Genomic DNA, 113,880 nt, shown 5'->3' on the forward strand with positions numbered 1-113,880 from the left:
TCTTGGCAGAGGCGGTCCACATCGTCGGCAGGAGGCGCTGGAACCGACGCGGGGCTATGGTGACCGACCGCTATCAGCATGTATCGCATCATGATTCGGTGGAGTCGCTGATGGTCTGGGCCCGCGAGAGGGGACTGTCTGTCGTCGCGGTGGACAACACCCCGGGCTCGGTGCCGCTCGAGACCGCTGACCTGCCACGGGCATGTGTGTTGCTGTTCGGGCAGGAGGGTCCCGGGATCAGTCCGGATGCGCAGAAGCAAGCCGACCTGACCGTGTCCATTGCACAGTTCGGGTCGACCCGCTCCATCAATGCCGGTGTCGCCGCAGGAATTGCCATGCACGCCTGGATCCGCCAGCACGCCGACCTCGATCAGGCGTGGTGACCGTTCACCCACCCACCCGTTTTCGCACCCCCCACCCGTAGCTTCCGGTGGACGGTGCGAATTCGGGTGGGTGAAGGCTGCCGCCCCACTCATTTTTGCACGAGCCACTAGCAATTGCCGGTGGGTGGTGTGAATTCGGGTGGGTGAGAGCCGTCCTGCTGAGACCTGTCGTTCATGTCGGTCTGGAGAGTGCCGCTCCAGCCCGTTGCATTCAGCTACCGAACAATCGATCTATCAACAGGCTCATCCTTGCGATTGCCAACCTGTCCCGGAGGGGCTGAGCCGGCGCTGTGTACAACTTTGACATGGGCTGATCGCCGGATTATCGTCGGAGTGTGTCGGACCGCACACCGACGCAGCGCACCGGATGTGTGTTCGGAAATCCTGAACAACAGATGCAACTGAACGGCTGTGCCGGCTCGCCGGCCACCCACGGCTCGCCCGAAGAAGAAAGTTGGACCCAGTGGAGTACTCGTACCCGAAACTGTTCATCGGCGGCCGTTGGCAGGAGCCCTCGACCAGCGATGTCATCGCCGTCCACTCCGCAGCCACCGAGGAGCAGATCGGGCAGGTGCCGGCCTCGGCTCCCGCAGATGTCGACAGCGCCGTCGCGGCGGCAGGTGCCGCCCTCGTCGACCCGGCGTGGGCAGGCATCTCGCAGTCCGAGCGTGCCGATCTCATCGAGCGGTTCGCGGACGCCGTCGACAAGCGTGCGGACGAGCGGGCGACTGTCGTCTCTCGTCAGAACGGGATGCCGATCGCGATCGCTGGGATGGCCGAGGGGCCGATGCCGGCGTTGCTGCTCCGCTATTTCGCCGGGTTGATTCGTGACGCTGCCCTGGAAGAGCGGCGCGTCGCGTTCCCCGGTCCGGGCACGACGGTGGTCCGCAAGGAGCCGGTCGGCGTGGTTGCCGCGATCGCCCCGTGGAACTTCCCGTCTGTACTCGCTGCGTTCAAGATCGCTCCGGCCCTTGCCGCCGGGTGCTCCGTCGTCCTCAAGCCGTCGCCGGAGACCGTCCTCGACTCGTTCCTGCTCGCCGATGCCGCCATCGAGGCCGGCCTGCCCGCCGGCGTCCTCAACGTCGTCACCGGCGGCCCTGACATCGGCAAATACCTGGTGGCCCACCAGGGTGTCCAGAAGGTCGCGTTCACCGGATCCACCGCCGCGGGCCGTCAGATCGGTGAGGTGTGTGGTCGACTGCTTCGCCCGGTGACCCTGGAGCTGGGTGGCAAGTCCGCCGCGCTGATCCTCGACGACGCCGACATCGAGGCCACGGTCACCGGACTGGCGACGGCTTCGTTGCTCAACAGCGGCCAAACCTGTTACATGTCAACACGAATCCTCGCGCCCAAAGGTCGCTACCAGGACTTCGTCGACGCCATCACCGCGATGGCCGGATCGCTGCCGGTCGGCGATCCACTGGACCCCTCCACCTTCATCGGGCCGCTGGTCAGCGAGAAGCAGCGAGATCGGGTGCTGTCCTACGTCGACGCCGGACGCAACGAGGGTGCGACGCTGACCACCGGTGGTGGCCGGCCCAGTGGACTCGATCGCGGATGGTTCGTCGAGCCGACCGTCTTCGCCAACACCGACAACACCACGACCATCGCCCGTGAGGAGATCTTCGGACCTGTCTTGACCGTCATGCCGTATGACGGTGAGGCCGAGGCCATCTCGATGGCCAATGACTCCGAGTTCGGACTCGGTGGCACGGTGTGGACCGCGGACTCCTCCCGCGGACTCGATGTCGCCCGTCAGATCCAGACCGGGTCCTTCGGGGTCAACAGCTACGCGCTGGACTTCGGATCGCCGTTCGGCGGGGTCAAGTCGAGCGGCCTCGGGCGTGAACTCGGTCCCGAGGGGCTCGCCGCCTATTACAGCCTGAAGTCGATCTTCCTCCCCGAGTGATGACTGACGTCCGGAACCCGTCCGTGCGGCCCGCCTGATGCCCGCTCCCAGCGACCTGGAGGTCGGCCGCCGGATTCGCACCCATCGCGAACAGCAGCAGGTCTCTCTCCGGGAGATGGCGCGTCGTCTCGACGTCAGCCCGGCTACGCTGTCGGCGCTCGAGAACGGCCGGACAGCCGTGAGCGTGCGCCGAATGTTCGCTGTGAGTGAGGTTCTCGACATCTCGATCGCCGAACTGCTCGACGAGGACGGTCTGGTTGGCCTGAGTCCCATACCTGCGAGTACCAACGCGGTGCCGCGGTGGCGCGAGTACGAGCCGACACCGCACGACCCCATCCTCGACGCGGCCCTGACGTGCATCATGGCCAAGGGTTACCACGGTTGCTCCGTCCGAGACATCGCCGAGGCCGCCCACCTGAGCGTGCCCGCGCTCTATCACCATCATGCGAGCAAGCAGGCCATGCTGTATTCACTGATGGACACCACGATGACCGACCTCATCGACAGGATGGCCGCCGCCCGCGATGACGGCGGTGATTGTGCGGCAACACGTTTTGCGCTGATGGTCGAGTGTTTAGTGCTCTATCACACGCATCGGCGCGAGCTGTCGTTCGTGTGTGGAAGCGAGATGCGCAGCCTCGAGTCTGCGAGCCGGACGAATATCGCTGCCAAAAGGACTGCGGTGCAACGACTCGTCGATATCGAGGTACTCGCCGCGGTCGAAGCGGGTGAGTTCGGGACGACCCAGCCGAAGCAATCGTCGCGGGCGGTGGTGACGATGTGCATGAGCGTCGCGAACTGGTTCCGTCCGGAAGGGCCGGCCAGGCCCGCGGACATCGCACGTTCATATACCCGATTTTCCTTGGACATTGTGCGCGGCACAGTGCCGTCCGACACCCAGAAGGGAGCCCACTGATGTATCCGGGCGCGCATTCCATCTCCAACCCGGATAAACCGGCGGTCATCATGGCCGGGACAGGTGAGGTACTCACCTACGCCGAACTCGAGAGCCGTTCGGTGAAGCTTGCCAGGTATTTCCGGTCGCTGGGGCTGCAGCGCGGTGACCACATCGCCCTGCTCAGCGACAACAATCCGCGCATCTTCGAGACCTACTGGGCGGCAATGCGGTCGGGCCTGTACCTGACGGCCATCAATCGACACCTGACACCGCCTGAGGTCGCGTACATCGTCGAGGATTCACAGGCGACGTGCCTCGTGGTGTCGGCATCGCTGGGTGCACTCGCCGGTGAGATCGTCTCGTTGACCCCTGACATCCGTCACCGGCTTTCCTTCGGCGGGCCGACAGCCGGGTACGCCGACCTCGACGAAGCGCTCGCAGATGTCTCCGACGAGCCGCTGGACGACCAGCCTCGCGGCGCCGACATGCTGTATTCGTCCGGCACGACGGGAAAGCCGAAGGGCATCGCACCCTCACTGCCGGATCGCCAGGTCGGCGACGAGGGCGACACGATGGTGCACATGGTCCGGGACCTGTGGGGGATGGACTCGGAGACCGTCTACCTGTCACCGGCGCCGCTGTATCACGCTGCGCCACTGCGCACTGCGGCTGCGATCCAGGCCATCGGCGGCACTGCAGTCATCATGGACCGCTTCGACGCCGAAGCTGCGCTCAGTCATATCGAGCAGTACCGGATCACCCACAGTCAATGGGTGCCTACGATGTTCGTGCGGATGCTGCGCCTGCCCGCAGACGTCCGCGACAAGTACGACCACTCCAGCCTGAAGCAGGCGATTCATGCCGCGGCCCCGTGTCCCGTCGACGTCAAACGGGCGATGATCGATTGGTGGGGACCCATTCTGCTGGAATACTATTCGTCCACCGAGCTCGCCGGCATGACCATGATCGACAGCGAGGAATGGCTCCGCAAGCCGGGATCGGTCGGTCGCGACGGTTGGCTCGGCACCGTCCACATCTGCGGCGACGACGACAGTGACCTGCCTGCAGGTGAGGTCGGAGTCATCTACTTCGAGCGGGAGACGATGCCGTTCGAGTACTGGGGTGACCCCGCGAAGACGAAATCGGCCCAGCACCCCGAGCACGACAACTGGGCGACCACAGGCGATGTCGGATACCTCGACCCGGACCGGTATCTGTTCCTCACCGACCGGGCCACGTTCATGATCATCTCGGGCGGCGTGAACATCTATCCGCAGGAGATCGAGAACGTCCTGGCGGGGCACCCGAAGGTCCTCGACGTCGCGGTGGTCGGCGTCCCCGACGACGAGATGGGGGAGACGGTCCTCGCGGCCGTCCAGACGGTGGACGGCGTCGAAGGATCACTCGAACTCTCCGACGAACTCTTGCGGTTCACCGGCGAACGGCTGGCCCGGTTCAAGGTCCCGCGCTCGCTGATCTTCGTCGACAGCCTGCCCCGGACACCGACAGGCAAACTCGCCAAGGGTGACCTGAAGAACCAGTTCGCTCGCTGACGTTCGGCCTGCGCACAAAAGCACCTCGTTCGGTCATATGCACACGTTCAAACGCGTGCATATGACTTAACGAGGTGCATCTGATGTCAGGTGGGGGAATCCGACGGCGCTTCGGTCGCGGGCTGCGGCTGGTCTCCGCGGCGCCGGTAGCGCTTGACGATCTCGCTGATGATCGGGAGCACGGACACGAAGACGATCAACAGGAAGATGTAGTCGATGTTCTCCTGGATGAACGTGATCTGTCCGAGCCAATAGCCGAGCAGCGTCACGCCCGCGCCCCAGACGATCGCGCCGACGATGTTGTAGGTGAGGAACGTCCGGTACTTCATCCGGGCGGCGCCGGCGACGAGCGGCGCATACGTCCGCACGATGGGGACGAACCGGGCCAGGAAGATGGTGATCGGGCCGTGCTTCTCGAAGAACTCGTGAGCCTCTTCGATGTACTTGGTCTTGAGGACCTTGGCGTCGGGCTTGAACAGGGAATACCCGAAGCGGTTGCCGAGAAAATAACCCACCTGATCACCGAGGAACGCAGCGATCGGGATCGTCACCAGCAACACCCACAGGGGGGCGAAAGGTTCGATCTCTGTCGACTTCGCAGCGACGATCAGGCCTGCGGTGAAGAGCAGGGAATCCCCGGGAAGCAGCGGGAACAGCAATCCGGACTCGATGAAGACGACGAGGAGGAGCCCGCCCAACATCCAGGTCCCGAATGAATTCAGCAGGTTGACCGGGTCCAGGAACCCAGGCAGTAACGCCACTTCGGTGGTGGTCTGGGCAAGCACAGTCTCGATCACAGGGCCCAAGAGTACCGGTTGTTCCTGTCCGATTCCCAAACCGACGATATGGCGACGCGCAGATGGGCGGGCGGCGCGGCAAGCGGACACACTTGCCATACTTGGGCGGATAAGCCAACGAACCGCAGCTGGAGGACATATGCCCATCGCAACGCCCGAACAATATGCACAGATGCTCAATGCGGCGAAGGAAGGCGGGTTCGCGTTCCCCGCGATCAACTGCACGTCGTCGAACACCATCAACGCTGCCCTCAAGGGTTTCGCGGATGCCGGCAGTGACGGCATCATCCAGTTCTCCACCGGTGGTGCCGAGTTCGGGTCGGGCCTGGGTGTCAAGGACATGGTCACCGGCGCTGTCGCTCTGGCCGAGTTCGCCCACGTCGTTGCCGAGAAGTACGGCGTGACCGTGGCCCTGCACACCGACCATTGCCCCAAGGACAAGCTCGACTCTTACGTGCGCCCGCTGCTCGCCATCTCCCAGGAGCGCGTCGACGCCGGAAAGAACCCGCTGTTCCAGTCGCACATGTGGGACGGCAGCGCGGTGCCGCTCGACGAGAACCTGGAGATCGCCAAAGACCTCCTGGCCAAGGCCGCAGCCGCCAAGATCATCCTGGAAATCGAGATCGGTGTCGTCGGCGGTGAAGAGGACGGTGTCGAGAACGAGATCAATGACAAGCTGTTCACCACGGCCGAAGACTTCGAGGCCACTCTCGAAGCACTCGGTGCGGGTGACTCCGGTAGCCGTTACCTGCTGGCCGCGACCTTCGGCAACGTCCACGGTGTCTACAAGCCTGGCAACGTGAAGCTGCGTCCCGAGGTCCTCAAGATCGGCCAGGAAGTTGCCGTCAAGAAGCTCGGGCTGCCCGAGGGTGCCAAGCCCTTCGACTTCGTCTTCCACGGTGGATCCGGGTCGCTAAAGAGCGAGATCGAAGAGGCCCTGGGTTATGGCGTCATCAAGATGAACGTCGACACCGACACCCAGTACGCCTACACCCGGCCGATCGCCGGTCACATGTTCGCCAACTACGACGGCGTCCTCAAGGTCGACGGCGACGTGGGCAACAAGAAGGTCTACGACCCCCGTGTCTACAACAAGAAGGCGGAGGCGTCGATGACCGAGCGCGTCATCGAGGCGTGCACCGACCTCAAGTCGACGGGCAAGTCCATCAGCGCCTAGAGGAGTAGCCCCACCAGGACAGCGACTCCCAGCAGCACCAACGCAGCGGCCGCACATAAGACCGAGGTATCCACCCGGCGGTGCGGCCGCTGCGTCGTCGTCATGCGCGGTGGGTCGAACGGGTACGGATCAGCCCCGTGCGGGACGTGTTGTGCCGGCGGGACGCCGTAGTGGTCGGGTCGCTGAACGAAGTGGCCGGGCTGGGCGTAGGGGCCGGGCACCGGACGTTGGACCATCTGGCGGTAGTGCTCGGGAGGCGCCGGCGGCCGGTTGCTCATCTGCGGTGCGAATCGCGGCGGTGGACCTTGACGCGGGACCGGATTCGGCCGGGTCGGCGGCTCGTGATCGCGGTGAGGTGCCGATGCCGGCGGGCGCTGCGACGCGAGCGGCAGGGTCGCCGCATTCACCACCCGGTGGGTGGGTCGGGCTGGACCAGCGGGCCGCCGGTCTTCCGGAGAGGGCACGTGACGAGCCTATCGGGCACGCTGCATCCGCGTGGGGCACATACGCGCGCAGTCATTCGGTCAGTCGTACGCCGCTACGCCTTGCAGACCTTCCATTCGCCGTCGATCTTGCTCAGAGTCAGCGCGACGTCGAGCTTCTGGTCGGGCGTCGCGGTCTTGAAAGCGATCACCTCCACCACCGCGCTGTTGCCGTCCTCGACGATCTTGGATGCCTTGACCCCGTCGACCCCCACCAATTCGTTGTTGGCCTTCTGGATGCGGTGGTCCTCGGCGAACTCCTGATCGGACATCCCTGCAAAACGTGCCTGCGCTTCTCCGCAGGTGATCGAGCGGAGGACGACGATGTCTCCGTCACGGAGCGCCGTCGTGTACTCCAGCGCGGTGTTCGCCGCAACGTCGGCCGGGGGCACATCGTCGTCTTCACCGGTGGCGATCACGCCGATGACGGCGGCCACGACTCCGAGGATCACGACGAGGGCCGCGATTCCGATCCACAGCCCCTTACGCGATTTCTTGGGCGCGGCACCGGTCGGTCGGTTCTGCGGGGTGCCACCGGGTGCGATGTATTGGGGCGCAGACGGTTCGGCCTTCCACCCGGATGCCTGGGCCGGACGTTCCTGCGGACGGGGCGCCTTTGTGACGCTGATCCGTTCGGTCTGCGCGTCGATGACCTCCGTCGGCGCGGAGGAATCGGTGGCGATCACCTGGGTTTCGGTCTCGTCCGCGGGCGATCCGACAACCGGCGGCTCCGAGCCGGAGGATGTCGTCTTCGTGAGGCCGACCGGCGCCACCGCCGCGAACTCGGCGGTCTCGCTGTCGTCGCCGGGTTCGCCGGGTTCGCCGGCAACGATGGCGACGGTGTCCGCTTCGGAATCCGCCGTCGCGGTGGATTCGGTTTCGGCGGTGTCGTCGACCGACTCGTCGGCAGCCAACTCCGCAGAAGAGGGCTCTGGAGGCGCCTGTTCTGCAGGTGACGATTCCGGGGACGAAGCCTCCGTCGTAGTCGTCGCCTCGACGGCCTCTGGTGCCTCGGCCGGAGCTTGATCGGCCCCGGCTTCTTCCTCGCCGCCGGCCTCTTCGTCGCCCCGAGCTTCTTCGTCGACCCGAGCTTCTTCCTCCACGCCAGCTTCTTCGTCGGGCCGAGCTTCTTCGTCGCCCCGAGCTTCTTCGTCGACTCGAGCTTCTTCGTCATCTGCAGCGTCTTCGTCGCCTGGCGGTTCGTCTGTGTCCTCCGACGGCTCCGGTGTCGCGGATTCGGGAGTGGTGTCCTCGGCAGCCGAGACGTCGGTGGAGGTGTCCTCCTCGGTCGCTTCCGGCGCGGCGGAGGTCTCGGATTCGGTCGCTGGAATGTCGGTCGAATCGACGACCGGGGCCGTCGGCGTATCCCGACCCTCTTCTTCCTGCGACAACTGTTCCCCCTGTGGTGAGTGTTCTGTGACCGGTGCTTGATCCTGGACGGGTGCTTGATCCTGCGACGTGGCCTGACCCGGGCCTATTTTTCCTTCGCGACGCTTACGGATGGCCGAAAGTGCGCGGCTGACAACAGAATTGCCTTCATCGTTAGGATGTGACATGCACCAGGTCCCCGTCCTCGAGCGACATCGATTGCGACGTGCGAGGTCGCAGCCGATGATCGGCAAGACATACCTGCGCAGCGTCGGGCCCACCCTATCGAATGGATCGTCGACCGGACGGGTGGCCCGGGCCACGAGCGGAGCTGCGACAATGGGCCGATGACGTCGTTTGGAGATCTTCTCGGCCCCCAGCCCACCCTGTTGACCGGAGACGACGAGGCGGAGTCGGAGTTGCTCAACGGAGCCGACCCCGCTGCCGTCGCCGCCGCACATCCCACCGCCTCCGTCGCCTGGGGCGCTCTCGCGGAGGCCGCCCTGAAAGACGGTGCGACCATCACCGCGTACGCGTATGCGCGCACCGGTTACCACCGTGGTCTCGATCAGCTGCGTCGCCACGGCTGGAAGGGCTTCGGTCCGGTGCCGTGGAGCCACGAACCGAATCAGGGCTTCCTGCGTTGCGTCGGGGTGCTGGCGCGTGCCGCACAGATCATCGGCGAAGAAGACGAATACCTCCGCTGCCTCGACCTGTTGAACGAGAGTGACCCCGCAGCCGCCGGCGAGCTCGGCCTCGCCTGAGCCGCAACCGAGCGGTCCTCCGGTCGAGCGGATAAAGCTCCTACCGACCCTCGGCCGTGATCGGTTGCCGCCGCGCGTGCGGGCACCATTGCACCGCGTTCGGCTGTCGCTGCTGCCCGTCCTCCAGTGCTCTCTCGCGGCTGGGCTCGCGTGGTGGATCGCAAGTCAGGTCTTCGACCATGAACGGCCGTTCTTTGCGCCGATCGCTGCGGTCGTGTCCCTCGGGCTCTCGCTGGGCCAGCGCTGGCGTCGCGCTCTCGAGGTGGCCATCGGTGTCACCGTCGGTGTCGCGGTCGGCGACCTGATCATCTCGGTGATCGGCTCGGGAACCTGGCAGATCATGGTCGTCGTCGCCATCGCGATGTTGTGCGCGGTGCTCGTGGACAAGGGGCCCCTGGTCCCGATCCAGGCGGCGAGTTCGGCGGTGCTGGTGGCCACGCTGTTGCCGCCGGGTGGAGTGGACGGCTACCACCGGGTGATCGACGCACTCATCGGTGGGCTGGTCGCGATTCTCGTGGTCGCACTCATCCCCACCCACCCCGTCCTGCGCGCGCGCCGCGACGCCGCCAATGTGCTGACCACCATGTCGGATGTACTCGCCGAGGTCGCCGAGGGTCTGCGGCGCATGGACCACGAGCGGCTCAGCGAAGCCCTCGAGAACGCCCGCACCACGCAGGCCGGTATCGACGCGTTGCGGTCGGACATCTCCGGAGGACAGGAGATCAGCCGGATCTCGCCGCTGCACTGGGCCCGTCGTTCGCGGCTCGACCGCGTCACCGCAATGGCCGATCCGATCGACAACGCCGTCCGGAACGTCCGGGTGTTGACTCGCCGCGCCGCTGCCTCGACCGAACGCGGTCAGAAGATCAAACCCGAGATCGTCGACCTCATCGGGCAGCTCGGCCACGCCTTCGATGTCCTCAACGACATGATGCTCGCCGATCCCGGTCAAATGCCGGACCAGGTGGAGGCGGCGAGGGTGTTGCGGAGTATCGCGCGCCGGACCAAACCCGAGTTGGTCGAGGGCAGTGCGTTGTCGGAAACCGTGATCCTCGCGCAGCTCCGCTCGACACTCGTCGATCTCCTCATGGCCTGCGGGCTTTCCCGGGTCTCGGCGATGGCCACGTTGAGATAGCGCCCCGATAGCCCGCCCTTGCAACACATGCAAGATCATGCATATATTGGTGATCGGTCCTGGTGTCAGGGCAAGAACAGGGGAACGAACTGATGGGTCACACGCACAGCCACGGTCCTGGCGCGGGCGGCGAGACCGACGGAACCGAGCGCAGGCTCTGGCCGATGGTTGCGGGGGCGCTCATCATCTCCGTCTTCTTCGTCGTGGAGCTGACGGTCGGCATCTCGGTCAACTCCTTGGCCCTGATCGCCGACGCCGGGCACATGCTCACCGATGTGGTGGCGATGCTCATGGGGCTCGGTGCGCTGCTGCTCAGCCGGCATGGCAGCTCGGACGGTGTCAAGACCTTCGGCTGGCATCGCGCGGAGGTGTTCACCGCTGTCGCCAACGCGGTGCTGCTGATCGGGGTGGCGATCTTCGTCCTCTATGAGGCGGTGGAACGAATCGGCACCGACCCACAGGTGCCCGGGCTGACTCTGGTGATCGTCGCGCTGATCGGTCTCGCCGCGAACATCGTCGTGATGCTGCTACTCCGCAGCGATTCCAAGGCCAGCATCGCTGTGCGCGGTGCGTACATGGAGGTGCTCGCCGACGCCGTCGGTTCGATCGGGGTCCTGATCGCCGGCATCGTCACCATGACGACCAACTGGCCGTACGCCGACCTGGTCGTGGCGGTGCTGATCGCACTGTGGGTGGCGCCCAGGGCCGTTCGGCTAGCTCTCGATGCCCTCCGCATCCTGGCTCAGCAGGCGCCCCAGCACGTCGACGTGGACAGGGTCCGCGCGGACCTGACCGCCCTCGACGGGGTCACCGAGGTCCATGACCTGCACATCTGGACCCTCACCACCGGCATGGACGTGGCCACGGTGCACGTCACAGCCACGTCGGACAACGCCGTCGTGCTCGGCGCCGCCCGCGAAGTCCTCGACTCCCATGGACTGACCCACGCCACCATTCAGGTCGACCCGATCGGGATGCAGGAGAGCTGCCACAAGAAGATGACCTGGTGACCCCGATGATGGGTTGTTCTGGCGCCGCCCACCTGGGCTGATGTTCGCCAAAACGCCCCATCATCGGTGGCGGTCAGGCGTCCTCGGACTCGATGCGACGTAGGACGGTGATCGCGCGGGGCCCGACCGTGATGGTCGCCGGAACCGGCAACGGGTCTGCTTCCTCGTCGGGGTTCATCGTGTCGATCACGACCTCCCACTCGTCGCCGTATTCCGCAGGTACCGCGAAGTCGATGGGCTCGTAGTGGGCGCTGAGCAGCAGTAGGAACGAACTGTCGGTGATCCGCTCGCCGAAGTCGTCGACCTCAGGGATGGCGCTGCCATTGAGGAACAAGCCGACGGCGCGACCGAAGTCGGCGGACCAGTCGTCCTCGGTCATCTCACTGCCGTCGGGACGGAGCCAGGCGATATCGGGCAGAGCATCGGCGGAACGCTGCATCGGCCGGCCTTCGAAGAACCGGCGGCGACGGAAGACCGGGTGCGCGGCGCGCAGCGCGGTGACCTTTTGCGTGAAGGCGAGCAGACCGGTGTCGACGTTCTCCCAGTCGATCCACGTCAGCTCGTTGTCCTGGCAGTAGCCGTTGTTGTTGCCCTGCTGCGTACGGCCGAGTTCGTCGCCGTGGCTGATCATCGGGACACCCTGCGACAGGAGCAGGGTCGTAATCATGTTGCGGCTCTGACGAGCTCGCAGCGCAAGGATCTCCGGATCGTCCGTCTCGCCCTCGACGCCACAGTTCCACGACCGGTTGTGGCTCTCGCCGTCGGCGCTGTCCTCGCCGTTCTCCTCGTTGTGTTTCTCGTTGTACGACACCAGGTCCCGCAAGGTGAAGCCGTCGTGTGCGGTCACGAAGTTGATCGATGCCGCAGGGCGGCGCCCGTCGTGCTCGTACATGTCGGCCGAACCCGTGATGCGGGAGGCGAATTCACCCAAGGTGTCGGGTTCGCCTCGCCAGAAGTCGCGGACGGTGTCGCGGTACTTACCGTTCCATTCCGTCCACTGCGGTGGGAAGTTGCCCACCTGGTAACCGCCGGGGCCGACGTCCCACGGCTCGGCGATGAGCTTGACCTGGCTGACGATCGGGTCCTGCTGGATGAGGTCGAAGAAGCTGGAGAGCCGGTCGACGTCATAGAACTCGCGGGCGAGGGCGGACGCGAGGTCGAAACGGAAGCCGTCGACGTGCATCTCGGTGACCCAGTATCGCAGCGAGTCCATGAGGAGTTGCAGCGAATGCGGGTGCCGCACGTTGAGTGTGTTGCCGGTGCCGGTGTAGTCCATGTAGTACTGCAGGTCGTCTTCGACGAGCCGGTAGTACGACGCGTTGTCGAGGCCACGGAACGACAGCGTCGGTCCGAGGTGGTTACCCTCCGCGGTGTGGTTGTAGACGACGTCGAGGATGATCTCGATACCTGCCTCGTGGACGGCCTTCACCATTGACTTGAAGTCCTGTACCTGCCCTGAGAGCGAGTCGGTACGAGAGTACTTGGAGTCGGGTGCAAAGAAGCCGATCGTGTTGTAGCCCCAGTAATTCGACAGGCCCTTGTCCTGCAGCACCGAATCGTCCGCGAAGTGATGGACCGGCATCAACTCGAGCGCGGTGACCCCCAGTTCGGTCAGATGGTCCAGGATCGCCGGGTGTGCGATGGCGGCGTACGTCCCGCGCAGTTCCTCCGGGATGTCGGGATGAGTCTCGGTGAGTCCCTTGACGTGTGCCTCGTAAACGACGGTGTCCGGGTAGGAATGCCGCGGCGGGCGGTCCACACCCCAGTCGAAGAACGGATTGATCACCACGGATTTGGGCATGTACGGCCCGGAATCCTCGTCGTTACGAGACGACGGATCGTCGAACTGGTAGCCGAAGACCGCCTCGGCCCACTCGAACTTCCCGTCGATGGCCTTCGCGTAGGGATCGAGCAGCAGCTTGTTCGGGTTGCACCGTTGTCCCTGCGCCGGATCGTGTGGACCGTGGATCCGGTAGCCGTAGCGTTGTCCGGGCTCGACACCGGGCAAGAAGCCGTGCCAGACGAAACCGTCGCGCTCGTGTAGGTCGAGCTGGGTCTCGGCCCCGGAGTCGTCGATCAGGCACAGCTGTACCCGTTCGGCGACCTCGCTGAAGACGGCGAAGTTGGTGCCCGCCCCGCTGTAGTTCGCTCCCAGCGGATAAGCGGTACCCGGTCGGATCTGCAAGTTGTGCCTCCTGGCATCGGACGGAGTTTCGAGCCTACTGGCGTCGGAGTGGACATGCTGAGATGGCAGCGCCGATGCTGACCGCCGTGGTCTACCCGCTACCGCCAGAAAACAAACAACTGCCAGCCCCAGGACGCCAGGCCTCGATCGGCGCCGCCGAGTTCGAACAGTGAGTAGACGAGGTCGAAGAAAGCGCGATTGAGCTGTGGAATCAGCAAGAGACCGACAATGATCAAGAATCCGTATTGACCGACCGGCGCTACTTTGCGGCGCGTCTGCGGCGAGAGATACGGCTCGATGATGCCGTAGCCGTCGAGTCCGGGAATCGGTAGCAGGTTCAACAGCGCCGCGGTGATCTGCAGCACGGCCAGCATCGACAGCGCCGACCAGAAGTTGAGCTCGGGGAAGACCGCGGACAAGTCCTGACTCCCGATGACACCGAGCAGGATCACCGCCGCCGCGATGTTCGTCAGCGGTCCCGCGGCGGAGACGATACTGCGCTGCGCCTTCGTGAAACCGGCATGGTTCACATACACGGCCCCACCGGGGAATCCGATACCGCCGAGCAGGATGAACAAGAGCGGCAAGGCAATCGAGAGGCCGGGATGCGCGTACTTCAGTGGATTGAGGGTCAGATACCCGCGCAGTTCTGCGCCGTGGTCGCCGAACTTGAAAGCGGTGACGGCATGGGCGAATTCATGCAGACACAGTGACACCACCCAGCCGCCGATCACCAGGAGCAGTGCCCCGATGATTGCGACGGCGGTTCGCTGCCCGCCGGAGTTCCACAGGATCACCCCACCGAGGACCGTCGCGGCGACCACACCCAGGAAAACCGGTCCGGGGCGAACGGCCCGGGCGACGGCCCGCGTGGTGCCCGCGGTCATCTCGGTGCCCGGCGGGAGTGAGGTCTCATGGCCGGACCAGCTTCCAATGGTGTTGATGGCGATAAAAGGTCGACCGTTTCGTCGGTCTCGGTGCGGTGATGCCGTCCCGTTCGACGATCAGGGCTGGGGCGCCGGTCTGCGCGGCCCGGCCGAGATGCCACTTCGAGCGGAACCGCTTGTCGAGCCGCGCTCGGACACCGGGCATCGTCGCGGTCGGTTCGATCACGACAGCCTTGGCCTTGCCTCGGACCAGTAGCTCGCTGTCGACGTAACTCTCCCCGTCGAACGGTCCGTCGACTCCACGCTGCCGGGCCTGCCCGAGCAGGACGATCGCCATGTCGTCGCGGATGAGGGGGAGCTCCTCGGCCGCCCCGTCCACCGCGAGCGCGGTCGCATCGGGACCGGTCGGTAACCCGTAGATCGTGCTCGCCGGTGTCGGGTGTGGCAGCACCAGTGCGATCTCGAGGTCGAGCCGCTCGGCGAGCATGACCCGGCCGACGACCGCCGCGCAGAAGGCGTCAGGGAGCTCGGGGCCGGCCACCACCACGAGTCGGGTGAGCGATTCGTCCGCCACTGCGCCGTTGATCGCGGCGATGATCGACGCCCGCTCGCGCACCGCGTCGGTGGAGCGCAGGCCCGCCGGGACCAACTCCGACGGCGCCCCGGCCTCAGCGATCACCTGTATTTGTCCTGGTCCCACTGCATCCTCGCTCACCTCGCACGCCCGACGCCTGCGATCCTACGGATCGCCTCCGGCTTGCCGTTCCACCACGTCAGACCTGCCACAGAGACCTCGATCACGTAAATGTCGGCCCGACCCAGTAGGGTTGACCCACGGTTCGGCGTGCGCATCTGCATGTCGTCCGGAAGGAGCGCGTACATGCCTGCGATCGTGCTGATCGGCGCCCAGTGGGGCGATGAAGGTAAAGGCAAGGCCACTGATCTCTTGGGTGGTCGCCTGCAATGGGTGGTGCGGTACCAGGGCGGAAACAACGCCGGGCACACCGTGGTCTTGCCCAACGGCGAAACATTCGCCCTGCACCTCATCCCGTCAGGGATTCTGACCCCCGGCGTCAAGAACGTCATCGGTAACGGCGTCGTCGTCGACCCCGGTGTGTTGCTGACCGAGCTGGGCGGACTCGAGGATCGTGACGTCGACACCAGTGGTCTTCTGATCTCCGCCGACGCCCACTTGCTCATGCCGTACCACGTGGCCATCGACAAGGTCACCGAACGGTTCCTCGGCAACAAGAAGATCGGCACCACCGGTCGCGGCATCGGGCCGTGCTACCAGGACAAGATCGCCCGTGTCGGGGTCCGGGTCGCAGATGTGCTCGACGAAAGCATCCTGACCCAAAAGGTCGAAGCCGCACTGGAATTCAAGAACCAGATCCTCACCAAGATCTACAACCGGCGGGCGCTGGAGCCGGCGAAGGTCGTCGAGGAGGTCCTCGGCCAGGCCGAAGGATTCAAGCACCGCATCGCCGACACCCGGCTGCTGCTCAACCAGGCGCTCGAAACCGGTGAGACGGTCCTGCTGGAAGGGTCGCAGGGCACGCTGCTCGACGTCGACCACGGCACGTATCCCTTTGTGACGTCGTCGAATCCGACGTCCGGTGGTGCCGCCGTCGGGTCCGGTATCGGACCCACCCGCATCACCACCGTCCTCGGAATCCTCAAGGCGTACACCACCCGCGTCGGCTCGGGCCCGTTCCCGACGGAGCTGTTCGACGAGTGGGGCGCCTACCTGGCCAAGACGGGCGGCGAGGTCGGGGTCACCACCGGTCGGGCCCGCCGATGCGGCTGGTTCGACGCCGTCATCGCCCGTTACGCGACGCGCGTCAACGGCATCACCGACTACTTCCTGACCAAACTCGACGTCCTCTCCAGCCTCGACACCGTCCCGATCTGTGTCGCCTACGAGGTCGACGGCGTGCGGGTCGATGAGATGCCGATGACACAGACCGGTTTTCACCACGCCAAACCGATCTACGAAGAGATGCCCGGCTGGTGGGAAGACATCTCTCAGTGCACGACATTCGATGAGCTGCCGCAGAACGCACAGAACTACGTGCTGCGACTCGAAGAACTCTCCGGGGCCCACATCTCGTGCATCGGCGTCGGGCCGGGCCGCGATCAGACGATCGTGCGCCGCGAGATTCTCTGACCCGAGCGGTTCAACTTCTCGACTCTCCCACCGACAGCACCGGCTTCGCCCACCCGTTTTTGCATCGTCCACCGGAAATTATCGGTGGGTAGCGCAAAAGCGGGTGGGCGAGCGCGCGTCTAGCGGGACAACTTTCGGAAATCGTCCCGCTCTCCGCCATGCCCTGTGGTAGACATCACTCCAGGGAAGCAGTCAGTGCTGACTGTAGGATGGGGGAGCGGCATGGAGCAGGTGACGCGGCGGACAGTGTTGAAGGCCGCCGGGGTAGGCGCTGCCGTTGCAGGATCCACGCTGGTGGTGCCGTCGCTGACGGGGCCGGCGGCGCGGGCCATACCGCCGACGGGGGCAGGTCGCGGACGAGGGGTCGCGATCTTCGGTGGCGGTATGTCGGGGTTGACGGTCGCACACGAGCTGATCGAGCGTGGATTCTCGGTCTTCGTGTACGAACCGTCGTACCTCGGTGGCAAAGCTCGCAGCATGGATGTGCCGAACACCGCTGCCGGGGGCAGGCTCGCACTTCCGGGCGAGCACGGATTCAGGTTCTTCCCCGGCTGCTACCAGCACGTGCCGGACACCATGGAGCGGATCCCGGTCGGCGGTGGCGGCAACGTCAAGGACACCCATCTGATCAACGTCGAAGGCGCGGTCATCGCCTTGGACGAGGCCGGGTATGCGCCGATCACGGTGCCGCAGTCGGTCAACGGATTCGTCGAACACGCCAGTGCGATGGTCAATCTCGAGAACCTCAGGAACTCGATCACGACGTCTCTCAAGATCGTGGGCGACATCCCGCCGCACGAGCTCGCGTACTTCGTCACCCGTGAGCTGATCATCGCGACGAGCTGCGAGGAGCGCAGGCTCGGGCAGTGGGAAAAGCAATCCTGGATGGAGTTCGTCAAAGCGAAAGGCAAGTCCAGCGCTTACCAGAAGTACTTGGTCAGTGCCCTCACAAGGGCGACGGTTGCGGCGAAGCCCGACCTGGGATCGGCGCGGACGATCGGGCAGATCGGCCTCGCGTTGGTCACTTCCGCGACCGGACTGATCAGTCAGTACGCGGGCACCATCGTCGGCGGCGGAGTCGACCGGGTCCTCAACGCCCCGACCGACCATGCCTGGATCAACCCGTGGGTCGACTACCTCCGCGGCCGCGGGGTGAAGTTCGTGATGGGCCAGGGGGCCACCGCATTCGACGTCGCGGGCGGTCAGATCACAGGAGTGCAGGTGTCGGACGGTGCCGGGTCGTCGTCGACGGTGACCTCGGACTGGTACGTCGCGGCGATGCCACTCGATCGGCTCAAGCCCCTGTTGCGACCCGCAGTGCTGTCGGCAGCGCCCTCGCTCGCGGGTATCGCCGAGCTGCAGGACGACTGGATGGTGGGCATCCAGTACTTCCTGTCCAGGCGCTCCGACGTCCCGCCCAGCCACATCGCCTCGCTCGGCACCCCGTGGGCACTGACCGGGCTGTTCCAGGCCGGTCCCTGGGACGTCGACTTCGGTCGAAAGTACGGCGACGGACGGGTTCATGATTGCCTGTCGGTGGATGTCTCCGACTGGGACACCCCGGGAATCCTGTACGGCAAGACCGCCAAACAGTGCAGTAAAGAAGAGATCGCCAAGGAGGTCTGGGCGCAGATGAGCCGCGCGCTGAACCGGGGGTCGACACCGATCCTGCGGGACAGTGAACTGGTCAGCTGGCATCTCGATCCCGGAATCACCTGGAATCCAACAATTTCCAATGCGACACCGTTGATGGTCAACACGGCCGGTTCCTATCAGCACCGACCCACTGCCGACACCGCCATCCCGAACTTCTTCATCGGTGGCGACCATGTGCGGACCAATATCGACCTTGCGACGATGGAGGGTGCCAACGAATCGGGCAGGCGTGTGGCGAATGCGATCCTCGATGCGTCGGGAAGCAATGCCGAGCGGGCAGCGGTTCACCCGTTGTGGGAGTTGCCGTTCCTCGATCCGTTCAAGCAGACCGACCGCGACCGGTACCGGGCCGGACTGCCGCACATCATGGACGTCTGACCCGGCGGTAGTGTTGTTTCATGACGGACGGATCCGTATCTCTGGGCGGCACACAACAACTCGGGGTGCAACAGCTCAAGAGCACGAAGAGCCGCAATCAGATTCTTGACGCCGCCATCGACGTTCTCGTCAGCAAGGGTTACGCGCAGGCCAGCACGCTGGCGATTCAAGAGGCCGCCGGCGTCTCGCGGGGGCGGCTGTTGCATCACTTCCCGTCGCGCGACGACCTGCTGATGGCGGCTGTGCATCACCTGGCGCGGGTGCGTATCGAGGAGTTGCCACAGCGGGTCGAGTGGCCGGACGATCCGATCGAGCGCATCTCGGTCGGTATCGACACCGGGTGGTCGACGTTTCATCAGCCGTACTTCGTCGCCTCGATCGAGCTGTGGACCGCGGCTCGCACCAACGAGCGGTTGCGAAGTGCGCTGTTGCCGGCCGAACGTGAGCTGGGACCGACGGTCCGCACGGCCGTCGACTCGTTCCTCGGCCCGGTGTTGACCGCCGCTCCCCGCACCGACGAGCTGTATCCGATCCTGCTGTCGAGCATGCGGGGTGCGGCGATGACGTATCTCCTCGACCGCCGTGATCCGCGGGACGACCCGCATCTGCCGTTGTGGAAGGCACTCACCGCCGAGTATCTCCTCGAGGACTGACAAACCCAGGTCGATCAGGCACAACCAGGAACTGCAGCACCTGGGTTTGCCTGGAGCGACTGGGTTTGTCGCGGTGTCCACAGATGCGCAATCGATCCACAGCTCGGCCGGAAATCGGTCTATCACAGACGATCACCGCACGGACGCGTTCGATGATCCGTCCATGGACTTCTTGCCTGCACCTGACAGTCTGATCCGTCGAACGGACGGCCACTCCGACGACGACGAACTGCGGCGCGGCGTACGCCGCGGGAAACTGGTTCGCGTCACACGAGGCGTGTATCGCCCCGTCGACCCGGATGGGAACACCCGAGACCCCGATCACGACGAGCAGTACGCCGAACTCGTGATTGCCGTGGCCGGTCGGTCGAAGCAACGGGTGGTGAGCCATGTGTCCGCCGCCGCGATCCACGGCCTGAACCTGCTGGCGCCGGACCAGCGGCTGCTCCACTTCTACGTTGCGGCCGGTGGATGCCGAACCCGGGAAGTCCATCTGCACGAGGGTGGCGCACTGCGGGAGTCCGACACCACCGTGGTCGACGGCGTCCTGCTGACCAAACTGGCGCTCACCGCCTGCGACGTCGCACGTCAAGGAACGTTCGCTCAAGCGGTTGCCGTCCTGGACCACGCCCTGCGTTTGGGTGTGGCCCGCAGCGAACTCGGATCCATCGCGCAGCGGTTCGGCAAGACCAAAGGGATCGGGACACTGCGCCGAGCGCTCGAGGTCGCCGACAAGAACTCCGAGTCCGTGGGCGAATCCCTCAGTCGGGCATTGATGATCGAGTGGTCCGAGATACCGGTGCCGTCGCTGCAGACCGAATACCGCGACGAGCACGGGCAACTGATCGCTCGCGTCGACTTCGACTGGGACGGCAAGGTCGTCGGTGAGTTCGACGGAAAGGTCAAATACGAGAAGAACCGCAGTTCCGGGGAGAGCGCTTCCGATGTCGTGTTCCGCGAAAAACAGCGCGAGGACCGCCTACGTGACGAAGGTCTGACCGTCGTCCGGTGGGTGTGGGACGACTTCAGGAAGCCGCAGATCCTGCGTGCGCGGATACGCAGAGCGCTCACGCAGGCCGGCGTCATCTGACCCACAAAACCAGGTCGTTCAGGCAAAACCAGGAACTGCAGCATCTGGTTTTGCCTAGAACGAGTGGGTTTGTGTGGAGTGAGCAAAACGCGCAAAAGGCTATTAATGCGCTCAAGCGTGACTGTGATCTGGGGCACCTCCAGACTCTTTTTTGTAGCGCGGATCACTCCGGTCCCGCAGTCCGCAAACGAGAGCGACGTCGTCATGTTGGTAGCACTGGGCCTTGCGATGGTAGCCACATTCATGTTCCTGATCATCACCAAACGCGCCACCCCGGTGGTGGCCCTGATCCTGGTGCCCGTCGCATTCGGCCTCTTCGCCGGCGCGGGCATGGGGATCAGCGACATGATCACCGACGGCATCAAGGATCTCGCGCCGACGGCCGCGATGCTGTTCTTCGCGATCATCTACTTCGGCATCATGATCGACGTCGGACTCTTCGACCCGATCGTGCGCGGCGTCGTCAAGGCCGTCCGCGCCGACCCCGCCAGACTCGTGGTGGGAACGGCACTGCTGGCCATGATCGTCTCGCTCGACGGTGACGGTTCCACGACGTTCATCATCGTCACGTCGGCGTTGTTGCCGCTGTACCTCAAACTCGGTGTCAGTCCGGTGGTCCTGACCGTCACAGCGGGCCTGGCCAACGGCACCCTGAACATCCTGCCCTGGGGCGGCCCGACCGCGCGCGCCGCTGCCGCACTGGGTATCTCGCCCTCCGACGTCTTCATCCCCATGATCCCGTCGCTGGTCGCCGGCCTCGTCATCGTGTTGCTGTTCTCGTACCACCTCGGCATCATGGAGCGTCGCCGGATCGGCAAGATCGTCATCCGGGAATCGGTCCTGTCCCGGGAGAACGAGGCCGTGCTGGTGGGCACCGGTGGTGGCACGGGTGGCTCGGGTCGCAGCGGTGGCACGACGGGCGGCGACGACGCAGCAGGGACGAGCGACGATGCGTCCGACGGCGGATTCACCGCCAACGCCCTCGACCCGAACCGCACCACTCTGCGGCCGAAACTGTTCTGGGTCAACGCCGCACTGACGATCGCCCTGCTCGCGGTTCTCGGCATGGACGTCATCGCGATCCCGGTGCTGTTCATGGTCGCGGCAGGCATCGCGCTGGTCATCAACTTCCCGCACGTCAAAGACCAGCAGTCGGCCATCACACGACATTCGTCGAGCATCGTCTCGGTGGTCGCGATGGTGCTGGCAGCCGCCGTCCTCACCGGGGTGTTCGCCGGAAGCGGCATGGTCGAGGCCATCGCCGAATGGCTGACGTCGATCCTCCCCGATGCGATGGGACCACACCTGGCCGTGGTCGCCGGAGTGCTCTCCATCCCGTTCACGTTCCTGATGAGCAACGACGCCTTCTACTTCGGCATCCTGCCGGTGCTGTCCGAGACCGCCACCACCTACGGGATCGCTCCGGTGGAGATGGCACGTGCCTCGATCACGGGGCAGACGGTGCATATGCAGAGCCCGCTGGTGCCCGCGATCCTGCTGCTCGTCTCGCTGGCCGGGGTGTCCCTGGCCGATCATCACAAGAAGGTGCTGTGGCGGGCGGTGGTGGTCTCGCTGGCGATGCTGGTCGTCGGGGTCCTGGTCGGCTCCATCCCGTTCTGACACGCAGCACATGAAGGTGGGCACCCGCGTGATGGCGGGTGCCTACGCTGTTGTGATGCGGCTGCGTAACCAGGTCTTGCTCCTGCAGGTGGTGGTGATCGTGGTCAGCCTCGCGGCGGGCTTCGGGGTGGTGATCTCCACCAGCGACGACCGGCTCCGCGACGAGTACGGACAACGCGCTCTCGCGATCGCACGAACGGTCGCCACCGACGCCGACGTTCGCGAGGCAGTGGCGAGTTCGGGTGGGACCTCCCTCGACCCGGCTGAGCTGGGGACGCGTCCGCTGCAAGCGCAAGCGCTCGCCGTGGCCGAGCGCACCGACGCGCTGTTCGTGGTGATCGCCAATGATCGGGGCATCCGGCTCGCGCACCCCGATCCCGCGGAACTGGCCCTGCCGCTGAGCACCGATCCCACCCGAGCGCTCGCCGGACGGGAAGACCTCGCTACAGACCGCGGCACCCTCGGACAGTCGGTACGGGCCAAGGTGCCGATCTACGCGCCCGGCGGGACCGAGGTGGTCGGACTGGTCAGCGTCGGGATCTCCACCGAAGAAATCGCCGACGATCTGCGCGGAGACATTCGCACGCTGATCCTGATCGCGTTGTCCGCGTTGCTGATCGGAGTGGTGGGATCGGCTTTGCTGGCTCGCCGCTGGCGCCGGTTGACACTGGGTCTGGAACCCGATCAGCTGGCCGAACTGGTGCGCGAGCAGGAGGCAGTGCTGCATTCGATGGGCGAAGGTGTGATCGCAATAGACCCGAACGGGGTGGTACGCGTGATCAACGACAAAGCCCGGATCCTGCTGGGGGTCACTGCCCAGACGGGTAGCCCGATCGACGCCATCGGGCTCACGCCACGGGTGCTGGAGGTTGCACGGACACCGGTGGACGTCCCACGGTCGGCGACGGTCGCCGACCGCGTGGTGCTGGTGAGTTCGCGGCGCGTCTCACGCGACGGGAAGGATCTCGGCATGGTGCTCTCGGTTCTCGACCGCACGGACGTGGAAGACCTGACCCGCCAGGTCGATTCGATCCGGTCGATGACCGACGCCTTGCGGGCGCAACGGCACGAATCCGCGAATCGGATGCATGTCATCGCCGGACTTCTCCGGCAGGGCAACGCCGCCGCCGGCCTCGACTATCTGGACGAGGTGATGGGCACCGGTCCATACGGCACCGAACTGCCCGGCCTGGAAAACCTCACCGAACCCCACCTGCGAGCGTTTCTGGAGGCCAAAGCCGCCGCGGCCAGGGAACGCGGCGTCACCCTCACCCTCGGTGACCAGACCTTCCTCGACGGCACCCTCCGCGACCCCGTCGTCGTGACCACCGTTGTCGGCAACCTCATCGACAATGCGATAGAGGCGGCCTCCGGCCGGGCGATAGAGGCGGCTTCCGGCGGAAACCCAGCCCTCGTGGAAGTAGAACTGATCGCCGACGATTCCACCTTGCTGGTCACCGTCGCCGACTCCGGGCCCGGCATCGGCTTCCCAGATCCCGACTCGGTCTTCGTCGAGGGGGTGACCACCCACGTCGATCCGGCTGTTCCCGGTGGACGGGGGATGGGGTTGGCGCTGGCCCGGCAGCTGGCCCGCCGCACCGGTGGCGATCTCGTCGTCGGGGACCGGGGCGGGGAGGCCGCAGCTGCCGACAACACCCTCGGCGGCGCAGTCTTCGTGGCCCGGCTGCCCGGCATCGTCGCCACGGGGCACCCCGCATGAGCGCCGAGGACTTCGGGGTCCTGATCGTCGACGACGACTTCCGGGTCGCCGGCCTGCACGCGTCGATCGTGAACGCGGTGTCGGGATTCTCGGTCCTGGCGCAGGCAGGCACGCGCGAGGCGGCGGTCACCGCCCTGGCCGAGCATCCAGAGATCACCCTCGCCCTCATCGACGTCCACCTGCCCGACGGCCCCGGGCTCGACCTGCTGCCCCGCCTGCACTGCGACGCCTTCGTGATCAGCGCAGAGACCGACAGCGCGGCCGTACGCAAGGCCCTGCGCGGCGGTGCGCTGACCTACCTGATCAAGCCGTTCGAGAACACGGAGCTGGCGAGGAGGCTATCGGCCTATGCGCAGTACCGCCGCATCCTGGCCACTCCCACCACCGAACAGAGCGCCGTCGACGCCGCGCTCGGCGCGCTACGCACCGGACGTGCACTTCGCGAGGCATCCGATACCGGTTCTCAGACTGAGGAACTCATCCTGACAGCGTTCGAGGGATCCGACCACGTCATGTTCGCCGACGAGGTCTCGGCCGTCGTCGGAATTTCACCGCCGACCGCGCGCAGGCATCTGGCGAATCTGGTCTCGTCGGGAAAACTGACCATGAAGTTGCGTTACGGCGCAACCGGGCGGCCGAAGCAGGAGTACCGGCGTCCGTAGTCCACGGGTAGATTGCCCTGAGGTCAATCGGCGGTACGGGTGGGGGAGTGGATGAGGTTTCCGGGTCAAGAGTCGGACTTCGGTTCGGTGTTGCTCGGTTCGGCCACCGACACCGTGCGGCGCCAGCGGATCCGGATCCAACTACTGATCACGGTGTCGCTGCTGACCGCCAACGCGATCGGCGCGGGCATGGCGATCCTGCTGGTGGTGGTCGGGATCCCTGAACCCAGTGTCCTCGAAGCCCAGTTCTGGTGGGTCAACTTCATCGTCGTCCCGGTGTATGTCGGGATCGCGTTCGGATTCGGCTGGGTGGTCGGCACGACGCGGGTGCTGCGGCGGTTGCGGTGGGCGCTGCGCGACGAGAGACCCACCCCGAAGCAGGCACGTGCGGCGCTGCGCGCGCCCTGGGTGCTGACGCGACTGCAACTCGGGCTGTGGCTGGTTGCCGACGTGCTGTTCACACTCTGTTACGGCATCCAAGACCCGGAATTGATCCCCAAGGTCGTGCTGGTGATCGGGCTGTCGGGGTCGGTCGTCTGCGCCATCTCGTACCTGCTGACGGAGTTCTCCCTGCGACCAGTCGCCGCGCAGGCGCTCGAGACCGGCATCACCCGCCGCAGCCGGTTGCGCACCCGCGGCATGCTCAGCTGGGTACTCGGATCGGGGATCCCGATCGTCGGGATGATGCTGGTGGTGCTGTTCGCCGTCTTCCGCGACGACACCACCAAGACCGACGTGTTCATCGCGATCATGGTCCTGGGCGCGACGGCTCTGTTCACCGGTCTGTTCCTGAACTACCTGAGCATCGACGCCATCAAGGCCCCGGTCGGGTCCGTCCGGCAGGCCATGACCAGGGTCGAGGGCGGGGACACCGAGGTGAGGGTCGTTGTCTACGACGGCACCGAGATCGGTGATCTGCAACGCGGATTCAACCTCATGGTCGAAGGTCTCGGTGAACGCGAGCGGATGCGCGACCTGTTCGGGCGGCACGTCGGCCGCGAGGTGGCCGAGGCGGCGCTGGCCCAGAATCCCGAACTCGGAGGCGCGGAACGCGTGGTTGCGGTGGTGTTCATCGACGTCATCGGTTCCACCACACTCGCCGCAAGCCGGCCCCCGAACGAGGTCGTCGAACTGCTCAACCGATTCTTCGCAGTGGTGGTCACCGCCGTCGAGCGACACGACGGGCTGGTCAACAAGTTCGAGGGCGATGCGGTGCTCGCGGTGTTCGGGGCGCCACTGGAATTGGACGACACCGCCACCGAGGCGCTCGCCGCTGCCCGGGAGATCTCGGTGAACCTCGCCGCAGACGTCCCCGAACTGGCGGCGGGTATCGGGGTGTCGCACGGCCCCGTCGTCGCGGGCAATGTCGGCGCCATCCAGCGTTTCGAGTACACCGTCATCGGCGATGCGGTGAACGAGGCTGCCCGCCTGAGTGAACTGGCGAAGAAAGACCCGACCCGCCCGCTGGCTTCGGGGCGGGCGGTGTCGGCGGCCACGGAAGCCGAAGCGGCGCACTGGGAGTGGCAGGAGAAGACGGAATTACGCGGCCGCTCCGAGGTGACCGAGGTGCACGCGGCGCGGCATCCGCAGACCGCCTAGAGTTGCTTACGGCTGTCGCCGAGCCCCTCTGCGAGGTCGAGTTGCCGCAACGCACTGCGCAGCACCTCGTCGTCGATCCGTCCACGGTCCCGTTCATCGATGAACACCTCACGCTGAATCTGGATGAGCTCGTTGCGAATCCGGTTGTATGCCTCCGTCGGGCTCTCGCCGAGTTCGTCGGAATCGCGGCCGAGCCCTTCCCAGGCCAGATTTTTTCTGGTCCTGATCCAATGGCGCAGGATCTCGACCTGTTCGCTGCGGGCATCGCCTGCCGGGATCGTCGAGGCGATCTCGTCGAGCCGCGTGATCGCAGCGCGCCCGGCGCGGTCTTGAGCCCGGGCGAGCGAGACCAGATCGGCCTGATGGTCGTCGCCCTGGACGTCCAGCCACTTGATGATCAACGGCAGGGTGGTGCCCTGCAACAGCAATGAGCCGACCACGACCACGAACGTGAGGAACAGGATCGCGTCCCGGGCCGGGAACTGCGAACCGTCGTCGATGGTCAGCGGGATGGCAAAGGCCGCCGCCAGACTCACCACACCGCGCATCCCCGCCCACGACACCACGAAGACGGAGCCCGCCGTCGGTGCGACCTCACGGTTGCGGATCCGCGGGAACAGTCGGGCACCGTACGTCGCGGTGTACACCCAGACGATCCGGATCAGTACGGTGGCGAGGAAGACCGCCGCCGCGGCCCAGCAGATCCCACTGATCGACCGGCCGTCGAGGCCCTCGATGACCTGAGGCAGTTGCAGTCCGATGAGCAGGAACACGAACGATTCGAGGATCGCGTCGATCGATTTCCAGACCGCGTTGTCCTGCAATCGGGTCGCGTAGCCTTCGCGGACCGATCGCTGGCCGAGATAGAGACCCGCCACCACGACGGCGATCACCCCGGAGGCGTGGATCTCTTCGGCCACGAAGTAGATGACGAACGGGGTGAGGATCCCGAGCGCCGTCTCCATCGGTGGGTCGTCGAGGAAGTGCCGGGCGAAGGCGACGGCGATGCCGGCTGCCAAGCCGATGACCACGCCGCCGATCGCGGCCTCGAGAAAGGCCAGGATGCCGTCCCACACCGTGGTGGTGGCGCCGATGGCGGCGGCGAGCGCGAGTCGGTAGGCGGTCAAGGCGGTGGCGTCGTTCAGCAGGCTCTCACCGCCGAGCAGGGTCATCACGCGACGCGGCAGGCCGAGGCGGCGTCCGACGGCCTGCGCGGACACCGCGTCCGGCGGTGCCACGACGGCCCCCAGCACGAACGCGGCCGCCCACGGTAGATCAGGGACCGTGTAGTAGGCGACCACACCCACCCCTGCGGCCGTGGCGAGCGGCAGCCCGACCGCGAGCAGGCCGACCGCCCGGATGTTCTTCCGCAGCGCGACATAGGAGCTGTCCTGCGCGGCGGAGTAGAGCAGCGGCGGGAGGATGGCGAACAACACGAGTTCGGGTTCGAGGGTGAAGTCGGGCAACCCCGGAATCCACCCGACCCCGAGGCCCACCACGACCAGCACCAGAGGCCCGGACAATCCGTACCGACGACACAGTGCGGAAACGATCACCGCGACCACCGCGACGATGAGGAGCCCTTCGTTCACCTGCGAATTCCTCCCTCAGCTGACATCTGGCCGAACCAGGCAAAGATACGGGAGAATTGGTGCAATGCGACTGCCACGGCGATCGGTGATGCACCGAAATATCAAGGACACCGACGTCAGACCGGATGACGACCTGTGCGTCGAACTGCGGGACGCGGCAGCGGTCTCCGCCCAAGACGCCGCGACCGACGGTGTGGAGGTCTGCGAGGACTGTGCGGCCGAGGGTGTCGATCACTGGGCGCACCTGCGACGATGCCTCGCCTGCGGGCACGTCGCCTGCTGCGATTCGAGTCCGCGTAAGCACGCAACCGCCCACTTCAAGGCCACCGGACACCCCGTGATGCAGTCGGCTGAGCCCGGCGAGACGTGGCGTTGGTGTTACGTCCACGCGCGGATGGACTGATCGGCCCGTCGTTCGTCGACAACCCGATGTCGATACGCCGCGGGGGTCTACCCGTACGAAAGCCGCCTTGTTTGCAGCTAGCCTTACAAAGGTGACTACGAATACCTCGGGGAGCGGCGTTGTCGTCAACGCAGTGCCCGACCGTATCGGCACCCCACTGACACCGGGCGCCACCAAGGTGATGCTCCTCGGCGCCGGAGAGCTCGGCAAAGAAGTGGTGATCGCCTTCCAACGGTTGGGCGTCGAGGTTATTGCCGTCGACCGCTACCCCAATGCCCCCGGCCATCAGGTCGCACATCGCTCACATGTGGTCGACATGACCGACCCGGTGGCGCTGCGTGCCGTGATCGAGGCCGAGCAGCCCGACTATGTGGTCCCGGAGATCGAGGCGATCGCCACCGAGGTGCTCGTCGACATCCACGAAGAGGGTTTCACCGAGGTCATCCCGACTGCCCGCGCGACCGCGCTGACGATGAACCGTGAGGGCATCCGCCGACTCGCGGACGAACGGCTGGGTCTGCCGACGTCGCCGTACGCGTTCGCGGACTCCGCCGACGAGATCCGCGCGGCGACGGCCCGCGTCGGATACCCGTGCGTGATCAAGCCGGTGATGTCGTCGTCGGGCAAGGGCCAGAGCGTGGTCCGCGGTCCGGACGAGATCGACGCAGCCTGGGACTACGCGGTCGCAGGCGGGCGTGTCAAAGGCGGCCGGGTCATCGTCGAGGGATTCGTCGACTTCGACTACGAGATCACCCTGCTCACCGTGCGGGCGATCGACCACGGGACCGGGCGGCTGGCGACCTATTTCTGCGCACCCATCGGCCATCGCCAGCAGCACGGTGATTACGTCGAATCGTGGCAGCCCCAGCCGATGAGTGAGGTCGCGCTCGGTGGTGCGACGTCGGTGGCCGCGCGCATCGCCGCGGCTCTCGGCGATGGACGCCTCGGTGGCCGCGGCATCTTCGGCGTCGAGATGTTCGTCAAGGACGACGATGTCTATTTCTCGGAGGTCAGCCCGAGGCCGCACGATACGGGTCTGGTCACGCTCGGCACCCAACGACTGTCGGAGTTCGAGATGCATGCCAGGGCGATCCTCGGCCTCCCCGTCGACGTCACGCTCGCCTCACCCGGAGCGTCTGCCGTGATCTACGGCGGTCTCGACGAGCCGGCGATCGCCTTCGGGAATGTGGCTGCGGCGCTGGCCATCCCGGAGACCGACATCCGGTTGTTCGGCAAGCCCGAGAGTTTCGCGCGCCGCCGCATGGGCGTGGTCATCGCGACGGCCGACGACGTGGGCACAGCCCGGCAACGGGCAGGCGACGCCGCTCGCCTGGTTCGCCCGATCAGCACATCGCCGCAGGCCGACACCGCTGCCGTGGCGGCGGCGAGCAGAGAACCGGATCTGCAACCGGCCGGCGCGCAGGAGGATCTGGCGCAGACCCGCATGACCCGCAGGCCGCCCCGCACTGCCGGCACACCACCACACAAGGCTGGGCCACCCCAACAGGCCGGGCCGGCACCCAATGCCGGGCGACCACCGCAGCCGGCGCCGCGTCCGGATGTGCGGCTTCAGAAGCCGATCCGCTCCGGCGAAGATCCCCGGTAGGCGCGAATGTCGTTTGCCGGCGAGACCGTGGTCGCCGTGGTGATCTTCATCGGTCTCTGCGGCGTGGTGTTGCCCGTATTGCCGGGTTTGATCCTCATCCTGGCCGCAATCGGGGTGTGGGCGTTCGTGGTCGGCGGATGGGCGTGGCTGATCTTCGCCGTCGCCGCAGGTTTCCTGGGCGCAGCCGCATTGGTCAAATATCTCGTCGCGAACAAGTCGATGAAGAACTCGGGGGTCCCCGGACGTACTGTCATCGCCGGCGGCCTGCTCGGGATCGTCGGCTTCTTCGTGATCCCGGTGATCGGCTTGATCATCGGTTTCGTGCTGGGTGCGTTCGGAGCCGAGTGGTACCGGAACAAGAGCATCGAAGCCGGTTGGCGCGGAGCGGTTGCCGCCACCAAGGCCGCGGGCATCGCGATGATCATCGAGTTGGCGGGCGCCCTGTTCGCAGCGTCGATCTGGCTGGGAGCGGCGTTCGTCTACTAGCTGCCCGCTTACGTCTTGCGCCCGATCGGGACGATCATCGGGCCACCGGATATCGGATCGGTCATCACCTGGGACCGCAGACCGAATGCCTCCTGCAGCAACTCGGTCGTGATGACGTCAGCGGGCGCACCTTCGCGAATGATGGTGCCCTCGCGCATCACGACCAGCCAATCGCTGTAGCGGATGGCGAGGTTGAGGTCGTGCAGCACCATGATGATCGTCTTGCCGTGCTTGCTGCACAGGTCGTCGACGAGGTCGAGTACGTCGATCGAGTGGGACAGATCGAGGTAGGTGGTGGGCTCGTCGAGCATCACCACATCGGTCTGCTGCGCCAGGGTCAGGGCGATCCAGACCCGCTGGCGCTGTCCCCCGGACAATGCGTCGATGGTCCGCTCGGCCAGTTCCGTGCAGTTGGTCTGCTCGAGGGCGGTTGCGACGGCGACCTCGTCTTCGTGCGACCACTGCCGGTACCACGCCTGGTGCGGGTGACGGCCGCGGGAGACCAGATCGACGACGGTCAAACCCTCGGGGGCGACGGGGTTCTGGGGTAGCAGTCCCAGGATCCGCGCGACATCCTTGGTGCGCAGCGTCGCGATGTCGCTGCCGTCGAGAAGCACCTGACCGCCGGTCGGTTTGAGCAACCGAACCAGCGAGCGCAGCAGCGTCGACTTCCCGCAACCGTTCGGACCGACGATCGTGGTGATCTTGCCGTCGGGGATGGTCACATCGAGACCGTCGATGACGGTGCGTTCGCCGTAACCGACCTGCAGATCCGTCGCGGCGACCCGTGACGTCGCCTTGTCCGAGAACGCGGCACTCATACCGAAGCCTTCCGGTTGATCTGGATCATGAGGTAGATCAGGGCGGGCCCGCCGATACCCGCCGTCACCACGCCGACGGGGATGCCGGCCGGCAATACGGTGCGGCACAGTAGGTCTCCGCCGATGACCAGGCAGGCACCCATCAGGCCGGAGGTGATGGGACCAGGGATCTCGGCGCGCGCGAGCCGCATGGCGATCTGCGGGGCGAGCAGCGCGACGAAGGCGATGGGGCCTGCCGAGGACACGGCCACCGCGGCGACGACGACGGCTGCGATGAGGATCGTCGCCGATACCGCGTTGGCCCGCACTCCCAGCCCACGGCAGACGTCTTCTCCGAGGCTGAGGATCGCGAGGTTGCGGGACTGGATCGTGACGAAGATGATCACCGGGATCAGCACGATCAGCGGCGGCCACACGGCCTTCCAGCCCGCACTCGACACCGATCCGACGATCCAGAGCTGCGCCCGCTGCACCTCGTCGACATTCGCGCGGGTCAGCAGGTAAGCGATCAGCGCCTGGAGTCCCCAGGTCAGGGCCACGCCGACGAGCACGAGGCGTATGGGGTCGATGCCTTTGCGCCAGGTCAGCAGGTACATCGCGAGTGCGGTCAGCAGGCCGCCGAGGAGCGCCGCGACCGCGAGTCCGAGATCGGCGAGCCACGATGCCCACGTCGATCCGAACGCGATCACGGCGACGGCGGCGGCGCTGGCGCCGGAGGTGATCCCCAGCATGTCGGGGGTCGCGAGTGGGTTGCGGGCGATCACCTGGGTCAGCGCTCCGGACATCCCGAGACCGAAACCGACGAGCAGGCTGACCAGGCCGATGGGGAGCTGGGTGTCGAAGACGACCACGTTCTCGGCGCGGGTTCCGCCGCCGAGCAGGATCCGGCCTACGTCGATGGGGCTCATCGGGAAGTCGCTGGTGCCGATACTCACCGCGAACAGGAGCAGGGCTGCCGCGGCCAGCACCAGACCCACCCCGGTGGCCCAGGGCCGGATCACGAAGGTGCCGACACCGATTCGAACGACCGTGCGGCGCAGGTGGTGTGCGGGAAGCGGAGCCTGAACGGTCTCCGGGGGCTCGGCGAACGTAGTCATACTGGGACCAACTTCATACTGGGACCAACTTCATACTGCGACCAACTTCTTGGCTCGGACCAAAGCGATGAAGAACGGCGCACCGACCGCCGCCAGGACGATCCCGGCCTGGATCTCACCGGGCCGGGCGATCATCCGGCCGAGGACGTCGCAGGAGACCAGCGCCACGGCGCCGATCAATGCGGAGTAGGGGACCACCCATCGATAATCGGGGCCGGTGAAGAAGCGGGCCACGTGTGGCGCAACGAGACCGAGGAACACGATGGGTCCACACGCAGCGGTGGCGGCGCCGACGAGCAGGGTGATCGCGACGATTCCGACGATGCGGACCTGCAGGATGCGGGACCCCAGAGCTTTCGTCATGTCGTCGCCGAGCGAGAGGATGTTCAGGAAGAACCCGCTGGCCACCGCCAGGATCAGACCGGGGATGACAAAGGGGAGTGTGGCGGTGATGACGTCCCAGCCGCGGCCCGCAATGGAACCGACCTGCCAGAAGCGCCACGCCTCGAGCGAAGCGGTGTCGATGAGCACGATGGCCGAGGTGAGCGCGGTCAGCATCGCGGACAGTCCGGTGCCGGCGAGGATGAGGGTCAGGGGACTGGCGCCTTTGCCGACCGAGGCGAGAAAGAAGACCAGGCTCGCCGCCAGCATCGCGCCGATCAGACCGAAGCCCATGTACTGGATCGGGGTGGTGATACCGAGCAGGTAGACGCCGGCGACGACGGCGCAGGCCGCGCCCGCGTTGACACCGAGGATGCCGGGGTCCGCCAGTGGGTTGCGGGTGTGACCCTGGGTGAGCGCTCCGGCGGCACCGATCGCCAGGCCGACGATCAGTCCGAGCACGGTGCGGGGAATACGCAGAGTCTGGACGATGCCGACCGCGTCCGGGGCGCCGGGAACGTTGTCTGCCCAGAGGGCATCCCAGACCTCATCGAGGGGGATGACGCGGGATCCGATCGCAATCGACGCTGCGCACGCAACGATCAGCAGCGCCAGCAGCAGTATCGCGCCCGGTAGGCGCAGCGACTTCTTGCCCAAGACCAGGGTCCTGCCTCTTCGTGCTCGACTAGTGATCCATCTTGGAGAGGTTAGCCTAACTTGCCCACGTACCACGAAATCGGAGCCCGGTGAACCGCTTCGATAACGGAAAGCTAACGAAACGAAGACATGGAGTTTCTCATCTGTTTCTTGGCTAACACTCAGCCTGTACTTGACCGATTCACGTGCAAGGCCGCTGTGTCGGTGGCATTCACGAAAAAGGAGTGAAGATGAAGCAGAAAATGGTTCGCGCTGCGGTCGCCGCAGCGGCGGCGGTCGGGATTGCGGCGGGGAGTGTCGTGGCTGCAGCTCCGGCTCAGGCGGCAGCGCCTGATCTGGCTCTCACCGGTGGGGTCTACTGCTCATTCGGCAAGCCCGGCGACCCCTGGCAGAACGCCTGGTACATGGTCCGGTGGATGGAGGTCACCGCACACGGCCGCAACTGGCCGAACGTGACCCTGCACGAGTTCGGTGGAGCCGAGAAGTTCTCGCCGAACCTCAAAGAAGGCCAGAAGCTGCGCATCGAGACGAAGTGGTTCGGTTGCTTCCCGAGCTCGATCTCCGGATACACCATCTCCAGCGACATCGATCCGCTGCAGAACAACATCGGCTTCTGGGCCAACGTCCAGCGGATCGACAACTAGCTCCACCCGTACAGCGCCCACCGCGCTGTGAGAACTCCACAGGACAGCGATCCCTCTTCCTGACACAGACCGCCCGCACAATCGGTCGTCAGGGGAGGGATCGTTGTTGTCTGCGGACTCATCCGGAAGGGATGAGGGCATCGGGGAACAAAGGGGCCAGACTCGTCTGCAGGCTTTTCGCTGTGAAGACTGATCGGAATTCATCCTTGTGGAGGAGACACCCATGACGGAACCCGAGGCGGCCGAGGTCGGCCCCATCGACTATCTGGTGATCGAATTTCCCGCCGACCGCACCCCCGATGGTTCGGCACTGCCATTGTTGGACGACCTGGTGGCCCGCGGGATCATCAAGCTCCTCGACTTCGTCTTCGTGCGTAAAGAGCTGGACGGATCGATCTTTGCGGTCGCAGTCGAGGACTTCGACCTCACCGGTGACTTCGACGTGTCGCTCTTCGCCGGCGCGACGTCCGGTCTGATCGCCCGCGAGGATCTCGACGAGGCGGCGTCCGCGCTCGAACCCGGTTGTTCGGGCGCGATTCTGATCTACGAAAACCATTGGGCCGCACCGTTCGCGTCGGCCCTGCGGCGCAACGGTGCGCAGTTGGTGGCCTCCGGCCGAGTGGCCACCCAAGACCTGCTCGACTCCCTCGACGCGCTCGGCGTCTGAACTCAGCGAAGGAACCGTCATGCCCGGACTCTTACGCGGCGTAGCCCGCACCGCCGTCATCGCCGGCACCGCATCGTCGGTGTCCAATCGCGTCTCACGCCGTCAGGCCAACCGGTGGGCGCAGCAAAATCAACAGCAGGCCCCACAACAGGCGGCGCCGACACCCGATGCTGCGCTGACGGCAGCACCCGCGTCGAGCGGCGATCGTCTGAGCGCACTTCGCGAACTCGGCGAACTCCGAGCCCAGGGCGTGCTGACCGAAGCCGAGTTCGCCGCCGAGAAGGCCAAGATCCTCGCATCCTGAACTCGCTCGTACTCGCGGGTGTCGAGGGGTGTGCCTGCCGTGCGGGCGGCGATGACCTCTTCGCCGGCGCGATCCCGACGCGCCGCGGCGGTGGGCGTGGTACGAGTTCTTCATGCGTGATTCGGGCGAGCGGGTCCGGGTGGTTGTCGCCGACGACCATCCGATGATTCGTGACGGCGTGGTGAGAGCTCTTTCGAGCAGTGGTTTCGTCGAGGTGGTGGCCGAGGCGGGTGACGGGCGCGAGGCGCTGATCGCGATCCAGCGCGAGTTGCCCGACGTCGCGCTGGTCGATTTCCGGATGCCCGAGATGGACGGTGCCGAGGTGGCTGCGGCGGTTCGTCGGGACGGGCTCGCCACCAAGGTGCTGTTGCTCTCGGCGCACACCGAGAGCGCCATCGTCTACAACGCCATCGCCCAAGGCGCCTACGGGTTCGTGTCCAAGGACGCGGGGCGCTCCCAAATCGTCGATGCTGTGCTCGACTGTGCCGCGGGGCGACCCGTGCTCGCGGGGGAGCTCGCTGCCGGTCTCGTCGGTGAGATCCAGATGAGGCGCGACAGCACTGCCCCGGTTCTCTCTGCGCGAGAGAAGGAAGTGCTCGGCATGATCGCCGAGGGCAAGAGCGTGCCCGCGATGGCCGAGGTGATGTTCGTCGCTCCCTCGACGGTGAAAACGCACGTGCAGCGGCTCTATCAGAAGCTCGGGGTCTCGGATCGGGGAGCTGCGGTGGCCGAGGCGATGCGGCACCGGTTACTCGAGTGACCGGCCCTGGGTTGTTTGCGGACGCGAGTTTTGTCCGCATCACCGCCGGGCTGCGACTGCTGCTGGTGGTCCTGTTCGGCCTGCTGGGTGTGGTGATCCCCGACGCCGAGGTGAGCAGTCCCGGGTACTACGTCGTACTGACGGTCTATGCGCTCGTCGCCGTCGGGTGGTTTGTCGTCGTCTACCGAAGGCGGACCCCTCCTCGCTTCCAGATCGCCTCTCCGGCAATAGATGTGGTCGGTCTCATCGGGCTCGCCGCGTTCTCCGGCGGCGCCACTTCCATGCTGGCGCCGGCGTTCTTCTTGATTCCGATCGAGGTGGCGTTCAAGGGAGTTCCCTGGCTCACCGGGGTTGTCGGCAGTCTGACGTCGGGGACCTTTCTGGTCGTCTGGCTCACCGATCCCGGCGCAGCGGATGTCAATCGGAACGTCACCTGGTTGAACTTCGGGTTCCTGCTCTGGCTGACCGCCGCCACCACCGGACTGTCGTATGTCCTGTTGCGGCGATCCGAGCACATCGGCGCCTTGCTCACCGCGCAGCGGCAATTGGTGACGCAGACGTTGGCTGCCTCCGATCGCGAGCGCGCGATCCTCGCGGAGGCGATACATGATCGTCCGCTGCAGACGTTGCTGGCCACGCGCATGGACCTCGAAGAGGCCATGGATAGTCCGTCCGCCGCCACACTGGCGCCGGTGATGGCGAACCTCCGGAGCACGGCCACCGAACTGCGAGAGCTGGTGTCGGGTCTGCATCCTCAGGTTCTCGCGCAACTCGGACTCGCGCCCGCGCTTGCGGAATTGACCCGGCGGCACGAGGAGCGCTTCGGGATCCCCGTCCGACTCGAGTTGGCGTCCGTCGACGCCGGTGAGTTGGCGTCGCTTCTACACACTGCTGCGGGAGAACTGCTCACCAACGTTGCGAAACACGCGTACGCCACGGAGATCACCCTCGAACTCGGTGGCGACGACACCTCACTGCTGCTGGTGGTCACCGACAACGGCGTCGGTTTCGATCCCGCGATCGTCCCAGACCGAATTGCGCAGGGTCACATCGGGATCGGCGCCCAAGCGGCGCGCGTGATCGGAGCCGGTGGAACGTTCGAGATCACCGAGCCCACCGGCGGCGGAACGCGGGTGGAGATCACGATCCCGCGCTGACGACACCGGTGGCGAAGAGGACCTCTCAGCCGCGGTTCACCTTGTCCGGCTCGCTGGCGGCGAGCATGTCTTCGCGTTCGACGACCTTGACGCGTTCGCGGCCTTCGGCGGCGCCGAGTTTGCGTTCGTGTTCGTCGAGGCGGTACCAGCCGTCCCAGGTGGTGAAAGCGACGTTCTTGTTCTCGAGGTAGTCGATGATGGCGTCTTCGCCGGGGGTGGCCGGGGTGAGGACCTTGCCGGCGAGGGCGTCATCGAGCAGGCAGTCGACGGTCTCGTTGGCGTCGCCCTTGGTGTGGCCGATGAGTCCGACGGGCCCGCGTTTGATCCAGCCGGTGGTGTACATGCCTGTCATGTGGGTGCCCTGGTCGAAGATGCGGCCTGCTTCGTTGGGGATGACCCCGGCCTGATCGTCGAAGGGGATCTGCGGCAGGTTGTCCGAGAGGTACCCGACGGCGCGGTAGACCGCGCCGAGGTCCCAGTCGGTGGTCTTGCCCGTGCCACGCACGTTGCCGGTGCCGTCGAGTTCGGTGCGCTCGGTGCGGAGGCCGACGACTTTGCCGTCCTCGCCCAGGATCTCGGTGGGGCTTTCGAAGAAGTGCAGGAACAGTTTGTGAGGGCGGCCTTTGGGGTCGCGGATGGCGTACTGCTCGATGATGGTGGCGACCTGGTCGGTGATCTTCGACGAACGCCGGGCGACGGTGGAGCCTTCGTCGTAGTCGATGTCCTCGGGATTGACGATGACGTCGATGGTCGGGGAGTGGTCGAGTTCTTTGAGCTCGAGAGGCGTGAACTTGGCCTGGGCCGGTCCGCGGCGTCCGAAGACGTGGACTTCGACTGCCTTGTTGTTCTTGAGGCCGTCGTAGACGTTGGCGGGGATCTCGGTCGGCAGGAGTTCGTCGCCGGTCTTGGCCAGCACGCGCGCCACGTCGAGGGCGACGTTCCCGACGCCGATGACGGCGACCTTCTCGGCGTCCAGAGGCCAGGTGCGGGGGAAGTCGGGGTGACCGTCGTACCAGGCGACGAACTGCGCGGCGCCGTAGGAGCCGTCGAGGTCGATGCCGGGTAGGTCCATGATGCGGTCGTCGGTGGCGCCGGTGGAGAAGATGACGGCGTCGTACATCGACTGCAGGTCTTCCAGCGCGATGTCGGTGCCGTAGTCGACGTTGCCGATCAAGCGGATCTGCGGCTTGTCGAGGACTTTGTGCAGGGCGTTGATGATGCCCTTGATGCGGGGGTGATCGGGCGCGACGCCGTAGCGGATCAACCCGAACGGGGCCGGCATCCGCTCGAACAGGTCGATCGAGACACCACGATCTTTGGCTTTGTCCGACTTCATCAGGGCATCGGCGGCATAGATGCCGGCAGGGCCCGCGCCAACGATGGCCACGCGAAGAGGACGGTTCTGATCGCTCATGAGTCGGAGTGCTTTCTCGTGCGAGTAGGAGTTCCGGCGCCCGCCGATGCGGGTGCCCGGACGGGCTCAACACCCCACGGTAAGCGGTGGACCTGGCGGGAGCCAAAATCGGCAGACGGTCTCGAGTCGAACTCGACCGCTGCCGATTCTGGTTCCCGCCAAACCCGGCGCTCTGGGGTAGCGGGTCAGGCGCCCAGTTTGGGTGCGACCTGGTCGATTGCCCACGGGATGGTCAGTACGGTCGGCACCGACATTGCGCTGCCGATCTGCTGGTCGAGGTAGACCACGCCACCCCGTTTGGCGATGTCGAGGTTGTTGAAGACCGCATTGTTCTTGAGCTTCTCGTTCGAACCCTCCCAGTCGATCGCGACGACCTGGTCGAGGTTGTTGAGCAGATTGAGATTCTCGTTGGAGATGGTGCCGTAGAAACCGCTGGTCACCAGGGGCTCGAGTTCGGCCGGGAAGACCTGGCCGAGGTTGACGAGCATCTGGCCGCGTCCGTCACCTGGGCCGAAGATCGAGATCGATCCGTCGGCGCCGGAGATGATGACGGCCGACTTCTTTCCGACCATGTTCGGATACTGCGCCTTCGCCTCGTCGAACTTGGCGTTCGTCTGGTCGATCAGCTCCTGGGTCTTCTCCGGCATCCCGACCGCCTTGCCGATCTCGGCGGTCGACGCGGCCCACGGGATCAGCCAGTCCTGGTACTGGGACTCGCGAACGATGGTCGGCGCGGCCTTGGTCAGGTTGTTGTACTGCTCCTGGGAGACCGAATTGTTCACTGCGACGATGAAGTCGGGATTGGTCGCCAGCGCCTTGGGGATGTCGGCGCCCAGATCCTGGGTGGCCTGGCCGAGCGCGACGGGTGTGTTCTCCGCGATGTACTTCTCGTTCCAGGGTTCGACCACGTTCTTACCCGTCGGATCGTTGAACGGGACGATCGTGGTCGGGGTGATGCCCAGTGCCATGAGGATGTCGGCATCACCGGGGCCGAGGGTCGCGATGCGCGCGGGCTCGGACTCGATTGTGGTCTCGCCGAAGTTGTGGGTGATGGAAACCGGCAGGGCACCTTCTTCGGCGGTGACCGATGCGGCGGTGCTGTCCTCGTCGGGGGCCGAGCAGGCCGTGATCCCGATCAGAGTGGCAACGGTGGCGGTCACGATTGCTGCGCGGGCAGTTGCTCGCCGGGGGTTCTTCATTCGCACGATCTCATCCTCACAGTCATGGACAACCCGGTGAGGCCGGAAATTAGGGTTGGCTCACCAATGTCGTCAGCCAGCGTCTCACGGCGGTGACGGCCCGGGCAAATACGGGTTATAAGCTCGCGACCATGGCATCAACCGACTCCGGGTCAATTCCACCGATAGAAGACGACGAGCGCCGGACCCCGTGGCCGTTCCTCATCGCTGTCGCGATCGTGGTGCTGGTGCTCGGTGCGATCGGTGTGATGCATGTCGTGCGGCCCGCCGAAGACCGGCTCACGGAGGAGTCGAAGGTCTCCCGGACGATCAACGACTACTACACGGCGCAGAATGCGCTCAATTACAGCAACTTTCGGGCCCTGACCTGCTCTGCGCAACGCGACTCGGCCGACTTTCCGACCGAGGACGCCTTCTCCACCGAGCAGACCGAAGCCCGCGAGGCCGACGGCCAGATCGAGATCAGCAACATCTCGGAGACCGTGGTCAACGGCGATCGGGCGACAGCGAACGTGCATTCGTTCCGTAAGCAGAAGACGCAAACCCAGATAACCCCGGTCACACTGGTCAAAGAAAGCGACTCCTGGAAGGTGTGTGCATGAGCTACGCAGGTGACCTGACCCCGCAAGAGGCATGGAAGATCATCACCGAGGATCCGACCGCCGTGCTGGTGGACTGCCGGACCAGTGCCGAGTGGAGCTACGTCGGCGTGCCCGATCTCACCGGAACCGGCAAAGAGACACTGTTCATCGAATGGGTGAGCTATCCCGACGGTGCCAGGAACTCTGACTTCGTAGGACAGCTGCGGGCCGCAGGTGTCAGCGACGATCAGCGGGTGGTGTTCCTGTGCCGATCCGGCCAGCGCTCGATCGGGGCCGCGCAGGCCGCGACGGCAGATGGTGTCGCGAAGGCGTACAACGTGCTCGACGGCTTCGAGGGAGCCGTCGATGCCGACGGTCACCGCGGCGCGGTCGGCTGGAAGGCCCTGGGACTCCCGTGGCGCCAGTCGTAGGACCCCATCACCAATCCGCGGCATCACCACACACGGAGGACGACAGTGAATAGTCCACTGCCCGACGGCGTCTCGCCGGACACGCTGGCGGTTCGTGGCGGTTTGGCCCGCTCGAACTTCGAAGAGACCTCCGAGGCGCTCTATCTCACCTCCGGGTATGTCTACTCCTCCGCGGCCGCCGCCGAACGTGCCTTCACCGGTGAAGACGAGCGATTCGTGTACTCCCGCTACGGGAATCCGACCGTCGCGATGTTCCAGGAGCGGCTTCGCCTGCTCGACGGTGCCGAAGCCTGTTTTGCCACCGCGAGCGGTATGGCTGCGGTGTTCGTCGCGCTGGGCGCCCTGCTCAAGGCCGGTGATCGTCTCGTTGCCGCGCGCAGCCTGTTCGGCTCCTGCTTCGTCGTGTGCAACGAGATCCTGCCGCGCTGGGGCGTGGAGACGGTGTTCGTCGACGGCGAAGACCTCGAGCAGTGGGAGCAGGCGCTGTCGGTGCCGACCACGGCGGTCTTCTTCGAGACGCCGTCGAACCCGATGCAGACACTCGTCGACGTCGAGAAGGTGTGTGGGCTCGCGCATGCGGCCGGCGCACAGGTGGTACTCGACAACGTCTTCGCGACCCCGTTGCTGCAACGCGGCCTCGATCTCGGCGCCGACGTCATCGTCTACTCCGGAACCAAACACATCGACGGGCAGGGCCGGGTGATGGGTGGGGCCGTGCTCGGCTCGGCCGAGTACATCGACGGCCCGGTGCAGACGCTGATGCGGCACACCGGTCCGGCGCTGAGCCCGTTCAACGCCTGGACTTTGCTCAAGGGTCTCGAAACGCTGCGTCTGCGCGTGGATCACTCCACGAGCTCGGCTCTGCGGATCGCGGAGTTCCTCGAGGCGGATCCACGGGTGGCGTGGGTGAAATATCCATTCCTGCAATCACATCCGCAACACGATCTGGCGGTCAGGCAGATGTCGGGTGGTGGCACCGTGGTGACGTTCGAACTCGCCGATTCGGCCGGGGCCTCAGGTAAGGCGAGAGCGTTCGAGGTGCTCGATGCGCTGAAGATCGTCGACATCTCGAACAATCTCGGGGACTCGAAGTCGCTCATCACGCATCCGGCCACGACCACGCACCGTGCGATGGGGCCGGAGGGCCGCGCCGCGATCGGGCTGTCGGACTCTGTCGTACGTTTGTCTGTAGGCCTCGAAGGTATCGACGATCTGCTGGGCGACATCGATCAAGCGCTGTAGGTAAGCGGCACAGAGGGGACGGTGGGTCATCCTGCACTCGGTGGCCGACTGGATCGTGTCGGTTGTTCAATCGACGCCGCCCTGGGCGGTGTATCTCATCGTGTGCGGCGTCGTGTTCGGGGAAGCCGCGGCCTTGCTCGGTTTGGTGCTGCCCGGCGAGACCGTACTGCTGGCGGGCGCCGTCGCTGCGGCGCTCGGCAGTGCCAACATCGCGTGGCTGATCGTCGCGGCAAGCGTGGCCGCGGTGCTCGGTGATTGGACCGGCTACCTGATCGGCCGACGTTCGGGTGACAGGATCACCCACTCCCGTTTCGGTGGCTGGATCGGCGAAGAGCGGTGGGCCCGCGCCGAGACGCTGATCCGGCACGGCGGCGTCGTCACAGTCGTCAGCGCTCGGTGGATCGGATACGTCCGCACCGTGACCCCGTTCGTCGCGGGTATGAGTCATATGCCGACAAGGCAGTACCTGATCGCGAATGTGGTCGGCGGGGTGCTCTGGGTGGTGGTGGTCTGCGTGGTCGGGTACGCGCTCGGACAGACGCTCGGGGCCAGCCTGTTGCTGTACTTCGCGGTCGGTGCCGCGCTGGTGGTGGTCGCATACTTCGGCATCCGGCGGTTGTGGCGGCGGCGGTCCGCGGTGGAGGTCGGACCGCTACGGAGTGAATGATCGGCCGCCGACTAACAATCACGACGACTTTTAGCCGCCGGGAAATAGTTCACCACAGCTAAGTTGTTGTTCAGGTGAAGACCCGATCCGACCGGTGAAACTCGGTCCGACCTTGAAACGTGATGCGAAAGGAACGTCTGAGGCGATGGTCCCTGCACCGGATCCCAAAGATGTACTCGCCGGTTTCGTGCGCGCCCGCGTCGACGACCGGGTGCTCTTCGCGGACGACGTCGACGAGGCGATCGCCCTTGTCGCAGATCATGTTTCTGGCGACGTCGTGCTCCTCGACGTGCGTGCTGACCTGGAGATCTCCACCGCTTCACCCGGCTACCGGGTTGTCGCCGCGCAGGTCGATCTCGCACACACACTCGCCGCTGTGGAAGCCGAGTTCATTGCACGCGAGGCCGAACTCCTGATCGTCCCCGGAGTCGTCGATGCCACGGGTGAGGTGCTACCGCTGTCGAGGCTGGCGGCCATCGCTCATCGGCACGGCGCCCGGGTGCTGGTCGATGCCGGGCAACTCGCGACCCGTCGTGTCATCAATCTCACCAGTCATGGGATCGATTACGTCGTGCTCTCCGGCGCGATCATCGCCGGGTTCGGGCCGGCCGCGGTCATCGGACGCGGCGACCGACTGCCACCGGCCGACCCCGCCCACGTCACCGCTCCGGTGGCCCACGGGTTCGCGCAGGCGGTGCTCGCCATCGCAGATCTCGGTTTCGACTGGATCGGTCTGCATGAGGAATCGCTGTCCGCGGTGGTCGACGAAGCCGTGCGTGCTCTGCCCGGCGCGCGCAGGTTGACTTTGTGGCCCGACGCCCGCGATCGGGTCGGCCTCGCCGAGATCGCAGTGGCCGGTCGATTCGAGACGGTACCGATCAGGTGGGGGATCGGCACGGGCCACGCAGAACTCTCACGGCAGTTGAACACTTTGGCCAACGTTGTTTTCGAGCAGGAGGCGTCATGACAGGTCGGACCCGACCGGAATTGCTGGTCGCGATCGACGGGGAGACCCCGATTGCCTGGAGTGGGCCGCGTCCGGCCGATGCCCGGGCATCAGTGGTCCGCCGGATCCGCCAGCCGGAATTGCGTGGCGGGATCAAGGAGCGTGCGCAACTGCGGGCGAGCTGGCAACACCTCGGGGACAACCCCGCCGACCTCGTCGTCGCGCTCGAGATCGACGTGCTGATCGCCGACGACGCGGCCACCGCCCGCGCAGAACTGTTGCGCCTGGGGGAGTCGCGTTTCGGCGACACCGTCCGGTACGTCGGCACCGCTGCGGGCCTGCTGACCCTGATCCTGGACGTCTACAGCGCCGAGGTCGCGGACGCGGTGATTCTGCGGCCGCTCGACGCTGCCACCGGCGCCGGTTCAGCCACTCTGATCGCCGAGCAGGTGCTGCCGCGTCTGCGCGAACGCGCCGCGGCAGCCTGACCCCCACCACACACAAGCACACCGTTCAGCCATAACCACACGTCGCAACGTGTGCCTATGACTGAACGGTGTGTTTTTGTCGTCAGACCGACGGATCGGCGCGTTCGCCGTGGTCCCAGCGCTCGACGATCTCGGCGCGCGCGGTGTCGGTGAGCTGGCCGTAAAGGCGCAGGCGTGCCATGCCGCCGTCGGGGAAGATGTCCATTCGAGCTTCGGTGAGTGGCCGGTCGACGTCGACGAGAAACCGGTGGCGGGTGTCGGGCTGCAGGGCACTACGTGGCAGCACGTCGAACCATTCGCCGTTTTCGCCGTCGCGTCCGCGGATCATGGCCGAGCCGGGTGCGTTGCCCAGGAAGTAGCTGGTGTCGAGTTCGGCGAGACCGATGGTGGACTCACCTGCCAGCTTGACCTGGACCCAGTCGTTTCCGGAATCGCGGCGACGGGATGTTTCCCAGCCCTCGCCCATCGTCCGGGCCCGTCCCGGCATCAGCAGGTTGTTCGGCGAGCCGTAGAACATGTTGGAGCACGCCGTGATCATGCCGCCGTTCTCCAGGGCCGCGAGGTCGAAGTGCCCATACGACAGGAACTTCGGATCAGGCGTTCCTCGTCCGTGGACGCGGAACCGGGCGACACCACCGTCGGGATAGATCGACAGCCGGACGTGGGTGAATCGCTCCATGGAGTCGACACGAAACGGGTTCCTGGTGTCACCGTTGACCTCCACCCGGTCGACGATCGTCTTCCACTCGGTGTCTGCGACCAACTGCGTGGTGGTCGGAATGCCCTCCACCGCAGCGGCTTCGACAGACACGTACGGGGGGTAGTTGCCCACGAACCATGAGGTGTCGACGACGACGCCGTAGATGATCCCGGGCACTCCAAGTCGGACGATCGCCTGGTCCACGCCTTCTTCCCGGCGGCGTCTGGTCTCCCAGCCGTCGTAGACCTGACCCTTGTGGCCGAAGGTGGCCGGCTGATATTCCGCCGACGGAGTCTTGATCAGGTTCTGCGCCTCTGCGAACAGATCGTCGTTGGTCCAGATGACCGCGCCTCCGAGGGTTCGCAACGCCAGATCCGGCATCGAGGTGAAATGCGGGCGCGAGGCTGGAGGCGATGGGGTCACGACTTGTCAGATTAATGCGCACGACCGTGGCGGTCGAACCCAGCTGTTCCGGCCGAGGGTGTTGCAGTCCAGTTCTGGTTACGCGCATACTTGCGGCGGCCAATTAGTTGTGGGGCGAAACTCGTTGATCGCCGAAAAGACAGCCGGCGGGAGCCGAGAGGGGTCGTGAGCGCGATGACACGGGTTGATCAGGTAGACGATCTCATAGACGTCCTCGCCCGGTACGCGCAGATTCGGGACCGACTCGCAGCGATGCGACTACGGACGCCCGACGGGATCGTCGAGACCGCTGCCTACAACTGCCTGTTCCGCCTCGCAGACGCCCCCGCCCGCTCGGGTGAGCTGGCCGAGGCGATGTTCGCCGACCCGTCCACCATCAGCAGGCACGTCGCGCACCTCGTCCGCCTCGGGTATGTGCGTCGGGAGGCCGACCCGAACGACGGGCGGGCGACGATCCTGGTCGCCACCGACACCGGTCGTGAACGGGTGGCCGAACTGCGTACCCGCCGCGGCGAGCAACTTCGGGTGATGATGAACGACTGGACCGAAGACGATGTCCGTGCCCTCGCCACACTGATGGGCCGATTCGTCGAGGGCGCGGAGGCCGCACTGGCGTGCGCGGTGACCGAGGAAGGCCAGAATTGACGAACAAGGCCGAGCCTGCCGTCGCCGGTGGTGAGCTCTCACACCGCAAGATCCTGACGATCCTCGGCGGTCTCATGCTGGGCATGTTCCTCGCCGCCCTGGATCAGACCATCGTCTCGACCGCCATCCGGACCATTGCCGACGACCTCCAGGGGTACTCCCTCCAGGCATGGGTCACCACTGCATACCTGGTGACCGCCACCATCGTCACGCCGCTCTACGGCAAGTTGTCGGACATGTACGGCCGCAAGGCGCTGTTCATGACCGCGATCTCGATCTTCATCGTGGGGTCGCTGCTGTGCAGTACCGCGACGTCGATGTACCAACTGGCCGGGTATCGCGCCCTGCAAGGCCTCGGTGCCGGTGGCTTGATGTCTCTGGCGCTGACGATCGTGGGCGACATCGTGCCGCCTCGCGAGCGCGCCAAATATCAGGGCTACTTCCTCGCGGTCTTCGGGACCTCGAGTGTCATCGGTCCCGTGCTCGGCGGGTTGCTCGCCGGCCAGGACTCGATCCTCTGGGTCTCGGGTTGGCGCTGGGTGTTCCTCGTCAACGTCCCGATCGGACTGGTGGCGCTCATCGTCGTCTTCCGGGTTCTCGATTACGACCAGATCCGCAACGCGCGTCAGCGGGTGGACTGGTGGGGTGCCGGGCTGTTGGCGCTCGGCGTGGTGCCGCTGCTGATCGTGGCCGAGCAGGGCCGGATCTGGGGATGGGGCAGCGGCTGGGCACTGACCTGCTACATCACCGGAGTCGTCGGCATCGCAGCGTTCGTCTGGGTCGAACACAAGATGGGAGACGCGGCGATCATCCCGCTGCGGATCTTCCAGAACCGGATCTTCGCGCAGGGCATCGTGATCTCCGTGGTCGTCGGAATGGTCATGTTCGGCGGGATCTCCATGCTGCCGCAGTACTTTCAGGTCATCCGCGGATCGAGCCCGACGATGGCCGGCCTGCAGATGCTGCCGATGGTCCTCGGTCTGATGAGCGCATCCATCATCTCCGGCCAGCTCATCTCCCGCACAGGTCATTACCGCATCTACCCCGTCGTCGGTTCTGTGCTGCTCACCGTCTCCACGTTCCTGCTGCATCTGCTGAGCGTCGACACCCCGGTCGCCGTGGTGATGACCATGGCGTTCTTCCTGGGGTTCGGCCTCGGGAACATGCTGCAACCGTTGACCCTGGCTTTGCAGAATGTGTTGCCGCCCAAGGACATGGGGGTTTCGACGGCGTCTGCGACGTTCTTCCGTCAGATCGGTGGCACCCTCGGTGTCGCGGTCTTCTTCTCGGTGTTGTTCAGTCTGATGGGCCCGAACATCACCGACGGTCTGAAGGATGAGGCGAGCTCCCCGCAGTTCCGCCAAGCCGTGGCGCAGGCGGCGCAGAGTCCGGATGCCCAGGTCTCGGCGTTCGGCAAGGGACTGGCCGCTGCCGCCCAGAATCCAGGGGCCGGAGGCGGGCAGGCCGGCAGTGTCATGGACGACACGTCTGTCATAGCCAAACTGCCCGAACCGATCTCACGCCCGATCAAGGTCGGGTTCGCCGACGCGATGGACAAGGTGTTCCTGAGCGTCTCGATTGTGTCGTTGATCGCGCTGGTCCTGGTGCTGTTCTGGAAAGAAGTGCCACTGCGCACCCAATCCGGCATGCAAGCCGCTCGGGACAAACCTGACGCTGTAGAGCCGTAACCCCGCTGAGTACCGACGCGACGCTGGGCGGTGAGCAAGGCGAACTCGCCCTGCCCCGCGTAGCGAAGCGGAGCGAAAAAACACAGCTGGTGAGACGAACACGAAACCCCTCACAGCAAAGCCAACCCCACGCGACAAAAGGCCCGACTCCCAAAGGGGGTCGGGCCTTTCTGTCGATAGCTGCGATCAGCCGCGTGAGGGCTCGTTGGCCTCGTGGGGGTGCTCGGCGAGACGATCGATGGCCTCTTGGGCGATCTTCTCGGCGTCGGCTTTGCCTGCCCAGCCGCCGGGGAAGACCTCTTTGCCCGGCTCCAGGTCCTTGTAGTGCTCGAAGAAGTGGGCGATTGCCTTGAGTTCGAACTCCGGCACGTCACCGATGTCCTGGATGTGATCCCAGCGGACGTCCTTGGCGGGCACGGCCAGCAATTTGTCGTCGCCGCCTGCCTCGTCGGTCATCCGGAACATGCCGACGATGCGGGCGCGGACGATCACGCCGGGAAACACGGACTCGGGCAGCAGGACCATCGCGTCCAGGGGGTCGCCATCCTCGCCGAGGGTGCCGTCGATGAATCCGTAGTCGGCTGGATAGCCCATCGAGGTGTACAGATAGCGGTCGAGGTACACCTTTCCGGATTCATGGTCGACCTCGTACTTGTTGCGCTGTCCCTTGGGGATCTCGATGGTGACGTCGAAGTCCACGGTGCCTCCTGGTGCGTTGTGCGTAGCCGGTCCCAAAATCGACTCAACGATACTGTGGAGACCTGGGACCGTCGCGCTCGGCGGGACCAAGATACGAAACTCTGACCGGAGGTAATCAGTGGCAGGCAGTGCGCGCAGCCGCAAGGGGCTGCTGTGGACGCTGGTTCCGGTGGTGGTTCTGGTCGTGGTGGCCGCGATCGTGCTGGTGATCGCACTGCGTGTCGACCAGGACTCCGATGCCCTGCCCGAGGGTGCTGTTCCGCAGCCCTCGCCGGCTTCCCTCACCCCGCGGATCAACCCGGTGGCCGCCGATGCCCCGTCGCCGACCCCGGACGGCGTCCGTGCCGATCTGACGCAGGCGCTGGCCAACCCCGATCTCGGGCAACTATCCGGAGAGATCTCCGACGCCGTCAGCGGTGAGACCCTGTGGTCTGCCACCCCCAACCAACCGATGGTGCCGGCGTCGACGATCAAGGTCCTCACCGCGTCTGCCGCGCTGGTGTCCTTGCCCCACGACAAACGCATCACGACGACCGTGGTTGCGGGCAAGGGCGGTCAGGTGATCCTGGTGGGTGCCGGCGACCCGACGCTGTCGGTGCAGCCCGCGGGTGAGGAGACGTTCTTCACCGACGCCCCGCGCATCAGCGACCTCGCCGAACAGATCAAGAAGGCCGGTATCAACGTCACGTCCGTGGCCGTCGACACCAGCCGGTTCAGTGGCCCGACCATGACGGAGAGCTGGGACCCGGCAGACATCGCCGGGGGCAACATCACGCCGATCGAATCGTTGATCGCCGATTCGGGCAGAGTCGAGCCCCTCGAGATCGACTCACCCCGTACCGCCACCCCCGCGGTCACGGCCGGCGCTGCCCTGGCGTCCGAGCTCGGGGTCGATGCCGCGGTGGCGCAGGCGACGGCGCCTGCCGGGGCACAGGTGATCGCGCAGGTGGAGTCGGCGCCGCTGGTCACCCGGCTCGGCGACATGATGCGGGCGAGTGACAACGTCCTCGCCGAAACCGTGTCCATCGAGATCGCCATGGCCACCGGTGGCAGGCCCACCATGGCAGGCGGAATCGATGCGGTGCGGAAAGCGTTGAGCGACTATGGGTTCAACATGAACGGGACGGTGATCGCCGACGTCAGCGGGCTGTCGGAAGACAATCGGGTTTCCGCAGGCCTACTCGACAAGGTGGTGAACGCAGGCGCAGGAACGGCGCAGCCGAAACTACGGCCACTGCTGGACATGCTGCCGGTGGCCGGAGCGACGGGCACTCTCGCCGAGCGGTTCGCGACCGAAAACCAAGCGGGAGCAGGCTGGGTCCGGGCCAAGACCGGAACCCTCACGGGCGCAAGCGCGCTGGTCGGCGTCGTGCAGACGAGAGAAGGTCGCGTGCTGAGTTTTGCCCTGATGTCCAACGGGACGTCGCCGGATGTCGCGAGACCCGCGCTCGACACGATCGCGGTGGCGCTGCGGGATTGTGGGTGCCGATGAGTATCGACTGGCAGCTTGCGGCGACGATAGGTAAGAAGGTCGCCCGCCCCGGACCGGTCACCACCGGATACACGCTGACTGCAGCCCGCGAGGAGCTGGCTTCCTCCGCGGTGGCCGCGGAAGCGCCGGTCCGCGAGGTCACCGGCCTGGCGGATGGGCTGCCGGTCCCGACGGCGCGGATCCTGGACCGCGGCGGCTGGATAGAGGCGGCGACCCGGTCGATGTCGGCGATGCTCGATGCCGATGACGAGGGCTCCAAGCCCGGCATCAGCGGTCGTCTTGCCGGGGTTCAGGCGGGCGGACTGCTGGCCTTGCTCTCCGGGGCGATTCTCGGCCAGTACGACCCGTTCACCCCGGACCCCGAGTCCGGCAACGACGGTGTGTTGATGTTGGTCACTCCCAACATCATTGCCGTCGAACGTGCGTTGCACGTGGTGCCCAGCGACTTCCGGTTGTGGGTGTGCCTGCACGAGGTGACCCACCGGGTGCAGTTCTCGGCCAATCCGTGGTTGCGCGACTACATGTCGTCGAACGTCGAGTCGCTCACCGCGGAGAACGGCGAGTCGAGCAGCGAGATGGTCGGTCGTATCAGCGCCGCCCTCAAGAACGGTCAGCAGCGCGAGAAGGGGATCGTCGGCGCGATGCAGCTGCTGCAGTCGCCCGAACAGTACGAGGCCTTCAGTCGGATGATGATGCTCGGAACGCTCCTCGAAGGGCACGCCGACCACGTCATGGATGCGGTGGGACCGGCGAAGGTCCCCACCGTCGACCGGATCCGAAGCGCCTTCGACAAACGTCGCACCCGGCCGCAGAATCCGGTGCAGCGCGTACTGCGCGCCCTGCTCGGGATGGATGCCAAACTCGCGCAATATATTCGGGGCAAGGCATTCGTGGACGAAGTGGTGGGGACCGTGGGCATGACACGGTTCAACGCGATCTGGACCGGTCCCGAGACGATGCCGCTGCCTGCCGAGATCGAGCAGCCGCAATTGTGGATCGACCGGGTGCTGTGAACTCTGCTGCGGTCGCCGAGATCACCGGCGCCGTGGCCGATTTTGCCGAACGATATCTTGTGAGCACCGAGGTCTGCGTCGCGCTGTCCGGTGGTGCCGACTCGCTGGCGTTGACCGCCGCGGCAATCCGCTCGGGTCTCGGTGTCCGGGCGTTGATCGTCGATCACGGGCTGCAACCCGGTTCCGCGGAGGTGGCCGAACGCACGGCGCTCGCCGCGACCGGACTCGGGGCACACCCGCGGGTGCTGCGGGTCGAGGTGGGTCGCAGCGGTGGACCTGAGGCAGCGGCCCGGGCTGCGCGCTACCAGGCTCTGGACGGGGCTCGAGACGGCTTGCCGGTGCTGATCGGACACACGCTCGACGATCAGGCCGAGACCGTCCTCCTGGGTTTGGCGCGCGGATCGGGGGCGCGTTCCATCGCCGGGATGCGGCCGTGGACGGCGCCGCTGGGCAGGCCGTTGCTGACGATCAGGCGGGCAGCCACCCGCGCCGCCTGCGCCGATCTCGGCCTGTCGCCGCATGACGATCCGCACAACGCCGACCCGCGGTTCACCCGGGTACGGCTACGCGCCGAGGTGTTGCCGCTGCTCGAAGACGTCTTGCAGGGGGGAGTCGCGCAGGCGTTGGCCCGTACGGCCGAACAGTTACGTGATGATCTCGACGTCGTCGAGCACGTCACCGACCAGCACAGCGCGTCGATCGCGGGCGCCAGCGTCGCGTGTGCTGACCTGGCGACGCTGGCGCCGGCGATCCGCTCGCGCCTGTTGCGGCGGTGGCTGCTCCAGCAGGGAGCGACCGAGCCGACGGAGACTGTCGTCAGGGCGGTCGGAGCGTTGGTGACCGGGTGGCGCGGGCAGGGGCCGGTCGCCGTCGGCGGGGCCCACGATCACCGCCTGGAGATAGCAAGACGCGACGCTCGACTGGTCGTCGAGCGCCGCGTGCGCTGAGGTCGTGTCGCTCTGCCTCAGCTCGCCTTCGGGGGAACGAACGGCGAGCTGATGGTGTTGAAGTACTGGATCGCGGCTCCGACGAGCGTTGGCCCACCGGCCACGATCGTTCCGACGACCCCGCCGATTCCGGCGCCGGTCACGAGGCCCGGGAGGCACAACGGAAGGCTAACGACACACCCGATTCCGGCTCCGATGATCGTCCCGATGAGACCGCCTACGGTGACAGCCACGCTCACGTAGGTTCCAAGGGTCTGCAGGGCCTGCAGATCTCGCTCTTCCCGCGTCCGGGGACCGTCCGCGACCTGCTTGCGGATGCTGTCGCTGACATCGACCTTGGTTGCGCTGGCCGCGTCGCGAACCGGGGTCAGGGTCGCAGTGTTGCCGGTGATGTCGGCGATGATGGGGAACTGCTGGTCTTCGAGGTTGTAGAGCAGCGGGATCGAGGCAGCGACGTTGCCCGCGGCATCGACGATCTCGAACTGGTTGCCCGACGTGCGGAGGGATCCGAGGTCAGTTTCGAAGACGACGTGGTCGCCCACGACGTCTGCGGTGTAACCGATGTCGGCTGATGGTGGCGCAGCATTCGCCGGTGCCGCTGTCACAAGGCCTGCGACCGTCGCCGCAGTGGCGAAGATCGCGATCAATCCGGTTCTGATTTTCATTCGTATCCCTGAGTTCGTGGGCGCTCATCTACCCGGTTCGTGTCTTCCCCCCACGCGCCCCGATCCGGTCTTTCCGCCTCGTTCGACCTGGTTGGTCGATCGCCCCGAACTGCGTCTGGATTCGGCCCGTGGAACTGTGCGTGTACTGCCTGCGTCTCAAGCCAGATCAGTAAAACAGAATTGACCTTCAAGCTCATACTTTTCCAATAACTTCATTCGGTCGATGGATCAGACGGCGCATCCACGCGGTGCCCGTCGATGGGGTTGAGGCATGATGAGGTGCGTGATGCAGCAGCGCGACCCATATGGCAACGACATAGAAGCGATTGTGGTCACCGAGGAGCAGATCTCGGCACGGATCGCTGAACTCGCGCAGACCGTGGGGGAGCGATATCGCGACGCTCCCGACGACCTGGTGCTGATCGGAGTTCTCAAGGGTGCGGTGATGTTCATGACGGACTTCGCGCGGGCCCTGCCCATCCCGTCGCAGCTGGAATTCATGGCGGTGAGCTCGTATGGGTCGTCGACGTCTTCGTCGGGTGTGGTCCGGATCCTCAAGGACCTCGATCGCGACATCCACGACCGCGACGTCGTCATCGTCGAAGACATCATCGACTCGGGTCTCACCTTGTCCTGGTTGATCAAGAACCTGCGGACGCGGCACCCACGGTCGCTCGAGGTGTGCACCCTGCTGCGCAAACCGGACGCGATCCGCGTCGATGTGCAGGTGAAGGACGTCGGCTTCGACATCCCCAACGAGTTCGTCGTGGGATACGGCCTCGACTACGCGGAGCGGTATCGCGACCTGCCGTACGTCGGCCGGCTGCACCCGCAGGTCTACACGGACTGAGGGCACGCACTGTGACCGCCGTCGAGATCGCCACGAGAGTACGCGCCGGGCAACTGGATCCGGTTGCGGTGACCAGGGAATCGCTGGAACGGATCGCACAGCGTGACGGTGCGATCGGGGCCTTTGTAAAGGTCCGTGAGGACAAGGCGGTTGCCGAGGCGGAGCTCCTCACCGCCCATCCGGATCTGGCGAAGCTGCCGCTGGCAGGTGTGCCGGTCGCCATCAAGGACAACGTCCCCGTCGCCGGCGAACCGATGACGATCGGATCCGAAGCGACGTCGCGGGCGCCCCAGCTCAGCGATCACACCGTTGTTCGCCGATTGCGCGCCGCCGGTGCGGTGGTGGTCGGCCTGACCGCGGTCCCGGAGATGTGTATGTGGGGCACCACGGACAACCCGGCCGTCACCACACGAAACCCCTGGAACGAGCAGCGAACCCCTGGTGGGTCGTCCGGTGGATCGGCGGCAGCGGTCGCCAGCGGCCAGGTGGTGCTGGCCCACGGGAACGATGGTCTCGGCTCGATCCGGATCCCCGCCGCAGATTGTGGTCTGTTCGGGATCAAACCCGGCTTGGGTGTGGTGCCGTCGGAGTTCGGCGGCAACGGCTGGTTCAACATGAGCGAGAACGGGCCGCTGGCGACCACCGTCGCCGACGCAGCGCTGATGCTGGGTGTGATGGCCGACGATCTCGAGCTGGCGCGCGCCGGTGCCGACGCCGATCCCGGAAATCTGAGAATCGTTGTCGCAGAAAACTTCCCGCTGGCGGTGGGCAAGGCCGACAAACACTGGGCCCAGGCGCAGGCCAGTTGTAGCGGGGTGCTGGCGAACCTGGGACACCGCGTCCCGCACGCAGACCTGCCGTACCCGACCAATCCGGCTCCGTTGCTGTTCCGATGGTTCGCGGGCGCGGCGGCGGATGCGGACAGCATCGCCGAAGCAGGCGGTGACCTCGCCAAACTGCAGCGGCGCAGCAAGACCCACACGGCTCTGGGCCGGGCCGTCAGCCGATTCGATCTGGTCCACGACGTGCAGGTGAGCACGGTGGAGCAGAAGGTGCTCGCCTATCTCGATCGCAACAAGGCTGATCTGCTGCTCACTCCGACTCTGGCCGCCCCGCCCTTGAAGGCCGCGCGGTGGAGCGCCAAGGGTTGGGCGTCGAACATCTGGGCCAACGTCAACTACGCGCCGTACGCCGGACTGTTCAATCTGCTCGGCTGGCCCGCGATGTCGGTCCCATTCGGCGTCCATCCCGTCTCTCGAACGCCGCTGGCGGTGCAGTTCGCCGGCCGGCCCGGGTCGGAAGCGCTGTTGTTGAAGCTCGCCGCGCAGCTCGAGGTCGCCCGTCCGTGGCAAAGAGTCGCGCCCGGTTACTGAGCCTCCTGCTCACAGAACTGCGCTTTGCTCGTGAAGTTCCACGAGCAGGGCGCAGGAAAGTGAGCGAAGTCTAAATTCTGCCGGGAGGGAACGCTCGACCACGACGAATCGTTGACGGGTAGCCTGATGATTCAGACATCCCGACTGGAAGGACGCGCCGAGATCACAGCGAGGGCCACAGTGTGGCCGTCGGGATCGGCTGACACACCTCAATGAACCGCAAGACTGTCTTTCGCAACCTGGCGATCGTCGCCGTAATCGTGCTGGCGATCTGGGGTTGGACCGTGCTCCGCGACGGCAACCGTGACTACAAGGCCGTCGACACCTCGGTGGCGATGACCCAGCTCAACATCAAGAACGTCGACGAGGTGCAGATCGACGACCGTGAGCAGACGCTCCGGATGACGTTGAAAGACGCCGTCAACGGCGACAAGAAGATCTCCTCGAAGTACCCGGCGCAGACCACCGAAGAGGTCTTCGATCGTGTGGACGCCTCGGGAGCCGTCTATCAGACGAACGTCAACAAAGAGTCGTTCCTGATGCAGATGCTGATCTTCATCCTGCCGCTAATCCTGCTCTTCGGACTGTTCTTCTTCGTGATGAGCCGGATGCAGGGTGGTGGCAAGGGCGGGGTCATGGGCTTCGGCAAGTCCAAGGCGAAAGAGCTCAACAAGGACATGCCGTCCACCACCTTCGCGGACGTCGCAGGCGCGGACGAGGCTGTGGAAGAACTCTTCGAGATCAAGGACTTCCTGCAGAACCCCGCCCGCTACCAGGCCCTCGGCGCCAAGATCCCCAAGGGCGTCCTGCTGTTCGGTCCTCCCGGTACGGGTAAGACCCTGCTGGCCCGCGCTGTGGCCGGCGAGGCCGGAGTGCCGTTCTTCACCATCTCCGGCTCGGATTTCGTCGAGATGTTCGTCGGTGTGGGTGCCTCGCGTGTGCGCGACATGTTCGAGCAGGCCAAGAAGAACAGTCCTTGCATCATCTTCGTCGACGAGATCGACGCCGTCGGTCGCCAGCGCGGTGCCGGCCTCGGTGGTGGTCACGACGAGCGCGAGCAGACCCTCAACCAGCTCCTCGTCGAGATGGACGGCTTCGGTGAGCGTTCGGGTGTCATCCTCATCGCAGCGACCAACCGCCCCGACATCCTCGACCCCGCGCTGCTGCGCCCGGGCCGTTTCGACCGGCAGATCCCGGTCGGCAACCCCGACATCGCAGGCCGTAAGGCGATACTGAACGTCCACGCGCAGGGCAAGCCCATCGACGCCGACGCCGACCTCGACGGTCTGGCCAAGCGCACCCCGGGCATGTCCGGAGCGGACCTTGCCAACGTCATCAACGAAGCCGCTCTCCTCGCGGCCCGCGAGAACCGCACCTCCATCACCGCCGAACTCCTCGAGGAGTCCGTCGACCGCGTGGTGGGTGGTCCGCGCCGCAAGAGCCGGATCATCAGCGAGCACGAGAAGAAGATCGTCGCCTATCACGAGGGTGGGCACACGCTCGCCGCGTGGGCGATGCCCGATCTCGACCCCATCTACAAGGTCACGATCTTGGCTCGTGGACGTACCGGCGGTCATGCGCTGGCAGTCCCCGAGCAGGACAAAGATCTGATGACCCGCTCGGAGATGATCGCTCGCCTGGTGATGGCCATGGGTGGCCGTGCCGCCGAAGAACTGGTCTTCCACGAGCCAACCACCGGCGCCTCCTCCGACATCGACCAGGCGACCAAGATCGCTCGGGCGATGGTCACCGAGTACGGCATGAGCGCGCGCCTCGGTGCTGTTCGCTACGGCCAGGAACAAGGCGACCCGTTCCTCGGCCGCTCGATGGGAGCGCACTCGGACTACTCGGCCGAGATCGCCGGGGAAATCGACGACGAGGTGCGCCGACTGATCGAGGCCGCGCACACCGAGGCATGGGCGATCCTGACCGAGTACCGCGACATCCTCGATGTCCTGGCCACCCAGTTGCTCGAACGCGAGACCCTGACGCGTAAGGATCTCGAGAAGATCTTCGACAAGGTGGAGAAGCGTCCGCGGATCACCACGTTCAACGAGTTCGGCGAGCGCACCCCCAGCGACAAGCCTCCGGTGAAGACCCCGGGCGAGCTGGCGAAGGAGCGGGGCGAGCCATGGCCACCCGAGCCGCCGCGGTCGCCGGAGCTCGCCAAGGTCGGTCCGCATGCGCAGCCGGGACCCGGCGAGTTGCCGGGACAGCAATACCCGCCCCAGACCCCGTATCCGCAGCATCAAGGGACACCGCAACAGGGCGGCGCACCGGGCGGAACCCGACCCGACTACGGCGCTCCCGCGGGCTGGTCGGCGCCCGGGTGGCCTCCCACCGGGGGTGGGCCCAACGGAGCCGGCAGCAATGGCGCGCCCCAGAACGGTGCTGTCCAGAATGGTGGCTACCAGAACGGCGGCCATCAGAACGGCGGCTACCAGAACGGTGGCTATCAGAACGGTGGACAGCCGCCGACCAACCCCTACGGTCAGCCCGGTAGTCCCTATGGGCAGCCACCGACGAATGGCCATCACAACGACGGTCATGATGGTCACAACGGCCAGCCGCCCTCGAACGGACAGAACGGACATTGACGTCTCGCGAAAACCTGACCGCCATCAATCCCTTCGACGCCGATCGTGCCGAGCGTGCTGTGCGCGAGCTGCTCATCGCGGTCGGGGAGGATCCTGATCGCGACGGGCTCAAAGAAACCCCGGCTCGCGTGGCCAGGGCGTATCAGGAAATGTTCGGCGGACTGCATTCGGACCCGGACGAGGTCCTCGCGACCACCTTCGACGTCGGTCACGACGAGTTGGTGCTCGTGAAGGACATTCCGATGTACTCCACCTGTGAGCACCATCTGGTCTCGTTCCACGGGGTCGCGCACGTCGGGTACATCCCGGGCGCCAGCGGACAGGTGACCGGGCTGTCCAAGCTGGCCCGCGTCGTCGATCTGTACGCGCGCCGACCCCAGGTCCAGGAACGGCTGACCACGCAGATCGCCGATGCGCTCGTCCGCAAACTCGATCCTCGCGGCGTGATCGTGGTGATCGAGGCGGAGCATCTCTGCATGGCGATGCGAGGCATCCGCAAGCCCGGCGCGTCCACCACGACCTCCGCGGTTCGCGGGCAGTTCAAGACCAGCGCGGTCTCACGCGGTGAAGCCCTGGATTTGATCTCTCGACGGAGTTGATTTCCGTAGGGGAGGGGCTGACGACATGAGCACGGTCATCATGGGTGTCGTGAACGTGACCGCGGACTCGTTCTCCGACGGCGGACGGTATCTCGACGCCGACGCTGCCATCGCCCACGGTATCGCGCTCGCGGCCGGCGGTGCCGACATCATCGACGTCGGTGGCGAGTCGACCAGGCCGGGGGCCCAGCGCGTCGACCCCGATCTCGAGATCGCCAGGGTCGCGCCGGTCATCGAAGGGCTCTCCGCCCGCGGTATCGCGACATCGGTCGACACCATGCGCGCCGTGGTGGCCGAGCGGGCGATCGAGGCCGGCGCGGCGATCGTCAACGACGTGTCGGGTGGCCGCAGTGATGCGGACATGGCCAGGGTCGTGGCGAATGCCCGGATCCCGTGGATCCTGATGCATTGGCGCCCGTCCGATCCCTCGTTCACCCATCACCGCGGTGAGAAGGGCGGTTATCGCGACGTGGTCGCGGAGGTGAGCGGTGAACTGCTGGCGCAGGTCGACGCAGCCACGAGTGCGGGGGTGGACCCGGAGGCCCTGATCCTGGATCCGGGGCTGGGTTTTGCCAAGACCGCCGAACACAATTGGGCTCTACTGCACGCGCTGCCGACTCTGGTCGGTCTCGGGTTCCCGGTGCTGGTGGGCGCCTCGCGGAAGCGTTTCCTCGGGTCACTTCTCGCCGGTGCCGATGGTGAACCCCGCCCTCCTGACGGTCGAGAGATCGCGACGGCTGCGCTCAGCGCGCTGGCTGCCGCGAACGGGGCCTGGGGTGTGCGCGTGCACGACGTTGCCGCGAGCCGGGACGCGGTGGCGGTTGCCGATGCCTGGGCGGCGGGCGCCGCTCGGCCGGCGCAGGCGGACCGAACGCGGCCACGGTACCGGGTCGTAGATGCGAAGGGACATGATGGCTGATCGAATCGAATTGCGCGGGTTGAAGGTTCGGGGCAACCACGGCGTTTTTGATCACGAGAGGCAGGACGGTCAGGACTTCGTCGTCGATGTCATCCTGTGGGTGGATTCGCGGACCGCGGCTGCCACCGACGATCTCGCCGACACCGTCGACTATGGGGCGCTGGCTCACCTGGCGCACGACATCGTCGCCGGGACCCCGCGCAATCTCATCGAGACGGTGGCTGCCGAGATCGCGGACCGGGTGATGCTCGAGACCGAACAGGTCTTGGCCTGCGAGGTGACCCTGCACAAGCCCTCGGCACCAATCGATCTGGCGTTCGATGACGTGGCGGTGGTGGCACGCCGCTCGCGCAAGGGCGCGCAGTGAGTCGGGCGGTGTTGTCCATCGGCTCCAACATCGGAGACCGGCTGGCCCATCTGCAGTCGGTGTGCGACGGCCTCGGGACCACCGTGGTCGCCGCGTCCGGGGTGTACTCGACCCCGCCCTGGGGTGGTGTGGAGCAACAGGACTTCCTCAACGCCGTCCTGATCGTCGACGATGCGCAGCGTGATGCCGGGCAATGGCTCGAGGCCGGGCAGAAATTGGAGCAGCAGGCCGATCGCGAACGCGTGCAGCGCTGGGGCCCAAGGACTCTCGACGTGGACGTGATCTCGGTGCCGCACGACGACGGCGAAGTCGTCTCGGATGATCCGGTGCTGACCTTGCCGCACCCGCGCGCCGCCGAACGTGCTTTTGTACTCGTCCCGTGGCTCGACGCCGACGCCGACGCCACCTTGTGGCATGCCGGGTCCCGGGTGTCGGTGGCGAAGTTGCTTGCTGCGCTGCCGACGTCGGAGCGCGACGGCGTCACCCGCACCGACGATCGGCTTGTCATCACCAGCAGCGAGCTGCGATGAGAGGCGACCCGCCCGAGAACGACAATGCGATGGGTCCCACTCGTGTCCGGGACCTGACGATCCTGGCCGCGGTGATCGCGGTGGTCGTCTTCCTCGTGGTCCGGATCAGTTACGGGTCCCTGCCGCCACTCCCCCTACTCGCCGGGATCGTTCTGTATGTGCTTGCCGCCCTTGAGGTTGTCATCGCGTTTGTGGTCCGGTCTCGGGTCACGGACAGGCAGGTCGGTTCCCACCACGGCCAATTGCACCCGTTGACCGCCGCCCGGGTACTGGCTCTGGCCAAGGCGTCGGCGATCCTCGGTGCCATCGCCACCGGTGTGTGGGCCGGCACGCTGGTGTATCTGCTGACCAGACAGGGCGATCTCGCCGCGGCAGAGCATGACCGTCCCGGCGCGATCATCGGTGTGATCGGCGGTGTGTTGCTGACGGCTGCGGCGTTGTGGCTCGAATACTGCTGCCGCACGCCCGACGATCCGTCGGACGACCTGGCGACATGACCGACCGAAACGACAAGAGATCGGGGCAAAACGACAGGGATCGCGCGACTATGACGGGACTTGCCGCGTGAGTTGGCGAATCGAGGCGATCTCGAACGGTATGTTTGCCCAATGACCACCTCCGCTGGCCGATCGGCTGATGCCAGAAGAGCCCGTCGTGGTCCCGGACAGTGGCTGCTCGGCGTGCTCCTGCTGTTCGCACTGGGTTCCAGTGTCTTCATGATCATCACCTCGGAGATGAGTATCGCCGGGTCGCTCGCGGTGATCACCGCACTCTGGGCGGCCGTCATCGGCGCGATTCTCGTGACCAAGTACCGCAGGCAGGCCGACTCCTCCGAGGCGAAGGCCCGCGATCTGCGATTGGTGTACGAGCTGCAACTCGAACGTGAGATCACCGCTCGCAGGCAATACGAACTCGGTGTCGAATCACAGATCCGCAAGGAAGTCGGTGCCGAGGCCGGCGAAGAACTGCGGGCCCTCAAGTCCGAACTCGCATCGCTGCGGGCAAGTCTGGAGCAATTGCTCGGTGAGCTGCCCGACGAGCGGATCGCGCTGGTACGTGAACGCCTGCCCGAGCTCGAGCATCGCTCGCGGCACACCGGCTTCGGTGGCGGAGACTCCGATCGGCACACGAGCGGGTTCGCTTATTCCGAACCCTCTTTCGGAAGTGCGCCGCTGGTCCCCGACGACGGGACGGTCGCAGAACGCGACTTCGCCTCCACGGCGCCACCATCGGATCAGTCCGAGCGCGGCGACCGGAACGATCTGACAGAGGTCATCCCCGTCGTCACCGATGACGACCCGCTGCCGGCAGAGCCCGCGGATCCGCCTGCCGCCCCGGTGTCCTACGACCCGCCCTTCGACCCCGAGGCCTACGGCTCGGAACCCGACGTTCCGCAGCCGCTCGACCCGGAGCTGGTCGAAGACAGCGCGGCGCAACCAGAACCCCTCCGGGTGCCCGTGGCCGCTGTCGACGAGACCACCGTGGGCTCCGCGGCAGGGCGGCACTCCGGTGGCACCCGGCACCGCGCCCAGACTCCCACCGACGAACAGACCGCCGACGAGCAGCCGGTACCGGCATTCGTGGACGAGACCCCGACCGATGAGTGGGAGGTCGCCGCACCTCCTGCCGGCGGCATACCCGATGCGCTGCTCGCCGACGATGCCGACGACTTCCCCGAACTGCCCGGAGCACACGCCTCCGGTCGCTCGGTGTCGGAACTCCTGACGGGATTCGAGTCCTCGGCCCCCAGCGGCGGTCGTCGGCGTCGTCGCGACTGACACCACAACACCCGTCATCGGGTGAGGCCGGTCACACGCATTGGCGATTCGGCTCGTGCTGGTTCTATCCTCGCTGGGAACGTCTGGTACCCGCAACTGAGACATCAGTGGGACTGGAACGAATGGAGGACGACGGTGACCTCGACGGGGATTACCAATTGGCCCGCGCCTGCCCGCCTGACGGTGGGCATCGTGTCTGCGGGTCGAGTGGGGACCACGATCGGTCAGGCGCTCGAGCGTGCCGACCATGTGGTCGGTGCTGTCTCTGCCGAGTCTGTCCAATCCCGCGACCGTGCGCGGCGCCGACTCCCAGAGTTCGAGATCCTGCGCCCCATCGAGGTCGCGGCGCGTTGTGAACTGCTGATCCTCGCGGTTCCCGATGACCGGCTGGTAACGGTGATCGCCGACCTCGCCGCGTCCGGCGCGGTGCGGCCCGGCACGATCGTCGCCCACACCGCCGGCGCGCTCGGGGTGCGTGTCCTCGATCCGCTGACCGAACTGGGGGCCCTGCCGCTGGCTCTGCACCCGGCGATGACCTTCATCGGCTCGGAAGAAGACACCGATCGCCTGCGCACGTGTTGTTTCGGGATCACTGCCGCCGACGACATCGGACTGGCGATCGGGCAGTCCCTGGTGCTGGAGATGGGGGCAGAACCCGTCCACATCCGCGAGAGCGACCGGACGCTCTACCACGCCGCCGTCGCGCACGGCGCCAATCACCTGGTGGCCCTGGTCAGCGACGCTGCGGCGGCCTTGCGAACGGTGCTCGACGGGCAGGACGTCAGTGCAGAGCGAGTGCTGGGGCCCATCCTCGTCGCGGCGCTGGACAACACGTTGCGGTCGGGCCCCAAAGCCTTGACCGGCCCGGTGATGCGCGGTGACACCGCTGCGGTCGCGCGGCATCTCTCGGCCCTGTCTGCCACCGATGAGGGCATCGCGCAGGGTTATCGGGCCATGGCCAGGCGCGCGGCCTCATACACCGATCCGCCGGCCGACATGATCGAACTGCTCGAGGGCAGCTGATGACCAGGAGTGATGTGACCGCTGAGAAGCCCTATACAGCAGGACAACTGACAGTCCACCGGGATCCGGCGGTGCTGAACAAGATCAGCCGGGCACTGCGTTCGACCGGTAAGCGCGTGGTGTTGGTGCCGACGATGGGTGCCTTGCACGACGGGCATCTCGAACTCGTCAGGGCAGCAAGAGGGAAGGGCGACGCGGTCGTCATCGTCTCGATCTTCGTCAATCCCCTGCAGTTCGGTGCCGGCGAGGACCTCGACGCCTACCCGCGCACGTTCAAGAAGGACTGCGACCTGCTGCGCAGGGCCGGTGTCGAATTAGTGTTCGCCCCCGGGGTCTCCGACATGTATCCCACCGGGCCGCGTACCACCGTGCATCCCGGACCGCTGGGGAGCGAACTCGAAGGTGGTTCGCGGCCAACGCATTTCGCTGGAATGCTCACCGTGGTGCTCAAACTGCTGAACATCGCGGCGCCGATGGCGGCATACTTCGGGGAGAAGGACTACCAGCAGTTGGTGTTGATCCGGCAGATGGTCACCGATCTCGATCTGGACGTGCAGATCGTCGGCGTGCCGACGGTGCGCGAGTCCGACGGGCTCGCGATGTCGTCGCGTAACCGCTATCTCGACCCCACCCAGCGTGAGCTGGCGACCTCGTTGTCGGCGGCCCTGGTGGCGGGTGCCCATGCAGCCGCAGGCGGCGAGGCGGCCATCCTCGACACCGCGCGTTCGGTGCTGGCTCACCACCCAGAGGTCGAGGTCGACTATCTCGAACTGCGCGGAACGGGTCTGCAGCCTCCACCCGAACGGGGCGACGGCAGGTTGCTGGTCGCCGCCAGAATCGGCGCCACCCGGCTCATCGACAACGTCGGCGTCGCCATCGGCACCGGGTTTCTTGGAAGAGGAGAGAACACACCATGATCCGCACCATGATGACATCGAAGATCCACCGCGCGACGGTGACACAGGCCGACTTGCACTATGTGGGCTCGGTGACGGTCGACACCGATCTGCTCGACGCGGCCGGCTTGATCGAGGGGGAGCAGGTCTCGATCGTCGACATCACGAACGGAGCCCGCCTCGAGACGTACGTGATCGCCGGCCCGCGCGGCTCCGGCGTCATCGGGATCAACGGCGCCGCGGCGCATCTGGTACATCCCGGAGATCTCGTGATCCTGATCGCGTACGGCGGCCTGAACGAAGACGAGGTGAAGCGGTATCAGCCCCGCGTGGTGTTCGTCGACGAGCTGAACAGGATCGTCGAACTCGGCGCCGACCCCGCGCACGCGCCCGAGGGTACCGATCTGCGGGACCCGAGAGAACTCTCGGGCAGTACGGCCTGACATGCTGCTCGCCCTGGACGTCGGCAACACCAACATCCACCTCGGTGTGTACGCCGGGCAGGGTGACCATGCCCGGCTCGTCCGGGATTGGCGCATGCGCACCGAACCCCGGATGACCGCCGACGAACTGGCGCTGAACCTGCGCGGTCTGCTCGGCTCCGACATCGAGCAGGTGACGGCGGTGGTCGGTCTCTCGACGGTGCCGTCGCTCCTTCGGGAGATGCGCGTGATGGTGGGCAAGTATTTCGGCGCCGGACCCCACGTCCTGCTCGAACCCGGTGTGCGAACCGGGGTTCCGCTCCTGGTGGACAACCCCAAAGAGGTGGGTACCGACCGGGTGGCGAATGCACTGGCCGCCTACACCGCCTACCAGCGCGGCTGCATCGTGGTCGACTTCGGCACCACGACCCTGGTCGACGTGGTCTCGGCCAAGGGTGAGTTCCTCGGCGGCGCGATCGCGCCCGGTATCGACCTCGCGGTGGAGGCCCTGGCCGCTCGAACCGTCACGCTGCGCACGGTGGAACTGCTGCCCCCGCGCAGCGTGGTCGGCAAGAACACCGTCGAGGCGCTGCAATCGGGCATCCTGTACGGCTTCGCGGGCCAGGTCGACGGCCTGGTGTCGCGGGTACGACGCGAGGTACCCGGATTCGACGGAGACGCCATCGCGGTGATCGCGACCGGTTACCTGGCTCCGCTCGTCTTCGACGAATGCGTGACGCTGCAGCACCACGAACCGACCCTGACTCTCGACGGTCTGCGGTTGGTCTATGAGCGGCAGCGGGACGCCCGCACGCGATCGCGTGCGCAGATCTGATCCGGCCCAACACCGCGAAGAGTGCCTGACGGAGTCGGACAGTCATACCCACTGGTGCGGTCAGGCCGAATATGGCACAATCTGCACCGTGATGAGCCGGAGCTGTCAGGAGTGTTGTCGGGGCTGAATGCCTCTCGATGACCCCTGTGCCCGATCTCGGTGGCTGTTGACCACCGATCACATCTGAAAGTTCTCGCGATGTCAGTGCTCACCGCACCCCTGTCAGACGTCCACACCACCAGCGGCGTGAAGGTACGCCCCGGCGAACCGATGACCGCGCGCGCCCGCGCTCCGTGGTCCATCTCGGCCGATCAATTCGGTCCCGCCCTGCACAGTGGTGCCACGGCGGTCGACATCCGTAGCCAGTCTGATCGAGACCGCGACGGAATTCTGCTGGGAGCGTTGGCGATTCCGGCGGATGACGTGCTCGCGCGGCTCGTGCCGGGCACCGCGGTCTCTTTGGTCGGCGCCGAGTTCGACCGGCGATGGGTGCTGGTCGGCCGTGATGGTCACGACGCCGAGATGCTGACCTGGCGGCTGCAGGCGCTCGGTGTGACCGGCGCGCGGTTCGTCGTCGGTGGACAACAGCTGTTGTCTCGCTCGGCCGCCCGTGGACCGCTCGGCGCGCACACCGCCCGCGATCTGGAGACGTACGCCGCGCACTGATCCAACGGCTGCTGTGCCTCGCGGCGCCGTGATGAATTCGGCAGTGTTCTGCGCGGCCGATAGGGTCGCCTGTGTGAATGAAGTCCGTGGCCGAGGCCGAAATACCCCAGATGTCGACATCACTCCCGAATCAGAGGGCGCTGATCAGACCCCGGAACAGCTCCGGATCCGCCGCGCGAAGCGGGAGAAGATCCTCACCGAGGGCGGCGAGGCGTATCCGGTATCGGTGCCGCGGACACATTCACTCGCCGAGATCCGTGCGAAGTATCCCGACCTCGAGGTCGACACCCAGACCGGTGACATCGTCGGGGTCGCCGGGCGCGTCATCTTCGTCCGCAACACCGGCAAGCTCTGTTTCGCCACCCTGCAGGAAGGTGACGGCACCCAACTGCAGGCGATGATCAGTCTGGGCGGAGTCGGAGAAGAGGCGCTCGCCTCGTGGAAGGCCGACGTCGATCTCGGCGACTTCGTCTTCGTCCACGGTGAGGTCATCAGCTCACGGCGCGGTGAGCTCAGTGTGCTCGCGGACACCTGGCAGATGGCATCCAAGGCGTTGCGCCCACTTCCCGTGGCGCACAAGGACATGAGTGGAGAAGCGCGGGTCCGGCAGCGGTACCTCGACCTGATCATCCGGCCGCAGGCGCGGGAAACCGCCCGCATCAGGGTCGCGGTGATGCGAGAACTGCGCGCCGCACTGGAACGGCGCGGTTTCCTCGAGATAGAGACGCCGATGCTCCAAACCCTGCATGGCGGCGCTGCGGCGCGACCGTTCGTCACCCACTCGAACGCCTTCGACATCGACCTCTACCTGCGCATTGCGCCGGAACTGTTCCTGAAGCGGGCCGTGGTCGGCGGAATCGAGCGCGTCTTCGAGATCAACCGCAACTTCCGGAACGAGGGCGCCGACTCGACGCATTCCCCGGAATTCGCGATGCTCGAGACCTATCAGGCTTATGGCACGTACGACGATTCTGCACAGATGACGCGGGAGGTCATCCAGGAGGTCGCGATGGGTGCACTCGGCACGCTGACCCCGGAGATGGCGGACGGCACCACGTACGACCTCAGCGGTGACTGGCGGTCGGTGGAGATGTATCCGTCGTTGTCGCAGGCCATCGAGGAAGAGATCACCCCGCAGACGTCTGTGGAACGCCTGCTCGAGATCAGTGCGCGGGTGGGCCTGGAGATTCCCCCGAACAAGGGATACGGGCACGGCAAGCTGGTCGAAGAGCTATGGGAGCACACGGTGGGCGACGAGTTGTCGGGGCCGGTGTTCGTGCGGGATTTCCCCATCGAGACCTCCCCGCTGGTGCGTGAGCACCGCACCATCGAAGGTGTGACAGAGAAGTGGGATCTCTATATGCGGGGTTTCGAATTGGCAACCGGGTATTCAGAATTGATCGACCCGGTCATTCAACGCGAGCGGTTCGTCGATCAGGCCCGCCTTGCGCGTGCCGGCGATGACGAGGCAATGGTGCTCGATGAAGACTTTCTCGCCGCCATGGAGCAAGGCATGCCGCCGACCACCGGTACGGGAATGGGCATTGATCGACTACTGATGGCACTTACCGGACTCGGCATTCGGGAAACGATCCTCTTTCCACTTGTGAAGCCGCAGCAATGACCTAGTAAGTCATTTCTCCACTATTAGCGCGGGCGGTTCTTTCGCGCTATGCTGGCGGCCGATAGGCGGCCACTATGAATATGCTTGTTCGTGTTGGGTGCCGAATCCATCAATGAAAGTCTCGGAGCCATCACGAATGGAGCACAATGGCTAAGAAAGTTACGGTCACGCTGGTCGATGATGTCGACGACAGCAAGACGGCGGATGAGACCGTGGAGTTCGGCGTCGATGGCGTCACCTACGAGATTGATCTGTCTTCCAAGAATGCAGACAAACTACGCGATGACGTCGCAAAATGGGCTGAGCACGCCCGTCGTGTGAGCGGCCGCAAGCGCGCCAAGGGTCTCGCGACCAAGGCCTCGGTGGATCGTGAGCAGACGGCAGCGATTCGTGACTGGGCCCGGCGCAGCGGCCACCAGGTGTCCTCACGTGGGCGTATTGCCGCCGGCATCGTGGACGCATACAACGAGGCCCACTAACCTGGTTTTTGACAACGGACGTAGTCCGAAGAAACGAGCGACCCGAGTAATCGGGTCGCTCGTTTTCTGTCTGAACTGTCGATCGATTGAAATTGTAGATGGCGCGAAAGATCGAACAATCGGAAACAATTATGACCGTCGCGATCATTTGTGCACCTGTGTCACAAGAATTGATTCCAGCTCTTTAAGAAAGTTCTCGTTTCAGGATCTTGCCCGCGGCATTGCGAGGGAACTCTTCGATGAAGACAACCGATCGGGGAATCTTGAAGTTCGCCAGTTTCTCGCGAGCATGGGAGATGACGGAACCCTCATCTATGGATGCGCCGGGAGCCGTCGTGACATATGCACGCCCCACTTCGCCCAGACGATCGTCGGGGATACCGATTACCGCGACTTCGGTCACGCCATTGATTCGCGCGAGTACCTGCTCGACCTCGGCGGGATAGACGTTGAATCCACCACAGATGTACATGTCTTTGAGACGATCCGTGATCGTCAGGTTCCCTTGTGCATCAATTGTTCCGATATCCCCGGTGTGCAACCAGCCGTCGGGGTCGATGGCCTCGGCCGTCGCTCGGGGATCGTCGAGGTATCCGGCCATCACCATTTTTCCGCGGGCGAGCACCTCGCCGGCGTCCGAGAGCTTGAACTCCATGCCGGCGAACGCCCGGCCGCAGGTCTTCGCGACCGTCTCGTTGTCGTCATCCGGGGTGCAGGTGGACACGAACCCGCTGGTCTCGGTCAGCCCGTAGGCGGTGATCACCGTCTCGATGCCCAGATCGTTCTGCATTCTCTCCACCAGCACCACCGGGACGATCGCGGCGCCGGTGACGGCCAGACGAAGTGAGGACAGGTCGTGGTCGGCGCGGTCGGGGGCGTCGAGGATGGTCTGGAAGATCGTGGGCGCGCCGGGGAACACGGTGGCTCGTCGGGTTTCGATGAGGCGCATCGCTTCGGTGGGCGAGTACACCGCCAGCGGCACCATGGTGGTGCCCATAAGTGTGCACGGGAGGATGCCCGCCTTGTAACCGAAGGTGTGGAAGTACGGGTTGGCCATCAGGTAGGTGTCCTGCGGCCCCAGTCGACCGTTCTGGGCCCACGCCCGCGCACCGGCGATGGTCTGCTGGTGCTCGGCCAGGGCGCCCTTCGACTTTCCGGTGGTGCCGGAGGTGAAGAGCACGTCGGAGATGGCGGTGGGGCTCACCGCAGCCGCCCGGGCCCGTGCCTCGGTGGCGTCGTGATCGGTGACCGACGCCAGGAAGTCATTCCAGTCGACGCCGACGGTGCCGCGCTGATCGTCGGCCTCGAGCCGGATCCGGACGGCCACGGACAGGTTCGTCTGGGTCTCGAGATCGCCGCCGGCGGCGTCGGCGAGGCGGGCCAGCCGATCGGTGCCCAGGAAATTGCCCGCGACTATCAGGGCAGTGGCGTCGGTCCGCTGGATGATCTCGAGCGCCTCGGACGCGGTGTAGCGCGTGTTCAGGGGTACGACAGTGGCGCCTGCGACATGTGCGCCGAGAGCCGCGATCGGCCAGTGGAAGCTGTTCGGCGACCAGATCGCGACGCGGTCCCCGGCGTTGATCCCGTGCTCGATGAGCGCTGTCGCGAACGTGTGGACCGTGTCCTGCAGTTGCGACCAGGTCAGTTCGACCGTGTCGCCCCACTGGTCGTCGATGATCGCCGGCTGGTCGGGCCACAGCCGGGCCGCGCGTTGCAGGGCCTGCGGGGTTGTGGTGACGTCGTCGACGTCGAGGACGTCTGCTGAACGATCTGGGGTCGCGGACACGAATTCCTCCCGGTGTTCACACCTGTTCGAATATGCTGCTCCCGTCGTGGTCGACGAGGGTTCTGAAGCAAAAACCTAGCACTTGCTTGGGTGGTCTGACCGAGCAAGTGCTTGGTCGGTTATGGTGGTCGACATGACGGCGATCAACCTCGCTGACCGAGGCATGGACCTGGCGCAATGGGATGGAACGACGGCAGACTTCGCCGAGTCCGTCCGGACGTGGCTGGACCAACATCTGTCGGGAGAATTCGAGAATCTCAAGTCCCGCGGCGGCCCGGGTAGTGAGCACGAGTTCTTCGCCCGCAGGCTGGAGTGGGACCGACTGCTGGCCAAGGCGGGCTGGACGTGCCTCGGCTGGCCGACGGAGTACGGCGGCCGGGGGGCCTCGATCGAGCAGCGGATCCTGTTCCATCAGGAGTACGCGAGGTCCGGCGCTCCGGCGCGCGTCAGTCACGTCGGCGAAGAGCTACTCGGCCCGACCCTGATCGCGTTCGGTACCGACGAACAGAAGCGCCGCTTTCTGCCCGGCATCAGGGACGTCGAAGAGCTCTGGGCGCAGGGGTATTCCGAGCCGGGGGCCGGGTCCGACCTCGCGAACATCTCTACGACCGCGCGCCTGGACGGCGACAAGTGGGTCATCAACGGCCAGAAGGTGTGGACGTCGCTGGCCCACGTCGCTCAGTGGGCTTTTGTCCTGTGCCGTACCGAACCGGGCTCGAGCCGGCACCAGGGCCTCAGCTTCTTGCTCGTGCCGCTGGATCAACCGGGCGTGACCGTCCGTCCCATCCAGCAACTCACCGGGACCTCCGAGTTCAACGAGGTCTTCTTCGACGACGCCACCACAGAGGCATCGCTCGTGGTCGGCGAGCCCGGCGAGGGCTGGAAGGTGGCCATGGGGCTGCTGCAGTTCGAGCGTGGCGTCTCCACCCTCGGCCAGCAGGTCGGGTTCTCGCGCGAGCTGGATCACGTCGTCGAGATGGCCAAGGCAAACGGCACCGCGAGCGATCCCGTCATCCGGGAACGGATCGCCAGGGCCTCGCTGGAACTACGCGTGATGCGGGCGCATGCCCAGCGGACGCTGGCGATCGTGGACACCGGCGGTACGGGTGGGGAGGCCTCGGTGGCGAAGCTGTTGTGGGCCAACTGGCATCGCGACCTCGGAGAGCTGGCGATGGCGGTGCAGGGTGCACCGTCGCTGATCGCACCGGACGCCACCAGCGAAGGCGTGCCGAACGACATCTCCGATCCGGAGCACCTCGAACTGGACCTGTGGCAAAGGCTGTTCCTCTTCACCCGCGCCGACACCATCTATGGCGGGTCCAACGAAGTGCAACGCAACATCATCGCCGAGCGGGTGCTCGGACTACCTCGAGAGGCACGATCGTGACCGTTTCCGAACATCGGCCCAATCCGTTGGCCACCGCTCCCGACGAGATACCGGGCCACGGCTTGCTGGCCGGGCGAAAGGTGGTCGTCACCGCCGCTGCCGGAACCGGGATCGGATTCGCCTCTGCGCGGAGGGCATTGCTCGAGGGCGCCGACGTGCTCGTCAGCGACTGGCACGAGAGACGGCTGGGCGAGACCGCAGAGAAACTGCACGCCGAGTTCGGTGACCAGGTCGTGGCGCAGGCGGTGTGCAACGTCCAGAAGACCTCCGACGTGAACGAACTGATCGGGGCGGCAGCAGATCAACTCGGCCGCATCGACATCCTGATCAACAATGCCGGCCTCGGCGGCGAGACCCCGGTGGTGGACATGGACGACGACGAGTGGGATCGCGTCATCGACATCACCCTCAACGGGACGTTCCGCGCGACCAGGGCCGCGCTGCGTTACTTCCGGGACGTTCCGCATGGTGGCGTCATCGTGAACAATGCCTCGGTTCTGGGTTGGCGCGCCCAGCACAGTCAATCCCATTACGCGGCTGCGAAAGCCGGAGTGATGGCGCTGACCCGCTGCGCCGCGATCGAGGCCGCGGAGTACGGGGTGCGCATCAACGCCGTCGCCCCGTCGATCGCCCGCCATCCGTTCCTCGCGAAGGTGACCAGCGAAGAATTGCTCGCCGACCTCGCCTCGCGCGAGGCCTACGGCCGGGCCGCCGAGGTGTGGGAGATCGCCGCCACCATCGCCATGCTGGCCAGCGACTACACCACCTATCTGACCGGCGAGGTCGTCTCGATCTCCAGTCAGCGCGCCTGACCACCCAGTAGCGACTACTCAGAAGAATCCCAAGGAGCACAGCATGTCTGCACCACAGGCCTACATCGTCGAAGCATTACGGACCCCGGTGGGCAAGCGCAACGGCTCCCTCGCCGGGGTACATCCGGCAGACCTGGGAGCCCACGTCATCAAGGCCGTGATCGAGCGCACCGGCATCGACCCGATGGTCGTCGACGACGTGATCTTCGGTTGCGTCGACACCATCGGCGCGCAGGCGGGCAACATCGCCCGTACCGCCTGGCTCACCGCGGGCCTGCCGCTGGACATCCCGGGAACCACGGTTGATCGTCAGTGCGGATCATCGCAGCAGGCAATCCATTTCGCGGCGCAGGCCGTGATGAGCGGTACCCAGGACGTTGTGATCGCCGGTGGCCTGCAGAACATGAGCGCCATCCCCATCTCGGCCGCGATGCTCGCCGGCCGGGAATACGGCTACTCCACCCCGACCGCCGAGTCCCCGGGCTGGACCGAGAGATTCGGCGACGCAGAGATCTCGCAGTTCGTCGGTGCCGACATGATGGCCAAGAAGTGGGACATCAGTCGCCTCGACATGGAGCAGTGGGCCCTGCAGTCGCATCAGCGGGCTCGCCGGGCGATCGACGAGGGCCACTTCGCTGCAGAGACCGTTCCGCTCGGTGAGTGCGTCGTCGACGAATGCCCCCGTGAGACCTCCCTGGAGAAGATGGCCGGGCTGAAGGTGTTGGCCGAAGGTTCGCAGCTGACCGCCGCGGTGGCGTCGCAGATCTGCGACGGTGCGTCGGCGACGTTGGTGGTGTCCGAGGCGGCGCTCAAGGCCCACAACCTCACCCCGCGGGCGCGCATCCACCACATCTCGGTACGCGGCGACGATCCGGTGATGATGCTGTCGGCTCCGATTCCGGCCACCAAGTACGCACTCGAGAAGACCGGCCTGAGCATCGACGACATCGATGTCGTCGAGATCAACGAGGCCTTCGCTCCGGTGGTCCTGGCGTGGCTGAAGGAGACCGGCGCCGATCCGGCGCGGGTCAACCCGAACGGTGGCGGCATCGCGCTCGGACATCCGCTCGGGGCAACCGGCGCGAAACTGTTCGCCACCCTGCTCCATGAACTCGAGCGCACCGGCGGCCGCTACGGCCTGCAGACGATGTGTGAGGGCGGCGGCACCGCCAACGTCACGATCATCGAGCGGCTCTAGTTCTGTTCGGCGGTGAGCCGCGGTGTGGGGGCGGCGGCACCGCCAACGTCACGATCATCGAGCGTCTCTAATTCTTCCGCCCGCCCACCCGTTTTTGCACCGCCCACCCGCTACTGCCGGTGGGCGGCGCGAATTCGGGTGGGTAGTGGGTCTCCTGAGGTGGCCGGTGGCGCGGTCGGTGTGAGTTGGCGCATACTGGTTTGCGACATACTTGGAAAATCGTTCCAACGTTTCGCATGCGAACCAGAAGCACTTGGAGGTCCCCGCCATGACCAAACCCGCAGACGTGGCAAAGAAACAGGTCAGCGAGAACACATCCGCCGACACCCTGTCGTTGCAGGCACTGCTCGATCTGCAGCGAGCGGCATTCCTGCGGGACGGGATCCCCGACGCCGAGACCCGCATCGATCGCATCGTCCGGCTGCAGGCAATGCTGCTCGACAATGCCGAGGAGATCTCGGAAGCGCTGACCGCGGACTTCGGGTCCCGTCCCCGCGAGCTGTCGATCGCTGCGGACGTCGCCGGTTGCATGATCGACCTCAATCATCAGAAGCGACACGTGAAGAAGTGGATGCAGACGTCCATGCCCGGCAAGGTGCTGGCCAAGGCCGGTCTGCGCCAGGAGGTCCGCCACGACCCCAAGGGCGTCGTCGGCATCATGGGTCCGTGGAACTTCCCGCTGCAGCTCACCATCGTCCCGGCCGGATCCGCACTCGCTGCCGGTAACCGCGTCTTGATGCGGCCGTCCTCGATCACCGCCAAGACGACGGCGGTGCTCGCGAAGCTCGCGCCCCGTTACTTCGACCTCGAAGAACTCGCGGTGCTGACCAGTGCGCACGGTGGTGGCTCCGACTTCGCGAAGCTCGAGGTCGATCACCTGTTCTTCACCGGCTCGCCCGAGGTCGGTGCGTCGGTCGCTGCCGAAGCAGGCAAGAACCTGGTGCCGGTGACCCTCGAACTCGGCGGCAAGAACCCCGTGGTCGTCGACAAAGATGCCGACATCGAGAAGGCCGCCACCCGGGTCGCCGACGCCCGTCTCGTCAATGGCGGTCAGGTTTGCCTGTGCCCCGACTACGTGTGGGTGCCGGAGGCGAAAGTCGGCGAGTTCACCGACCGAGTGCTGGCCCGTTGGCGCGCGAATCTGCCTGCCATCAAAGACAATCCGCAGTTCACCGCGACCATCAACGAGAAGAACTTCGACCGCATCGTCGACCTCATCGACGACGCGGAATCGCTGGGCGCCACGAAGCATCAGGTGATCCCGGCGGGGGAGAAGCTGCCCGACGCGCAGACCCGAAAGATCGCGCCGACGCTGCTCACCGGTGTGAAGGCCGGGATGAAGATCGAAGAGGACGAGGTGTTCGGTCCGGTCCTGACCGTGTACCCGTATCGCGAGCTCGACGAGGCGATCACTCACATCACCAGTCACCCGCACCCGCTGACGATGTACTGGTACGGCGAGTACAACGAGAACTTCAGCAAGCTCGCCGACTCGACCAGGTCCGGGTCCATCAACGGCAACGACTTCGCGATCAACATGTTCGGGCCGGATCTGCCGTTCGGTGGTGTCGGTCGAAGTGGCATGGGCAGCTACCACGGCAAGTACGGGTTCGAAACGTTCTCCCACGCGCGCGCAGTTGCGTTCTCGACGATGGGACTGGCCGTGTCGGAGATGATGACCGCGCCGTTCACGCCGAAGGACGTCAAGACCGCCAACGTGCAGATGAAGCTCTGGAAGTTCTTCAACAACCGCGCGCGCAAGAAGCTCGGCCACAAGTTCTGAGCCCCGTCTGGAACAAACCCAGTCGCTCCGGGCATATCCAGTTGTTGCAGCAGCTGGGTGTGCCTGGGACGGCTGGGTTTGTGCGTTGCCGTCGACACAACCAAGCGCTTGGTAGGCTCGTTGGGTGGCACCGAGACGGAGCGAGACGACCGCTGTAGGACCGTCGGATGAGCGTACCCGGGTTTCGCGGCGAGATGAATTGCTCGCGGTCGCCAGCGGGTTGTTCGCCGAGCGTGGGCTGCGCACCACCACGGTCCGCGACATCGCCGACGCCGCCGGGATCCTGTCGGGGAGTCTCTATCACCACTTCGATTCCAAAGAGACGATGGTCGACGAGATCCTCCAGGGGTTTCTGGATTCCCTGTTCGAGAGCTATCGCGAGGTCGTCGCAGCCGGCTTGCCCGCCCGGGAGACGCTGACCAGTTTGGTGACCGTCTCCTTCGAGAGCATCGACCGTGATCATTCTGCGGTGGCGATCTATCAGGACGAGGCGAAGCGGCTGTCCGGGCAGGACCGGTTCGCCTACATCCGCGAACGAAACGTCGAGTTCCGCGCCTTGTGGAGCGATGTACTCACGAGCGGTGTCGCGGATGGCAGTTTTCGCCGCGATCTCGACACCGAACTCGTGTACCGATTCATGCGCGACACCGTCTGGGTCGCGGTGCGCTGGTATCGACCGGGCGGCGAGTTGACCGCCCAGCAGGTCGCCGACCAGTATCTGAGCGTCGTACTCGACGGCATCGTTCCCCGCTGACCGCTTCCGGTGGTGGCAAGGTGTCCCCATGATGTTGTTACGGGTGGTCTCGCCTGCCGAGCACACGCAAACGATCGCAGACCTGCTCACCGACGACACCGCGGTCAGCAATGTTGCAGTTCATCGAGGCGTCTCGGTGAAGCCGGCGGGCGACATCATCGAGGCGGACATCGCACGAGAAGGTGTCAACGAGATCGTCGATGTCCTCTTGCGCATGGACATCCACAAATCCGGGACCATCCAGCTCGCCGATGTCCCGACGTGGATGTCCCAGAACGGCTTCGAGGCCGATCTCGTCACGCCCGGGGCCAGCGCCGACGCGGTGGTCTGGAGTGAGGTCACCCAGACCGCGTACGAGGACTCGGAGTTCAACTGGACCTTCGTCAGTTTCATGTTCCTGGCCACGGTGCTGGTGGCCATCGCCATCCTGCTGAACTCGACGATCCTGCTGATCGGGGCGATGGTCCTCGGGCCCGAGTTCGGCGCGGTCGCCGCGCTCGGTGTGGCACTGGTGCGCCGCCGCGGCACACTGCTGCGACGGGCCGCAGCCACGCTCGCCGGAGGCTTCGCGATCGCCATCGCGGCCACCACCGTCCTGACGCTCGTCGCGCGCGCACTGGGGTGGATCACGGTGGTGGACGTCGTCGAATCCCGTCCCGACACCGAGTTCATCTACTCCCCGGACAAGTGGTCGTTCATCGTCGCCGTGCTCGCCGGGGCCGCCGGCGTATTGTCCGTGACCTCGGCGAAGCTGGGTGGGTTGTCAGGGGTGTTCATCTCCGTGACGACTATTCCCGCGGCAGGCAACGTCGCTCTCGGCCTCGCCTTCGGGCTCGGCGACACCATCGTGGGAAGCGCTCTGCAACTGCTTCTCAATCTCACGGGCATGGCGGTGGCGGGTTGGTTGACCCTGGCGTTGCAGCAGGCGAGTTGGGGCCGGGCCTCGGCGTATCGGGCCAGACTGCTCAGAAACCGCCCGACGCGAGGACGACCCGACCTCTAGTCGTGTCGGCAACTGCTCACAGCTTTCCCAGGCGCTCCAACCGGCTCCACGCCTGCGTCATGATCGACTGGATGAGGTCGTCGCAGCTCGGCAGGTCGTCGATCATGCCGACCACCTGACCCGAGGCGAGTACACCGGCCTCGGTGTTGCCCTCGACCAGGCCGGCGCGCAGCAGCATCGGGGTGTTGCCGGCCATGATGATCTGCTGCCACGAGCGTTCGCCGGACTTGCGCATGGTGCGACCGTCCTTGAGCATCGTCGACCACTTCATGCCGGTCAGTTGCTTGAACTTGTTGGCGTTGTTCGCCGCAGCCGCCAGAGCTGTTGCGCTGTTCCCCGATTCGAGTTTGTCGACGAGTTCGGTCCGGAGTACCCGGTGCGGCATCCCGTCGACCTTCGTGGAGACGACGGTGTCGCCGAGCCCGCGGGCGATGTACTCCTTCTTGACGGCGTCGGGCACGGCGCTGTCCGACGTCAGCAAGAATCGGGTCCCCATCGCGACACCTTCGGCGCCGTAGGACAGGGCTGCCACCAGCCCACGCCCGTCGAAGAAGCCGCCGGCCGCCACCACCGGAATGCCCTCCGGACCGAGCGCATCGAGGACGCTCGGCAGCAGCAGGGTGGTCGCGACCGGTCCGGTGTGACCCCCGCCTTCACCGCCCTGGACGATCACTGCGTCGGCGCCCCACGATGCGACCTTCACCGCGTGTTTCGCGGCACCGATCGACGGGATCACGACGACGCCGTGATCCTTGAGTTTGGCGATGAGTTCTGGCTTGGGCGCCAAGGCGAATGATGCGACCTTGACCTGTTCGCGGATGAGCAGGTCGATCCGCTCGGGTGCGTCGGTGGCATCGGCGCGGAGATTGACTCCGAATGGCTTGTCCGTCAACGTCTTCGTCTTGACGATGGCCGTCTCGAGTTCGGCAAAGGTCATCGTGGCCGACGCCAGGATGCCGAGGCCGCCGGCGTTCGACGTGGCCGAGGTCAGCGAGGGACCCGACACCCAGCCCATCCCGGTCTGCACGATCGGGTACTTGATCCCGACCAACTCGGTGAAGCGCGTGGCGAGCGTCGGCGCGGGTTGCGAAGTACTCACTTGGTCGCCTCCACGGGCTTGACTTCTTTCTCCCGCAGGCCCTTCGGGTCGATGACCTCGCGGATGAGCCGGAGTTCCTCCGCGGAGGGAAGACGGGTCACCCCGGCGGTGTCGAGACCCGCGACCTCGAAGCCGGTGTTGTCCGCAACCTCGTCCGCCTCGACGCCCGGGTGCAGGCTGAGAGCGCGCATCGTGTGGTCGGGACCCCCGAAATCGAAGACGCCGAGGTTGGTCACCACCCGGTAGACGTTCAGATACTTGTATGCGGGGTTTTCCGGATCGACTTTGTCGTAGCCGACCCCGGACACCACGTCCACCACACCGCCGAACACCCGGGAGGAGTGCTTGGCGACCCAGTAGCTCGTCGGATGATTGATGGTGTTGCCGGGCGCTCCGCGGGATCCGAACATCTGACGCGTCGGTTGCTGCAGTGGACCGAAGGCCGACAGGTTCTGGTTGCCGTAGCGGTCGATCTGGTTGGCGCCCATCACCACATGGCGGCGGCCGGAGGCGACGACGTCGAAGACCTTCCGGAACGGCATGTAACCCTCGATGGCTCCGGACTTCCCGACGGCGGGGGTGTCGGCGAAGATCAGCGCTTCGCCGTCGGTGATCAGCAGGTCGGGCTCAGTGGTCAAGCGCGCCAACCGGACTCCGATCAGGGGTGTGGTGGCCATCGGGGACGCCATGGTCTCACCTGCGCCTGCGAAGATCTCGGCGCACGCGATGACGCAGCTCTCCGCGCGGGTGACGTCTGCGGCCTGGGGTGCGCTCATTTTCCGGACTCCTTAGCGAGGGCCGCTTGTTCGGTGGCCCATGTGCTGATCTCGCTCTGGTACTGCGCTTCGTCGACGGCGAGGAAGCGATCGGAGAAGGCCTGCCAGGCCTCGGGGGTCTTGGCCGACTCTGCGTAGAACCGCTGGAACGCCTCATCCCGGCCGTAGTCGCCTGCAAACGTGAAGTGGGCACCGTTCGGTGTGTGCACCACGCGGTCGACGTTGAGCCGGTTGAGCAACACCCGTTGCAGCGGCACCGATTCGATCAGTTCCTCGGTGGACACCAGGCGGTCGGTCTCGAGATACCGGCGCTGGGCGGCCCCGCAATAGAGGTCGTCGAAGTAGGGATCTATACCGGTGTAAGCGGCGTTGCCGTGCTTGTCGGCGAGGTCGAGGTGCACGAACGCGGCATCGAGGTTCAACGCAGGCATCGCGATGAGGGTCTGATGACGACCGTCTTCATCGGGATACGGCGAGGTGACCGTGGACAACTCGCCGTCCCAGAAGTTGGGGACGTCGGAGCCGAGGCCGGCGCGGATCGGCAGGAACGGCAGTCGGGCGGCGGCGGCCTCGAGTCCACACTTGACCATGCCCTCGTCCATCTCCCGAACCGTGATCGCTCCGGAGGTGCGGGCAGCGGCGAACCACGGGTCGTAGAACGGTGGCGAGTCCAGCGACACGAACCCGTAGTAGGCCTTGCTGACCTTCCCGGCAGCACAGAGCAATCCGAGGTCGGGTCCGCCGTAGGTGACCACGGTCAGGTCCGTCACGGTCGACCGGGCGAGGGCTCTCACCAGGGCCATCGGCTTGCGGCGTGATCCCCAGCCTCCGATGCCGATGGTCATGCCGCTCTCGATTTCGCCGATGACGTCGTCGAGGGTGCTCGTCTTGTCCCTTGGCCCTGTCTTGTCCTTTGTCATTGCTACTTCGATCCTCCGCCGCTGTGTGAACTCTGTTGGGGTGCACTCGTCTTGGGTTTGCCGGTCTCGACGAAGGCGTCGCGGTGCTCGTCGGCGACGCCCGCGAGGTTGAGTTCGAATGTGAAGCCCTGCTCGAAGCGGTAGCTGGACTTCACGTCCACCGGATCGATGCCGTTGAACGCTTCCTTCGCGGCCCGGATGACCCGCGTGTCCTTGGTCGCGATCTTGCGGGCGATCTCCAGCGCCGCGGAGTCGAGCTGCTCGCGGGGGACCACCTTCTGAACCGAACCGAAGTGCTCGAGCTGCTGGGCGGTGACGTTCTGCGCGGTGTAGTACAGGGCGCGCATCGTGTGCTGGGGAACGAGTCGCGAAAGGTGGGTGGCTGCGCCGAGGGCGCCGCGATCGACTTCGGGGAGGCCGAAGACCGCGTCATCGGAGGCGACGATGATGTCGGCGTTGCCGACGAGGCCGACTCCGCCCCCCACGCAGAAGCCGTTGACCGCCGCGATGACCGGGACGGCGCAGTCGTACACCCCGGAGAAGGCGACGGCGCATCCGCGGTTGGCGGCGATGAGCGCCCCATAGCCCTCGGTGGCCTGCATCTCCTTGATGTCGACGCCGGCGTTGAAGCCCCTGCCCTCGGCCCGCAGGATCACGACGTGGGTGTCGTTGTCGCGTCCGGCCGCGAGTATCGCCTCCCCCAACTCGAACCAGGCCGCCGACGGCAAGGCGTTGACCGGTGGAAAGTCGACCGTGACCGCGACGATCCCTGGCTCGACGGTGGATGTGGTGATGGGCATCGATGCTCCTCGCGTACCGTACGTCTGTAGACCAACCAAGCAATTGCTTGGTACTTTAACACCCTCGTGGTCATGACAGATGGGGCAGTGGATGGACTTGGGCTTGTCAGGGCAGGTGGTGCTCGTGACCGGAGGCGTGCGTGGAGTCGGCGCAGGTATCAGTGCGGTGCTGACGAGCCTGGGCGCAACGGTGGTCGCGTGTGCCAGACGCCCCGCCGATGAAGGGTCGGCGGTGCCCTATGCCGAGTTCGTCAGCTGCGACATCCGCGACGCGGACGCGGTGACCACCATGACCGAGCAGGTGGCGGCGAAGCACGGTCGGCTCGACGGTGTCGTGAACAATGCCGGTGGTGCGCCGTTCGCGATGGCGGCGGATGCCTCACCGCGCTTTCATTCGAAGATCGTGGAACTCAACCTGCTCGCGCCACTGATCATCGCGCAAGCTGCCAACAAGGTCATGCAGCAACAGGATTCCGGCGGTTCGATCGTGAACGTGTCCAGCATGTCCGGGCGCAGGCCGTCGCCGGGGACCGCGGGTTATGGGGCCGCCAAAGCTGGGCTCGACTCGTTGACCGGGTCGCTGGCGGTGGAGTGGGCTCCGCGGGTGCGGGTCAACTCCGTGGTCGCGGGTGCGGTACGCACCGAGCTCGCAGACATGTTCTACGGCGATGACGACGGCGTCGCAGCCGTGGCGCGGACCATCCCGATGGGACGCCTGGCACTCCCCGAAGACGTCGGCAATGCCGTGGCGTTCTTGTTGTCCCCGTTGGCTTCTTACATGACCGGATCGACGATGGAAGTCCACGGTGGCGGCGAACGCCTTGCCTTCTGGGACGTCGGATCCAACGAGATCCCGAGCTGATCGGCGGGCTCAGAATGATTGACGACATCGACAAACCGAAGGAGCTGATTTGATGAGTGGAATCGTGGCCGGCCGAGTGGTCATCGTGACCGGGGCGGGCCGGGGCATCGGCCGTGAGCACGCACTGGCCTTTGCGGCCGAGGGCGCAAAGGTCGTTGTGAACGACATCGGGGCCGGTCTGGACGGATCTCTCGTCGGCGAGAGCCCCGCCGAGCAGGTGGTGGAGGAGATCAAGGCAGCGGGCGGCGAGGCCGTGGTCAACGGCGATGATGTCGCCAGCTGGGCAGGCGCCGAGAATCTGGTCCGGACAGCAATCGATTCCTTTGGGGCGCTCGATGTTCTGGTCAACAACGCCGGATTCCTCCGTGACAAGATGCTCGTCTCGATGAGTGAAGAGGACTGGGACAACGTGATCCGGGTCCACCTGAAGGGGCACTTCGCGACCTTGCGGCACGCGGCTGCATACTGGCGAGCCGAATCGAAGGCCGGTCGTCCGCGGGAGGCCCGGGTGATCAACACGTCATCGGGCGCAGGATTGTACGGCTCTGTGGGACAGGGTAATTACTCCGCGGCAAAGGCTGCGATCGCGGAACTGACGATTCAGGCGGCGGCGGAGATGAAGGCATATGGCGTGGCGGTGAACGCCATCGCCCCGTCGGCCCGGACGCGGATGACCACGAGTTCCGGTGACGCGATGGCCGCGCAGATGGCCCCACCCGAGGACGGTTCGTTCGACGCGATGGATCCGGCGAACGTCTCGCCGCTGGTGGTCTGGCTCGGTTCGGTCGAAGCGGGTTCGGTGAGTGGACGGGTCTTCGAGGTCGAGGGCGGTACCGTGTCGGTGACCGACGGTTGGCAGCGAAGCGTCAAACGCGACAAGGGTGCTCGGTGGGACCCGGCCGAACTCGGGCCTGTGGTCGAGGAGATCCTGGCGCAGGCCCCGACCCCGATGCCGGTGTACGGCGCACGATAGAGAGCAGGCACGATAGAGAGCAGGGACGATAGAGGGGCGGGCACGATAAGGAGGCACGATAGAAGTGGAGGCGCGATGAGCACAGATGCCGACCTGATCGCTGCGGCGAAGTCGTACGTCGACGCGCTCGTCAGCCACGACCCGGCGGCGGTCCCGTTCCATCCCGACTGCACCCGCATCGAGCTGGGCGTCAAGACCGGGCGAAGTGGTGATCATCTGCGGCGCAGCCTTGCCAAGGGGCCGCAATACCGGGTGATCCACACCGTCAGCGACTTCACCCCGCGCGTGGAGGGACCGATGGTGCACGTGACCTTCTATGTTCACGTGCAGCCGAAGCCGCTGGGATTGGCCGCCAAGGTGACCGAGAGCTTCGAGTTCGACGATGACGGCAGAATCGTGAAGATCAACGCGAAGTTCGGCATCCCGCGGCGGCGCACCGCCTGATCCAAAGACGCGCCACGAATACGAAGACGATCCACCTACAGGCGGATCGTCTTCGTGTTGGTGGATCGTTTGCGGGTCAGGAACCAGGCGCGCGGATGACCAGGGGGACACCGGGGAAGTAGGCGGCCAGCTCGGACCGCGAACGACGCAGCGCGGCTGTGCCGTAGCCCTTCTTGCGGTGCTCGGGAGCGATCCAGATCCGAACATCGACCTCGCCGTCGGACAGTTCACCGAAGACGAGTCCGATCTTGTCCGACCCTTCGGTGGCTACCAGCCAGACGGCCTCTTCGGCGTGCATGCGGCTGTTGGCGGCCGAGATCTCGTCGGCGATTCCCGAAGCGGGAGAACCGCTTCCGTCGCCGGCGGCGCCCACATCGGAGGTCCGCTTCTCGAAGATGTCGGCGTCGGCGTCGGTGAACTGCCGTAGCGCGAGGGTCTCCGACGTGCTGGCCGGACGCTCGGTCTGGGTGAATGTGAGCTGCGAGTTCAGGTCTTCGAGCTCGGCCGCGTTCTCGCGACGGGCGGTGACCGTCAGGCGGTCGAAGGACATCCCCAGGACGGCCTCGGCACCGATGGCAGGGACCGCGAGCAGGGTGGCGATGGAGTTGATGGCTGACGTGCGGTCCTCGGCTTCGACGATCGCGTCGAGGACTTCGTGGCGCCGTTCGAAGGCGGCTTCGAGGGCGGCGGTGATGTCGCGGCGGGTCGCCGCGCGGTCTGGAGCAGTCATGCAGCCGAGTCTATTGCGAATGCCTCCGAGTGGTCGGCTGACCCCGGTAAAGCTCACCCGATGGTCATCGGGTGGTTCGTAGTCCCCACCCGGAACGTCAGTGGAGTCGTGCCGTCCCACGTCTGCACTGCGATAGAGCCCGTGGTGCCGACCGGGATGCTCACCGGACCGCGAGTCCTCGCGACATGGTCCGCTGTTGTGTCACTGCGCTTGACGTTCACCTCGAGCGCCCCGGGCACGCCGATGCCGGTGAGGCCGAAAGCGTAGTCGCCGTCGGTGTCCCTGCCGACCGAGACCGTGCTCCCAGGCAGGAGGTGGAGACCGGTGGCAACCGCCGAGACCGACCAGTCCGATTCTTCGCCGGCGACGGTCAGGCGCGGCGAGACCGGGAACGAACTCGCCAAGGCCACACGGCGCTGATCCTTGTCGACGGACACCGTGGCGGTGGCGGCCGGAAGGATCACCAGATCGTCGACCTCGTTGATCCAGCCGTCTCCGATGATGGAGACGTCCACGTCTGCGGCCGGTCCGATCGGGACACCGCCGATGGTCAACTCGAAAGCGGTCGCCGCGGGGACCCGGTACAACGCGCTACGCCGGGTGTTGGAGTAGTCGAGCCGCTCGAGTCCGGCGACGGGCCCGCCACCGGGGCGGGTGATCGTCAGATCCCATGCCGCCGCATCGTCGGCAGGCTTGGTGGCGGTGTCCTTCACCAGGATCAGGACGGAATCGTCGCCGACGTCATGGCATACCGGGCATTCGTGGACCTGCGTCATCTGTGACAGCGGAAACAGGATCATCGGATTACTCGGCGACCCGAGATAAAGGGCACTCGGCTCGGCAGGATTTAATGCAGTCGTGTAATACCACGTGTTCGCGCGGGGGTCGGTGACGACCATCTTCTCCACGCCCGGATAGTTGTTGTCATAAACGACTATTCCGGTCCGTCCGTCGCCCAGGTCGCGCAAGGCGATAGGGGTTATCGCGTGCCCGCCGGTGTCGCTCATGATGGCGAGCAGGTAATTGTCTCCGGCGGCCCACGCGCTCTCGATCTTCGCGAGCGTGTCGGCTACGGAGGACCTCGTCGCGGCATCAGCGGTCGGGAGCGCGCCCTGCGCATTGAAGTACCTGGAGATCAAGCCGTCGAGTTGGTCAGACGGACCGACGTCGTAGAGGTTCTGGCCCGCGGGCACGTATCCGGACTTGTCGAGACCGCCGGTGGAGAAGAGCCCGGCGACGGCGGCCATCCCGAAGCAGTGCCCGCCGTCGGAGGACTCGTTCGAATCTCTTTCCAGCACTTCGCCAGTGGCGGTCAGCACGCAGGCTCCGTCGACCACACGGGCGCAGATACGATCGCCGTAGAGCGACTGCATGGTGGCTGGTGTCATGCTGCGTCGATGCGATCCATCCGGTGGGCCCCAGTTCTCGAATGAGAAACCGTCGCGGGTGACCTCGAAACCACTGTCCGCGATCAGTGTTCCGGACGTCGGGTCGAGCGCTACATAGGAGCCGGGGTTTTCCGGTTGCCCTGGTTGTTCGAGCGACCCTGTGTCGGGGAGGTCGATCAGCGGCGCCGCGCCCGCACTCATCGGGAATGCGAGCAGAATTGCCGCAACGAGCATTGCCAGATAGCGCTTTCGCACTACGCCTCCTCAGGCCGCGTGATCACAGGGGTGGACAGGCACCCTCCGAATCGAACGCCCGACGGGATTGGTGAAATGTCCGCTTTGGAGAATAAGTTAGCTTATCGCACGACAAAGTGCACCGGTTGGTCGAAATTGCTCACCGTTTATTGTTTCGGCGCCGCGAAAGGGTGTACTTCGGTGCGTGTGATAAGTCCGTGATATGCGAAAGCGACGCACGCCGGGCCGAGCTACCCGGCCGGGCGTCCGACCGGACCGACCTTCTGCGAGCCACTCGGCACCCGCCAGGACTGACCGTAGCGCTGGCCTGATCGCGGGTCGTCACGATTGTTGACGAAATACCAATCCATCTGGGTCGCAGCGTCGGTCACCGTGAGCACCGCATAGCCGTGAGCGTCGGTGTCGACCCAACGGAGGTGCCGGTTCACATTCGTCAGTGCCGCTGCGGCGACATTGCCGACCGTGTACTCCGGTGCCCCGACGAGATCGTCGACGTTGCTCGACGTCACCGAGGGCGTCACCAACTCGGTCCCCACTGTGCCTGCCCCCGGGTAGTTGGCGGGGTCGTTCGGCAGGTCGCAGGCGAACGACATGTGGATGTCGCCGGTGATGAAGACGGTGTTCTCGATGCCGTTGTCGCGCAACGCTCGATAGAGACGCAGGCGGTCGGCGGTGTAGCCGTCCCATGGGTCCGAGCTCAGCGGGATGCCCGCCCTGGGTACGCCGAGCAAATCGGTGAGCGCAGCGGTGGTGCGGGGTTCCAGCGGCGGGATGAGGATGGGGCTGATCATCACCGGGTTGCCGATGATCTTCCACCGCGTCGGTGAGGACACGACACCGTTGGTCAGCCAGGACATCTGGGCGGCACCGGTGATGGTGGCCGCGGGATTGTCGGCGGCGTTCGAGGTCGTGTCTGGTTGTTCGGTCCGATAGGTCCGCAGGTCCAGCATCGACAGCTCGAGCAGATTGCCGTACCGCAACCTGCGGTAGAGGTGCCTGCCGCCGGCGTCGGGAACTGGTCGCACGGGCATCCACTCGTAGTAAGCCTGTTCCGCGGCGGCCTTGCGGGCCGGCCAATCACCTTCGGCGGCACTGTGGTTCTCGGCGCCGGAGGCCCAGGCGTCGTTGGCGGCCTCGTGATCGTCCCAGGTGCAGATCCAGGGCACGTCTCGATGGGCCAACTGCAGATCGGGGTCGGTCTTGTACTGGGCGTGCCGGATCCGGTAGTCCGCCACGGAGACGATCTCGTGCGCCGGTTCGTGACGTCGGACCGGACCGTTCTTTCCGGTGTATTCACCGATTCCGTACTCGTAGATGTAGTCGCCGAGGTGCACGATCGCATCGAGATTCGGCTGCGCGGCAAGGTGCCGGTACGCGCTGAAATACCCGGCCTCCCAGTTGGCGCAGGACACCACCCCGAACCGGACCTTGGCCACATCTGCGGCGGTGGCAGGCGCCGTTTTCGTGCGCCCAACCGGCGAGACTGTTCCCGCGGCAGGACCGTCGACGACGTGAAAGCGGTAGTGATAACCGGTGTTCGGGCTCAGTCCGCCCACGTCCACCTTGACCGTGAGGTCGCGACCGGCGTCGGTGGTCGTGGTCCCCGACGACACCACCGACCCGAAGCCCGGATCGGTTGCCACTTCCCAGCGGATCGTCGTCGCGCTGCCGCGGCCCGACCCCGGGGTCGCATCGGCTGTCGGCGTCACGCGCGTCCACAGGATGACGCGATCGGGCAGTGGGTCGCCAGAGGCGATCCCGTGACGGAACACCTCCGCCGCAGGCGCGGGCGCTGCCGTGGCATTGCCTGCGTACACCGTTCCGAGGATGCCGACGGTGCCGATGGCGGCGCCGCCGAGAAATGCGCGACGTGACGGCTGGGTCCAAGATGGCTGTGGGCCCGGCTCGGGGCGGGGGTCTGGATTCGATGTCATTGCGCATCGAATCCTGGCACACCTCGCGGCCTCGGGTGCACCGACCGGTGACCTTTGCGGAGAATTCTTGTCGTCGCTGCGATGAACTCTCGGGTCGTCGGCCGGGCCCGTCGAGACCTTGTTCAGCGCGGCTCGCAAATGATCACCGGAATCTTGCGGTCGGTCCACTCCTGGTACTGGTCGAAATCGGCGTAGACATCGACGAGTTTGGGCCACAGACGCTCCCGCTCGGCGTCGTCGGCTTCACGGGCCCGCATCACCGATGTCTTCTTGCCCTCCTGGATGCTCACATCGGGGTTGGCGGTGATGTTGAGATACCACGCAGGATTGGATGCCATGCCACCCTGCGAGGCCACGACCACCACGTTCGCGCCGTCTCGTAGAAAGAGCAGCGGCACCGTCCGCGGCTTCCCGGACTTGCGGCCGATGGTGGTCAGGAGGATGACCGGCACCGGATCCTTGAATCCCGCCCCGACGCGCCACTTGGCACCTACCTTGCCTCCGGTGAGTTTGTAGATCTTGGTGTTCGCCCGCGACGACAGCTTGACGATCGTGCTGACGGCCTTGGAGTTGAGGGCCTTGGGTGGTTCCTGGTTCGGCACCGGGCCTCAGATCCGCTCGATGATGGTGCCGCTCGAGAGCGCGCCGCCGGCGCACATCGTGATGAGGGCGGTCGACTTGTCCGACCGCTCCAGCTCGTGCAGCGCGGTGGTGATGAGCCGGGATCCGGTGGATCCCACGGGATGCCCGATCGCGATGGCGCCCCCGTTGACGTTGACTTTGTCCATGTCGGGATCATGCACCGACGCCCACGACAGCAGCACGGAGGCAAACGCTTCGTTGACCTCGAACAGGTCGATGTCGGAGATGCTCATCCCGGATTTGGCGAGCACCCGTTCGGTGGCCTGCACGGGTCCATCGAGGTGGTAGTACGGCTCTGCGCCGACCAGTGCCTGTGAGACGAAACGCGCACGGGGTCGCAGGCCCAGCGCCTTTGCCTTGTCCTCGTCCATGATCAGGACCGCCGCTGCGCCGTCGGAGACCTGCGAGGAGGTCCCCGCCGTGTGGATGCCGCCGTCGATGACGGGCTTGAGCTTCGCGAGCGACTCCAGGCTGGTGTCGCGCAAACCCTGGTCGCGGACGACGTCGAGGACGTTGCCGGTGAGTTCGCCTTCCTTGGTGCGTTCGGGGGCCTTGAGCGAGAACACCTCACGGTCGTAGCGGCCCTCGTCCCACGCTTGCTTGGCCAGCCGCTGGCTCCGTTCGCCGAGGGCGTCGACGTCGGCGCGGGTGATGCCGCGACGGGTCGCGATGCGCTCGGCCGCCTCGAACTGGTTGGGCATGTCGATGTCCCAGGATTCGGGCCGTCGCAGTCCGGCGTTCTCGACCATCACGTTGGCGCCGAGCGGCACCGTCGTCATCGACTCGACGCCGCAGGCGATACCGACGTCGATGGTGCCGGACGCGATCAGGCCGGCGATCAGGTGGTTGGCCTGCTGTGCGGACCCGCACTGGCAATCGATCGTGGTGGCACCGGTCTGCCAGGGCAGGCCGGCATGGAGCCACGCGGTGCGCGTGACGTTGTTCGACTGTGCCCCCACCTGCATCACGCAGCCACCGATCACCTGCTCGATCTCAGACGGGTCGATCCCTGCCCGCTCGATCACGGCCTTCTGCGCCGCGCCAAGGAGTTCTGCCGGATGTAGGCCCGACAGCCACCCCGCTCGCTTGCCGATCGGAGTGCGGGTGGCCTCGACTATTACCGGTTTTCCCATGTCAATCCCTTCGAGTGCGTGATGCGGTGAATTCGAAACTAGAACAAGTTGTCAACTGGACACAAGTCCTATTCCAGCAGGTAGTAGCCATTGTTCAGCATTGTGCTCTACCATCGAACTAGAACACGTTCATGTCTAGCATTTAGGTGGTTGCAATGACGCAGGCCGAGAAGGTGTGCCCGTTCGCAGAGGGTTTCGATTTCACCAGCCCTGACCTGTTGGAACAAGGGATCCCGGTGACGGAATTCGCAGAGCTGCGGAAGACGTCGCCGGTCTGGTGGAACGCTCAAGCCGAGGGTAAAGGCGGTGGCTTCAGCGACGGCGGTTATTGGGTCGTCAGCAAGCACGAGGATGTGCGCGCGATCTCGAAGAACAACGACAACTGGTCCACCAACGAAAACGGTGTGATCATGCGGTTCGACGACGCGATGACGTCCGAACAGCTCGACATCACGAAAGCTCTGCTGATCAACCACGATCCGCCGGAGCACACCCGTCTGCGCAAGCTGATCTCGAAGCTGTTCACGCCCAAGGCGGTACATGCCATCGAAGAGAAGCTCGAAGATGCGGCACAGAAGATCGTCAAGGACGCCGCGGCAAAGGGCAACGGAGACTTCGTCGAAGACGTCGCGATCAATTTGCCGCTCATGGCGATCGCGGATCTGCTGGGAGTTCCCGAGGCCGACCGGGAGAAGCTGTACCACTGGTCGAACAACATGATGAACGCCGACGATCCGGAGTTCAACGAGGTCGATGACGAATCCGGGCTGACCCCAGCCCAGCTGTCGTCGGCCGAGATCCTCGGATACGCGTACACAATGGCCGAGGAACGTAAGAAGTGTCCGGCCGATGACATCGTCACCGCGCTCGTCAACGCGGACATCGACGGACAGTCGCTCGACGAGATCGAGTTCGGCTACTTCGTGATCCTGCTGACCGTCGCCGGCAACGAGACCACCCGTAACGCCATCAGCCACGGCATGAATGCGTTCCTCGACAACCCGGATCAGTGGGAGCTCTTCAAACGTGATCGCCCGGCCACCACCGCGGACGAGATCGTCCGCTGGGCGACTCCGGTCAACGCCTTCCAGCGCACCGCCAAGCACGACCTGGTCCTGGGTGGTCAGGAGATCAAGAAGGGCCAGCGCGTCGGTATGTTCTACGGATCGGCGAACTTCGACGAGGACGTCTTCGACAAGCCCTTCGAGTTCAACATCCTGCGCGACCCGAACCCGCACGTCGGTTTCGGTGGCCACGGCGCGCACTACTGTGTCGGTGCCAACCTGGCCCGCATGGAGATCAACCTGATCTTCAATGCGATCGCCGATCACATGCCTGACATCACCAAGCTGGCCGAGCCTCGCCGGCTGCGCCACGGCTGGATCAACGGCGTCAAGGAACTGTCGGTCAATTACGGCAGCTAGCCACACGAGAAAGCCCCCCGGCCAAAGGTCGGGGGGCTTTCTCGTGTCCCGAAAATGGTGGGTTTTGGTGAGCGTCACCTGCGGAAACTCTCGCCAAAACCCACCAAGATCGGGGCTTGGGCTAGGCCTTGCGTACCGAGTTGATCGTCTTCTCGACTTCCCAGAACGCCCGCAGCGCCACGAGTTTGCCGTCGTCGTTCGCGCGGTAGGTGAACACTCCACGGGCTTCGGAGATGTGGCCGTGGATGTGGGTGACGATCTTGCCGATGTAGGCGACCTCGTTGCCGCAGATGATCTCTTCGTCGAAGGCGAACTCGATCTGCTCGGTGGTCCCGATCGACAGGTCCCAGAAATCGCTGATGCGATCGTGCCCTGTGAATCCGATGCCTTCTTCGTCGAACATCGACGGACCCACCGGATCCTGCACGATGCCGTCCTCGGCGAAGAGATTGACCCAGGCCGCCTTGTTCCGTGAGCCGACGTATTCGCGGGAGAGGCGTCCGGCGACCACCGCCGGGTTGTTCGCCCGATCGATGTTCAGGTAGGCGGGTTCTGCTTTGGTCATGGTCTGATCCGATCAGTGGGTGGGTTTGTCGGCGCCTACGAGCCACATCGAGAAGTACTGTGAGCCACCACCATACGCGTGACCGAGTGCCTTGCGGGCATCCTTGACCTGATGATCGCCGGCTTTGCCCTGCACCTGGATGGCCGCCTCGGCGAAACGGATCATGCCCGAGGCGCCGATCGGATTCGATGACAACACACCGCCGGAGGCGTTGACCGGGAGCTTGCCCCCGATGGCGGTCTCGCCGGACTCGGTCAGTTTCCAGCCCTCGCCCTCTGCTGCGAACCCGAGGTTCTCCAGCCACATGGGCTCGAACCAGGAGAACGGAACGTAGATCTCTGCGGTGTCGATCTCCTCGAGTGGATTGGAGATGCCGCCGGCCTTCCACAGGGCAGCGGCGGCGTCGCGGCCGGCCTGCGGGCTGACGGTGTCGCGGTGCGAGTAGGCGAGGGGTTCGGTGCGCATCGCCGATGCATGGATCCAGGCGACCGGGACACCCTTGGCGACAGCATCATCTGAGGTCTCTTCGTCCGCGATGACCACGGCACACGCACCGTCCGATGACGGACAGGTCTCGTCGTAGCGGACCGGATCCCAGAGCATCTGGGATGCCATCACGCTCTCGACGGTGATGTCGGGTTGGTGCAAATGCGCCAACGGATTGAGGGCGCCGTTCTGCCGGTCCTTCGCCGCGACGATGGCGCCGATGTGGTCGGGTGCGCCGGTACGCCGGATGTACGACCGGATGTGGGGTGCGAAGAAGCCGCCCGCACCGGCACCGACCGGCATCGTGAACGGAACCGGGATCGACAACGCCCACATGGCATTCGACTCGGACTGCTTCTCCCACGCGATGGCGAGGACGCGGCGATGCACACCCGAGGTCACCAGTGACGCGGCGACGTTCGCGGTCGATCCGCCGACCGATCCGGCGGTGTGGACGCGGATGAGTCGCTTACCCTCGGCGCCGAGCGACTGTGCCTGCGCGAGTTCGGGCATCATGGTGCCCTCGAAGAGATCGGGTGCCTTTCCGATGACGATGGCATCGATGTCGTCCATCGACACCTGCGCGTCGATCAGTGCCTTGTCGATGGCTTCGCGGCACAGTCCGGCCATCGAGACATCATGGCGTTTGGCAACGTATTTGGTCTGACCGGTGCCGAGCACCGCCGCGCGATAACGCCCCATCAGTTCTTGCCTTTCGCTGGTCGAGCTCCGCCTTCGGCTGCGTCTCCGGCCAGGGAGACGACCATGTTCTGCTGCAACAGCGGGCCGCTGGTCGCATGGGCGAGCGCGGTGCCGGCGTCACCGTTCAGGATCGCGGTGGCCGCGAACCCAATGCGTTCGAGTCCGGCCGAGAACAGCGGATTGGCGGCGAGAGCGCCGCCCGAGGGGTTGATGACGACCGAGTCATCAAGGCTGAGTTCGGCTTTGATGATCAGTTCTTGGTGGGTGTACGGCGCGTGCAGTTCGGCCACATCCACCTTGCGGTTGTGGCCGAGCACCGTGTCTCCGGCGAGCTTCGTCGAGGGCGACCTCGTGAGGTCACGGGCCCCGAAGTTCGGGGTGTCGATGCGGTGGTCCCATCCGGTGATCCAGGCCGGGTTGGCGACGAGTTCCCGGGCCCGGTGTTCGCTGGCGAGGATGATCGCTGCGGCGCCGTCGGTGTAACGGCAGGTGTCGTGGGCGCGAAGGGGGTTCGCGACGTAGTCGTTCTTCAACAGTTCTTCGGCGGAGGTGTCGTTACCGCGAGCGGCGACCGCGGCCATGTCGGCTTCGGTCCAGGCTCCGGAGTCGATGCCGGCCCGCGCCTGCAGCGCCGCCAGCGACCGGGCGTCTGGCCAGAGTGGCGCGACGGTGTGCGGATCGGTCTGCAGGGTCAGCACCTGGTCGGTGTTGGACGCCGACGGCTTTCCGAAACCGTAGGCGAGCGCGACGTCGACCTCGCCGGTCGCGATCTTCACCCACGCCTCGTAGAGCGCCCAGGCGGCGTCCATCTCGACGTGTGACTCGTTGATCGGCGGTACAGCGCCGATGGAGTCGATCGCGGAGATGAACGAGAAAGCCCGACCGGCAAGATAATCCGACGATCCCGAGCACCAGAAGTCGATGTCGGTACGGACGATGCCGAGGTCGGCGTAGAGCTTCTGGAAGCAGGGGACCAGCATCTCGACACCGTTGGTGGTGCCCCAGGTCTGGTCGACGTGCGGACTGTGTGCGAAGCCGATAACCGCTATCGGCGGTATCTCGCGATGGGTGCTGGTCACAGGTGATCCTTGTACGAGTCGTAGTCGGCGTCGGGTTCGCCCGACGGACGGAAATGGCTGATGTTGCGCAGGGTGTGATCCCACTCCTCGCGGGGCCGCCAGACCGCTTCGACCCGCATGCCCATGTGCACCTCCGCGGCCTCGACGTCGAGGATGAGGTGCAGGAACGGGATGTCGGAACCGTCGAGCAGCACGTACGCGGCCACGTAGGGCGGCTTGATCTGCTGGCCGAGGAACGGCACGTTGACGATGCAGAACGTGGTGACCACGCCCTTGTCGGAAACCTCGACGCGTTCACCCGTCGGGTTGCCGTCGGTGGGGTCGGCGCCGCGGGGTGGGAAGTAGACCGGGGCGTCGGGTCCGGTGCGGCCGCCGTAGAGCTTGCCCTCTTTGAGGCCCTGCAGATACCAGGTCTCCTCGACCGACGCGGTGTGGTCGATCGTCAGTCCGAGCGGTGTCGTGATCATGACGCCGTCGGTGTCAGACGGCTCGTTGGTGTTGGGCTCGGCCGGTTCGGTGTCCTCGCCCAGCGCGAAATGGTCGATGTCATCGATGCGGCCGGTCCGGGCGGTCTTCCACACCGCGTGGACGCGGGCCCCGGTGCTCAGGTCGCCGGCGCTTTCGGCGGCGACGGCGTGGAGGAGGCTGCTCCCGGCGCCGTCGAGTTCGATGAGAGCCCACGCGAACGGCTGCGAAAGGGGTTGACCCTCAATCGGTTCTGCCATCCAGCTCCACGACTTGATGGTGCCCACCTCGGACACCTCGACGAAGTCGTCGATCTGGGCGAGGGTGACGGGATCGAACTCGACGGGAGGGACGTATACGGTGCCGTCCGCGCTGCGTCCACCGATGATCTTGCCGTCGAGCAGGCCTCGGGCGAAGCGCCCGAGGACCGGTCCGAGCGACCGTGTGTAATCAAAGGCGTTGTGCAGTGGCGCGGACAGGACCGGATCGTCCGGGTCCTCGATCGGTGCGACTACGGCTGCGAATCCTGCGGATATCTGGCTGACGCTCACAGAATCGAGTAGAACAGGTTCTAGATTTGTTCGCAAGGACTTGATCGATCAGGAGGTCACAGGCGCATGAAGCTGGGTTTGCAACTGGGGTATTGGGGGGCCGCGCCGATACCCGACGCACCGGCATTGATCGCCGCCGCCGAGGCCGCCGGATACGACGCCGTGTTCACCGCTGAGTCCTGGGGATCGGATGCGTACACCCCGCTCGCCTGGTGGGGTTCGCAGACGTCCACGATCACGCTGGGGACCGGTATCGCCCAGCTCTCGGCGCGGCCACCGACCTCCGCGGCGATGCACGCCCTGACCCTCGATCATCTCTCCGGTGGTCGGCACATCCTCGGGCTCGGGGTATCAGGGCCACAGGTGGTCGAAGGCTGGTACGGCGAACCCTTCGGGAAGCCGCTCGCGCGGACCCGGGAGTACGTCCAGGTGATCCGCGACGTGCTCGCTCGAGAGGACCGGGTCACGAATGCCGGACCTCACTATCCGTTGCCCTATCCGGCCGACGCTCCGGGATCGACCGGGCTGGGCAAGTCGCTCAAGCCGATCACCCATCCTCTACGCAGTGACCTGCCCATCTGGCTCGGTGCCGAGGGTCCGAAGAACGTCGCGCTGAGCGCCGAGATCGCCGACGGATGGCTCGCGATCTACTACACCCCGAGGCTGTCGGACATGTACGAGCAGTGGCTCGCCGAAGGCTTCGCCCGTGTCGGGGCGCGGCGTACCCGCGACACCTTCGAGGTCGCCGCCACGGTCCAGGTCGAGATCACCGACAACGTGGCCGCGGTCATCGACGCCTACCGTCCGTCGACCGCGTTGTATGTCGGTGGGATGGGTGCCAAGGAGCAGAACTTCCACGCCGAGGTCTACCGGCGGATGGGGTACGCAGACGTGGTCCGGGACATCGGCGAGAAGTTCCTGTCGGGACGCAAGGAAGAAGCCATCGCCGCGGTGCCGGACGAAATGGTCCTCGAGACGTTGATCGTGGGCGACGAGGAGTCGGTCCGGGGTCAGATCAAACGTTGGGAGCAGGCCGGCGTCAGCATGCTCATGGTGACCACCCGCGACGTCGAGCAGATCACCCGACTGGGCACTCTCGTCTGAGTGAACATGTTCTAAATTACCCACACCCACATTAGTGCCCGACGCCTGTGTTCACACATGGGCGTCGCGCTTCTCGGTGGGCGCGGTCACGCAACCCGTGACTGCGAGAGCGCATGACGGATACGGTTCGCGACCAGACGCGGGGTGTCGAGATCCGCGGACGACCACCGAACGATCCGCCAACCCTGCTCGACGATCCGGTCGGCGCGATATTTTTCTCGGTCGAGTACCGATCGGACGTCTTCGTTCTCGTACTTGACCACTCCGTCGGCCTCTCCGATCACCCGGTGCTCGACCCAGGCGAAATCGACGCGGGCGAGAAATCGTCCGTGGTTGTCGAGGACCTCGTACTGGAGTGTGGGCATCGGAAGTCGGGCATCGTGCATTGACACTCGGCTTCGACTCTCCAGCGCTGATTCGCTCCGCGCGTCCATCATCTCGACGGCCCGCCGTGCTTTCGGGTGGCCGGGGAAGCCGGCGATCAAGTCGAGTTCGGCGAGTAACTCCGTGACGGTGCACAGTCCGCGGTGAAGTGCCGCGTCGCCCGTCACGACTGCGGATGCGGTCGACGTCCGACGCGCCAGGTCGACGATCGCGCGTGCGGGGCTGCTGACCAGGACACCGTTGATCCGCATCGAGGCGTTCCGGCGTGCGTCGCGGTGAATCCGGATGCGCTTGGAGTTTCGGGACCCGGTCCCGGAGTTGGTGGTCGGTTGAACGAGGTGGACAACCCGCGGATCCACGCCCCACAGCGGTAATCCGTAGACCGCCGCCGCGGATTGCGCGCCGAGAACGTAGTTGCCACCGAGCTTGCGCAACGTTGCCTTGCTGAGTTCGCCGTGTCGGGTCTCCATCGACTCATTCCACAACGCCGGACTCGCGTAGATGCCAGGCGCCAGGGACCTCATCGTGTTGTCATGTAGAGCTGTCCGAATCTCAGAAGGGCTGTGCCCCTCGGCAATCAGTTCCCCGCGGGTGACGGCGCCCTGCCACTGGTTGGTGTCCATCGACCAATGATGGGCCCAGCTGTCATGGGCTCGACCTCGACGGAGGCATGTCTGTGGACAGCCGGTCCGACTGTGGATAACCACCTCGCGCCCGTTGCAATGCGCCGCGCCCATGTTTGAACATGTGCGTGGCGCACTGAGGTGGGCGTGAGTGAGGTCAACGCCGCCGAATGCGCAATCGAAGCCCCGACGGCATCAGCGTGAGGCGTTCGGTGATGGCCAATTCGTAGCCGGGATCGGCGGGTTCGAAGTCGTACCGCTGGAGCAGGCGGGCAAGGAGCAGGACGGATTCGTGGAGTGCGAATTGCCTGCCGATGCAGGCTCGTTCGCCGGTGCCGAAGGGTTTGTACGAATGGGCAGGACGCTTCTTGACCTCGGCGGCGAGGAAGCGGTCGGGGTCGAAACGTGGAGGTTCGGTCCAGACAGCGGGATCACGATGCAACTTCGGTAGGTGCACGATGGCCCAATCACCCGGCGCCATCTCATACCTACCGGCGACGACGGTGGGCTCGATCGGTCCGCGGGAGAAACCCGGAGCGGTGGGCCACAGGCGTAGCGATTCGTCGATGATGCGTCGAAGCAGTCGGAACTTGGCCACCTGCTCGAAGGCCGGTTCCGCGTCTGCATCGAGGATCGAATCGACCTCCGCATGCGCGCGAGCGAGTAGTTCTCTGTCCTGCGCCAGATGGTATAGCGCGAATGACAGTGCGCCAGAGGTTGTCTCATGTCCGGCAACGAGAAAGGTGAGGATCTGATAGCCGATGTTGCGATCATCGAGCACGTCGTGCTCCCGTGCGGCGTTCTGGGTGAGCATGATCGCCAAGAGGTCGGTCTCACCGCCATCCCCACGTTGGCGACGACCGGCGATCAGCTCGTCGAGCATCGTGTCGATGTAACGCTGGTGACGGGCATTCGACCGGATCATCAACGCGGACAGTGCCCTCGCACCGGGAAGTCCCGAGAGTCCCCCTGTGCGCTGGCCAGTCTTGAGGGCGGCGATCATCGCAGATACGAAAGCGTGCGGGGTGTCGCGCTCGAACGACCCGAGATCTTCACCGAACGCGGCCCGGCTGATGGTCTCCAGCGTCAGTCGGGTCATATCGGGTGCGACATCGATGACGTCGCCGCGCCGTTCCCAGAAGGTGAAGAGTTCGGAGATCGCATCGAGCATGAGCGGGTGGTAGTTCTGCATCGCCGACTTGGTGAAGGCGGGCATCAGGAGATCATGCGCCAGTCGCCAATTGGGCTCGTCGGTCGCGGCGGTGAACAGCCCGTCGCCGGCGAAGGAACGCAGCGCCGCAACCCCCGGCGTCAGAACCTTCTCGAACCGGGATTCGTCGCAGAGTTCCGCCGCGATCTCGGCGCTGCCGGCGAACACGAATCGCTGTCGAAACGCCTGGAACTGCACAATCGGCCAGATCTCTTCGGGCCAGTCGAGCATGCTCAGGACCGGGCCGCCGATCTTGATCGAGCGGACGTCTCCGAGTAGGCGGAGCCGGCCGGGTGGGTGGGGGAATTGCTGTCCCCAGGTGTTCGGGCCGACGAGGTCACGCGGTGTGGGCAGCTCGGTGGTTGCGGCCATGATGCTCCTTATTGGAGATGGGTTCAATAGTAATTGTGTGCCGCTATTGAACCTGTGTCAAGTAGTATGGCCAGGTGGCCGCACGTACTCGTCTGTCTCCCGAGGAACGCCGCAGGCAGCTGCTCGATCTGGGCGCTCAACTCTTCGCGGACCAGCACTACGACGACGTCCACATAGAGCAGGTTGCCGAGCTGGCGGGAGTCTCCCGGGGGCTGCTGTATCACTACTTCCCCACCAAACGCGCGTTCTTCGCCGAGCTCGTCAGGCGTGAGACCCAGGCGATGATGGCCGACTCGACCCCAGATCCCGCGCTGGGTGTGCTCGACCAACTCCGGCACGGCATCGACGTCTACCTCGCCAACTGCCGCACCAATCGTTATGGCGCACAAGCCATTTATCAGGGAGCCGCCAGTTCCGATCCCGACGTCATCGCCATCATCGAAGAATCGACCCGGGTGCAGGAAGAACGTATCCTGGCAGCGCTCGATCCCGGCGGGTCGCACCCGCGGCTGCTGCAGATCACCGTGCGCAGCTGGCTCGTCATGATCCGTACCGCCTGCCATACCTGGTTGGCCGATCCCGATGACGACGGCGTGGACGCCGTCGATCTTCGCCAGATGGCCGAGCATGCACTGCTGGGTGCCCTGTTCGGTTTGCCGGACGCCGCCCGGCCGGCGAACTTGGCTGTCTTGATCGATGACGCCGCACGGCGCGGGCCGGCCGATGGCTGATCGCGCCGACCGCGGCCAGAAGCTGGGCCGGGTGGTGGCCGGGCACGCGGTGCGGTCGACGACGGCCAAGTTGAGCGCGCCGCTGCGCAGTGATGCCGCAAATGCGCGCAAGCGCGACGACGCCATCCTGCGGTTCGCCGACGAACTCGTCACCGTGATCGGCAGCATGAAGGGCGCGGCGCTCAAGCTCGGTCAAATGTTGTCGATGTTCGACGTGGGTCTGAGCTCTCCGGCCACTAGGGCGGAGTTCGCGGCCCGGCTGGCCCCATTGTTCGACAGCGCGCCTGCCGTCGACGACGCCGTCATGTTGTCGATCCTCGACGCCCAGTTGGGCAAGGCGGCACGCGCGCGTCTCACGGTGACCCCGGTTCCGATCGCGGCGGCGTCGATCGGGCAGGTCTATCGGGCCACGCTCGACGGCACTGGAGACGGGGGTGGCCGTGAGGTCGCGATCAAGATCCAGTACCCGGACATAGGTTCGGCGGTCCGGGCCGATCTGAAAAATTTGGCGCTGGTCGTGCGACTCGGTCGGGGCAGGCTGCCCGGTGTCGACCTCGATCCGATCGTCGCCGAGGTCAGCAGGCGGGTGCTCGCGGAGCTCGACTATCGCACCGAGCTCGCCAATCATGTTCGAATGTACGACTTCTACCGGGACCATCCGAGCTGGCGGATACCCGAGCCGATCCCCGAACTGTCCACCGATCGGGTGCTGGTGACCGAATACCTCGACGGGATCAGCTTCGCCGAGGCCATCGATCTGCCTGTCGCGGAGAGGGATCGGATCGGTGAGGCCGTGTACCGCTTTTACTGCGGCGGTGTCTATGACCTCGGTGAGTTCTGCGCTGATCCGCACCCCGGCAATGTCCTCGTCCTACCGGACGGCAAGCTGGGTTTCCTCGACTTCGGCCTGTATCTCAGAATGGCGGCGGACGATATAGCGTTGCAGCGCAATGCCTTCAGGGCGCTGATGGAAGGGCGTGACGCCGAGGTCTACCAGATGATCGTCGAAGCCGGTTTCATCACGGACCCGGCTGCGATGGGTATGGACGACGCAGTCGGGTACATGCGGGCAGTGGCCGGATGGCACCTGGATCCGCGACCGGTCACCATGACCGACGAGCTCGCACGCCGGGTGTTCGCGTCCGCGGTGTTGCCAGGGTCGGGGCATTTCGGGCAGATCCGTCAGCAGAATCTGCTCGACACGCACGCGTTCTCGCGCCGCACGGAGATGAGCGTGTGCGCTCTTCTCGGTCGGTTGCGTGCGACTGCGCCGTGGGGGGCGATCGCGCGGGAATGGCTCTACGAACCGCGGCCCGCCACGCCGATGGGTGAGTCGATTGCCCAATGGCGCCGAAAGAATGCGGGATAAACTCCGCCCGTCGGTCGTCGGCGCCGCAAAGGCTTCGATAGTGTTGACCGCGACGAGAGGTGGAGCATGACGTTGGTTGGAAATCGCCGTGGCAAGAAGGTTGCCGCAGTGGAAAAAGTTGTCGCAGGCGTGGCGTCGAAGAACCCGACCGTGATCGCGGTGAAAACCGCCGATTCGGTGCTCCCGAGGATCATCGGTGCGGGAATTGCCGGTACCGGAGTGGCTCATTTCGTCCGCCCCCAATTGTTCGAATCGATCACCAGGCCGGCTTTTCCGGAGAACACCCGGGAATGGATATATGCCAACGGGGCGACGGAAACCGTGATCGGGCTGGCGATTGCCAACCGGTCGACCCGATTGTTCGGACTGGTCGGTCTGGTCGGCTACGTCGGCTTCCTCGGCAGCCGGATCGCCTCGGCCTGAACGCTCGCCTGATGACAGAGCAACCCCCTGTGCAAGCCCCCGCGCGCCGTCCCCGCGGCCGCCCCAAGGTCGAAGGTCTGGCCGACCAACGTCGCACCCAGATCATCGAGGCCGCGTTCGAGGTACTCACCGAGCGCGGTTACCACGGGACGTCCATCGCGGAGATCGCCCAGCAGGCCGGCATCGGCCAGGGCACCGTCTACCGATACGTGAGCAGCAAGCGTGAATTGCTGGATCAGGTCTTCGACTGGGCGGTCGAACGCGCGTTTGCGACCGTGGACCCCACTGCGCTTCTGGCAGCCGACCCCGACTCCGCGCAGGACATGGTCACGCAGATCGGTGTCGTGAGCGAGCGGCTTTACGCGATGATCGACAGAGAGCCTGCGATGCTGAAGTTGATCGGGGTGCAGGCCAGCGCGATCGACAAGGAATTGAAGACGCGCGTCGTGGGGCTCGAGGCGATGATCAACTCGATGGTCTCGCAGTCGCTGACCCGGGCTATCGACAAGGGGTGGCTCGAGTTGTCCGCCGAGCAGAAGCCGATCATCGCGCGATTGCTGATGATGATGGCGATGCCGGGTCTGGTCAGGTCCATCATCTCGGACAACGATGCCGACAAACGTGCGCAATTCGTCGGCGGGGCCAGCGACATCGCGTTCCATGGATTGATGAAGCGCGGGGCGTAGAGACTGATGGCGCAACCCATGGTCGGCGCGGGTCGATCCGACACCAGGCGGACGCGGATCCGTCGTATCCAGCTTCTCGACGCTGCTCTGGAGACGTTTGTCGAGTACGGCTACGGCGAGGTCGGCGTAGCGGAAATCGTCGCCCGCATCGGCTGCAGCCACGGCACGTTCTACAACTACTTCGACAACAAGCGGGACGCCCTCGACGCGCTGCTGTCCCGGGAGCTGTCCGAACTGGTCTCGGTGGCCGAGCTGCATCGCCCGCGTCCGCGTACGGAATCGGAGTTCGTGGACGCCCTCGGCACGCTGGTCCGCAGGCTCGTCGAGTACGCGAACGAACGTCCACATGTGCTGACGTTTCTCGCGATGGAGGCTCCGGGCATCGACGAGGCCGCGTTGAAGACCATGGTCGGCAGCTACGGGCAGCTCGGGCAGCTGTGCGGTCAATACATCCGGTACGGCATCGAGGACGGATACCTCCGCGAAGACATCAACGTCGAGTTCGCGGGTGAGGCCGTGGTCTCGTGCCTGATGGGTGCGGTACTGCCACTCATCCTGGACAACACGGCACTCGTCGACGTGGAATCGACCGTTCAGACGGTGGTCGGCTTCCTCTGTTACGGCACCAACGCGCAATAGCGGGAACCGGTTCGGTTGGCCAACCCGCGCTACTCCCCGGTGAAGACCGGGGTCTGCTTCTCCGCGAACGCCTTCGGGCCGATCTTGGCGTCCTTGCTCATGAACACCTTGGCGCCTAGGTCACCGTCGAGCTTGAAGGCGTCTTTCTCGTGCATGCCCTCGGTGTCGCGAATCGTCTTGAGGATTGCCTGAACGGCGACGGGTCCGTTGGCCGCGATCTGGGCGGCGAGTTCGAGTGCTTTGTCCAGCGCGGTCCCGTCGGGGACGACGTGACCGATCAACCCGTAGTCGAGGGCTTCGGTCGCCGTGATGTGACGTCCGGTCAGCAGGATCTCTGCGGCCACGGTGTACGGGATCTGTCGGACGAGGCGGACCGCGGAGCCGCCCAGCGGGTAGAGACCCCACTTGGCCTCGGACACACCGAACTTCGCGCTCTCGCCGGCCACCCGGATGTCGGTGCCCTGCAAGATCTCGGTACCGCCCGCGATCGCCGGGCCCTCGACCGCAGCGATCAGTGGCTTGGTCAGCCGGCGGCCCTTGAGGAGTGCGTCGAGGATGCTCGGATCGAAACCCTTGCTCTTGAAAGAGTCGCCGGGGGCGGACTTGTTCATGTTCTTGAGATCGGCCCCCGCACAGAAATACCCGCCGGCGCCGGTCAAGATCGCAACCCGGATGTCGTTGTCGGAGTCGACCTGATCCCACGCCGTGTTCATGATCCCCAGCATCTCGCCGGAGAGTGCGTTGCGGGCCTCGGGCCGGTTCATCGTCACGATCAGCGTGTGATCGCGCTTCTCGACGAGACAATGGGGGGCGGCGTCAGACATCTGTGCTCCTGATTTGTGGCATGGCTCGGCGGCGTACGACGCCTGTGACCCGTATCTCGTGGGGCCTTGCCTTCAAACGGTAACACGTTCTAGTTTTGACGGTATGGCTTACAACATTGCCGACCTCATCGAGCATGCCGTCGACTTGATGGGCGACCGGATCGCGCTCGAAACCGACGGCCGACACGAGACGTACACCGAACTGGACCAGCGGGCCAACGGCCTCGCACACACCCTCCGGCGCCTGGGCGTCGGGCCCGGCGAGTCGGTGGGCTTGTACAGCAGGAACAACATCGAGGCCGTCGAATCCATGGTCGCGATCTTCAAGGCGCGCGCGGTGATGGTCAACGTCAATTTCCGTTACGTCGAGAGCGAACTCGAGCACATCTTCACCGACTCCGACATGAAGGTGCTCATCGTCGAGCGCCAGTACGTCGGCAAGGTCGCGAACGTGTTGCCGAAAGCGCCGAAAATCACCGCGGTGATCGTCGTCGAGGACGGTAGTGACCTCGACAGCTCGATCGTCGACGGCCTTGCGTACGAACAGGCCATCGCCGACGGTGGCACCGAACGCGACTTCGAGCCGCGGTCGAACGACGACGTGTACATGCTCTACACCGGTGGCACCACAGGCAATCCCAAAGGTGTTGTGTGGCGGCAGGAAGATGTCTTCCGGGTCCTCGGCGGTGGCATCGACTGGTACACCGGCGACCCCGTCACCGATGAATGGCACTTCGCGAAGACCGGCGCCGACGGCGGACAGCTGGTGCGCTTCCCGATCCCGCCGTTCATTCACGGTGGTTCACAGTGGGCGGTGTTCCAGGCCTTGTTCCAAGGCGGCAAGGCCATCGTGTACCCCGAGTTCGGCGCCCACCAGACCTGGGAGATCGTCGAGCGGCACAAGGTGAACGTCATCTTCATCACCGGAGATGCAATGGGTCGCCCGATGATCGACGCGCTTGAGGAGAAGGACTACGACATCAGCTCCGTGGTCTCGGTCGCGTCATCCGCGGCGTTGTTCTCGGCGTCGGTGAAGGATCAGTTCATCGAGAAGTTCCCCAACGCGATCATCATCGATGCCATCGGCTCCTCGGAGACGGGCTTCTCCGGTATGGGTGTCATCTCGAAGGAGACCTCGCACAGCGGTGGCGGCCCCCGGGTCAAGGCCGATCTGTCGACGGTCGTTCTCCGCGAGGACGGTTCGGTCATCGAGCCCGGCAAGGGCGAGGTCGGGATCCTGGCCCGCACCGGTCACATCCCGCTGCGCTACTACAACGACCCGGTCAAGACCGACAAGACCTTCAAGACGTACAACGGGATCCGCTACTCGATCCCGGGCGATCAGGCCCGCGTCGAGGACGACGGCACTGTCACGATGCTCGGCCGCGGTTCGGTCAGCATCAACTCCGGCGGCGAGAAGATCCACCCCGAAGAGGTGGAGTCGGCACTCAAGGCCCATCCGGATGTCTTCGACACCGTCGTGATCGGGGTTCCCGACGAACGCTACGGCCAGCGGGTTGCCGCAATCGTCGCCACCCGGGACGGCCTGCGCCCCACCCTCGACGAGATCAATGCCGTTGCACGGCAGGACATCGCCGGCTACAAATGTCCCCGCTCGATCTGGTTCGTCGACGAGATCAAACGGTCACCTGCCGGTAAACCCAACTATCGCTGGGGTGTCGAGATCGCCGAATCCCGGCCCGCCGACGAAACTCTCGCAACCGCCTCACGAAAGGCCTGACCCCACATGCGCACCTCACTGTCCGACGAGTTCGGAATCGAATACCCCATCTTCGGCTTCACGCCGTCCGAACATGTCGCCGCGGCGATCAGCCGGGCCGGCGGGCTCGGAGTGCTGGGCTGCGTCCGCTTCAACGAGGCCGACGAGCTCGACGCCACCCTGGACTGGATGCGCGAGAACACCGACGGCAAACCGTTCGGCGTAGACATCGTCATGCCCGCGAAGATCCCGACGGAGGGGTCGCAGGTCGATCTGGACTCGATGATCCCGCCGGAGCACCGGGCTTTCGTCGAGCGCACCCTCGATGATCTCGGCGTCCCACGACTACCCGAAGGCGACCGCGTGAACGCCGGCGTCCTCGGCTGGCTGCATTCGGTGGCCCGCTCGCACGTCGACGTCGCGATGAACCACGCGGACAAGTACGGCCAGATCAAGCTGATCGCCAACGCGCTGGGATCGCCGCCGGACGACGTCATCGCGAACGTGCATGCGCACGGCATCAAGGTCGCCGCGCTGGCGGGCGCAAAGGAGCACGCTCTGCGGCACGTCGCCGCGGGGGTCGACCTGGTCATCGCCCAGGGGTATGAGGCAGGAGGACACACCGGGGAGGTGACGTCCATGATCCTGTGGCCCGAGATCGTCGACGCGGTGGGCGATGCGGCACACGTGCTGGCAGCCGGAGGGGTCGGCAGCGGTCGTCAGATCGCTGCCGCGCTGGCACTGGGCGCGACGGGGGTCTGGATGGGCACGTACTGGCTGACGGCCGCCGAGTATCAGCTCGGGGTGAGGGGAGTCGGGCCTTCGGTGATCCAGCAGGCCATCCTGAACGCCACGTCGCGGGACACCGTGCGCCGGCGGATCTACTCCGGCAAACCGGCTCGCCTGCTCAAGACGAAGTGGACCGACGCCTGGGATGCGGCCGGCGCCCCCGAGCCGTTGCCGATGCCACTGCAGAACATCTTGGTCGCCGAGGCGCACGCGCGGATCTCCGCCGCCGACGACCCCGGTGTGGTCGCGATGCCGGCCGGTCAGATCGTCGGGCGCATGGACGCCATCACCCCGACCGAGGATCTCATCAAGGACCTGGTCAGCGAATACGACGTCGCGGTGGAGCGAATGCAAAAGGCTCGCTAGCCTCGCGGTATGGCGAGTGACCTGACACGGTTTCATGACGCGCAGGCGGCGGTGTACGACGACGTCACCGCCGAACTGCGTGCCGGACGCAAGCGTTCGCACTGGATGTGGTTCGTCTTCCCGCAGCTGGACGGCTTGGCACACAGTGGGACGGCCCGGCGGTATGCGATCAGAGATCTGGACGAGGCCCGGGAGTACTTGGCGGACGACGTGCTCGGCGCCCGGCTCCGCGAGTGTGCCCGATTCGTGGTCGACATCGATGGGGCGTCGGTAGAGGAGATCTTCGGGTACCCGGACAATCTGAAACTGCGGTCGTCGATGACGCTGTTCGCAGCGGCTGCCCCTGATGACGACGTGTTCGTCGCGGTGCTCGACAAGTACTTCGGTGGTCAAGGCGATGGGCGGACCCTGGAATTGCTCGAGTAGGGAACTGTCCGGCTGAGGCCGGCACTTCTGCCGACGGCTGTGATCAGATATGGTCGCAGCCGTCGGCTTTTTCCAGTGCAGGAGGTAGGACCATGTCCGAGGGCGTCGATCTGGTGCTGTCCGAGCGGGTCCCGACCGAGGCCGGCGCCACGGCGGTGGTCACCCTCAACCGGCCCGATGCCCGGAACGCGTTGACCGGCACCCTGATCGTGCAGTTGCGGGAGGCGCTCGCCTCCGCGGATGCCGACGACAGCGTCGGCGCCGTGGTGTTGACCGGCGCCGACCCCGCGTTCTGTGCCGGTGTCGATCTGCGAATGCTGGGTAGTGAGGGTGGCTGGGACGACGTCAATGTCCCCGGCGTCCCCACCGGATTTCCCTGGGTACCGCTGAGCAAGCCGATCATCGGTGCGATCAACGGCGCGACGGTCACCGGCGGATTGGAATTGGCCCTGGCCTGCGACATCCTCATCGCCTCGGACAAGGCCCGCTTCGCCGACACCCACGCTCGCGTCGCCATGGTGCCCGCCTGGGGGCTGACCGGACGGCTACCCGCAGCCGTCGGCTGGGGATTCGCCCGCCGGATGAGCTTGAGCGGCAATTTCGTTGATGCCGAGACGGCGCTGCGCGTCGGCTTGGTCACCGAAGTGGTCGGCCACGCAGAACTGCTGCCGAGCGCCTTGGCGCTGGCGGCCGACATCGGAGGCAACAACCAACGCGCTGTCAGAGCGCTGCTGACCTCGTACCGTGAAGCGCAACAGCACGGTCTTGGTCCCGAATTGGACACCGAAGCAGCACATTCCGAGGCCTGGATGGCGGCCTTCGATCCGTCGCAGGTCGCAGCCGCGCGGGAGAAGGTCATGGACCGTGGCCGCAAGCAGATGAAGTGAGGATGCGATGAGCAGGTCGGATACCACGGCGCGGATATCGGCGCGCAAGCGCAGAGGCCAGGCGATCACGGTGCGAGACAAGGTGGTTGTGATCACCGGGGGTGGGCGGGGGATCGGACTCGCCACCGCGGAGTTGCTGCAGCAGCGGGGCGCCAGGGTGGTTCTCGGGGACATCGATGACGAGGTCGTCGCGAAGGCCGCCGCCAACCTGGGTTGCGAGGGGTACCCGCTGGATGTCACGAGTGAGGAATCGTTCGAAGAGTTTCTCGACCGCGTGCACACTGAGGTCGGCCCCATCGATGTCCTGATCAACAACGCCGGAATCATGCCCACCGGACCGTTTCTCGACTTCCCGGACGCGGTGATCGCCCGCAACTTCGAGATCGACCTGCTCGGTGTCGTCCGGGGCAGCAAACTCGTGGCCCGGCGCATGGTCGAGCGGGGAGCGGGTCAGATCGTGAACGTGTCGTCGGTGGCCGGTCTGGTGCCGTTGCCGGGGCTGAGCATCTACAGCGCGGCCAAAGCCGGTGTCATCGCGTTCTCCGAGGCTCTCGACGGCGAGATGAGTCCGGCGGGCGTCAGGGTGCTCGCAGTGATGCCGAACTTCACCAAGACGGGCCTGATCGACGGGTTGCAGACGACGGCCATCATGCCGCCGATCGAGCCCGACGACGTCGCGCGCCAGATCGTTCAGACGATCGAGACCAACCGCGACCGGGTCGTCATCCCGCGACAGAGCATGTCGGTGCTCGGTTGGATGGTGACGCCGCGGTTCCTCAAGAACATCTACGGTAAGCGTTTCGGCTTCGACACCATGTTCATGGAGTTCGACCGCGAGCAGCGAGCCAAATACCTAGACCGGGTCACCCGCAGCTGACTCCCGGCCTCCCCGATAATGGGTCCCTTTGGCGAACAAAAGCCCAGGTGGGCGTCGCCAAAACGACCCATTTCCGGAGGGCGGGAGGCGATCAGGGGGTGACGTATTGCAGGGTGCGCTCAGCGCGGATCCAGGTCGGTGGTGCGTCGTCGGACGCGAGGGTGCGTTTGAGGATCTTGAACGTGTCCGTGCGGGGTAGGTCGGTGACCACCCGCACCCGGCTCGGCCACTGTTTCGGTCCGAGATCGGGCTGAGCTGAGAGGAATTCGGTGAGGTCGTCGGCGGTCAATTCGGGCGCGACCAACGCGGCCGCGAGTTCGTCCCCGATCTCGGCCCGCACTCCGTAGACAGCGGCCATCGCGATCGCGGGATGCCGTAACAGCACTCGTTCGATCGGCCCGGTGCCCATGTTCTCGCCGTCCACCCGGACCCAATCACCGAGACGCCCCGCGAAATACACATAGCCGTTCGCGTCGACGTACCCGAGGTCGCCGCTGTGGTAGATCCCGTCGCGCATGCGCTCGGCATCGGCCTCTGGATTGCGGTAGTAGCCGGTGAAAAGGCCGCCTCCGGAACTGTTGACGATCTCGCCGACGGCCTCATCGGCATTGATAAGCCGGCCGTGGTCGTCGAACAGTGCCGTGGCGCAGACCCTGCCGGTGACCGGATCCCGGATCTCGTTCGGCGGCATCAGTGGGCCGAGCGCATCCGGGGGAGTGTCCGGCGTGCGGGCGATGGCGACGCCACCTTCCGTGGAGCCGAAACCGTCGACCACCCGGACGTCGAAACGTTGTGACACTGCAACGATGTCGGCTGCCGAGGCCTCGTTGCCGTACAGGATGCGCAGGGGATTGTCGGCGTCGTCGGGTCTGCCCGGGGTGGCCAGCACGTACGAGAGGGGCTTGCCGACGTAGTTCGCGTACGTCGCCCCGAACCGGCGGATGTCGTCGAAGAACGCACTGGCAGAGAACTTTCGGCGTAGAGCCACCGACGATCCACCCGCGACCGCGACCATCCAGCCGGCGATGATCGCGTTGGAATGGAACATCGGCATCGACAGGTAGACGACGTCGGTGGGGCCTAGCCCGAAACGGGTGGACAACATCGCCCCGCTGGCCGCGAACTTGCGGTGACTGCACTGCACGGCTTTTGGGTCGCCGCTGGTGCCGGAGGTGAAGATCAGCATGAGGAGCGCATCTGGATCGATTGCGCCGAACTGGGGACGTTGACCGGAATGGGGCGCCAGCAGCTCGGCCCACTCCGGCCGGTCGACGTTCAAGACTGTCACCCCCGGCAGGTCGACCCCGGCCAGCAGATCTGCGGTGGCGTCCTCCACCAGGACGATCTGGCAGTCGGCGGTGGCGATGTCGCCGGCGAGCGCCGCGCCCCGCCTGGTCGGGTTGAGTCCGACGACCACGAGGTCACCCAGGACGGCTGCGCCGAGCAGGTAGCTGAACTCGGGAATGTTGTCGAGAAGCAATGCCATGTGACGGGGCCTGTCGAGATCGACCAGTCGACGCAGCGCCGAGGCCCGGCAGGCCGAGAGCCGCAGATGGTCCCGCCAGCAGACGAATTCGTCCTCGAAATGAAGCCCGGCTCCGGTGACGTCCGTCAGCGGCTCGAGGAGTTCAGCGACAGTGGTCGGGTTCTGGGCCATTCCTCAGGCCGGTTCGGCGGCGAGCGCGGCTCCGATGCGCCGCAGCTGGGACGGTGCCGAACCGAGGTTGAACTCGTTCTGCTTGGCCCGCAGGAAGTAGCGGTGCACCGGATGGTCGACGTCGATGCCGACACCTCCGTGTACGTGCACCGCGGTGTGCGCGACCCGGTGACCGGCGTCGGCAGCCCAGAACTTCGCGGTCGCCAGCTCGGTGGTCGCATCGAGGTGTTCGGAGAGCAGCCAGGCGGCCTGCAGGGTGGTGAGCTTGAGCCCCCGGACGTCGATGTAGGCGTCGGCGAGCCGTTGCGCGACCGCTTGGAACGAACCGATCGCGCGGCCGAACTGCTCGCGCTCGCGGCCGTAGTCGGCCGTGAGTTCCAGGGCCCGTTCGAGGATCCCGGTTTGTTCGGCGCACAGCGCGAGCGTCATGCGGTCCCTCAGGAACCCGACGACCTGCTCACCGTCGCTGCCCAACACGTGATCCGTGGGCACCCGGACGCTGTCGAACTCCACCAGGGCACTCGGTCCCTGGCCGGTGGACAGGGCAGGCGTGATCGTGACCCCGGCATCGGCGGTGCCGACCAGCAGTGCCAGCACACCGTGTGGGCCTTGCGCGTTGACGATGACGGCGTCGGAGAACTCACCGAACGGCACGTTGATCTTCGCGCCCGAGAGCACCCAGCCCTCGCCGTCGGCGGTCGCGGTGGTCACCGGCGCGAGCGGATCGTCGTTGAGATCCTCGTCGAGGCCCACGGTGATCACTTTCTCGCCAGAGATGATGGGGCCGAGCCACTGTGTGGTCAGGGACTGCGCACCGAACTCCGCTATCGCCGGAGCGGCGGCGAAGGCGACCGGCCCGAACGGGACGAGTGCGACGGCGCGGCCCAATTCCTCTGCGACCGCCACATTTTCGAGCACCGAGAGGCCGGCGCCACCGCTGCCGTCGGCGACCTCGAGGCCGAGGAGGCCCGAGGCCGCCAACTGCGACCAGAGTGCGCGGTCGATAGCGCCCTGTTTCGCGCCGGGGGCGTCACCGGTCTGCTCCAACTGCACCAGGCGGTCGGTCGTGACGAGCTTCTTGACGATGTCGCGGGTGAGCCCGGCGAGGTCGGTGGTCTGTTCGCTGCGATGGAAATCCATGATGTGTTCCCTTTCCCTTGTCTCTCAGCGCCGGGCGGGGGGCTGGCCGAGGGCGAGCATGGCGATGATGTCGCGCTGGATCTCGTTGGTGCCGCCACCGAAGGTGAGGATCAGAGACGAGCGGTGGAAACGTTCGAGTCGGCCCCGCAGGTGAGTGCCTGCACTGCCCTGCCGCAGGGTCGCGGCGGGCCCGAGGACCTCCATCAGCAGACGGTAGGCCTCGGTGGCGAACTCGGTGCCGAAGACCTTCGTCGCGGAGGCGTCGGCGGGGGACGGGGAACCCCCACCAGTCGCTTCCGACGCGATGTTCCAGTTGATCAACTTCAGGAACTCGACCTTCGCGTGCACCTTGGCGAGGTTCATCTGGACCCACTCGGAGTCGATGACTCGATTGCCGCGCGCGTCCTTGGTGTTCTGCGCCCACTCGATGGTCTCGCGCAGCGCGGTCTGGATGGGGGCCGCGCTACACAGCGACACCCGCTCGTTGTTGAGCTGGTTGGTCACCAGCGGCCATCCGCCGTTCAGTTCACCCACCAGGGAATCGGCGGGCACCCGCACGTCCTGGTAGTAGGTGGCACTGGTGTCGACCCCCGACATCGTATGGACGGGCGTGTACGAGAAGCCTTCGGCGTCCGTCGGGACGATGAGCATGGAGATGCCCTTGTGTTTCTTGGCCTCGGGGTCTGTGCGGACCGCGAGCCAGATGTAGTCGGCGTACTGGATGAGGCTGGTCCACATCTTCTGGCCGTTGATCACGAAGTCGTCCCCGTCGCGGACGGCGGTTGTCCGCAGGGCTGCGAGGTCGGTGCCGGCGCCGGGTTCGGAATAACCGATGGAGAAGTGCACGTCACCCGACGCGATCCGGGGCAGGTACTTGGCCTTCTGCTCGTCGGTGCCGAAATGCATGATGGTCGGTGCCACCGAGTTGATCGTCAAAAAGGGCACCGGTGCGCCCGCGATGGCGGCTTCGTCGGTGAAGATCAGCTGGTCCATCATCGAGCGGTCCTGGCCGCCATACTCCTTCGGCCAGCCGAGAGCCAGCCAGCCGTCGCGGCCCATCTGCGCCACGACCTCGCGGTAGACGTTGCCCTCACCGAATTCACCACTTGTCGAAGACAGGGCCAGGCGGCGCTCCGGCGTGATCAACTGGGAGAAGTAAGACCGGAGTTCGCGCCGGAGTTCCTGCTGCTGGTCGGTGTAAGCAATTCGCATCGGGGCTCCTGCTTTCTCCGCGCGTGAGGCTGAGACCGGGGACCCGGTCGCGCAGTTCTATAACACGTTCTAACCTGTTAGTTGGTTGCTCGTCAACATGCGACACCGCCTGGTACTGCGATGGAAGGAATCTGAACCGATGAAGATCAAAGCTGATTTCGATCTCTGCGAGTCGAACGGGGTGTGCGTGGGCATGGCCCCGGATGTTTTCGATCTCGACGACGACGACTACCTGGTCATTCTGGAATCCGACGTCTCGGAGGATCGCCGCGAGGAGATGCGCCAGGTGGTCGGCAGCTGCCCTAAATCGGCGTTGTCGATCGAAGACTGACCTGGCCCGACCCCGGCGCGCGGGCGTGCTGCGCGCCGGTGGGTTCGTGATCGATTTTCGCCGATAGTTGTCTCAAACCGAGAACACGTTCTACATTTGGTTCACAGCCGCCGGGATTCCGAGCCCGAACTCCCGGCGAGTACTCGATGGAGGACAGTGGTGAGCCATTCAGCAGGTGGGGATCTCGGCGGGAAAGTCGCGGTCGTGACGGGTGCCGGTGCGGGACTCGGCCGGGCCGAGGCGATCGGTCTCGGCGCGCTCGGCGCGACGGTGGTCGTCAATGACCTGTCCGCTGCGCTCGACCGCAGCGACGTCCTCGACGAGATCAAGGCGGCGGGCGGTGTGGGTGTCCCGGTTGCCGGCGACATCTCGGACTCCGCGACCACGACGGAGATCATGCGGGTGGCGACCGAGGAGCTCGGCGGACTGCATGTCGTGATGAACAACGCGGGCCTCGTCCGCGACAAGATGCTGTTCAACATGGCCGACGACGACTGGGATCTCGTCATCCGGGTGCACCTGCGTGGTCATTTCCTGATGAGCCGTAACGCCGGGGCGTACTGGCGCTCGCAATCGAAGGCGGCTGGGGCTCCCGTGTACGGACGGCTCATCAACACCTCGAGCGAGGCCGGCCTGTCGGGACCGGTGGGCCAAGCCAACTACGGGGCGGCGAAGGCCGGGATCACGTCACTGACCCTGACCGCCGCGCGTGGACTGGCGGCGTACGGGGTGCGCTCGAATGCGATCTGCCCACGCGCCCGCACGGCGATGACGGAAGGCACCTTCGGAGACGCACCCGACGGCGCCGTGGACCCGTTGTCGACCGATCACGTGGTCACCCTGGTGCAGTTCCTGGCAGGTCCCGACTCTGACGGTGTCAACGGTCAGGTGTTCGTCGTCTACGGCCCGAAGGTGACCTTGATGGCGGCGCCGACGGTGGAGCAGAGCTTCGTTTCCACACAGGACGCCTGGGACCGGAGCGACCTGACGAAGACACTCTCCGAGTACTTCGTCGGCCGAGACCCGGAGCAGACTTTTTCCGCAGGTAAAGCCCTTTTTGCATAGGTCCACTTATGGTCCGGGGAGTGCCGATGAATCGCGGATTATGTGAACTGGACGTGTGATAAGTTCGCGATCATCTGCTGGCTCGCAGCACCGGTTCCGTAGGTATCTCGAGCGGTGGAACATGTTTCAGTTGAATGGCGTCGGGCAAGCGTCGGAAGGCGGAACTTTCCTGCTCGTAAGTGTCGAGAACCGTCGATATCAGAACTAGAACACGTTATGATCGAGCAGCTTCGATCGATCCGGGAATTGCGTCAGTTGAAGGAGAGTTGGTGAACCGCAGACTGGCTGTCCCGTTCGAGGGGGTCGGCGACTTCGTCGCCATGAGCGTCAGCACTGCTCGCGAACTCTTCCGGCCGCCGTTCCAGTGGCGTGAGACCATCGAGCAGTCGTGGGCGATCGCCCGCGTGTCGATGGTTCCCACCGTGCTCGTCGCGATCCCGTTCACGGTCCTGGTGAGCTTCACCCTCAACATCCTCCTGCGTGAGCTCGGGGCCCAGGACCTCTCTGGCGCGGGCGCCGCCCTGGGCACCATCACGCAGATCGGCCCGATCGTCACCGTCCTGATCGTCGCCGGTGCAGGCGCGACCGCGATCTGTGCCGATCTCGGAGCCCGGACGATCCGCGAAGAGATCGACGCGCTCGAGGTCCTCGGCATCGACCCCATCCATCGGCTGGTCGTGCCTCGCGTCATCGCCTCGACCGTGGTCGCCATCCTCCTCAACAGCCTGGTCTGCACCATCGGTATCGGCGGCGGCTTTGTCTTCTCCGTCTACCTGCAAGACGTGAATCCAGGCGCCTTCATCGCCAACCTGACCCTGCTGACCGGATTCCCCGAGCTCATGATCTCGATGGTCAAGGCCGCGCTGTTCGGTCTCGCCGCCGGGCTGGTCGGTTGCTACCGCGGCCTCCACGTCGCGGGCGGTGCCAAGGGGGTTGGCGACGCCGTCAACGAGACCGTCGTCTACTCGTTCATGGCGCTGTTCGTCGTGAATGTGGTCGTGACCGCGGTCGGCCTCAAAGCGACGGCGGGGTAAGCGATGATTCTCCCTCACACGGTCCGACTACGCTCCACACGTGTGGCGTTCAAACGGGCCAGTGGCGGTTGGAACCGTATCGGCGACCAAGCGTTCTTCTACTGGGACAGCCTCGTTGCCATCCCGCGAGCGCTTCGTGCGTACAAAAAAGAGACCCTGCGGCTGATCGCCGAGATCTCGATGGGCTCGGGTGCGCTCGCGCTCATCGGCGGCACCGTCGTCGTGGTCGGCTTCTTGACGCTGTTCACCGGCGGCACCATCGCGGTCCAGGGCTACAGTTCGCTGTCCAACATCGGTGTCGAGGCCCTGACCGGATTCTTCTCTGCCTTCATCAACGTCCGCATCGCCGTTCCGGTGATCGCCGGCATCGGCCTGGCCGCGACAATCGGCGCCGGAGCGACGGCACAGTTGGGTGCAATGCGCGTCAGCGAGGAGATCGACGCGCTCGAGGTCATGTCGATCGCGTCCATCCCGTACCTGGTCAGTACCCGCATCGTCGCGGGCCTGATCGCGATCATCCCGCTCTACTCGCTGGCGTCGGTTGCCTCGTTCCTGGCGAGCCGGTTCGCGACTGTGTTCTTGTACGGGCAGTCCTCGGGTGTCTACGACCACTACTTTTCGACGTTCCTCATCTCCACCGACATCCTGTGGTCCTTCGTGCAGGCGATCTGTATGGCCGTGGCCGTCATGATGATCCACACCTACTACGGGTTCAACGCGTCCGGCGGACCCGTCGGGGTCGGGATCGCCGTCGGTAACGCGGTGCGGGCCTCCCTGGTCGTCGTCGTCGTGATCACGCTGCTGACATCGCTGGCGATCTATGGCGTCGACGGAAAGTTCAACCTCTCGGGGTAGGGCCATGGCACAGACAATCGAACGTCCCAGTTGGGCCAAGAAATTGGCTGCCACCGTCATGGTGGCCTCCCTCGTCGCAGTGTGCGCGCTCGCTGCATTGCAGTTCCTCGGCAGTTTCCAGTCCACGGTGCCGGTGACGCTGACCGCGGATCGGGCCGGTCTCGTGATGAACCCCGATGCCAAGGTTCGCCTGCGAGGTGTCGTGGTCGGCCGGGTCGGCGACATCAGCGAATCGGCCGACGGGGTCACGCTGAAGCTGGACATGAACCCGGACCAGTTGAAGTACATCCCGGCGAATGTGCGTGCGGACATCAAGTCCAACACCGTGTTCGGCGCGAA

Annotated in this window: 113 protein-coding genes (2 of these 113 only partly in view); 77 read left to right on the plus strand and 36 right to left on the minus strand. The window is 65.5% G+C overall.

The genetic code is table 11. The features are described from left to right. From J3S28_RS03020 to J3S28_RS03035, 4 genes are all read left to right on the plus strand, one after another. Positions 1–383 carry the 3' portion of a TrmH family RNA methyltransferase gene (locus tag J3S28_RS03020; RefSeq protein WP_207837395.1) on the plus strand. The gene continues 277 nt to the left of window position 1, outside the view, so 383 of the gene's 660 nt are visible here — the last part of the coding sequence; its start codon lies off the left edge, out of view; it ends in the stop codon at positions 381–383. Positions 384–846: 463 nt separating this feature from the next. Further along, the gene (locus tag J3S28_RS03025; protein ID WP_207837397.1) at positions 847–2,292 is read left to right on the plus strand and encodes an aldehyde dehydrogenase; all 1,446 of its coding nucleotides are present in this window, start codon (positions 847–849) and stop codon (positions 2,290–2,292) included. Positions 2,293–2,329: 37 nt separating this feature from the next. Beyond that, positions 2,330–3,208 (plus strand): TetR-type transcription factor C-terminal domain-containing protein, encoded by an 879-nt coding sequence (locus J3S28_RS03030; protein ID WP_207837399.1) that lies wholly within the window; start codon positions 2,330–2,332, stop codon positions 3,206–3,208. Next, a complete protein-coding gene (locus tag J3S28_RS03035) occupies positions 3,208–4,743 on the plus strand; it encodes an acyl-CoA synthetase (RefSeq protein WP_207837401.1) in 1,536 nt (511 codons plus the stop codon). Before J3S28_RS03030 ends, J3S28_RS03035 begins: the two co-directional genes overlap by 1 nt. A gap of 86 nt (positions 4,744–4,829) precedes the next feature. Here the strand turns inward: J3S28_RS03035 and J3S28_RS03040 are convergent, their stop codons facing one another. Then, a complete protein-coding gene (locus J3S28_RS03040; RefSeq protein WP_307796787.1) occupies positions 4,830–5,540 on the minus strand; it encodes a VTT domain-containing protein in 711 nt (236 codons plus the stop codon). 139 nt (positions 5,541–5,679) lie between these two features. Here J3S28_RS03040 and fbaA point away from each other — a divergent pair, with 139 nt between their 5' ends. Next, on the plus strand, positions 5,680–6,717 hold the full coding sequence (gene fbaA / locus J3S28_RS03045) for a class II fructose-bisphosphate aldolase (RefSeq protein ID WP_207837406.1): 1,038 nt from the start codon (positions 5,680–5,682) through the stop codon (positions 6,715–6,717). Here fbaA and J3S28_RS03050 read toward each other — a convergent pair. Both J3S28_RS03050 and J3S28_RS03055 read right to left on the minus strand, forming a co-directional pair. Then, a complete protein-coding gene (locus tag J3S28_RS03050; protein ID WP_207837409.1) occupies positions 6,714–7,181 on the minus strand; it encodes a hypothetical protein in 468 nt (155 codons plus the stop codon). The two genes, fbaA and J3S28_RS03050, sit on opposite strands and share 4 nt — an antisense overlap. Before the next feature lie 74 nt (positions 7,182–7,255). Next, positions 7,256–8,755 (minus strand): Rv0361 family membrane protein, encoded by a 1,500-nt coding sequence (locus J3S28_RS03055; RefSeq protein WP_207837411.1) that lies wholly within the window; start codon positions 8,753–8,755, stop codon positions 7,256–7,258. Positions 8,756–8,914: 159 nt separating this feature from the next. Between J3S28_RS03055 and J3S28_RS03060 the strand changes: the two genes are divergently transcribed. The 3 genes from J3S28_RS03060 (at position 8,915) to J3S28_RS03070 (ending at position 11,476) form a co-directional block, all read left to right on the plus strand. Beyond that, positions 8,915–9,331, plus strand: a complete 417-nt coding sequence (locus tag J3S28_RS03060; RefSeq protein WP_084890515.1) for a DUF3151 domain-containing protein — start codon at positions 8,915–8,917, stop codon at positions 9,329–9,331. Between the two features lie 76 nt (positions 9,332–9,407). Then, positions 9,408–10,466 (plus strand): FUSC family protein, encoded by a 1,059-nt coding sequence (locus J3S28_RS03065; RefSeq protein WP_307796789.1) that lies wholly within the window; start codon positions 9,408–9,410, stop codon positions 10,464–10,466. 92 nt (positions 10,467–10,558) lie between these two features. Then, on the plus strand, positions 10,559–11,476 hold the full coding sequence (locus J3S28_RS03070; protein WP_207837416.1) for a cation diffusion facilitator family transporter: 918 nt from the start codon (positions 10,559–10,561) through the stop codon (positions 11,474–11,476). A gap of 73 nt (positions 11,477–11,549) precedes the next feature. Here J3S28_RS03070 and glgX read toward each other — a convergent pair whose 3' ends face one another. The 4 genes from glgX to J3S28_RS03090 form a co-directional block, all read right to left on the minus strand. After that, the gene (glgX, locus tag J3S28_RS03075) at positions 11,550–13,661 is read right to left on the minus strand and encodes a glycogen debranching protein GlgX (RefSeq protein WP_207837418.1); all 2,112 of its coding nucleotides are present in this window, start codon (positions 13,659–13,661) and stop codon (positions 11,550–11,552) included. Positions 13,662–13,759: 98 nt separating this feature from the next. Next, positions 13,760–14,548 carry a site-2 protease family protein gene (locus tag J3S28_RS03080; protein WP_207837420.1) on the minus strand — a complete coding sequence of 263 codons (789 nt, stop codon included), beginning with the start codon at positions 14,546–14,548 and terminating at the stop codon, positions 13,760–13,762. Positions 14,549–14,573: 25 nt separating this feature from the next. Beyond that, on the minus strand, positions 14,574–15,263 hold the full coding sequence (locus J3S28_RS03085; RefSeq protein WP_307796791.1) for a hypothetical protein: 690 nt from the start codon (positions 15,261–15,263) through the stop codon (positions 14,574–14,576). Continuing rightward, positions 15,260–15,430 carry a hypothetical protein gene (locus J3S28_RS03090; protein WP_207837422.1) on the minus strand — a complete coding sequence of 57 codons (171 nt, stop codon included), beginning with the start codon at positions 15,428–15,430 and terminating at the stop codon, positions 15,260–15,262. The genes J3S28_RS03085 and J3S28_RS03090 overlap by 4 nt, the downstream gene beginning before the upstream one ends. Between J3S28_RS03090 and J3S28_RS03095 the strand changes: the two genes are divergently transcribed. The 8 genes from J3S28_RS03095 to J3S28_RS03130 all read left to right on the plus strand — a co-directional run bounded on the left by J3S28_RS03095 (position 15,429) and on the right by J3S28_RS03130 (position 26,093). After that, complete coding sequence (locus J3S28_RS03095; protein WP_207837424.1) at positions 15,429–16,715, plus strand: adenylosuccinate synthase; 1,287 nt, start codon at positions 15,429–15,431, stop codon at positions 16,713–16,715. The two genes, J3S28_RS03090 and J3S28_RS03095, sit on opposite strands and share 2 nt — an antisense overlap. 222 nt (positions 16,716–16,937) lie before the next feature. Further along, positions 16,938–18,749, plus strand: coding sequence for a hydroxysqualene dehydroxylase (locus tag J3S28_RS03100; RefSeq protein ID WP_207837426.1), 1,812 nt, complete (start codon positions 16,938–16,940; stop codon positions 18,747–18,749). Positions 18,750–18,769: 20 nt separating this feature from the next. Then, a complete protein-coding gene (locus tag J3S28_RS03105) occupies positions 18,770–19,402 on the plus strand; it encodes a TetR/AcrR family transcriptional regulator (RefSeq protein ID WP_207837428.1) in 633 nt (210 codons plus the stop codon). Between the two features lie 163 nt (positions 19,403–19,565). Then, the gene (locus J3S28_RS03110; RefSeq protein ID WP_207837430.1) at positions 19,566–20,492 is read left to right on the plus strand and encodes a type IV toxin-antitoxin system AbiEi family antitoxin domain-containing protein; all 927 of its coding nucleotides are present in this window, start codon (positions 19,566–19,568) and stop codon (positions 20,490–20,492) included. A 204-nt stretch (positions 20,493–20,696) separates the two neighbouring features. Beyond that, positions 20,697–22,112, plus strand: coding sequence for a CitMHS family transporter (locus J3S28_RS03115; protein WP_207837435.1), 1,416 nt, complete (start codon positions 20,697–20,699; stop codon positions 22,110–22,112). Between the two features lie 55 nt (positions 22,113–22,167). Beyond that, positions 22,168–23,832, plus strand: a complete 1,665-nt coding sequence (locus J3S28_RS03120) for an ATP-binding protein (protein ID WP_207837437.1) — start codon at positions 22,168–22,170, stop codon at positions 23,830–23,832. Further along, positions 23,829–24,494 carry a response regulator gene (locus J3S28_RS03125; RefSeq protein ID WP_207837439.1) on the plus strand — a complete coding sequence of 222 codons (666 nt, stop codon included), beginning with the start codon at positions 23,829–23,831 and terminating at the stop codon, positions 24,492–24,494. The genes J3S28_RS03120 and J3S28_RS03125 overlap by 4 nt, the downstream gene beginning before the upstream one ends. 51 nt (positions 24,495–24,545) lie before the next feature. Further along, positions 24,546–26,093, plus strand: a complete 1,548-nt coding sequence (locus tag J3S28_RS03130) for an adenylate/guanylate cyclase domain-containing protein (RefSeq protein ID WP_207837441.1) — start codon at positions 24,546–24,548, stop codon at positions 26,091–26,093. Here J3S28_RS03130 and J3S28_RS03135 read toward each other — a convergent pair. Next, a complete protein-coding gene (locus tag J3S28_RS03135; RefSeq protein WP_207837442.1) occupies positions 26,090–27,685 on the minus strand; it encodes a Na+/H+ antiporter in 1,596 nt (531 codons plus the stop codon). The two genes, J3S28_RS03130 and J3S28_RS03135, sit on opposite strands and share 4 nt — an antisense overlap. 88 nt (positions 27,686–27,773) lie before the next feature. Here J3S28_RS03135 and J3S28_RS03140 point away from each other — a divergent pair, with 88 nt between their 5' ends. The 3 genes from J3S28_RS03140 to J3S28_RS03150 all read left to right on the plus strand — a co-directional run bounded on the left by J3S28_RS03140 (position 27,774) and on the right by J3S28_RS03150 (position 30,180). Then, positions 27,774–28,088, plus strand: coding sequence for a UBP-type zinc finger domain-containing protein (locus tag J3S28_RS03140; RefSeq protein ID WP_372435933.1), 315 nt, complete (start codon positions 27,774–27,776; stop codon positions 28,086–28,088). Positions 28,089–28,269: 181 nt separating this feature from the next. Next, complete coding sequence (purT, locus tag J3S28_RS03145; RefSeq protein WP_237341067.1) at positions 28,270–29,694, plus strand: formate-dependent phosphoribosylglycinamide formyltransferase; 1,425 nt, start codon at positions 28,270–28,272, stop codon at positions 29,692–29,694. A 6-nt stretch (positions 29,695–29,700) separates the two neighbouring features. Continuing rightward, on the plus strand, positions 29,701–30,180 hold the full coding sequence (locus J3S28_RS03150) for a DUF456 domain-containing protein (protein ID WP_207837448.1): 480 nt from the start codon (positions 29,701–29,703) through the stop codon (positions 30,178–30,180). 8 nt (positions 30,181–30,188) lie between these two features. Here the strand turns inward: J3S28_RS03150 and J3S28_RS03155 are convergent, their stop codons facing one another. From J3S28_RS03155 to J3S28_RS03165, 3 genes are read right to left on the minus strand one after another with little or no spacing between them, the layout of a single operon-like run. After that, a complete protein-coding gene (locus tag J3S28_RS03155; RefSeq protein ID WP_207837450.1) occupies positions 30,189–31,001 on the minus strand; it encodes an ABC transporter ATP-binding protein in 813 nt (270 codons plus the stop codon). After that, positions 30,998–32,098 carry a FecCD family ABC transporter permease gene (locus tag J3S28_RS03160; protein ID WP_207837453.1) on the minus strand — a complete coding sequence of 367 codons (1,101 nt, stop codon included), beginning with the start codon at positions 32,096–32,098 and terminating at the stop codon, positions 30,998–31,000. Before J3S28_RS03160 ends, J3S28_RS03155 begins: the two co-directional genes overlap by 4 nt. 30 nt (positions 32,099–32,128) lie before the next feature. After that, entirely contained in the window at positions 32,129–33,136 is a 1,008-nt protein-coding gene (locus tag J3S28_RS03165; protein ID WP_207837455.1) for a FecCD family ABC transporter permease, read from the minus strand. A 230-nt stretch (positions 33,137–33,366) separates the two neighbouring features. On the opposite strand from J3S28_RS03165, the gene J3S28_RS03170 reads away from it, so the two are divergent. From J3S28_RS03170 to J3S28_RS03190, 5 genes are all read left to right on the plus strand, one after another. Beyond that, positions 33,367–33,780 carry a hypothetical protein gene (locus tag J3S28_RS03170; RefSeq protein WP_084891202.1) on the plus strand — a complete coding sequence of 138 codons (414 nt, stop codon included), beginning with the start codon at positions 33,367–33,369 and terminating at the stop codon, positions 33,778–33,780. 223 nt (positions 33,781–34,003) lie between these two features. Next, on the plus strand, positions 34,004–34,447 hold the full coding sequence (locus J3S28_RS03175) for a DUF6325 family protein (RefSeq protein WP_207837458.1): 444 nt from the start codon (positions 34,004–34,006) through the stop codon (positions 34,445–34,447). Between the two features lie 19 nt (positions 34,448–34,466). Beyond that, positions 34,467–34,751, plus strand: coding sequence for an SHOCT domain-containing protein (locus J3S28_RS03180; protein ID WP_207837461.1), 285 nt, complete (start codon positions 34,467–34,469; stop codon positions 34,749–34,751). Positions 34,752–34,863: 112 nt separating this feature from the next. Then, the gene (locus J3S28_RS03185) at positions 34,864–35,511 is read left to right on the plus strand and encodes a response regulator transcription factor (RefSeq protein ID WP_207837465.1); all 648 of its coding nucleotides are present in this window, start codon (positions 34,864–34,866) and stop codon (positions 35,509–35,511) included. Next, positions 35,508–36,668, plus strand: coding sequence for a sensor histidine kinase (locus tag J3S28_RS03190; RefSeq protein WP_207837468.1), 1,161 nt, complete (start codon positions 35,508–35,510; stop codon positions 36,666–36,668). Before J3S28_RS03185 ends, J3S28_RS03190 begins: the two co-directional genes overlap by 4 nt. Before the next feature lie 25 nt (positions 36,669–36,693). On the opposite strand, the gene J3S28_RS03195 is transcribed toward J3S28_RS03190, so the two are convergent. Continuing rightward, positions 36,694–38,082: an FAD-dependent oxidoreductase gene (locus tag J3S28_RS03195; RefSeq protein WP_207837470.1), complete on the minus strand. Its 1,389-nt coding sequence runs from the start codon at positions 38,080–38,082 to the stop codon at positions 36,694–36,696. Positions 38,083–38,267: 185 nt separating this feature from the next. Beyond that, a complete protein-coding gene (locus J3S28_RS03200; protein WP_207838158.1) occupies positions 38,268–39,281 on the minus strand; it encodes an ABC transporter substrate-binding protein in 1,014 nt (337 codons plus the stop codon). A gap of 131 nt (positions 39,282–39,412) precedes the next feature. On the opposite strand from J3S28_RS03200, the gene J3S28_RS03205 reads away from it, so the two are divergent. The 6 genes from J3S28_RS03205 to J3S28_RS03230 all read left to right on the plus strand — a co-directional run bounded on the left by J3S28_RS03205 (position 39,413) and on the right by J3S28_RS03230 (position 43,636). Next, a complete protein-coding gene (locus J3S28_RS03205) occupies positions 39,413–39,883 on the plus strand; it encodes an Rv0361 family membrane protein (RefSeq protein ID WP_207837472.1) in 471 nt (156 codons plus the stop codon). Beyond that, positions 39,880–40,293, plus strand: a complete 414-nt coding sequence (locus J3S28_RS03210) for a rhodanese-like domain-containing protein (protein ID WP_207837474.1) — start codon at positions 39,880–39,882, stop codon at positions 40,291–40,293. Before J3S28_RS03205 ends, J3S28_RS03210 begins: the two co-directional genes overlap by 4 nt. A gap of 45 nt (positions 40,294–40,338) precedes the next feature. Beyond that, the gene (locus tag J3S28_RS03215; RefSeq protein ID WP_207837476.1) at positions 40,339–41,535 is read left to right on the plus strand and encodes an O-succinylhomoserine sulfhydrylase; all 1,197 of its coding nucleotides are present in this window, start codon (positions 40,339–40,341) and stop codon (positions 41,533–41,535) included. Between the two features lie 40 nt (positions 41,536–41,575). Beyond that, on the plus strand, positions 41,576–42,202 hold the full coding sequence (locus tag J3S28_RS03220; protein WP_307796794.1) for a DedA family protein: 627 nt from the start codon (positions 41,576–41,578) through the stop codon (positions 42,200–42,202). 145 nt (positions 42,203–42,347) lie between these two features. Further along, entirely contained in the window at positions 42,348–43,169 is an 822-nt protein-coding gene (locus J3S28_RS03225) for an aminotransferase class V-fold PLP-dependent enzyme (RefSeq protein WP_207837477.1), read from the plus strand. Beyond that, on the plus strand, positions 43,166–43,636 hold the full coding sequence (locus J3S28_RS03230) for a hypothetical protein (protein ID WP_207837479.1): 471 nt from the start codon (positions 43,166–43,168) through the stop codon (positions 43,634–43,636). The genes J3S28_RS03225 and J3S28_RS03230 overlap by 4 nt, the downstream gene beginning before the upstream one ends. An 82-nt stretch (positions 43,637–43,718) precedes the next feature. Here J3S28_RS03230 and alc read toward each other — a convergent pair whose 3' ends face one another. After that, positions 43,719–44,759, minus strand: a complete 1,041-nt coding sequence (gene alc / locus J3S28_RS03235; RefSeq protein WP_207837481.1) for an allantoicase — start codon at positions 44,757–44,759, stop codon at positions 43,719–43,721. Between the two features lie 174 nt (positions 44,760–44,933). Between alc and J3S28_RS03240 the strand changes: the two genes are divergently transcribed. After that, positions 44,934–45,404, plus strand: coding sequence for a MarR family winged helix-turn-helix transcriptional regulator (locus J3S28_RS03240; RefSeq protein WP_207837483.1), 471 nt, complete (start codon positions 44,934–44,936; stop codon positions 45,402–45,404). After that, on the plus strand, positions 45,401–47,092 hold the full coding sequence (locus J3S28_RS03245; RefSeq protein ID WP_237340935.1) for an MDR family MFS transporter: 1,692 nt from the start codon (positions 45,401–45,403) through the stop codon (positions 47,090–47,092). The genes J3S28_RS03240 and J3S28_RS03245 overlap by 4 nt, the downstream gene beginning before the upstream one ends. Before the next feature lie 186 nt (positions 47,093–47,278). On the opposite strand, the gene J3S28_RS03250 is transcribed toward J3S28_RS03245, so the two are convergent. Then, positions 47,279–47,791, minus strand: a complete 513-nt coding sequence (locus J3S28_RS03250) for an inorganic diphosphatase (protein ID WP_207837485.1) — start codon at positions 47,789–47,791, stop codon at positions 47,279–47,281. 118 nt (positions 47,792–47,909) lie between these two features. On the opposite strand from J3S28_RS03250, the gene dacB reads away from it, so the two are divergent. From dacB to tilS, 3 genes are read left to right on the plus strand one after another with little or no spacing between them, the layout of a single operon-like run. Continuing rightward, complete coding sequence (dacB, locus tag J3S28_RS03255) at positions 47,910–49,283, plus strand: D-alanyl-D-alanine carboxypeptidase/D-alanyl-D-alanine endopeptidase (RefSeq protein ID WP_307796796.1); 1,374 nt, start codon at positions 47,910–47,912, stop codon at positions 49,281–49,283. Further along, the gene (locus tag J3S28_RS03260; protein WP_207837487.1) at positions 49,280–50,296 is read left to right on the plus strand and encodes an Rv3626c family coenzyme F420 biosynthesis-associated protein; all 1,017 of its coding nucleotides are present in this window, start codon (positions 49,280–49,282) and stop codon (positions 50,294–50,296) included. Before dacB ends, J3S28_RS03260 begins: the two co-directional genes overlap by 4 nt. Then, the gene (tilS, locus tag J3S28_RS03265) at positions 50,293–51,243 is read left to right on the plus strand and encodes a tRNA lysidine(34) synthetase TilS (RefSeq protein ID WP_207837489.1); all 951 of its coding nucleotides are present in this window, start codon (positions 50,293–50,295) and stop codon (positions 51,241–51,243) included. Before J3S28_RS03260 ends, tilS begins: the two co-directional genes overlap by 4 nt. A gap of 17 nt (positions 51,244–51,260) precedes the next feature. Here tilS and J3S28_RS03270 read toward each other — a convergent pair whose 3' ends face one another. Further along, the gene (locus tag J3S28_RS03270) at positions 51,261–51,908 is read right to left on the minus strand and encodes a DUF8020 domain-containing protein (protein WP_207837491.1); all 648 of its coding nucleotides are present in this window, start codon (positions 51,906–51,908) and stop codon (positions 51,261–51,263) included. A 286-nt stretch (positions 51,909–52,194) separates the two neighbouring features. Here J3S28_RS03270 and hpt point away from each other — a divergent pair, with 286 nt between their 5' ends. From hpt to J3S28_RS03350, 16 genes are all read left to right on the plus strand, one after another. Beyond that, the gene (hpt, locus tag J3S28_RS03275; protein WP_084837317.1) at positions 52,195–52,758 is read left to right on the plus strand and encodes a hypoxanthine phosphoribosyltransferase; all 564 of its coding nucleotides are present in this window, start codon (positions 52,195–52,197) and stop codon (positions 52,756–52,758) included. Positions 52,759–52,769: 11 nt separating this feature from the next. After that, the gene (locus J3S28_RS03280) at positions 52,770–54,131 is read left to right on the plus strand and encodes an amidase (RefSeq protein WP_207837494.1); all 1,362 of its coding nucleotides are present in this window, start codon (positions 52,770–52,772) and stop codon (positions 54,129–54,131) included. A gap of 212 nt (positions 54,132–54,343) precedes the next feature. Next, positions 54,344–56,728, plus strand: a complete 2,385-nt coding sequence (gene ftsH / locus J3S28_RS03285) for an ATP-dependent zinc metalloprotease FtsH (protein WP_207837496.1) — start codon at positions 54,344–54,346, stop codon at positions 56,726–56,728. Beyond that, positions 56,725–57,327, plus strand: a complete 603-nt coding sequence (gene folE / locus J3S28_RS03290) for a GTP cyclohydrolase I FolE (protein ID WP_207837499.1) — start codon at positions 56,725–56,727, stop codon at positions 57,325–57,327. Before ftsH ends, folE begins: the two co-directional genes overlap by 4 nt. 25 nt (positions 57,328–57,352) lie before the next feature. Next, a complete protein-coding gene (gene folP, locus J3S28_RS03295) occupies positions 57,353–58,246 on the plus strand; it encodes a dihydropteroate synthase (protein ID WP_443735573.1) in 894 nt (297 codons plus the stop codon). Continuing rightward, the gene (gene folB, locus J3S28_RS03300; protein WP_207837501.1) at positions 58,239–58,613 is read left to right on the plus strand and encodes a dihydroneopterin aldolase; all 375 of its coding nucleotides are present in this window, start codon (positions 58,239–58,241) and stop codon (positions 58,611–58,613) included. Before folP ends, folB begins: the two co-directional genes overlap by 8 nt. After that, positions 58,610–59,143 carry a 2-amino-4-hydroxy-6-hydroxymethyldihydropteridine diphosphokinase gene (folK, locus tag J3S28_RS03305; protein ID WP_207837503.1) on the plus strand — a complete coding sequence of 178 codons (534 nt, stop codon included), beginning with the start codon at positions 58,610–58,612 and terminating at the stop codon, positions 59,141–59,143. The genes folB and folK overlap by 4 nt, the downstream gene beginning before the upstream one ends. Next, on the plus strand, positions 59,140–59,640 hold the full coding sequence (locus tag J3S28_RS03310) for a DUF3180 domain-containing protein (RefSeq protein ID WP_237340936.1): 501 nt from the start codon (positions 59,140–59,142) through the stop codon (positions 59,638–59,640). Before folK ends, J3S28_RS03310 begins: the two co-directional genes overlap by 4 nt. Before the next feature lie 111 nt (positions 59,641–59,751). Beyond that, positions 59,752–60,921 (plus strand): DUF6779 domain-containing protein, encoded by a 1,170-nt coding sequence (locus J3S28_RS03315; protein WP_207837505.1) that lies wholly within the window; start codon positions 59,752–59,754, stop codon positions 60,919–60,921. Between the two features lie 135 nt (positions 60,922–61,056). Next, on the plus strand, positions 61,057–61,944 hold the full coding sequence (locus J3S28_RS03320; RefSeq protein ID WP_207837507.1) for a Rossmann-like and DUF2520 domain-containing protein: 888 nt from the start codon (positions 61,057–61,059) through the stop codon (positions 61,942–61,944). Further along, positions 61,944–62,861: a pantoate--beta-alanine ligase gene (gene panC, locus J3S28_RS03325; protein WP_207837510.1), complete on the plus strand. Its 918-nt coding sequence runs from the start codon at positions 61,944–61,946 to the stop codon at positions 62,859–62,861. The genes J3S28_RS03320 and panC overlap by 1 nt, the downstream gene beginning before the upstream one ends. Further along, positions 62,858–63,283, plus strand: coding sequence for an aspartate 1-decarboxylase (gene panD / locus J3S28_RS03330; RefSeq protein WP_207837513.1), 426 nt, complete (start codon positions 62,858–62,860; stop codon positions 63,281–63,283). Before panC ends, panD begins: the two co-directional genes overlap by 4 nt. A gap of 1 nt (position 63,284) precedes the next feature. Continuing rightward, positions 63,285–64,097 carry a type III pantothenate kinase gene (locus J3S28_RS03335; RefSeq protein WP_207837516.1) on the plus strand — a complete coding sequence of 271 codons (813 nt, stop codon included), beginning with the start codon at positions 63,285–63,287 and terminating at the stop codon, positions 64,095–64,097. 198 nt (positions 64,098–64,295) lie between these two features. After that, positions 64,296–64,763, plus strand: a complete 468-nt coding sequence (locus J3S28_RS03340; protein WP_207837518.1) for a rhodanese-like domain-containing protein — start codon at positions 64,296–64,298, stop codon at positions 64,761–64,763. A 118-nt stretch (positions 64,764–64,881) separates the two neighbouring features. Continuing rightward, positions 64,882–66,387 (plus strand): lysine--tRNA ligase, encoded by a 1,506-nt coding sequence (lysS, locus tag J3S28_RS03345; protein ID WP_307796838.1) that lies wholly within the window; start codon positions 64,882–64,884, stop codon positions 66,385–66,387. A gap of 146 nt (positions 66,388–66,533) precedes the next feature. After that, the gene (locus J3S28_RS03350) at positions 66,534–66,866 is read left to right on the plus strand and encodes a histone-like nucleoid-structuring protein Lsr2 (protein ID WP_207837523.1); all 333 of its coding nucleotides are present in this window, start codon (positions 66,534–66,536) and stop codon (positions 66,864–66,866) included. 184 nt (positions 66,867–67,050) lie between these two features. On the opposite strand, the gene J3S28_RS03355 is transcribed toward J3S28_RS03350, so the two are convergent. Beyond that, a complete protein-coding gene (locus J3S28_RS03355; protein WP_207837525.1) occupies positions 67,051–68,652 on the minus strand; it encodes a FadD3 family acyl-CoA ligase in 1,602 nt (533 codons plus the stop codon). Between the two features lie 133 nt (positions 68,653–68,785). Between J3S28_RS03355 and J3S28_RS03360 the strand changes: the two genes are divergently transcribed. The 6 genes from J3S28_RS03360 (at position 68,786) to J3S28_RS03385 (ending at position 75,589) form a co-directional block, all read left to right on the plus strand. Then, positions 68,786–70,039 carry an acyl-CoA dehydrogenase family protein gene (locus tag J3S28_RS03360; RefSeq protein WP_237340937.1) on the plus strand — a complete coding sequence of 418 codons (1,254 nt, stop codon included), beginning with the start codon at positions 68,786–68,788 and terminating at the stop codon, positions 70,037–70,039. Beyond that, positions 70,036–70,851, plus strand: coding sequence for an SDR family oxidoreductase (locus J3S28_RS03365; protein WP_207837527.1), 816 nt, complete (start codon positions 70,036–70,038; stop codon positions 70,849–70,851). Before J3S28_RS03360 ends, J3S28_RS03365 begins: the two co-directional genes overlap by 4 nt. A gap of 43 nt (positions 70,852–70,894) precedes the next feature. Then, on the plus strand, positions 70,895–72,049 hold the full coding sequence (locus J3S28_RS03370; protein WP_207837529.1) for an acetyl-CoA C-acetyltransferase: 1,155 nt from the start codon (positions 70,895–70,897) through the stop codon (positions 72,047–72,049). 268 nt (positions 72,050–72,317) lie between these two features. Beyond that, the gene (locus J3S28_RS03375; RefSeq protein ID WP_207837531.1) at positions 72,318–73,832 is read left to right on the plus strand and encodes an aldehyde dehydrogenase family protein; all 1,515 of its coding nucleotides are present in this window, start codon (positions 72,318–72,320) and stop codon (positions 73,830–73,832) included. A 124-nt stretch (positions 73,833–73,956) separates the two neighbouring features. Then, positions 73,957–74,586, plus strand: coding sequence for a TetR/AcrR family transcriptional regulator (locus tag J3S28_RS03380; protein ID WP_207837533.1), 630 nt, complete (start codon positions 73,957–73,959; stop codon positions 74,584–74,586). Between the two features lie 28 nt (positions 74,587–74,614). Further along, entirely contained in the window at positions 74,615–75,589 is a 975-nt protein-coding gene (locus J3S28_RS03385) for a DUF389 domain-containing protein (RefSeq protein ID WP_207837536.1), read from the plus strand. Between the two features lie 16 nt (positions 75,590–75,605). On the opposite strand, the gene J3S28_RS03390 is transcribed toward J3S28_RS03385, so the two are convergent. From J3S28_RS03390 to echA20, 4 genes are read right to left on the minus strand one after another with little or no spacing between them, the layout of a single operon-like run. Continuing rightward, positions 75,606–76,688, minus strand: coding sequence for an NAD(P)H-dependent flavin oxidoreductase (locus J3S28_RS03390; RefSeq protein WP_207837539.1), 1,083 nt, complete (start codon positions 76,686–76,688; stop codon positions 75,606–75,608). Continuing rightward, positions 76,685–77,464: a CoA-transferase gene (locus J3S28_RS03395; protein ID WP_207837541.1), complete on the minus strand. Its 780-nt coding sequence runs from the start codon at positions 77,462–77,464 to the stop codon at positions 76,685–76,687. Before J3S28_RS03395 ends, J3S28_RS03390 begins: the two co-directional genes overlap by 4 nt. Beyond that, entirely contained in the window at positions 77,461–78,384 is a 924-nt protein-coding gene (locus J3S28_RS03400) for a CoA transferase subunit A (RefSeq protein ID WP_207837542.1), read from the minus strand. The genes J3S28_RS03395 and J3S28_RS03400 overlap by 4 nt, the downstream gene beginning before the upstream one ends. Positions 78,385–78,386: 2 nt before the next feature. Further along, a complete protein-coding gene (echA20, locus tag J3S28_RS03405) occupies positions 78,387–79,184 on the minus strand; it encodes a (7aS)-7a-methyl-1,5-dioxo-2,3,5,6,7,7a-hexahydro-1H-indene-carboxyl-CoA hydrolase (RefSeq protein ID WP_207837544.1) in 798 nt (265 codons plus the stop codon). A gap of 91 nt (positions 79,185–79,275) precedes the next feature. On the opposite strand from echA20, the gene J3S28_RS03410 reads away from it, so the two are divergent. The 3 genes from J3S28_RS03410 (at position 79,276) to J3S28_RS03420 (ending at position 81,463) form a co-directional block, all read left to right on the plus strand. Then, the gene (locus tag J3S28_RS03410; RefSeq protein ID WP_207837546.1) at positions 79,276–80,046 is read left to right on the plus strand and encodes an SDR family oxidoreductase; all 771 of its coding nucleotides are present in this window, start codon (positions 79,276–79,278) and stop codon (positions 80,044–80,046) included. 52 nt (positions 80,047–80,098) lie between these two features. Then, entirely contained in the window at positions 80,099–81,019 is a 921-nt protein-coding gene (locus J3S28_RS03415) for an SDR family oxidoreductase (protein WP_207837548.1), read from the plus strand. Positions 81,020–81,094: 75 nt separating this feature from the next. Continuing rightward, positions 81,095–81,463: a DUF8021 domain-containing protein gene (locus J3S28_RS03420; RefSeq protein WP_207837550.1), complete on the plus strand. Its 369-nt coding sequence runs from the start codon at positions 81,095–81,097 to the stop codon at positions 81,461–81,463. A 76-nt stretch (positions 81,464–81,539) separates the two neighbouring features. Here the strand turns inward: J3S28_RS03420 and J3S28_RS03425 are convergent, their stop codons facing one another. The 5 genes from J3S28_RS03425 to J3S28_RS03445 form a co-directional block, all read right to left on the minus strand. Next, complete coding sequence (locus tag J3S28_RS03425) at positions 81,540–82,193, minus strand: GNAT family N-acetyltransferase (protein WP_207837553.1); 654 nt, start codon at positions 82,191–82,193, stop codon at positions 81,540–81,542. Positions 82,194–82,246: 53 nt separating this feature from the next. Next, positions 82,247–83,836: a hypothetical protein gene (locus tag J3S28_RS03430; protein ID WP_207837557.1), complete on the minus strand. Its 1,590-nt coding sequence runs from the start codon at positions 83,834–83,836 to the stop codon at positions 82,247–82,249. A 230-nt stretch (positions 83,837–84,066) separates the two neighbouring features. After that, positions 84,067–85,770: an alkaline phosphatase D family protein gene (locus J3S28_RS03435; protein ID WP_207837559.1), complete on the minus strand. Its 1,704-nt coding sequence runs from the start codon at positions 85,768–85,770 to the stop codon at positions 84,067–84,069. A gap of 122 nt (positions 85,771–85,892) precedes the next feature. Next, positions 85,893–86,372, minus strand: coding sequence for a nitroreductase family deazaflavin-dependent oxidoreductase (locus tag J3S28_RS03440; RefSeq protein WP_207837561.1), 480 nt, complete (start codon positions 86,370–86,372; stop codon positions 85,893–85,895). Positions 86,373–86,378: 6 nt separating this feature from the next. Beyond that, positions 86,379–87,545, minus strand: coding sequence for a steroid 3-ketoacyl-CoA thiolase (locus J3S28_RS03445; protein WP_207837563.1), 1,167 nt, complete (start codon positions 87,543–87,545; stop codon positions 86,379–86,381). Positions 87,546–87,700: 155 nt separating this feature from the next. Between J3S28_RS03445 and J3S28_RS03450 the strand changes: the two genes are divergently transcribed. Continuing rightward, entirely contained in the window at positions 87,701–88,969 is a 1,269-nt protein-coding gene (locus J3S28_RS03450; RefSeq protein ID WP_207837565.1) for a cytochrome P450, read from the plus strand. A gap of 121 nt (positions 88,970–89,090) precedes the next feature. Here the strand turns inward: J3S28_RS03450 and J3S28_RS03455 are convergent, their stop codons facing one another. Genes J3S28_RS03455 through J3S28_RS03470 form a run of 4 tightly spaced genes read right to left on the minus strand, consistent with a single transcriptional unit; the run spans position 89,091 to position 92,817 of the window. Next, positions 89,091–89,534: a nuclear transport factor 2 family protein gene (locus J3S28_RS03455; RefSeq protein WP_207837567.1), complete on the minus strand. Its 444-nt coding sequence runs from the start codon at positions 89,532–89,534 to the stop codon at positions 89,091–89,093. A gap of 12 nt (positions 89,535–89,546) precedes the next feature. Then, the gene (locus tag J3S28_RS03460; RefSeq protein ID WP_207837569.1) at positions 89,547–90,722 is read right to left on the minus strand and encodes a thiolase family protein; all 1,176 of its coding nucleotides are present in this window, start codon (positions 90,720–90,722) and stop codon (positions 89,547–89,549) included. After that, positions 90,722–91,801 (minus strand): thiolase family protein, encoded by a 1,080-nt coding sequence (locus J3S28_RS03465; protein WP_207837571.1) that lies wholly within the window; start codon positions 91,799–91,801, stop codon positions 90,722–90,724. The genes J3S28_RS03460 and J3S28_RS03465 overlap by 1 nt, the downstream gene beginning before the upstream one ends. Continuing rightward, complete coding sequence (locus tag J3S28_RS03470) at positions 91,798–92,817, minus strand: Zn-ribbon domain-containing OB-fold protein (RefSeq protein ID WP_207837573.1); 1,020 nt, start codon at positions 92,815–92,817, stop codon at positions 91,798–91,800. Before J3S28_RS03470 ends, J3S28_RS03465 begins: the two co-directional genes overlap by 4 nt. 66 nt (positions 92,818–92,883) lie before the next feature. Here J3S28_RS03470 and J3S28_RS03475 point away from each other — a divergent pair, with 66 nt between their 5' ends. Continuing rightward, positions 92,884–93,921, plus strand: coding sequence for an LLM class F420-dependent oxidoreductase (locus J3S28_RS03475; protein WP_207837575.1), 1,038 nt, complete (start codon positions 92,884–92,886; stop codon positions 93,919–93,921). Positions 93,922–94,007: 86 nt separating this feature from the next. On the opposite strand, the gene J3S28_RS03480 is transcribed toward J3S28_RS03475, so the two are convergent. Both J3S28_RS03480 and J3S28_RS03485 read right to left on the minus strand, forming a co-directional pair. Further along, positions 94,008–94,928 carry a type IV toxin-antitoxin system AbiEi family antitoxin gene (locus tag J3S28_RS03480; protein WP_207837578.1) on the minus strand — a complete coding sequence of 307 codons (921 nt, stop codon included), beginning with the start codon at positions 94,926–94,928 and terminating at the stop codon, positions 94,008–94,010. Between the two features lie 157 nt (positions 94,929–95,085). Then, the gene (locus tag J3S28_RS03485; protein WP_207837581.1) at positions 95,086–96,510 is read right to left on the minus strand and encodes a cytochrome P450; all 1,425 of its coding nucleotides are present in this window, start codon (positions 96,508–96,510) and stop codon (positions 95,086–95,088) included. A 74-nt stretch (positions 96,511–96,584) separates the two neighbouring features. On the opposite strand from J3S28_RS03485, the gene J3S28_RS03490 reads away from it, so the two are divergent. The 5 genes from J3S28_RS03490 (at position 96,585) to J3S28_RS03510 (ending at position 100,358) form a co-directional block, all read left to right on the plus strand. Further along, positions 96,585–97,241 carry a TetR/AcrR family transcriptional regulator gene (locus tag J3S28_RS03490; protein ID WP_207837583.1) on the plus strand — a complete coding sequence of 219 codons (657 nt, stop codon included), beginning with the start codon at positions 96,585–96,587 and terminating at the stop codon, positions 97,239–97,241. Then, positions 97,234–98,610, plus strand: a complete 1,377-nt coding sequence (locus J3S28_RS03495) for an ABC1 kinase family protein (protein ID WP_207837585.1) — start codon at positions 97,234–97,236, stop codon at positions 98,608–98,610. The genes J3S28_RS03490 and J3S28_RS03495 overlap by 8 nt, the downstream gene beginning before the upstream one ends. 66 nt (positions 98,611–98,676) lie before the next feature. Beyond that, positions 98,677–99,033: a DoxX-related protein gene (locus J3S28_RS03500; RefSeq protein ID WP_237340938.1), complete on the plus strand. Its 357-nt coding sequence runs from the start codon at positions 98,677–98,679 to the stop codon at positions 99,031–99,033. 11 nt (positions 99,034–99,044) lie between these two features. Then, positions 99,045–99,719: a TetR/AcrR family transcriptional regulator gene (locus J3S28_RS03505; protein ID WP_207837587.1), complete on the plus strand. Its 675-nt coding sequence runs from the start codon at positions 99,045–99,047 to the stop codon at positions 99,717–99,719. Between the two features lie 6 nt (positions 99,720–99,725). After that, the gene (locus J3S28_RS03510) at positions 99,726–100,358 is read left to right on the plus strand and encodes a TetR/AcrR family transcriptional regulator (RefSeq protein ID WP_207837589.1); all 633 of its coding nucleotides are present in this window, start codon (positions 99,726–99,728) and stop codon (positions 100,356–100,358) included. 29 nt (positions 100,359–100,387) lie between these two features. On the opposite strand, the gene J3S28_RS03515 is transcribed toward J3S28_RS03510, so the two are convergent. Continuing rightward, positions 100,388–101,182, minus strand: a complete 795-nt coding sequence (locus tag J3S28_RS03515; RefSeq protein WP_207837592.1) for a crotonase/enoyl-CoA hydratase family protein — start codon at positions 101,180–101,182, stop codon at positions 100,388–100,390. Positions 101,183–101,285: 103 nt separating this feature from the next. Between J3S28_RS03515 and J3S28_RS03520 the strand changes: the two genes are divergently transcribed. The 5 genes from J3S28_RS03520 to J3S28_RS03540 all read left to right on the plus strand — a co-directional run bounded on the left by J3S28_RS03520 (position 101,286) and on the right by J3S28_RS03540 (position 106,247). Further along, a complete protein-coding gene (locus J3S28_RS03520) occupies positions 101,286–102,923 on the plus strand; it encodes an acyl-CoA synthetase (protein WP_207837594.1) in 1,638 nt (545 codons plus the stop codon). A 6-nt stretch (positions 102,924–102,929) separates the two neighbouring features. Beyond that, complete coding sequence (locus J3S28_RS03525; protein WP_207837597.1) at positions 102,930–104,057, plus strand: NAD(P)H-dependent flavin oxidoreductase; 1,128 nt, start codon at positions 102,930–102,932, stop codon at positions 104,055–104,057. A gap of 9 nt (positions 104,058–104,066) precedes the next feature. After that, positions 104,067–104,483 carry a DUF1810 domain-containing protein gene (locus J3S28_RS03530; RefSeq protein ID WP_207837600.1) on the plus strand — a complete coding sequence of 139 codons (417 nt, stop codon included), beginning with the start codon at positions 104,067–104,069 and terminating at the stop codon, positions 104,481–104,483. Positions 104,484–104,575: 92 nt separating this feature from the next. After that, on the plus strand, positions 104,576–105,370 hold the full coding sequence (locus J3S28_RS03535; protein ID WP_207837604.1) for an enoyl-CoA hydratase: 795 nt from the start codon (positions 104,576–104,578) through the stop codon (positions 105,368–105,370). Between the two features lie 7 nt (positions 105,371–105,377). Then, positions 105,378–106,247: an SDR family oxidoreductase gene (locus tag J3S28_RS03540; RefSeq protein ID WP_207837606.1), complete on the plus strand. Its 870-nt coding sequence runs from the start codon at positions 105,378–105,380 to the stop codon at positions 106,245–106,247. A 91-nt stretch (positions 106,248–106,338) separates the two neighbouring features. Here J3S28_RS03540 and J3S28_RS03545 read toward each other — a convergent pair whose 3' ends face one another. The 3 genes from J3S28_RS03545 to J3S28_RS03555 are packed head-to-tail and all read right to left on the minus strand — an operon-like array spanning position 106,339 to position 110,256. After that, complete coding sequence (locus J3S28_RS03545; protein ID WP_207837608.1) at positions 106,339–107,904, minus strand: long-chain-fatty-acid--CoA ligase; 1,566 nt, start codon at positions 107,902–107,904, stop codon at positions 106,339–106,341. Between the two features lie 3 nt (positions 107,905–107,907). Further along, positions 107,908–109,044, minus strand: coding sequence for an acyl-CoA dehydrogenase family protein (locus J3S28_RS03550; protein ID WP_207837611.1), 1,137 nt, complete (start codon positions 109,042–109,044; stop codon positions 107,908–107,910). 24 nt (positions 109,045–109,068) lie between these two features. Beyond that, positions 109,069–110,256, minus strand: coding sequence for an acyl-CoA dehydrogenase family protein (locus J3S28_RS03555; RefSeq protein WP_084837220.1), 1,188 nt, complete (start codon positions 110,254–110,256; stop codon positions 109,069–109,071). 139 nt (positions 110,257–110,395) lie between these two features. Between J3S28_RS03555 and J3S28_RS03560 the strand changes: the two genes are divergently transcribed. From J3S28_RS03560 to J3S28_RS03580, 5 genes are all read left to right on the plus strand, one after another. Further along, positions 110,396–110,587: a ferredoxin gene (locus J3S28_RS03560; protein WP_207837613.1), complete on the plus strand. Its 192-nt coding sequence runs from the start codon at positions 110,396–110,398 to the stop codon at positions 110,585–110,587. 159 nt (positions 110,588–110,746) lie between these two features. Next, positions 110,747–111,652: a 3-oxoacyl-ACP reductase gene (locus tag J3S28_RS03565; RefSeq protein WP_207837615.1), complete on the plus strand. Its 906-nt coding sequence runs from the start codon at positions 110,747–110,749 to the stop codon at positions 111,650–111,652. Between the two features lie 269 nt (positions 111,653–111,921). Beyond that, positions 111,922–112,686, plus strand: coding sequence for an MlaE family ABC transporter permease (locus J3S28_RS03570; RefSeq protein ID WP_207837617.1), 765 nt, complete (start codon positions 111,922–111,924; stop codon positions 112,684–112,686). 3 nt (positions 112,687–112,689) lie between these two features. Continuing rightward, positions 112,690–113,541 carry an MlaE family ABC transporter permease gene (locus tag J3S28_RS03575; protein ID WP_207837618.1) on the plus strand — a complete coding sequence of 284 codons (852 nt, stop codon included), beginning with the start codon at positions 112,690–112,692 and terminating at the stop codon, positions 113,539–113,541. 4 nt (positions 113,542–113,545) lie between these two features. After that, positions 113,546–113,880, plus strand: partial view of an MCE family protein gene (locus tag J3S28_RS03580; protein WP_207837621.1) — the 5' portion only. It continues 844 nt past the right edge of the window; the window shows 335 of its 1,179 coding nt (coding positions 1–335); the start codon lies at positions 113,546–113,548; its stop codon lies beyond the right edge, outside the window.

This window comes from Williamsia soli (genome assembly GCF_017377795.1).
GTDB classification, from domain to species: Bacteria; Actinomycetota; Actinomycetes; order Mycobacteriales; family Mycobacteriaceae; genus Williamsia; species Williamsia soli.

Excerpts from the sequence above, each read along its gene's own strand:
- J3S28_RS03030 (WP_207837399.1), top strand. The coding sequence starts at position 2,330 with ATGCCCGCTCCCAGCGACCTGGAGGTCGGCCGCCGGATTCGCACCCAT.
- J3S28_RS03035 (WP_207837401.1), top strand. The coding sequence starts at position 3,208 with ATGTATCCGGGCGCGCATTCCATCTCCAACCCGGATAAACCGGCGGTC.
- fbaA (WP_207837406.1), top strand. The coding sequence starts at position 5,680 with ATGCCCATCGCAACGCCCGAACAATATGCACAGATGCTCAATGCGGCG.
- J3S28_RS03055 (WP_207837411.1), bottom strand. The coding sequence starts at position 8,755 with ATGTCACATCCTAACGATGAAGGCAATTCTGTTGTCAGCCGCGCACTT.
- J3S28_RS03060 (WP_084890515.1), top strand. The coding sequence starts at position 8,915 with ATGACGTCGTTTGGAGATCTTCTCGGCCCCCAGCCCACCCTGTTGACC.
- J3S28_RS03070 (WP_207837416.1), top strand. The coding sequence starts at position 10,559 with ATGGGTCACACGCACAGCCACGGTCCTGGCGCGGGCGGCGAGACCGAC.
- J3S28_RS03080 (WP_207837420.1), bottom strand. The coding sequence starts at position 14,548 with ATGACCGCGGGCACCACGCGGGCCGTCGCCCGGGCCGTTCGCCCCGGA.
- J3S28_RS03095 (WP_207837424.1), top strand. The coding sequence starts at position 15,429 with ATGCCTGCGATCGTGCTGATCGGCGCCCAGTGGGGCGATGAAGGTAAA.
- J3S28_RS03090 (WP_207837422.1), bottom strand. The coding sequence starts at position 15,430 with ATGTACGCGCTCCTTCCGGACGACATGCAGATGCGCACGCCGAACCGT.
- J3S28_RS03100 (WP_207837426.1), top strand. The coding sequence starts at position 16,938 with ATGGAGCAGGTGACGCGGCGGACAGTGTTGAAGGCCGCCGGGGTAGGC.
- J3S28_RS03105 (WP_207837428.1), top strand. The coding sequence starts at position 18,770 with ATGACGGACGGATCCGTATCTCTGGGCGGCACACAACAACTCGGGGTG.
- J3S28_RS03110 (WP_207837430.1), top strand. The coding sequence starts at position 19,566 with ATGGACTTCTTGCCTGCACCTGACAGTCTGATCCGTCGAACGGACGGC.
- J3S28_RS03115 (WP_207837435.1), top strand. The coding sequence starts at position 20,697 with ATGTTGGTAGCACTGGGCCTTGCGATGGTAGCCACATTCATGTTCCTG.
- J3S28_RS03120 (WP_207837437.1), top strand. The coding sequence starts at position 22,168 with ATGCGGCTGCGTAACCAGGTCTTGCTCCTGCAGGTGGTGGTGATCGTG.
- J3S28_RS03125 (WP_207837439.1), top strand. The coding sequence starts at position 23,829 with ATGAGCGCCGAGGACTTCGGGGTCCTGATCGTCGACGACGACTTCCGG.
- J3S28_RS03130 (WP_207837441.1), top strand. The coding sequence starts at position 24,546 with ATGAGGTTTCCGGGTCAAGAGTCGGACTTCGGTTCGGTGTTGCTCGGT.
- J3S28_RS03140 (WP_372435933.1), top strand. The coding sequence starts at position 27,774 with ATGCACCGAAATATCAAGGACACCGACGTCAGACCGGATGACGACCTG.
- purT (WP_237341067.1), top strand. The coding sequence starts at position 28,270 with ATGCTCCTCGGCGCCGGAGAGCTCGGCAAAGAAGTGGTGATCGCCTTC.
- J3S28_RS03150 (WP_207837448.1), top strand. The coding sequence starts at position 29,701 with ATGTCGTTTGCCGGCGAGACCGTGGTCGCCGTGGTGATCTTCATCGGT.
- J3S28_RS03155 (WP_207837450.1), bottom strand. The coding sequence starts at position 31,001 with ATGAGTGCCGCGTTCTCGGACAAGGCGACGTCACGGGTCGCCGCGACG.
- J3S28_RS03160 (WP_207837453.1), bottom strand. The coding sequence starts at position 32,098 with ATGACTACGTTCGCCGAGCCCCCGGAGACCGTTCAGGCTCCGCTTCCC.
- J3S28_RS03170 (WP_084891202.1), top strand. The coding sequence starts at position 33,367 with ATGAAGCAGAAAATGGTTCGCGCTGCGGTCGCCGCAGCGGCGGCGGTC.
- J3S28_RS03175 (WP_207837458.1), top strand. The coding sequence starts at position 34,004 with ATGACGGAACCCGAGGCGGCCGAGGTCGGCCCCATCGACTATCTGGTG.
- J3S28_RS03180 (WP_207837461.1), top strand. The coding sequence starts at position 34,467 with ATGCCCGGACTCTTACGCGGCGTAGCCCGCACCGCCGTCATCGCCGGC.
- J3S28_RS03185 (WP_207837465.1), top strand. The coding sequence starts at position 34,864 with ATGCGTGATTCGGGCGAGCGGGTCCGGGTGGTTGTCGCCGACGACCAT.
- J3S28_RS03195 (WP_207837470.1), bottom strand. The coding sequence starts at position 38,082 with ATGAGCGATCAGAACCGTCCTCTTCGCGTGGCCATCGTTGGCGCGGGC.
- J3S28_RS03200 (WP_207838158.1), bottom strand. The coding sequence starts at position 39,281 with ATGAAGAACCCCCGGCGAGCAACTGCCCGCGCAGCAATCGTGACCGCC.
- J3S28_RS03205 (WP_207837472.1), top strand. The coding sequence starts at position 39,413 with ATGGCATCAACCGACTCCGGGTCAATTCCACCGATAGAAGACGACGAG.
- J3S28_RS03210 (WP_207837474.1), top strand. The coding sequence starts at position 39,880 with ATGAGCTACGCAGGTGACCTGACCCCGCAAGAGGCATGGAAGATCATC.
- J3S28_RS03225 (WP_207837477.1), top strand. The coding sequence starts at position 42,348 with ATGGTCCCTGCACCGGATCCCAAAGATGTACTCGCCGGTTTCGTGCGC.
- J3S28_RS03230 (WP_207837479.1), top strand. The coding sequence starts at position 43,166 with ATGACAGGTCGGACCCGACCGGAATTGCTGGTCGCGATCGACGGGGAG.
- J3S28_RS03240 (WP_207837483.1), top strand. The coding sequence starts at position 44,934 with ATGACACGGGTTGATCAGGTAGACGATCTCATAGACGTCCTCGCCCGG.
- J3S28_RS03260 (WP_207837487.1), top strand. The coding sequence starts at position 49,280 with ATGAGTATCGACTGGCAGCTTGCGGCGACGATAGGTAAGAAGGTCGCC.
- J3S28_RS03270 (WP_207837491.1), bottom strand. The coding sequence starts at position 51,908 with ATGAAAATCAGAACCGGATTGATCGCGATCTTCGCCACTGCGGCGACG.
- hpt (WP_084837317.1), top strand. The coding sequence starts at position 52,195 with ATGCAGCAGCGCGACCCATATGGCAACGACATAGAAGCGATTGTGGTC.
- ftsH (WP_207837496.1), top strand. The coding sequence starts at position 54,344 with ATGAACCGCAAGACTGTCTTTCGCAACCTGGCGATCGTCGCCGTAATC.
- folP (WP_443735573.1), top strand. The coding sequence starts at position 57,353 with ATGAGCACGGTCATCATGGGTGTCGTGAACGTGACCGCGGACTCGTTC.
- folB (WP_207837501.1), top strand. The coding sequence starts at position 58,239 with ATGGCTGATCGAATCGAATTGCGCGGGTTGAAGGTTCGGGGCAACCAC.
- J3S28_RS03310 (WP_237340936.1), top strand. The coding sequence starts at position 59,140 with ATGAGAGGCGACCCGCCCGAGAACGACAATGCGATGGGTCCCACTCGT.
- J3S28_RS03315 (WP_207837505.1), top strand. The coding sequence starts at position 59,752 with ATGACCACCTCCGCTGGCCGATCGGCTGATGCCAGAAGAGCCCGTCGT.
- panC (WP_207837510.1), top strand. The coding sequence starts at position 61,944 with ATGACCAGGAGTGATGTGACCGCTGAGAAGCCCTATACAGCAGGACAA.
- panD (WP_207837513.1), top strand. The coding sequence starts at position 62,858 with ATGATCCGCACCATGATGACATCGAAGATCCACCGCGCGACGGTGACA.
- J3S28_RS03335 (WP_207837516.1), top strand. The coding sequence starts at position 63,285 with ATGCTGCTCGCCCTGGACGTCGGCAACACCAACATCCACCTCGGTGTG.
- J3S28_RS03340 (WP_207837518.1), top strand. The coding sequence starts at position 64,296 with ATGTCAGTGCTCACCGCACCCCTGTCAGACGTCCACACCACCAGCGGC.
- J3S28_RS03350 (WP_207837523.1), top strand. The coding sequence starts at position 66,534 with ATGGCTAAGAAAGTTACGGTCACGCTGGTCGATGATGTCGACGACAGC.
- J3S28_RS03360 (WP_237340937.1), top strand. The coding sequence starts at position 68,786 with ATGACGGCGATCAACCTCGCTGACCGAGGCATGGACCTGGCGCAATGG.
- J3S28_RS03370 (WP_207837529.1), top strand. The coding sequence starts at position 70,895 with ATGTCTGCACCACAGGCCTACATCGTCGAAGCATTACGGACCCCGGTG.
- J3S28_RS03375 (WP_207837531.1), top strand. The coding sequence starts at position 72,318 with ATGACCAAACCCGCAGACGTGGCAAAGAAACAGGTCAGCGAGAACACA.
- J3S28_RS03385 (WP_207837536.1), top strand. The coding sequence starts at position 74,615 with ATGATGTTGTTACGGGTGGTCTCGCCTGCCGAGCACACGCAAACGATC.
- J3S28_RS03395 (WP_207837541.1), bottom strand. The coding sequence starts at position 77,464 with ATGAGCGCACCCCAGGCCGCAGACGTCACCCGCGCGGAGAGCTGCGTC.
- J3S28_RS03400 (WP_207837542.1), bottom strand. The coding sequence starts at position 78,384 with ATGACAAAGGACAAGACAGGGCCAAGGGACAAGACGAGCACCCTCGAC.
- echA20 (WP_207837544.1), bottom strand. The coding sequence starts at position 79,184 with ATGCCCATCACCACATCCACCGTCGAGCCAGGGATCGTCGCGGTCACG.
- J3S28_RS03410 (WP_207837546.1), top strand. The coding sequence starts at position 79,276 with ATGGACTTGGGCTTGTCAGGGCAGGTGGTGCTCGTGACCGGAGGCGTG.
- J3S28_RS03415 (WP_207837548.1), top strand. The coding sequence starts at position 80,099 with ATGAGTGGAATCGTGGCCGGCCGAGTGGTCATCGTGACCGGGGCGGGC.
- J3S28_RS03420 (WP_207837550.1), top strand. The coding sequence starts at position 81,095 with ATGAGCACAGATGCCGACCTGATCGCTGCGGCGAAGTCGTACGTCGAC.
- J3S28_RS03425 (WP_207837553.1), bottom strand. The coding sequence starts at position 82,193 with ATGACTGCTCCAGACCGCGCGGCGACCCGCCGCGACATCACCGCCGCC.
- J3S28_RS03435 (WP_207837559.1), bottom strand. The coding sequence starts at position 85,770 with ATGACATCGAATCCAGACCCCCGCCCCGAGCCGGGCCCACAGCCATCT.
- J3S28_RS03445 (WP_207837563.1), bottom strand. The coding sequence starts at position 87,545 with ATGGGAAAACCGGTAATAGTCGAGGCCACCCGCACTCCGATCGGCAAG.
- J3S28_RS03450 (WP_207837565.1), top strand. The coding sequence starts at position 87,701 with ATGACGCAGGCCGAGAAGGTGTGCCCGTTCGCAGAGGGTTTCGATTTC.
- J3S28_RS03455 (WP_207837567.1), bottom strand. The coding sequence starts at position 89,534 with ATGACCAAAGCAGAACCCGCCTACCTGAACATCGATCGGGCGAACAAC.
- J3S28_RS03460 (WP_207837569.1), bottom strand. The coding sequence starts at position 90,722 with ATGGGGCGTTATCGCGCGGCGGTGCTCGGCACCGGTCAGACCAAATAC.
- J3S28_RS03475 (WP_207837575.1), top strand. The coding sequence starts at position 92,884 with ATGAAGCTGGGTTTGCAACTGGGGTATTGGGGGGCCGCGCCGATACCC.
- J3S28_RS03480 (WP_207837578.1), bottom strand. The coding sequence starts at position 94,928 with ATGGACACCAACCAGTGGCAGGGCGCCGTCACCCGCGGGGAACTGATT.
- J3S28_RS03485 (WP_207837581.1), bottom strand. The coding sequence starts at position 96,510 with ATGGCCGCAACCACCGAGCTGCCCACACCGCGTGACCTCGTCGGCCCG.
- J3S28_RS03495 (WP_207837585.1), top strand. The coding sequence starts at position 97,234 with ATGGCTGATCGCGCCGACCGCGGCCAGAAGCTGGGCCGGGTGGTGGCC.
- J3S28_RS03500 (WP_237340938.1), top strand. The coding sequence starts at position 98,677 with ATGACGTTGGTTGGAAATCGCCGTGGCAAGAAGGTTGCCGCAGTGGAA.
- J3S28_RS03505 (WP_207837587.1), top strand. The coding sequence starts at position 99,045 with ATGACAGAGCAACCCCCTGTGCAAGCCCCCGCGCGCCGTCCCCGCGGC.
- J3S28_RS03510 (WP_207837589.1), top strand. The coding sequence starts at position 99,726 with ATGGCGCAACCCATGGTCGGCGCGGGTCGATCCGACACCAGGCGGACG.
- J3S28_RS03515 (WP_207837592.1), bottom strand. The coding sequence starts at position 101,182 with ATGTCTGACGCCGCCCCCCATTGTCTCGTCGAGAAGCGCGATCACACG.
- J3S28_RS03520 (WP_207837594.1), top strand. The coding sequence starts at position 101,286 with ATGGCTTACAACATTGCCGACCTCATCGAGCATGCCGTCGACTTGATG.
- J3S28_RS03525 (WP_207837597.1), top strand. The coding sequence starts at position 102,930 with ATGCGCACCTCACTGTCCGACGAGTTCGGAATCGAATACCCCATCTTC.
- J3S28_RS03530 (WP_207837600.1), top strand. The coding sequence starts at position 104,067 with ATGGCGAGTGACCTGACACGGTTTCATGACGCGCAGGCGGCGGTGTAC.
- J3S28_RS03535 (WP_207837604.1), top strand. The coding sequence starts at position 104,576 with ATGTCCGAGGGCGTCGATCTGGTGCTGTCCGAGCGGGTCCCGACCGAG.
- J3S28_RS03540 (WP_207837606.1), top strand. The coding sequence starts at position 105,378 with ATGAGCAGGTCGGATACCACGGCGCGGATATCGGCGCGCAAGCGCAGA.
- J3S28_RS03545 (WP_207837608.1), bottom strand. The coding sequence starts at position 107,904 with ATGGCCCAGAACCCGACCACTGTCGCTGAACTCCTCGAGCCGCTGACG.
- J3S28_RS03550 (WP_207837611.1), bottom strand. The coding sequence starts at position 109,044 with ATGGATTTCCATCGCAGCGAACAGACCACCGACCTCGCCGGGCTCACC.
- J3S28_RS03555 (WP_084837220.1), bottom strand. The coding sequence starts at position 110,256 with ATGCGAATTGCTTACACCGACCAGCAGCAGGAACTCCGGCGCGAACTC.
- J3S28_RS03560 (WP_207837613.1), top strand. The coding sequence starts at position 110,396 with ATGAAGATCAAAGCTGATTTCGATCTCTGCGAGTCGAACGGGGTGTGC.
- J3S28_RS03575 (WP_207837618.1), top strand. The coding sequence starts at position 112,690 with ATGATTCTCCCTCACACGGTCCGACTACGCTCCACACGTGTGGCGTTC.